Below are 115,343 nucleotides of genomic sequence, written 5' to 3'. Positions count from 1 at the left end.
TGCGCTGGCCAAGGCACATAAAGCCGGGCAGAGTTACCGATTCGATGGTGATGAATCTGGATTTCGCCCCCACTTTCCTCGATGCCGCAGGGCTGGATATACCCGGCGATATTCAGGGCGAAAGCTTCGTCCCTATTCTGAAAGGCAGCGAGCCGGATAACTGGCGGGATGCCGTTTATTACCATTACTACGAATACCCCGCAGTGCATCAGGTGAAAAGGCATTACGGCATACGAACAAAACGCTACAAGCTCATTCACTTCTACTTCGATATAGACTGCTGGGAGCTCTACGACTTAGAGAAAGACCCCAACGAACTTAACAATCTCTACGGCAAAGCCGAATATCAGTCTCTTGTGAAAAGGCTAAAGGCTGAGCTGAAAAGGCTTCAGGTGAAATACAAAGACACCGAATTCATTAAAAACTTCAAAGGAGGCAAAAAGATATGACTTACAATTTACAGAAATTCTCGGCATCAATTTTGATTATTGGTGCTATAGCTGCGGTTTGTTCTGCAGCTCCAAAGAGCTTTATTACAGGCGATGTACGGATTCAGCCTCTCTCTGAAACGCTTGTGCGTATGGAGGTTCGGGGGCCGAAGGGCTTTGAAGACCGACCTACATTCCACATACAAAACAGGGACATTGGCGGAGCCGAAGCCGAGAAGAGTGCAGAAAACGGCAATATAATCGTTAAAACCCCTGCCTACAGCGTTCATATTCCGCAAAACGCAGGAAATCTGGACAAAGCATATATAACCGATTCTGCAGGCAGGAAAATCTGGAGCAAAGACAGCGATGAAGAATACTTCCCGATTGAATGCCGCTGGCCAAACAGCGGGGGAGGCTTCTTCTACGACAGCGGCAAACTGCTCGGACATGCCGAAAACGAAGATGCAGATAAATTCCTCTGGAAAAAAGAGAGCAGTGGGAATTGGTTCATACTCAAAAACAAAGCCACCGGCGATTATATCTACCTCGATAAGGATGAAGATTTCGTCTGCTGCGGGAAACCTTCCAGCATCAAACAGGCTCAATGGCAGCAAGAGCCCGCAGGCAGAGGGTTTGCAAGGCTGAAAAACCGTGCTCACCCAAAATACTACCTGCATATCGAAAATAAAGAGGGGTTTGTAGAATACGATACCAAAGACACAAAGAACGATACTGACACCCCGCTCACCGGCTGGCACAGTGCAAACTGGAGGCTCGAGAAGAAGAGCAGGAACCGCAGATACCTTCCCGAACCCACAGAAAAGACAAAGGCCTGGATGATAGCAGATGAGCCCAGATACGTCCCTTCAAGGTGGGAATACAACCCCGCTCCTGAAGGCTTGAAAAACAACGGCTGGGATATGAGCAATAATGCCGAAGATATCTACGTCTTCCTCCCGCAGGGAAACTGGAAAAGGCTCAGGCAGGATTTTATCGAGCTTACCGGCAGGACAAATCTTGTGCCTCTCTATGCCCTCGGCGGATGGGACAGCAGATACTACGCCTATACCCAGAAATATGCTGTCAATAAGATAAAGAAGTATCAGACCAGGGACATTCCTCTGGATGTTTTCGTAGTTGACACAGACTGGCGCGTTGGTGCTTCTATAGGGTATGATATAAACAAAAAGCTCTTTCCCGATATGGAAAAATTCATCTCGGATGCCCACCGCATGGGCAAGAGAATCGTTTTCAACGACCACCCTGAACCGCAGGCGGAGGCGCTTGAGCGGGAGGAAGTGAACTACCGTAATAAAGGGCTTAGAGGCCTTTTCGATATAGGCCTTGATTTCTGGTGGTTCGACAGAAACTGGCACACCTGCATAATTCCTCCTGATGGAATTGCTAAGGAAGTTTTCGGGATGTATATCTACGATGCTGTAACGAGGGACTACTACCCGCACCGCAGACCTCTGATTATGGCAAACTACGACGGAATCGACCACGGCAAGATCAACCGGCCTTCCAATATCGCCGCCCACAGATACTCAATCCAGTGGACAGGGGACACCCGCTCGCACTGGAACTCCCTGAAGGATGAGATAAGGAATGCTGTGTTTGCAGGCGTTTACGGGCCGTTTCCGTATCTCAGCACAGACGTTGGCGGGCATATGGGAGACCTCACAACAGAGCAGTACTGCAGGTGGGTTCAGTTTGGAACGCTTTCGCCGATCTTTCGCCTGCACAGCAACCACAGATGGACAAGAGCCCCTTGGACTTATGATGACCCCTCTGAATCAGTAGTGCGAAGGTTTATGCAGATGCGTATGCGGCTGCTGCCTGTGCTTTATACCGCAGCAAGAGAGAACTGGGAAACCGGCGAACCGATTATGAAACGCTGCGACCTTCTCTACCCTGAATTCGAAGAGGCAAAGACAAATCACCAGTATCTGATTGGCGATAATATCCTCTTTGCCCCTGTTTACGAGCCTATGAAGGACAGTCCAAAACGCTCGCTATGGCTTCCGCCGGGAGAATGGATCAACGCATTCACAGGCGAGGTGCTTGAAGGCGGGAAAACGGTTTCAGCTGAGCTAAACCTCGAAACAGTACCGCTGTTTGTGCGCAGCGGATCAGTTATTCCGCTTGCCCCGAATATGCTTGATACCGCCAAAAAGCCGTGGGATCCGATAACCCTTGATATCTACCCCTCTTCTAAGACCGCTGCAAAAGCCCAGCTCTACGAAGACGACCGTATGAGCAGGGACTACAAACAAGGCTTCTGCAGGGAAACCGCCTTCTCCTGCAAGCCGGAAAACGGCGGAAAAGTTCTGGATGTGAAGATCTCTGAGGCAGACGGTACATTCCAGAACTCCCTCAAGGAAAGAAGCTGGAAACTGCGCATCCATAAACCTGAAGGCGTTAAAACAATAAGCAGGGTACTCGCAGACGGGAAACAGATAAGCTGGCAGCTCGAAGAAAAAGATTCTGCAAAGATGCCTTTCGCCGTTGAAGCAGGCAGCCCGGACGGCGATATATTTGTAATCACTCTGCCCAAGGAAAGCGTTTATCAAAGCCGGAACGTGAAAATCACATTTGAGTAGCAGCGGTTTTGGCAAACAATAAAACCCCAAAAAGGCAGGCTGTATGGTCTGCCTTCTCTTTTTTGGAAAATGCTTGAAAATAAGCGGCTATTGCCAATTATATAAACGCAAAAAGTTTTGAAAATATTCGGGGCAGTTATGAAATTCAGAAGAGCGGTTAGAAAAGATTTAAGCCTTATCAGATCAATCGTTGCTCAGGCAGGCCTGCCGAGTTACGATTTAACAGAGCAGAAGGCCGAAAACTTCATTATAGCCGAAGATAACGAAGGCAGGGCTCTGGGTACTGCCGGCTTTGAGCTCTCCGGCGCAGACGGCCTGCTCCGCTCGCTTGCAGTTTGCAATGAGGCCAAAGGCAGAGGTCTGGGAAGAGCGCTTGTAAGCCGGATTGAGCGGATCTGCGCCGAGAAGGGCATCGCTGATCTGTACCTGCTAACCAAAACAGCTCCTGATTATTTCCCCGCCCTTGGCTACCAACGGATAAACAGAGACAAAACCAGCAGTGATATCGAAAAGTTCACCCAGTTTACAGACACCCCGCCCGGGGAGGCGGTATGTATGGTAAAATCGCTCTCTCAGATGCAGGCTTAGCTCTCTGCCCGCAGGTTTTAATTCCTGCCAATCCATCCCCCAGCAGCGAGGACGAGCTTATCGCCTTCAGGCACATAAACCGCAGCCGCCTGTCCGGGGGTGGCAGCGCTTACAGGCTCGGCAAATTCAATATGCAGCCGGCCGGCAGTTTGATAAACCCTTGCCTCAGCGGGAGGGCTGTTGTATCGTATCTTCACCCTCGCCTCAAACTCCTCGTATATCGGCTCTGTAAGCCAGTTTAAATCCTCTGCGACTATCCTGTCATTCAGCAGGTCTTCCCTCTCCCCCAGCACAACGGTATTCGTTTCGCTGTTTATATCCACCACATACATCGGCTTGCCAAGAGCAATCCCGAGCCCCCTTCGCTTGCCGATAGTGTAGCGGTGTATGCCTTCATGGCTGCCGAGAAGATTGCCTTCCGTGTCGTAAACGCTGCCCTTTTTTACAATATCCGGCCGCTCTCTTTCAAGACGGTCGAAGTAGTTCTCTTCGCTGATGAAGCATATCTCCTGCGAGTCTGGCTTATCATGCACCTCAAGCCCGAGGTCTCTGGCAATCTTGCGTATCTGCTGTTTTTTCTTCAGCCCGAGAGGGAAGAGAACCCTCGACAATACATTCCTGTCAACCATAGAGAGTATGTAAGACTGCTCCTTTTTCTCGTCGATGCCTGCGTATATCCGGCCGTTTTTCTGATGGATGTAATGGCCTGTTGCGAAATACTCAGCCCCGTGCTGCCTTGCATAATCGAAAAGCTCGCCGAATTTGATGATTCTGTTGCAGTAAACGCAGGGGTTGGGCGTTCTGCCCCGCTTATACTCCTCCACAAAATAATCCATAACCCGCTTGAAAGAATCCCGAAGGTCAACCACGTGCAGTTTGATGCCCAGCTTCTCAGCCATCTTTTCGGCGTCTTCTCTATCATTGCCGCTTTTCTCGTGGGTGATCATAAACACGCCGAAACACTTGAACCCTTCACTGCGCAAAAGGGCAGCAGCAGCAGAGCTGTCCACCCCGCCGCTCATTGCTATACAAACTTCTTTACCCAAATTTCCCCCGATTTTGCCCTGATTTACGTGATATGCTTTCTATTCGCCCTCCGGCTTATCGCCCCTGCTGCACTCAAGAATTTCCACACCGTTGATAATTCCGAAGAAATCTATAATCTCGCCCTTGCCTTCCACGAGCTTGATATGGGAGCTGTCGAAGCCGTTTTTGCCTATTGCTGCATCAAGGCCTACCCACTTGCCGCCTGCGAAGGCCTCGTTCCAAGCGTGAAAGCCGAATTTATTCTCTCCGAAGAACTGCATAGTATGCACGAGCCCGCCCGCTGCCTTGCACGGGATCCCCGCTGCTCTGCATAGAGCTGCCGTGAGAACCGAATGCTCGGTGCAGTCTCCGGTTTTGTTCACTGCTGTCTCTGATGCCCTTGCATAGGCTGTGGCAAGATTCTTTTTGTCAATGTATTTATGCACAAATTCCTCAATCTTCCGTGCCTTTGCAAGTTCGCCCTCAGGCATGTCGATTTTGTCTAACAGCTTTTGAACCTCCGGGCTTTTGTAATCCACGTAGTCTGTCTCGCTGAGGTACTTTTCTCTTTCGGCCTCGCTGAGCTTTACTCTTCTTTGTGATGGTGAAGGGTGAACAGTAACGCGGTACTTATTTTCGCCCAGATTCTCGCTCTTCTGCATACCGGTTGAAGGTATTCCGGAAGAGTCGTTATTGAGCTTTAGGGTATATACCATCGGGCGTTGGAAATCATCGCTTTCAAGCTCGCAGGGGCTTTCCAAAAGTGTCTGCTCGAGCAAATCAACTGATTCATTCTCGCTCAGGGCAAACTCCCTGCTGCACCGCACGAAGCTCAGCTCTATGCCCATCATATTCACTGTGGTTTTGTAAAGCTGGCCCTTTTCATCGCACCAGCCCACAGAGTTTACTGTGCTGCCCCCGGCGACGTAGTTTTCGCTAGTCTGAACCTTGTAGAGCATTCGGGGAACGCCGAGAAGCTTTGTATCCTGCTTCCTGCCAAACTTCATTACCGTTCGAACAGGGCTTACGGTTTCCGGGTCGAAGCTCATAATTTCTATCTCGCTGCCCTCAGAGATTTCTGCGCCGGAGAGCTTGTGCTCGATGCCTGCAGGGAAGAGGATATCCTCGTTCCAGTCGTCCTTAAAAACGCCCCGTTCCGTTACGATCTTAACCTGACCATCTCTGATTGTGAAATGCTTTCTAACGGTTGTGCCGGTCATGCTAAGTTCGTAGCTCATCTCTTTGGGCTCAAAATCGGCTGTTTCAACATACTCGATTACCGTTTCCATGGAAAGTGTTGTGCCGAATCTTGTCATCTCCATAAAGATTTTGTTTTCGGTTGTGATTTTTCCGTCGCTGCGGGTTTGCTTCTCGAGCATATAACCGCTCTTGCCGGAATTCATAAACAAAGCGTAATACTTCTCCGCATCTGCGAAGCTTACAGCGGAAAGTACGAGAAGGAAAATAATAAGACGTTTCAATTTACTGCTCCTTAATCAAAATTTGCGGTATGCAAGCCCTTCGAACACTGCCACAGTGTCTCCGCTGCTGTCTGTAATATCCACCTTCACGCAGCCGAGCCTGCCGCGGGGGTTAACTTCCCGCGCCTCGGCTACAACCTCATCGCCTGCTGTTGTGGGCTTTAGGAAAGAAACGTTGGCATTCACAGCAACCGCATCAAAATCGTGCGTGTTGGCAGCGGCTGCAAACGTTGTATCTGCGAGCGTGAAAAGAGCCCCGCCGTGGGTCATATCGAGCCCGTTGAGGTGCTCGTTTGCTATTTTCATCCTGGCCTTGGCATACCCGTCTGCTGTTTCTAATATCTCTACGCCGCAGTGGCGGGCGAATTTATCTCTGTCAATCGAACTCAACCCTATCTCCCTAACGTTTGTTTATCCTGATCAGAAAAAAGGTTATCAGGCTGAAAATCGCCGCTATTACCATTATACGAGGCTGCCTGATTATAATCCAGAAAATCAGCATTATTATTGAAGCGGTAAGAATGGTTTTAACAACTTCCCTGAACCTCTCGGGGAGCTTGTCTTCGCTTTTTTGCGGGATATTCGATTCTCGCTTTCCGTACTGAGCTGTGCCGCATTCGGGGCAGTATTTATCTGTATCGCCGATTCTTTTGCCGCATTTTTTACATATCATAATATCTAAGCCTTAAAACAAAGCTGGTTAATTCCATTTGTAACACAATATCGAATATATACTATACTCTCGGAATTGCAAGCAATTGGCGCCGAAATTCGTACGCACGCTAATGCTGAAGAGAAAAATCAGAACTGGGCGGATAAAAAAGCTTTATTTGAAAGGGTGGATTTTATATAATCAGAAAAGTTTGTACAAAACTTTCTCTTTAATGAAAGTACTCCTTATGAAGCTGATATATTTTGCAGACATAAAAAGGAAAGAATCCGCCGAGGCGGTTGAAGTGTTCAGGAAGTTCGCCGAGGGCAAAGCGGAAATTCTCGAAAACTGCTTCGGCAGAAAAAACTGCGCAGACTTTGCCGGCATTGCCGATATCGCTGTTGTAATAGGCGGGGATGGGTCTATCCTGCACGCAGCACACAGCCTTCTCGGAGCGGGAATACCCGCTGCGGGGATAAATATGGGAAGGCTCGGATTCCTCGCAGAATTCAGCTTAGAACATCTCGAGAAGCATTTCGACCAGATTTTCAAAGGCCGATTCGCTGTTGAGAAGAAACAGCTGATAAACTGCGAGACGGTGAAAAAAGACGGTACAGTGGAGACGGCATGCGCACTTAACGACATAGCAATAAACTCCGGGCGGCCATTCAACACGATTGAAATGGAAATCGAGGTCAATTCCAGCCCGGTAACAAGCTGCGTTGGCGACGGAATCGTTGTTTGCACCCCCACAGGCTCAACAGCATACAACCTCTCAGCGGGCGGGCCGATTATATCAAACGATGTAGAGGCGGTTTGCATTACCCCGCTCAATCCCCATTCGCTGAGCTTCAGGCCGGTGGTGGTGGATTCGAGGAAGGTGATTCATATATACCCTCTCTCGGTGAACGAGGGCTCTTCTGTAAATGCAGACGGGCAAAACATTGCCGAGCTAAATGACGTTGAGAGCATTAAAATTGAAAAAAGCCCGCAAAATTTCGAGATAATCAGCAACCCCGATAAAACCGAATGGGACGTGCTGGCATACAAACTTAAATGGGCTCAAAAACCGCACTACAAGGAAAAGGGCTGAAATTAACAGCGCAGGAATATTCACTCTTCAGCAATTGCAAGTCTTTTGTCTATTGGAGGAATTGTTTTGCACTTTGCGATCGATGTACGCACTTTTACAAGAAGCGATTCAGGAAGCGGGGCTAAGAACAGCAAATTGCCGTTATCGTTAGCCTTTAATAGACTATCTCTGAGCTGTGATTTCAATTTCACTTTTGCCATCTCACAATTAATCAATGAATCCTCTTCAAGCTGGGGGAAATCGCTTTTTTTATAAGCACAAGCACTTCTTTCGGAAATTTTTTCCTTACACTTTCTATGCGGGATGTGGCAGTAAGCATCAATAATTTATCTTGATTTTGCGGGTCTGAGTTTGCTATGAAATAAAACCTGAACTTTTCGTTTTCTTCTTGAAGCACTGCTCTGAAAGCGGCGCCAGGTGTGTTGAGAATTTTATCTATTGTTAAAGATTCTGGCAAGTCCATCAAAAATCCCAAGCAGACTGGTCATCCACAATTATCTCCTTCATTTCCTCATCGTTAATAATGCTTTCATAATCTATTTTTTTCCTGCCCTCTTTTCTGTTCTCATCCCATATATTTTTATATTCAGGTAATTCGTGAGTGTAGCTGCTTAAAGAAAACGGATCTTTGGAGCCAAATTTTTCATTTATCTCAGACAAAATCTCTTTATCAGATTCAGACAAACAATCTTCTTCATATTCGCATTCATCTGCCTTTAGAAAATTGTCTTCTAAGTGAAAAGGGATACCAGAGGGGTCTTTGAAAAGGTCGTAAAGCTCTGAGCAAACAGGACCATATCTCATTGCGTAGTAGCTGCCCCCTGCAATTGGCCTGCCGTACTTTGCCAAATGGGCCTTATCGGCAAGATACATCAGTTTCAATGCTTTCATCTGGTCTAATCTATATCCGTGCCTGCTCAAAAACCACATTACAGCTTGAATGGCATTTTCTTTTCTAAAATCGAAATGTATTTTATTTCTTAACATAGCTTACAGTCTCAAAATCACTTCCTTTAAATAGAATTTACGAATATTCATATACAATAGTTTGCCGTCTTCAAAAGTAAAAGCTATTATACCATTAATAATTCTGATATCAATTTATGAACCATTCAGGATGTCTGAAAAAATTTATTCCCTTCCGTGTATTATTATCTTGCTGATAAGGTGTTGGTGGTTCGCGCTAAGAGGCTTTGTCCTGCAGTTTTATTGCCCCAGTATTATTCACTTTTTCTGCCATTGCATTAAAAAAGCTCCTCAAGTTTCCCTGAGGAGCTTCATAAAGCTGGCGATCACCTACTTTCGCTTAGACTATCATCGGCCTGAAGGGCTTAGCTTCTGAGTTCGGAATGGGATCAGGCGTTTCCCCTTCAGTATAGTCACCAGCAAGATTATTATAAGCTCAAATGAGCGTTATATTCAAAGAAAAAGAGACAGCGGATTAACGTTTACCTACGTTAAGTCAATCAATGATTGATATGGTCAAGTATCCGTTCGTTAGTACCGGTTAGCTTAATGTATTTCTACACTTACACACCCGGCCTATCAACCTGGTAGTCTTCCAGGGAACTGTAGAACCCTAATCTTGAAGTTGGCTTCCCGCTTAGATGCCTTCAGCGGTTATCCTTTCCCGACTTAGCTACCCAGCGTTGCACTTAGCAGCACAACTGGTACACCAGCGGTCAGTGCTTCCCAATCCTCTCGTACTAGGGAAACATCTTCTCAAGGTTCTTACGCCCACGGCAGATAGGGACCGACCTGGCTCACGCCGGTCTGAACCCAGCTCGCGTACCACTTTAATCGGCGAACAGCCGAACCCTTGGGACCGCCTACAGCCCCAGGATGTGATGAGCCGACATCGAGGTGCCAAACCTCCCCGCCGCTATGGACGCTCGGGGGAGATAAGCCTGTTATCCCCGGAGTACCTTTTATCTGATGAGCGATGGCCCTTCCACTCGGAACCACCGGATCACTAAGACCTGCTTTCGCATCTGTTCGAGCGATAACTCTCACAGTCAAGCACACTTATACCTTTACGCTCTTCGCATGATTGCCAACCATGCTGAGTGTACCTTTGTACTCCTCCGTTACTCTTTAGGAGGAGACCGCCCCAGTCAAACTGCCCATCAAGCACGGTCCGGTGCCCTGATTCAAGGAACACCGTTAGACAACTAACACACCAAGGGTGGTATTTCAAGGATGACTCCACGACCACCAGAATGGCCGCTTCATAATCTCCCACCTATCCTACGCATGATATGCCAGGTGCCAATACCTGACTGCAGTAAAGGTTCACGGGGTCTTTCCGTCTTGCCGCGGGTATGAGGTATCTTCACCTCAAATACAATTTCACCGAGTCCGTCCTTGAGACAGTGCTCCAGTCGTTACGCCGTTCATGCAGGTCGGAACTTACCCGACAAGGAACTTCGCTACCTTAGGACCGTCATAGTTACGGCCGCCGTTTACCGGGGCTTCAGTCGCGAGCGTGAACAAGCTTCCTTAACCTTCCGGCACCGAGCAGGCGTCATTCTCTATACATCCACTTTAAGTGTTAGCAGAGAACTGTGTTTTTGGTAAACAGTCGCCAGAGCTACTTTTCTGTCCCCTTCCCGCCGAAGCGGGGTAGGGCCCCCTTATCGCGAACTTACGGGGTCAATTTGCCGAGTTCCTTAAGGACGGTTCTCTCGAGCGCCTGAGGATATTCTCCTCACCTACCTGTGTCAGTTTTAGTACGGTCGCGCTGTAATCAGTCTGCAGCAGCTGTTTCTCGGTACTCTCGCCGGCAGCTTCGGGATCGTAAATCGCCCTCGCCCTTGCGGGACCCGCTCGACTACTCACGGGACTGCCTTAAAGAATACGTCACTGCCTGTGTCATACAACACGGTGCAGGAATATTAACCTGCTTCTCCATCGTCTACGCCTTTCAGCCTCGACTAAGGGGCCGACTAACCCTGGGCGGATTTACCTTCCCCAGGAAACCTCAGGTTTTCGGCGAGCAGGATTCTCACCTGCTTTATCGTTACTCATGCCGGGATAATCGCCAGCATACGCTCCACGACTCGTTTCCGTATCGCTTCAACGCTGAATGCTGCGCTCTTCTACCACAATTGCTTGTCCGCGGCTTCGGTTTTCTGCTTATTCCCGTTCATTATCGGCACCGGATTGCTCGATCAGTAAGCTATTACGCACTTTTTAAATGGTGGCTGCTTCTAAGCCAACATCCTGATTGTCTGTGCAAACCGACTTCCTTTGTAACTTAGCAGAAATTTGGGACCTTAACCGGCGATCTGGGTTGTTTCCCTCTTGACCACGAATGTTATCACCCGCAGTCTAACTCCCAAGATAAGCCCGACGGTATTCGGAGTTTGGTAGGGGTGGGTAGGCTGGTGGCCCCCCAGTCCCAATCAGTAGCTCTACCCCCGACGGGTATTACTTGAGGCTAGCCCTAAAGCTATTTCGAAGAGAACGAGATATCTCCAGGTTTGATTAGACTTTTACTCCTCCCCACAGCTCATCCCCCAACTTTTCAACGTTGGTGGGTTCGGTCGTCCAGGAATTTTTACACTCCCTTCCACCTGGCCATGGGTAGATCACCTGGTTTCGCGTCTACCGCCTATGACTGAATCGCCCTATTAAGACTCGGTTTCCCTGCGGCTGCGTCCCTGAAGGACTTAACCTATGCCATAGACAGTAACTCCCCGGCTCATTATGCGAAAGGCATGCGGCCACCCATTAATGGGCTGCCACTGATTGTAGGTATGTGGTTTCAGGTACTTTTAACTCCCCTTGTAGGGGTACTTTTCATCGTTCACTCGCGCTACTATGCACTATCGGTTGCCGAGGAGTACTTAGCCTTGGAGGGTGGGCCCCCCATATTCACACGGAGTTCCACGGGTTCCGTGATACTCGTATGTGCCAATCCGTATAAAAGCTTCCAGCTACGGGGCTTTCACCCTCTGTGGCTCAGCTTTCCAGAAACATTCGCCTGACTATTATACGGATAAGGCACGGGCTGGTCCGCTTTCGCTCGCCGCTACTGACGGAGTCTCGGTTGATTTCCTTTCCTGTGGGTACTTAGATGTTTCAGTTCTCCACGTTCGCCTCATCACCCTATGCATTCAGATGATGATATCAGGGTACGGTTGCCCGGCCCTGATGGGTTTACCCATTCGGAAACCCCGGGGTAATCGGATGCTTGACTCCTAACCCGGGCTTTTCGCTGCCTGCCGCGTCCTTCTTCGCCTCTCGGCACCTAGACATCCCCCACATACCCTTAGTAACTTGACCACATCAATCATTAACTGACTAATGTGTTCGCCTTATTGAAAAAAACTAACTTAGGTATATGTGTTAATCTACAGTGAAATTGTACCGCTTATTTGTATGGGTACAATTAACCTTTTCGCTATCTCTATTTAATTGTTAAAGAACATTGGAGCTGGACGGATTCGAACCGACGACCTTCTGGATGCAAACCAGATGCTCTCCCAGCTGAGCTACAGCCCCCTGATAACAGTGGGCCCGGAAGGACTCGAACCTTCGACCTCTCGCTTATCAGGCGAACGCTCTAGCCGGCTGAGCTACGAGCCCATATCTCTATGAGCCCAAGGGGTTAAACCCAAAAGCTCGATTCTGTCTCCGTTTGTTAAAGAGCTCCCTGTAACTTCCCGCTCTAAAGCGAGACACATTAATATAACTAAACTGAGCGTAATGTCAAGAAAGTTGTTTAGCTTTCTATTTCTCAACCGCACGCTTGAATTAGCCTATCAACGAGGGAACGGCGAATTATAGGAACACCTGTCAATCAGTCAATCACATTTTTTCAAAGTTTTGGTTTTTTTATAAAATTATGCTAATATAATGGGTAAACGTCAAAGTTATGAGTTTAACAGCAGGAAAAATATGATTAAAAAAACAGTAATTTTATTATTAGCAGTCCATGCTCTGACAGCCTCAGCAGTGTATTCTCAGCCTCCTGAGAAAGGGCTTCTTATCCACATTAAGGCGAGCAATGTAAAAAACACCAACGATGCCTTTCTTTCGAACCTGAGAAACGAGCAGAAAACCTCTATTGTTGCCCAGCAGACTAAGGTGAACAGAAGGCCTCTTTTCATCAAGGATTTCGCCCAGTCTCAGGCCGCAATATCGATCTCGAGTTCGAGGAGCATCAGGTTTAAGCCTGTTGAGAAGCCTGCGGACTACCACATCATAATAGGCTACTACATCAAAAATTATGAGAAAGACTACCCGGACTTCAAAGTCCTCGATTTCAACAGCGAAACCAGAGAAAACAGGAAGGACGGATTTTCTTACGTTTTTGAAAACCGAACGCTGGTGTTAAGAGGCGAACCGGGCTACGACTGCGCCATAACACAGCTGCTTTTTTACAACCGAAAGCTTAGCAGCGATGAACACAGCAAAATTTTCGCCGATATGAAAAGCAAATATTACATTCGCACCGACGACCGCTATGCAAACAACGGGACAAAAATAGACAACGAATCCCTCTACGGCTCATCTAATATGATCAAGCTGTCGGACGATACGCTCATGACATTTGCTACCAAGATAGCCAGCAAGGCAGGGATAAATTATTACCGTATGGAAACAGTACGAAGCTACGACGGCGGGGAGAACTGGTCTGTAACGGCTGCCACAATGTCTCAGGAAAAATTTTACGCAAAACCTTACGTTTCATTATTCCAGCTTGATGTTTCCAATACGTTTGCTATGGTGCTTGCAAGAGACACAAAGGATGACCTGCCTCCGCTTGAGCAGGCAAAAGACAACCCTGAGTTCTACCGCGGACTTTACGTTTACAGATCACCGGACGAAGGGTTCGACTGGAACGCACCTACAAAAATCAACTGTGATATTGAGATTGAGACGGTGAATTCTATTTCTCGAGGTGCTGTAGCGGGCGAGTATGTATATGTCCTGCTGGACAGAGAGGATAATGTTCCTCTTTTGGCAATCACTGAATCCTACACTTCTTCTGTAACAGGGCAGAACGCATGGACAGCACAGCCTATAGATCAGCTTATGGATATACCTTCAGCAGTAACGCCCAAAAGCGAAAGCTTCAATATCGCCTCTAACGGAGATAAACTCATAGTAAGCTTTGCCTCAGAAAAGGGACACCTGCTTTATGCCGAAATAACTGAAAAACCAACACTTGAAAACAAGGCAGATGCCGAGGTTTGCAGATATCCAGACAACAACTATGCCCTAATGCGAGGCAGCGTTAAGACATACTACGAAAATACAGAAAACTTGGGCGAGATGCTTCTCTCTCAGGTGGAGAAGGAAGGCAAAGGTGCTTACGTGTACCTGCTTACAAAGGCAAGGGAAGAAGAGGGCTGGAATCAGCCTGAGCTTATTCTGTATTCTCCAAATTCCGAGAAAGACACCTTCAGCTTCGGTGGCATACTCGAACAGGACGACGATCCGATGATGTATTACCGCAGCGGGGACACAATGCGTGTACAGTTCGCAAAGGAAGGCGTGGTAAGCTTTATACCCAGAACGATGTCTTTGAGGACTTCCAAACACCTTGCCATTGAAATAGGCGAAGGCAAGATGCATAAATACAAAACCAGAGCTGTGAATAATTTCGGCAGAACCAAATCCGCCAATCAGAACGGGCTCACTCTCGAATTTTATGCAAAAATGCAGAAAGAAGATGCTCCCGAAGATATACTCGTTCTGGAAAGCAGAGGCGGAAGAGAATTTTCAGTTTCCAGAAGCTCGGACAATATAATCGAATATTCGCTGAGAGGGCACGGCAGCAGCAGTTCGCTCCGTTTCAACTGCCCCTTCCTCGAAGAGGAGGAGGCAAATCATATTGCTCTGATCATCGATTACAGGGCAGAATACGTGTACGGCATAATCAACGGGCAGATTGTTCTGCCTCAGAATACTGATTACAACATATATGAGCTCATATTCAGGACAGAGAAAATTTCGCTGTCTGAGGATTTCGAAGGCAAACTGGAAACCGTACGCGTGTACGACGCCCCTCTGAAAACAGCAGATGTCCTTAGAAACCCAATGTTCTAAGGCTGAATAAAGCTTATTTCAAGCCGCAGGGAGGCGGGGGCTTTTTCAGCCCCTGGCTCCGCGGAGTATATTTCTGTTTCCGTCTGTAAAATGATCCCTGTACCAGAGGCAGGTATGGTTTTCATCGCTGATACTGGCCATCTTATTGTCCATCTTGGTTCTTAGCTCAGAGAGCTTGCTGCTGTATTCGGGATTGGAAGCCAAGTTATTCATCTGGTACGGGTCATTCACGTTATCAAAGAGAAGCTCCAGTCCGTCCACGCGGTAGCGTGCGTATGTGTATTGTTTATCGCGCACAGCTCTCCATTCGTAGCCGTTCTGCCAAGCGGCGCAGGCGCCGGTGTTCTGGAGAAAAGCAACTTCTGGCTCCGGCCCGGATTCGCCCTTGGCAATATGACTGAGATTCTGCCCCTCCACTCTTGAAGGAATAGGCAGCTTCATCAGATCCAGCAGAGTAGGCATAAAATCAACCGTTGAAATGCAGGTATCTGAAACCTGCCCTGCGGGAATCTTGCCCGGCCACCTCACGAGAAACGGTATTCTTGCAGCCTCTTCGTAAAACGTGTTTTTCGCTTCTCTTCCGTGCGAGCCGAACATCTCTCCGTGGTCGGAGGTGAAAACAACGATCGTGTTATCAGCAAGCCCGCTTTCATCTAGATAATCCAGCAGACGGCCAAAATTCCAGTCCAAATTCGTTGTCATTGCGTAGTATATCCTTCGTCGCTGTTCGAGATGGTCTCGTGCATTTGGACTCAAATCTGCCCAACTGTCCGAATACGGCTCATCATTTTCCGGTTCATAGTTCGGCGGGTTCGGCATACTCTTATCTGCAAACATATCCATATACTCCGGCGGCACGTTCCCCGTGTTCCACGGGGCGTGGGGCGTGCCATAAGAAAGCACCATCGAAAACGGCAGCGAAGATTTCTGCGCCCTGCATTTGAGCCAGTCAATAGCAAGATCAGTCTGGCCGTCCGGCTCGTAAACTCCTTCGCCGAAGCGAATCTTGTCTTTCGATTCAGTATGGTAGTATGCGTGGTCGCCGTAATAATCGTGATGGAAATTGTAGGCCGCCCAGAAGCCGTTGAATCCAAGCCGATGTTTGCCGCGAGGAACGAAAGAATTGTTCGGGTCGTAATGATTTCCGAGCTGGTTGGCATAAAGATGCCACTTCCCGATATACGCTGTGTTGTACCCGCCTCTTGTTAGCACATGCCCCAAACATTCATGGTATGGATTCATCCTAAGCTCATTGATTACCATTCCGTTGGTTGTAGTGTACTTGCCTGTGAAAAGGCTTGCTCTGTAAGCCGAGCATACCGGCATATTCGAAACGCAATTCTTGAAATTTATGCCCTGAGATGCGAAGCCGTCGATATTAGGCGTACGAGCGAGCTGAGCGTTATGGTAATTCGTCCCGTTCCAGTATTTTGCGTAGCCGCAGTGATTAACACCGAGCTGGTCTGCAAATACGTATATAAGATTAGGACGGTCTATGTTATCAGCCGGGCTTACAGAGGACAAACTGCCAAGGGCTAAGCCGGCAGTTCCGTAACAGCTTGTTTTTAGAAATGTTCTTCGATTCATATTAACACTTTCTCTAAATTATTTCTCGTTCTTGTTATTATCATTGCAGCGCAGAAGGCTGACATTCAGGGTCGGGCAAGCCGCAGGCGAGCCACTCGTCGGCAAAGAGATAGAAATCTTCCAGATTAACGCGGCAGTCCAGATTCAAATCCTGCCTGCTGAAGCCTTGACTCCCGCAGTCGTTATCTTCAATATCAACCCACAATTCCGAAGGCTGCATGCCATAGTAAGGGGAAGAAGGATCGGTTTGAATATCAAATATGATTGTCGTGTCGTGCACCGGCCTTTCCATAAAATCATCGTCCACAGCGGTAACTGTGAAGCTGAGAGTGTCCTGCCAGTTATCAGAATCAATCGTAATTGAAGAAGGGCTGATTATGGTCTGGCTGGGGTCTAATGTGTCCTCAGGCGTGATTTGAACAGGGTACCCGGCCGGGTCTGTGGAAACAGATACATTTACAATATCGCTGAAACCGCCTTCCTGAACAGTCGTATCGCCTCCGGTTTCATCAATCAGAAGCTCTTCTGAGGTGAAGGGGAGGCTGTATTTCTGTGAGAGATAATCGCCCACCTCCTGCAATTCAGAAGTGATAAGCTGACGGTTGTAAATAATCAGCTCTGCGAGATCGCCTTCGTAGAAATCAGGATACCATTGCCCGTCTGGGCCTCTGCCGGTGCCTATGGTAATGTCATTATTGTAACGGTCGAACGTTATTACATTCGATGGGTTATTCGCCTGAATATTCTCCGGCTCTAAATCATTGCACGAGTAGAACAAATCGCTGTGTGTTCCGCCGTCCTGCATCTGCCTTACACCAATATGGAACTGTCCCGCTTCAACAGGATTGGAATCTGCCGGCGTTAGCGAGAAGCCGTTGTTGTAGCGGCAGCCGGAGGTATTCGAGGATACGTCTATACCCATAAGATGAGAGGCTGTTCCCGCTGAAGAGCCAATCTGCGCGGCTCTTTCAACGCTTCCGCTCTGCCCGCCTGTGCAGACTATAAAAACAGTAAGCCCCTGTGAAGGGTTTGGCAGAGCAAATTGAGAAGACACCAGAACGTCTTCCTGATTCCTTTCGAATCTTACGGCGGGCAGCCCGTTAATCACATTCGTTTTGTAAGCAGGCTCCCCCGTTCCGACCTGCGAATAAGCATCGCCTGAAACCGTGTCATCATCTGCTGAATCCTGCCATTCGCTCAGCTCGTCTCCGTCGCTGAGGCCTGAAATATCCCCCGCATCGAAATGGAGGATAAGCCCGTCTGCAACGGGTACAGCAGCTGCGGTAACGGCAATCAAAAACAGCATCAATAAATAAATTCTCATTTTCATTCCCTGCTATTATTTACTTTAATTTCAGTTAAAAAAGGCTTTCAAACCGCCTGCTCCGGCATTGTGCTTTCGAGCCAAGAAGCTGAAAGTTCAAGTGCATCTTCAAAATCCACCTGACAGTCGTTGTTGAAATCCGCCTTGTTGAACATCCCCCAGCTCCCGCAGTCGTTTTCCTCAATCTCCACTGTCACAGGTGCGACCATAAATCCGTGATATTCAGACTGCTCATCAGCTCTCACATCAAAACTAAGCTGGACGTAGTGGGTTTTGCTTTCCATTTTGCTGTCATCCTCTGCTGTTATGGTAACAGTTTGGCTGCTGCCCCAGTTTGATTGAGTGAATGTGAGGGTCTGCTGAGATAAATTCGCCTGCTCCGGCTCAGACAAAGAAAGCCCCACCTCTACAGGGTACTGCCCAGGGTCGCTGTTGACCCCGACTGTAATCTCATCGGACGCTCCGCCTTCTGCAATGAGTGTTTCTTCACCCGTCTGGTTCACGAAAACAGAGTAAGGCGGAAGCACCTCAGGAGCGAGCTGGGCAAAAATCTGCCCCCTTGCGGGCGCCCCGCTTACACCTTCAAAGCCGTGAGCTAGGCCCGCGTTCCAGAGGTCGCCTTGGCCTTGGTCGGTGTTGGTAAGGCCGCCCATAAAGCCTGCTTCCTCAGCGGAAGTGCCTTTGCTGAAAAAGCTTACCGATTCGTTGCCCGACAGATTCGCCCACTCAACTGTCCCGTTTATTATGGTCTGGCTTACCTCGCCGTTAAGGCCCGCTGTAAGCTCGCCGGTTGCGCTGTTTAACGAAATGTAAACTACTGTATCCTCCCCGGAATTTACCGGGCCTATAGTATAGGAGGCTGCGTTATCGCTTACATCAGTATCGTTGAGCGATGTCTGGGTACTTAAATTTCCACCGGAGCCGTTAGAGCCTTTGGTGAAGTAAACAATGTCCTCTCCGCAGATATATAGCCCGTTGCCGTAGGTGGTGCCGCCGGTTTCTATTATTATAACCGGGCCGGAATTAGAATTCGATATATCCTGCGATGAGGGGGTAAAACGAGCCGCCAGTGTAATCGCTCCAACGCCTTCAATTGGTTCAATATCGCCGGTCTCTCCGACCTGAGGTGTGGTTGAATTGAATCTTGCAGTACTGTCGTCAATCTGAGGGACAAGCTCCCCAGCATGAACAATTGCGGCTGAAATAATACAGCAAACCGCAGAGGCAAAGCAGATTTTTTTGAATGTATTTTCCATAAATCTTTTCCATAAAATTAAGTCTGTTTGCAAAATCTTTGAAAACTAAGGTCAATATCAAAAGTTGAATTATTTTGGTATCTTTAAATGCAAATGGCCTTTATACTGCATATAACTAACATTCCCAAATTATTTTTACAAAAAAAAATGAAAAAATAAGCCGATAACCGTATTAAATATTAAAAGCGTAATCCAAAAACATACAATATTAGACCATAAAAGCAATAAGTTTGACAGGCAGCCTGAATCAGGTATTATCTGCAAGAGATTATCAGCGTTTTTCAGTTTGCTGAAACAAACATTAAATAGAAGGGAACACGGGGTTTATATGAATTTACTCACTTCAAACCTTAGACGGATGCTGGCAGGCTGCCTGCCGCTTTTAATGCTTTCTTTTTTCGCTTCAGCATTAAAGGCAGAAACAGTCGCTTACTGGCGTTTTGACGAAGGGCCTGCAAACGGGGCTGTTCAAAAGACATTCGGAGCTGCGGACAGCTCAGGAAACGGCAACCATTTAGACCCGGGAACTCAGGCTGGCCAGCAGGGCTTGCGCTACAAAAACGAAACACCTTACCCCTCTATCCCGCAGAGCGGGGCTGAAAATTCATACAGCATAAAAAATACCGGCTCTTCCCCCTCACTTGAGACGCGCTCCCAAGATTCGGCAGAAGGCCCTGGCAGCTTGCCTGCCGGAATCGACATTGAAACAATCACCCCGTCCCAATTCACTATCGAGGCATTTTTCAAGCCCGAAGACGGCGGTTACCGCACTGTAGTGGGCAGGGATGCGGTTGATGTAATCGGCGGCAACTCAAATCTTTCCGCTCTTTACTTCCAGATTCGTCCGGACGACAGCGTTGCAATCGTTTATGCGGATGTCTCCGGATACCAGCATATCGCAGAATCGCCTTCGGATATGATAGACGGCTTCGATTTCAGCTCAGACCCGCAAGGACAGAACGGACGCTGGTATTATATGGCTGCGATTAACGACGGCAGCACGCTGAGCCTGTATCTGGCAAACATAACAGCAGGCACAGACCCCTTCCTCGTGGGCCAGGCAGACCTAACCGAAAGCCCGAGCCCAGACAGATCGCTCACTGCCGGCACGCAAAGCGGCCAGGGCTGGCATACCGGGGCGTGGTCGGTAGGACGCGGGATGTATGACGCCCAGCGAACAGACCGCTGCTGGGGGTATATCGATGAGGTGCGAATCTCTACATCCGCCCTTTCGCTTAATGAGCTGCTTATGACCCCTAACCCCTCGACAAAACGCAATCCGCTTTTCGACGGGGCAGACCCTCACATTATGCTCACCCACGACAAGGCTTGGATTTATCCTACCTCCGGCTTTCCGCGCCGCTTTTACACTTATTCATCTTCGGATATGGTGAACTGGTCTTCAAGGCAGGAAATTTTGAATTTCAACCAGATTTCTTGGATACCCTCTGGCAAATACGCATGGGCTCCGTGCATAATTGAGAAAGACAACACATACTACTTCTACTATTCCGTTGGCCCGAAACCTTCGCATATCGGCGTCGCACACGCCCGGAGGCCGAACGGCCGGTTTACAGACAAGGGCTCCGCTCTTCTTTCAGATAACGGCAGCCCGGGCTTCGAAGCGATAGACCCGATGGTGTTTGAAGACCCCGTTTCAGGCAAGTTTTACTTCTATGCAGGCGGAAGCGCCGGTTCTAAGCTGCGCGTATTCGAACTGAATGATGATATGCTCAGCTTCAAGCAGGAAATCAACGTTGACAACCCGCCAAATTTCACTGAAGGCGCGTTTATGCATTATCGCAGCGGCGTTTACTACCTCTCCTACAGCAATGGACGCTGGAACAACAGCAGCTACTCAATCCATTACTGCGCCTCCGATTCGCCGCTCGGGCCTTGGAACTATCAAGGCGAGCTGGCGAGCAGTCAAGGGTGGTTCAAAGGGCCGGGGCATCATTCGTTTGTGCATAACAAAGCAGTGGATGAATGGTGTATAGTTTATCACCGCTGGAACGAACACCTTGATGACGGGCCATATTCCGGCTCACGCTCGGTGTGCATTGAGAAAATTGAATACGACGGCGACCAGATCAAACCGATTATTCTGACAGACACAGGCATTGAACAAACCTGGACGGGCTCATATTACCGCGCAGACTTCAACTTCGACGGACAGGTGAACGCCTCAGACCTGATGATTTTTACAGGCGACTGGCTTAGCTCGAATTATATCTGCGATACTGCTCCCGTCGGAGGCGACGGGGCAGTAAACAAGCCGGATTTCAGCTTTTTTGCTTCGCAGTGGATCTGGGGCAATTAAAATCAGCACAAGGGGAAACTGTTAGTCATTAAGGGGCAGGGAAACAGTTTTCTCGCCGCGGGAAGGGTTGAAGCATTTCGGCCCTTCGGATGTCCAAATCAGAGGATCGATACACATCTGCCGCTTTGTCTGCTCGCTGTTCCATGAATGATACACGATGAACCAAGTTTGCCCGTCCGGAGCCTTTATTACTGAATTATGCCCCGGGCCAATAAGCTCTGTATCATCACTGCTGAGCACAGAAGGCTCTGATTCGCTCCACGGGTCTTTATACGGCCCGGTAATATCCTTCGATACAGCGCAGCCTACCCCGTAACCGGGAGTCTGCCAGTTCCCGCCTGAATAAAAGCAGTAGTATTTGCCGTCTTTATGGAGAACCGCAGGCCCCTCTACTGTGTACCAGGCAGGCCAGGTTTTATCGTACCAGTCCCGGTTGCGCTCGTATATCTGCCAGTCTGAGAATGCCCGCATAACAGTATGCACCTGCCCCTCTGTAGAGAGCATATCATCTCCCAGCTTCACTACAGCAAGAGCGGTTCCGGGCTTTTTATCGAAAAAGTCTTTGGCGAAGAAAAGATACCATTCACCGCTGACAGGGTCTTTGTATGGATGGCCGTCTATCGAAAATTCAAGATCGGGGAAAAGCTTGATGCCCGCATCTTCATAAGGCCCCTCAGGGCTCTCGGCCACAGCCACACGCATATTCATATCGCCTGCATAGTACAGATAGAACTTCCCGTCCCTCTCGGCGATCTCAGGAGCCCAGTACAGCTCGAGGTTCGGCTCTTCCAGAGGCTCAAGCGCGCCGCCTGTATGCTCCCAGTTCACAAAATCATCAGATTTAACTATCGGGAAATGCCTGCCGTCCTCGGCCTGACCTGTACCTACAGCATAGTATGAACCTTCGGCTCGGAATATGTGGGGGTCTGCAAGATAGCCGTCCCAAACGGGATTCTCATAAGAAAGCTCCATACTTTTATTGCCCGCACAAGAGCTGAGAAAGATAATAGAGCTCAGAGCCGTTAAGATAAGCAAGTGTTTCACGCGCATCAGATATCTCCTTAAATGCAGTAATTCTAAATTTGTTCTCATTAGAATAATAAACTCTTCGGGCGGTTTTTGCAAATTTATCTTAAACAGCGAGTGCAGCAAAGATTTTTTAATGAGATTTACAGAATTATACGACGGGATTGACGGGTTAATATTTTTAGACACAATTTTTGGGCGGGTAATTTGTTTAAAACTACGAAGCACACCAAGCCCGCGAAGGATTTTTTGTAATTGGTTTAAACCGCGAAGGGCTCGAAGCCCGCGAAGATTTATGTTATAAACTGTTTTACAGAAAGCTCTTACATTCATACAATTATCAGTGCGATCAGTGCCATCTGTGGACGAAAAATCAATTAAAAACATATCCCCTTCGTGTCTTTAGCGTCCTTAGTGGTTTAAAGCCCTGCGAAAGCTGCAGCCCCGCAAAGCTTAGCAGAAAAACCGGATTTATATTGACTCAGCCGCTTTGATTCAATACTATACTCCGCAAATTCTGATATATTTATAAAGGGTTTGTGCTTATGTCAAAAACAATACTTCAAACATCCATTCCAGGAGCTAAGGCACATCGCGGCAAGGTTCGTGATATTTACGATGCCGGCAATAAACTCATCATCGCAGCGACAGACAGAATCAGTGCATTTGATGTTGTTATGAAAAACGGTATTCCGGGCAAGGGAACAGTTCTAACTCAGATATCCAAATTCTGGTTTGAATTTTTCGAAGATGAGATAGAAAGCCATTTCATAACCGATGATGTAAGCGAATATCCCGAACCATTCAATGAACACCCCGACCAGCTCGAAGGGCGGAGTATGCTAGTTCGCAAAACTAAGGTTTTGCCAATAGAGTGCATAATCCGGGGGTACATCACCGGCTCAGGCTGGAAGGATTACAAGAAAAGCGGAAAGGTATGCGGGCACAGGCTCCCTGAAGGGCTGAAAGAATGCCAGAAGCTGCCCGAACCGCTCTATACGCCATCAACAAAGGCCGAATACGGCGAGCACGATGAGAATATCTCCGTTGAGAAAAGCGCAGAGATCATCGGGAAAGAAGCTGCTGAATACGTAAGCAGAAAGAGCATTGAGATCTTCGAGAAAGCAGGCAGATATGCCGCAGACAAGGGGATTATCCTCGCTGATACAAAGTTCGAATGGGGCAGATATCAAGATGATATTATCCTGATAGATGAAGTTCTCACGCCTGATTCCTCAAGGTTCTGGCCCGGAGACGACTACGAGCCCGGCAGGCCTCAGAAAAGCTTTGATAAACAGTTCGTTAGAGACTATCTCGAAAAGATTGACTTTGATAAATCCGGCGATGGAATAGAGCTTCCCGAAGAGATCGTAAGCAAAACAAGCGAGAAATACATAGAATGCTTCGAAAGGCTCACCGGAAAGACTTTTTCTTTCTAAACTTAAAAAAGAGCAGAAAGGTGTTGAAGCGTGGCTAAGAAAAGGATTTTAAGCGGGCTTGCAGTTTTATTAACAGGGGCAATGCTTGCAGGATGCAGCGCACCGAGTGTTCAGGCTCCTGTTGTAGTGGGAAAAGATTCCCGGCTGGAGAGAATTGAAAACAGAACTCCAGACTACACTTATCAGCAGCCTCAAAGGCAGCAAAGAACAGGCTCTGTAAAAGGGAAAACATTCATCATTGATGCCGGCCACGGAGGCAAAGACCCCGGCGCCCTCGGAAAGGCGCTTACAAGGTTCGATGAGAAGCAGATCAATCTCGATACAGCCAAGAAAACTGCATACTACCTCAAGCAGAAAGGTGCGAGGGTGATTATGAGCCGCGATGACGACACATTCATAGAGCTGAACGCCCGAGCCGCCCTCGCAGAGCGTTACAGCGCAGACGCACTTATCTCAATACACGCAGACTGGTGCGGAACGCCAAGCGTTTCAGGAGCATCCTTCTTTATAGCACGCTCGGCCGTGGGGCAGAGCAAAAGGCTCGCATCTGCTCTGGAAAAAGAATTCAGAGACAGAGGCCTGCCCGTTCGGGGGGTAAGGAGGGCGGATTTCCGCGTCCTCGTGAAACACAGCAAACCCTCCACGCTTATAGAGCTGGGATTTATGTCTAACCCCGCAGAGGCCAAACGCCTCTCCAGCAGTTCATACAGAACCAAGCTCGCCAAGGCGATAGCCGCCGGTATAGAGCGGGCGTACTAAAATATAGCGGGGGAAATATGCAGCTTGAAGCCGTTGAAAACTTACGCTTAGCAAAGGGATTGAGCGGATGGGGGCTTTAAGCAGTAATAAAAGGCCTGTATGGCACGATATAGTGTTTTTCACTCTTTCAGCCGGGCTTCTTCGCTTCTTTATACTTGGCAATGAGAGCTTCTGGATTGATGAAATGGCCACATTCCACCGCGTTTCGATGACGTGGGAGGATATGTTTGCCCGTCTTCTCGAGCTCAAATACCACCCGCCCCTTCACTACTGCCTTGCAAAGCTCTGGTGCGGGATTGCAGGCTATAGCGAATTCTCGCTGAGATTCATCTCTGCTCTCTCGGGGATGTTCGCTGCTCCCTTTTTCTACCTCACTGCATTAAAGCTTACAAGCAGAAAAGCAGCCAGATTTGCAGCGGGGATGTTTGTGCTTTCTGCATACCACATCCAATGGGCGCAGGAGGCGAGATTCTATTCGCTTATGGGGCTTTTAACCTGCGTTTCGATGTACTTCTTCGTTAGGCTTATCCAAGAACGAAGGCTGAGAAACCTTCTTGCCTTATCCCTTGCCTCCGCCCTTCTATTATACAATCACTACTACGGAATCTTCGTTATAGCTTCGCAGAATTTAGCTGCCATCACGCAGATAATTATCGAAACCCGCAAATCGGGGCGATTAAACAAAAAAGACCTCTCCGGCTGGATTGCAGGCCAGATTCTTGCCGCTGCTTTGTTTATCCCGTGGTTTGCCGTGCTTTTGCAGGGGCTCAGCAAATATGGAGGCGGGACGGGCGTTTTAGAAAGGCCGGGAATAATTCATCTGCTTGCAGCCCCGTACTTCTTTGCGGGGGAAAGCCTCCTGCTTGCGGCTGTTTTCGCAGCCCTTTTCATACTCTATCTTTGGGCTGTTTACAGGGCAGCGGGAAACGGCAAATCGTTCCTCACAGAGCTTTTGAAAGACCATACAGCAATTTGGTGGCTGGTTGTAACGGTTGCTGTGCCTTATTTGTTTTCGCTTATCGCTGCGCCGGTGTATTCAGGACGGTATATCCTTGCAGGCTCGTTTGCATTTTTCATCCTCGCAGGCAGGGCTCTCAGCAGGCTCGAGCGCAAGGCTATGTTCATCGCTTCAGCCGTTTTGTATCTCACTATGGCAGGAGTTCTCGCTGATTACTATATCGGCCCGTTCAATGAAAACTGGAAGGCAGCGGCAAAGGAAATCTCAGCTCAGGCAGAGCCTTCTGAAACGGTGATTATCCATCCGGCATTCTGCCGAAAGGCCTTCAGCTACTACTACCACGGACAGGCCGAGGTGAAGGGCTTTCCGCTTCTCGATCAAAAAATTGAGGCAGGAGGCCCCGCTGTTACACCCGAAAACGCACCTCTGATTCAGCGTCAGTATGCAGGAGCGAATGGGGTATGGCTGGTGTACTGCCACAGCTGGGACGAGGATTATCTGCTCGTTGAAAAGCTCAATGAGGATTTCACACTCGTTGAGAAAATCAAGCTTCACAAAATTGAAATCTTCCGATTCGATAAAAGAAAGCAATAGAGGTTTTACTTAGCCCGCTTGAAATATACGGGAAACACAGAAATTCAGGCATAAATTTATGTAAATTATAAATTGCTGACCAGATACCTTCTCGACAGCCAAGACTTCCATTCCTCAAATTGAGGTGAGCCTGTTATTGATGAAATAAACCTTTCGCTTTTACAGGCCGTTTATAAGGCCGGATAACATTTTTGCAATTTCTTGCAAATTGCCTTCCAAAAAGGCATGGCGTTCTGTGTTTAGAAACCTCGCCTAAGAGATAATTCCAGTAAAGGCACTCATTCCTGCGCAGAACCGCGAGCAATACCGAAAAAGTGTTTTCGATCATTTTTTGTGAACCGACCATTGCCCTCAGCGATATTGGAAGCAATTGATAAAGAAGCACGATTAAGCTGATCACGAAGATAATAAAATCCATTGGGGAATTTGGATTTTGTCTCGCAAGTCTTGTCGGCAAAATCGACAGCTTTCTGGTAAACGACAAGTTTTTCAAAAGCGAATGCCATTTAGTTTTTCACCCCGAAAGCAGATAGTAGAAAGGAGACCGCAGCAGAGATTATACATTGCTCTACTTTCACCTCTCTACACTCTACTGCTCCATTTGATTTGCAGGGTTTGAACCCTGCAAGTCAAATCGGGGCGAGAGGATTTGAACCTCCGACCTTTGCGTCCCGAACGCAACGCTCTAGCCAAGCTGAGCCACGCCCCGATAGGAAAGCAGATTGTAATATTTGAATACGATTAGTCAAATAATATTGTCGCCCACTTTAGAAGTGTTTGCGACAATATTTATTGGCAAAGCTTTTTAAAGCCGAATCTATCCGCTTGTTCTCCGCCTGCGGCGGACAGGCTCAATGTTAAACATCCCCTGTACTACAGCGGTGTTCGCCGTGGCGGACCCGCTAGGCATTCTTTTAGAAAAGATTTTTCGCTTATGATTTTGCCACTCGCCACTCGCCACTCGCCACTAATCTTCACTAATTCCAATAAAATATCGTTTTTTCGTGGTATAATCCAAATAAAATCTGTGACATCCGTGCCATCTGTGGATAATAAATTAAAACCATATCCCCTTCGTGTGTTTCGTGGTAAAACAAAACATAAAATTTTCCTATCTCTCCATCTCATTTTGTAGATCCTGTTAATCCTGTCCAATATTATATCTTCTCCGCTAACTCTCCGCCTGCGGCGGACAGGCTCAATGTTTAACATCCCCCGTACTACAGCGGAGTTCGCCGTGGCGGACCCGCTAGGCATTCTTTTAGAAAAGATTTTTCGTTTACCGCCGGCTCTTCACTTTTCGTTATCCTAGCGGGGAGCTTGCGTTCCTCCGCTCTGCGACGCCGCATTATTAAGCAGTGAACCGCTGGCTCTGTCCGTAAATGCTGCGGCCATCTGTGGATAAAAAAATCAATTGAAACCACATCCCCTTCGTGTGTTTCGCGGGCTTCTTGTTAAAAAAACACAAAATGTTTCCTATTTCTCCATCTCATCCTGCAGATCCTGTTAATCCTGGCTAAAAATTTCTCACCTGAAGCGCAGATTAGCGGCTGGGGATTTTATAACCGCTTAGAGAAATCCCTTGCCGGATAATATTGCCGCACACAAAAACTTTTAGTTTGAGTAAAATAATTTGAAATTAACAATTTTTCGGTTAGAATTCGATAAAGCCGTGGCAGAGTGTTCCTGCTGCGGCTTTTGACTGTATATATAGCAAGGAACAATATATGAATTGTTGCGTTACAGGACTGCAATGGGGAGATGAAGGTAAGGGCAAAGTCGTAGATATATTAGCCGAGCAGTGTGATGTTGTCGTTCGCTTTGCCGGCGGGGCAAATGCAGGGCATACTGTGATAGTGAATAATCAGAAATTCGCGCTGCATCTAATGCCCAGCGGCGCCGTACGTTCAGACACTGCCTGCGTTATAGGAAACGGTGTAGTATTCGACCCGGAGATCTTCCTCAAAGAGCTCGAGGGGCTCGAAGAGAAGGGCTTCAGCTTTGCAAGCAGGCTTTTTATCAGCGAGAATGCTCACGTTGTGCTCTCATACCATAAGCTCGAAGACTCGCTGAGAGAATCAGCTCTCGGTAAGAATAAAATCGGAACCACCAACCGAGGAATCGGCCCGTGCTATGCAGATAAGATCGGCAGAAGCTTTGCCGTACGGGTGGCAGATTTCAGAAGTCCTGAAGAGCTGAAAAAGAAACTCAATAATATAATCGAATACAAAAACAAGGTGTTCAGCGCGGTTTATGGAGCAGAACCCATAGATCCTGAAGAAGTTTACCAGAGCTGCCAAACATATTCCAAAAAGCTTGGTAAATATATATGTAATACAACTAAATACCTCCACGAGGCGATAGCTTCCGGCAAGAAAGTGCTTTTTGAAGGCGCGCAGGGAGCCCTTTTAGACCTCGACCACGGAACATTCCCCTTCGTTACCAGCTCTAACGCCTCGGCATTGGGCATGAGTACAGGTTCAGGCATACCTTCAAGCAAGGTAGAACGTTTTCTCGGCGTTGTAAAGGCATACACAACGCGAGTAGGCTCGGGGCCTTTCCCCACCGAGCAGGACAACCAGACCGGCCAGCTCATCCGAGACAAGGGTAATGAATACGGCACCACCACCGGCCGGCCGAGAAGATGCGGCTGGTTCGACGGGGTTGCCGCGAGATACGCTGCTGCTATAGGCGGAATAAACGAGCTTGCAGTGATGCATTTGGATACGCTTGCGGGCATGGAAGAGCTGAAGATCTGTCCGAGCTATATGCTTGACGGCGAAGAAACAAACTTCTTCCCGGTTGATGCAGGCGATCTTGAAAGAGCTGAATGCGTTTACGAAACTTTCGCAGGCTGGAGCGAAGACCTCTCGGAGGTGAAAGAGTATGAAAAGCTCCCCGAAAACGCTAAGCGATATATAGAAGCATTAGAGCGGATTACTGGTGTTAGAGTGAGTATGATAGGCACCGGCCCGAGAAGAGATCAGATTATTTATAAAAATAACGGCTGAATGAATGAAAAATGATTTTGAAGCTGTAAGAAAACAGGCCGCTGAAAAGTTCGGCCTGCCTGCCGAGAAAATACCGAGGCATATCGGCATAATTATGGACGGCAACGGCAGATGGGCAAAGCAGAGAGACCTTCCAAGATTCCACGGGCATAGAGAAGGAGCAAAAAAGATTGAAATAATCTGCGATGCTGCTCAGGAGATTGGCTGTGAATGCGTAACGCTTTACTGCTTCAGCGTGCAGAACTGGCGCAGGCCTGAGATGGAGATTGATTATCTTATGCAGCTTTTCACCCGATACCTCGTGGCTGTGCGTGAGGATTTGGTTGAAAAGAATATGAAGCTCGCCCATTTCGGCAGGCGGGAAGGCCTTCCGGATTTCCTGCTTGAAGAGCTGGATAACACCCTCGAAGCCACCAAATCCGGCACAGGCCTCACCCTCGGGCTATGCCTGAACTACGGTGGAAGAGAGGAAATTGCCGATGCAGTTAAAAGACTCGGGGAAAAAATCTCAAACGCAAAGCTCAGCCCAGAAGAAATCACAGAACAGATGATATCTGAAAATATATATACCTCTGAATACCCTGACCCCGACCTTATCATAAGAACATCAAGCGAGATGAGGATAAGCAATTTTCTGCTTTGGCAGTCCAGCTATGCCGAGTATTATGTAACAAAGACGCTCTGGCCGGACTTCACGAGAGAAGAGATGTTTGAGGCCGTTAAAACCATCGGCAGAAGGGAGAGAAGAATGGGAGATATTAAAGCTTAAATCTGGGATGAATGTTGGATAATATCAGAGACCAGCTCAAAGTTCAAAAGCAGCGGGCAGTGCTCGTTGGGGCTATAATTAGAGGCAGTGAAAAAGAAAACGACAACCTCCACGAGCTCACATCACTAACAGAAACCGCAGGAGCGATTATTGTAGATCGCCTCCAGCAGAAGATTAACGAGATCAACCCTTCCATCTATATCGGCAGAGGAAAAGCCGCATACATCGGCAAACGCGCAAAAGAAGCAAACGCCAGCCTTGTGATTTTCGATAACGACCTCTCCCCAGGGCAGATCAAAGACCTCGAGAATATACTCGAAAAGCAGGTTATAGACAGAAGCGAGCTTATCCTCGATATCTTCGCAACCCGGGCGCGCACAAAACAGGCGAGGCTGCAGGTGGAGCTGGCTCAGCTTGAATACACCTACCCCCGCCTTACGAGGATGTGGTCTCACTTGGATACGGTAACGGGCGCAGCTTCCGGCGGGATTGGAGCTGTGGGCGGTATCGGAACAAGGGGTACAGGCGAGAAGCAGCTCGAGATAGACAGAAGGCTCGTAAACAAACGCATCTCCGAGCTCAAGGCAGAGCTCAGAAAGATTGAAAAGCGAAAAGACCGCGAGATAGAATCGCGCTGCGAGGCATTCAAGATCTGCCTTGTGGGTTATACAAATGCTGGCAAGAGCACCTTTATGAACGCTGTTACAGATGCGGGAGTGGTGCAGGAGAATAAGCTCTTCGCAACTCTCGACACGCGTACAAGGAGATGGAAGCTCGAATGCGGGGCAGAGGCGCTTCTCAGCGATACGGTGGGTTTTGTTCGCAAACTCCCCCACCAGCTTGTGGAATCTTTCAAGGCAACGCTCTCGGAAGCTCTCAGCGCTGATCTTCTGCTTCATGTTGTGGATGTAAGCAGTGAGAGCGTTTTCGAGCAGATTGAAAGCGTGAATGGAGTGCTTGAGGATATCGGCTGCGGAGGGAAAGACACCCTCGTTCTGCTGAATAAATCCGAGATCCCCGTAAGCGTTACCACTCTCGACACCCTCAAGGCCGCATTTCCCGATGCCATTTCCGTTTCAGCGAAAACAGGCTACAACATTGATTCGGCAGTGCATGAGATAACCCGCCGAATTACCGGCAAAAGGCGGAGGGTTAAAGTGGTGTACAGCGTCCAGAAAGGCAGGATTCAGGGTTTTTTGAAGAAGTATGCCGACATAGAAAAAACAGATATAGACCAGATGAATATGGTTCAGCAGGTGCTTATCGGCTCAAAAAATCTCGATAAGCTCCGCTCGCTCAAACCTGAAAGCATTGAAGAGCTCGAATAATCCAGCACAATTTTAGTAAAACTCTGCCAACCTGCTTATAAGAAGCGCTTGAGGCTTATATGCAGCCCCCTGCACTGCGAATTTTTGTGTTTCAGGCGGGATAAAGCGAAATTGCTGAACGGGCTGATCTTAAATCTTTGCCCATATCAGGCTCAATTAGACAGTAAAGCTTGAATATTATCAAATTTGCAAATATAATCCTGTAAAACGTATTTCAGATTTGCTAACTACATACCACAGGATGCAAAATTGAAGAATATTTTAATCACCGGCGGCTGCGGCTTTCTGGGCAGGTATCTGGTTGAGATGCTGCTGGAGCAGATGCCCGATTCGAAGCTGAAGATCATTGATGTTAAATGCGATGATGAGCTTGTTGACCAGCTCACAAAATCGGACAGAGTAGTTCTGAGAACAGGCAGGGATATCTGCAGGAAAAGTTCGATAGAGAATGATTTTGCTGATGCGGATGTTGTTATTCACCTGGCGGGGAAGGTGTCTTTCTCTATCAAAGATAAGCAGCAGCTGTACAATATAAATACTGCCGGAACTGAAAACGTTGCCTCGCTTTCGAGAGATGCGGGCGTTTCTCATTTTATTCAGATAAGCTCTGTGGCTGCGATTGGATACGGCAGCGACAAGAATAAGCCGGTGAACGAGGAATTTCAGTTCGATTGGGCAGAGGCAAGCCGGCACAACAAGCACTACAGCCTCTCCAAACACTTTGGAGACCAGAAGGTTGAAAAGCTCCTCGAAGGCCGGCATTATACGATAATATACCCGGGACTGATGCTCGGGCCGGGCGACAGGATAAATTCTGTGAAGCTTGTTAATGCGATCGCACGGAAAAAACTCAAGTTTGCCCTGCCAGGCGGAACGAATGTGGTTGATGTGCGTGATGCTGCAAGGGGGATAACTCAGGCCGTGAAAACACAAACGCAGGAAAAGCACCTAATTCTATCTGGGTATAACCTAACATTCCCGCAAATCAATACGGCGATCTCTAAATTTCTCAGAACGCCTCCACCTACGAAAACACTCAGCCCGAAATTCGAAGGCGTGATGTATCTGACAACACTTATGCTCGAGAAGTTCTGCCCGTGCAATTTGCCCGTTACTGCGGATAATGTGCATTCTGCTTTCAAATTCCGCTATTTCGACAACAGCAAAGCAAAGGAAAAGCTCGGCTGGGAACCTGAGTACAAATTCGAAACAACCGTGAAGGATACGGTTGAATGGATGGAGGAATATGGACTGCTTGAAGGGTAAGACTGCTGTGGTTACAGGGGCGAGCAGCGGAATCGGAAGACAAACTGCTATAAAGCTCGCAGAAGAGGGCTGCAGGGTGGTAATAGCTGCAAGGCGAAGCGATAAGCTCGATGAAACTGCCGCAAAAATGCCGCAGAATGCTGAATGCCTTGCTGTACAGGCAGATATAACAAACCAGAGCGACGTGCGGGCTCTTTTTGATGCTGCTGTGCAGAGGTTCGGCTCGCTGGATATTCTCGTTAATAATGCAGGCCGCGGGCTCAAGGCCGATATAGCTGATATCCAGCTGGAAGACTGGCAGAAAACGCTCGACGTGAACCTTACAGGCGTGTTTCTCTGCTCAAGGGAGGCGCTGAGGATAATGAAAAAGAGGGGCATAAACGGAAAGATTATTACTGTATCCTCGATGATTGGGCTTTTGCCCGCTCCGGGCTTTGCCGCATACGGGGCATCAAAACATGGAGTTACGGGGTTTATGTGGTCTCTTTATTGGGAGGCGAAAAGCTCCGGGATAAAAACCGCAAGCATATACCCTGCGAGAGTGGATACCGAATTCTTCGATTCCCACGGCTACGATGAACGCCCGTCTAAAGGGCAGATGCTCTCAGCTCGAGATATCGCAGAACACGTTGCTGCTGCGGCATCCGGCAGCTTTCTGCGCACCGCAGGAGTTGTGCTGAGAAACTGCATAAAACGAATCAAAGGATACTTCTCGCTGCTTTTATCGTAACAAAAATCAAACCCGTCAATCCCATAAAAAACTGTCACACAAACTTGATTCGTATTGAAGTTTATTATCCACAGATTTTATTTGGATTATACCACGAAAAAACGATATTTTATTGGAATTAGTGAAGATAAGTGGCGAGTGGCGAGTGGCGAGTGGCGAGCGGCGAGTGGCGAGTGGCGAGTGGCGAGTGGCAAAATAATAAGCGAAAAATCTTTTCTAAAAGAATGCCTAGCGGGTCCGCCACGGCGAACTCCGCTGTAATATGAAGAGTCTATTCGTTGTGTCGGCTTAGCGGGCGGCTTGTGCCGCACCGCTGTAATATGAAAAACTTTCCCCTTATCATTGCCTTGAACTTTAAAAATTCTGTCTAAAAATATCCCCTTAGTGCTTCTTAGCGTTTCTCAGTGGCTGAAATACCTCAGCGCTGCTCGTGGTTTAAACAAATTAAAAAAATCCTTCCTGCCCTTAGCGCCCTTCGCGGTGCAAAAACAATCCCGGGCAATTCAAAAGAAATCCCCCTTCCAAATTATCCTGTCTTAGGAAAATTTTGAAAAAATACGATCGCAAGGGGTATCTAATATACAGTCGGTATTTTTATCTTAGATTAAGGAAAGCTTTATGAAGAAATCAGTAATAATCTGCGTGTTGGCACTAATTTGCTCCTCGCTGTTTGCTGCAATGCCCGCTGAGAAGATAAGGGCAGGGCTAAAGGAAAGAAACAAAGCCCTTCACATCAAAGACGGCTGGATAAGAGATCCGTACATAATTCTTATGCCGGACGGCTGGTATTACCTCACCGGCACAACCAAACTCCCTGAGGATTCGGAAAAATTCCTTCATAACAAATATAACGACAACATCTCGCCGAACAGGGTTGGGCATATTATGCGGCTCTGGAGAAGCAGAAACCTTATCGATTGGGAGTATATCGGGGCTCCTTATTCTCTTGCAGACGGAATCTGGCCGGAGGTATATCCCGAAAAGCACAGAAACATAAACGACTGGCGGCTTTGGGCTCCGGAGATGCACTTTATAGACGGATGCTGGGTTATTGTTCATACAAGCCCTGCTCCTGTTAACGGGGCTAATCTCTCAGTTACAAGGGGCAGAAAGCTTGAAGGCCCTTATCTCAATCCGATGGGGAAGAATATTCGCAAAAGGCACGACCCTACCCTGTTTGAAGATGAAAACGGAAGAGTATGGCTGATCTGGGGAGCTGCTAATATTGTTCCGCTGAAAGATGATTTCTCCGGCGTGGCCGGTGATTGGGTGCGCATTTGGCCTTCAAACAGAAAAATCGGCCATGAGGGCTGCATGATAAGGAAGATCGGCGATAAGTATGTATTGTTCGGAACGGGCTGGTCAACGGACAAGATGCGCAAAGGCTCATACAACCTTTACTACTGCGTTTCTGATAAGATAAACGGAGGATACGGCAAAAGAAAATTTGCAGGAAGATTCCTCGGCCACGGCACCCTTTTCAAGGATAAGCAAGGCCGGTGGTGGTGCACTGCGTTCTACAATGCAAACGTTCCGAGAATCAGCAGAAAACATGCCCAAACCAAAGACTTGAGCGATACCGCCTACACCGTGAACAAACAGGGGGTTACAATTGTGCCAATGGATATCCGCCAGCTTGATACAGGCGAGATCCGAGTTAAAGCTCTCGATCCTCTCTACGCTTCTCCCGGGAAAGAAGAAGCGCAGGAGTTTTGATTTCAGCAACTGTTTATTCGCTGTCAGGATTTACAGATATTCTATATATTCGTGTTTGAAGCTTCCGTTGCTGTTTAAGTCCAGCAGGCCGAAGCCGGCTTGGCAGCCTCTGTGCGGCCCTCGCCACCAGCCTCCGGAGACGGCTCCGTCGCAGATATAGCTAACGTCCATATAGTCGATTCTGTCTTGGCGGTGCATATGCCCGCTGAGGCAGAGCTTTACATTTTTGTATCTGCTGAAAAGCTTTGCTGCCTTAGGCCCGTCGTAGCATATCCAGCCGGGATTTATTTTAGGCAGATTCCGCCCTGAATCCATAAGCTCGAAATTTGAAATTGTCAGCAGGGGGATATGGGATACAATCGCAGCGGGCATATCTAAAGGCATACCCGCAAGCACATTTTCAAGCCAGGCAAATTGCTTGTCTCCAATCCCGCCGATATATCCGTTTTTATCGTTCGGGTCCGGCTGGACAGTGTTGAGGATAATGAATTTCCAGCCGGAATGGTTGAATGTGTAGTATTCCCCGGGAAGACCGTAATGCCGGATAGGCCATTTTGCTCCCCACTTTGCCTCATCTCCGGTGGTTTTGCTCTTGGATTTGTTCCAGCCCCAGAGGTCGTGATTGCCGAGGCAGTATTTAACGGGGATGTCCGTTTTTGCCATCAGCTTATCAAGCACCTCATACTGCCTTTTCACCTGCTCTTCAGGGGTTGAGAAGGAATCCATAATATTGTCTCCGCCGGTAACTATAAGACTCGGCTTTGGGTTTAGTGAATTAATTTGCTCAATCGCCTTTTCGAAAGTTTCCGGAGCATCTCTGAAGGGTGTGATATGGATATCTGTTAGATGGCAGATTCTCGAACCCTGCTTACTTCCTGCCTTGCCGTTTTGTGCGGCCTTTGCCGGCGTACCGGAATTCAGCATTATTCCGGCAGCCAGAGCCCCTGCACTGCCAAGAAAACTTCTTCTGTCAATCTCTTTACTGCTCATTTTTATCTTCCTTAAAAACTATTTTTATTTATCTGCTTTGATTTTGCCTGATTATAAGCCTCAATGATTAACGTTTTATTTGCACTTTACAGCCCATCTGAATTTTGCAGAAGAGCTGCGTGGATTTTCTGCAATCTCGCCTGCGGAAGGGGCTGCCGGCTTCTTGGATATATATGTATAATAACCCTGCTGAAGGCCTTCCGCAAAGCTTTTCTTCACTAGCCTGTCCTCGCCCTGATGAAAGGATATTATGCCAAGCCGCCCGTCCGGGCTCAGAACATCCGGAGCCGCCTTGAGCAGATCCTTCAGCGCCCCGAGCTCATCATTAACTTCTATCCTGAGAGCCTGAAACACCCTCGCTGCCGGATGCGAGGCGCCGAAAGCGCTTTGCTTATTATGCTTCTGCCAGGTATTTCTAGAATAGCCCTTGGCATTGAGAATCAGATCAATAAGCTCGTTTACAGTTGTTATCGGGCAGGCCTTCCTCTGGCCTGCTATAAAGGAGGCGATGGTTTCGCTGTCGGGTTCATCGGAATATTTGTCGAATATTTCTGAGAGCTTTCCCTCGGAATACTCACGGAGAATCTTCTCGCCTGTAAGTTCAAGGCTGGTGTCCATTCGCATATCCAGAGGCCCGTTTGACTTGTAGCTTATTCCCCTTTGCGGATTATCCACCTGCATACTCGAAACGCCTAAGTCAGCGAGTATAACATCAAATCCGCTGATTCCAAGCTCTGCTGCTGCTTCTTTGATAAAACGGAAATTCCTGTTTATCCCCCTGAATCCGCACTTCAGAGAGCTGAGCCTTTTTTCGGTCTTCTTCAGCTCAGCGATGTCAACATCAAAGCCGAGAAGCAGGCCTTCTTCGCCCAGCTTTTCCATAATTTTGCCCGCATGCCCGCCGTAGCCGAGCGTGCAGTCTGCGGCAGTTTCTCCCATGCCGGGTGAGAGATTTTTCAGAATCTCTCTTTCGAGCACCGGCTTGTGCGTGCCGGGTTTTGTTTTTCCCTTTGCCCTCAAAGGCGGGGCGGAATTGTTCTTCTTTCTCGCTGTCATATAGCCTTGAATGGTTCGTTTAACAAAACTTTACCTTAAATAATCAGCTTTCAGCCGTAATTATCAGCACTTTTCACTTAAATAGCAAATATAATTTCTTTTCGAAAATCGCCTTTTTGGTTTGATATGATTTTAATACTATTATAATATTTCAGCATAACATAATTTTTTTCGGAGAGTTTATTTTGGAAACGCTTATTTTATTAGCAGTCTGTTTTGTTGGTTATATTATTGCCTACAACACCTACGGCAGGTTTCTCGCCCGCAAGATATTCCGGCTTGACAACTCAAGAGAGGTTCCGAGCAGAAAGATAAACGACGGGATAGACTACGTCCCCTCGAAGCGAGGCATAATCTTCGGCCATCACTACACATCCATTGCGGGCACCGGCCCGATTGTAGGTCCTGCTATCGGTATAATCTGGGGCTGGCTTCCGGCGGTTCTGTGGATTTTTCTCGGCTCTATATTTATGGGTGCCGTGCACGATTTCGGCTCGCTTGTAATATCAATGCGTAATGAGGGCAGGAGCGTATCGGAAGCCGCAGCGAAATACATCAACAAACGCGTGCGATTTATATTCTTTGCGGTTGTATTCCTAACACTGCTGATTCTGATAGCGGTTTTCGGCGTTGTAATAGCGAGCGTATTCACCCTCTTTCCCAATTCGGTGATTCCTGTATGGTTTCAGATACCGATAGCTGTACTGCTCGGTAAAGCGGTTTACAAAATGGGTGCGAACGTGAATATCAGCACAGCAGCAGCGGTTATAGCTATGTATCTGATGATTATTGCAGGTTCTTACTTCCCGATTGAGATTCCCTCTATGATGGGGATTCCAGCCTCCGGGGTTTGGGTGATTCTTCTTCTTATCTACGCATGGATTGCCTCCACTCTTTCGGTAACAACGCTTTTACAGCCGAGGGACTATATCAACGCATGGCAGCTTTTCGTAGCACTGACTCTGCTTATTGCAGGAGCAGTTTTTTCCGGTTTTACAACAGATTTTGAGATGTCTGCACCGATGATAAATCAAAATGTCCCGGAAACCACCCCGGCGATCTGGCCGTTTATGTTTGTGGTGATTGCGTGCGGGGCAGTGAGCGGGTTTCATTCGCTTGTGGCCTCAGGTACAAGCCCGAAACAGGTGGAGAAAGAAACCGATTCGCTTTTCGTTGGCTACGGTTCAATGCTGCTGGAGGGGGTGCTTGCGCTTTTGGTGATTGTATGTGTATCTGCGGGAATCGGAATGGCTCTTGAGGTTGACGGGCAAACCCTCACGGGTGCTGCAGCGTGGAACGAGCAGTATTCAAACTATATCGGCTCGCAGGGTCTGAACAGCAAACTAAGGCCTGTAGTGTTAGGTGCGGCAAATATGATGGGCTCTATCGGGATACCAGCAGCCGTTGGCACGACGCTTATGGGCGTTTTCATTGCCTCTTTCGCAAGCACAACTCTCGATACTTCAGTGCGTCTTCAGAGGTATGTGGTGGGCGAACTGGCTCAGGACTTCAAAATCAGCTGGCTGAAAAACCGCTGGACAGCCACAAGCCTTGCAGTGCTCACAGCAGCAGGGCTGGCTTTTGCAAACGGCGCAGGCGGAAAAGGGGCTCTGGTTCTCTGGCCGCTTTTCGGAAGCGCAAATCAGCTTCTCGCTGCACTGGCTCTTCTGGTAATAACGCTTTATCTGCGCACCAAAGGCGGGAAGAAATTTATCTTCGCCCTGATTCCCTGCATATTTATGCTGATTATCACAAACTGGGCGATGGTGCTCAACGAAATAAGATTTGCCGAGAACGGAAATATCCTGCTCGTGGCTATCGGGGGGCTGGTATTCCTGCTCGCTCTCTGGGTAACAATAGAGGCAGGAATTGTTTTCGCCCGCAGGCCGGCAGAAGATTAGCTTCTCGGAATGTTAAAAGCAATCTTAAAGCGTGAATTCTCGAATATCAGTGCCGGAATTTGCAGGCTTTTCGAGCTATAATGCAAAAACACAAACTGAGGCTCAAGTTTTGCCTTTAAACTTATTAGTTTTGTTTTAAATAATTCTGCTAAACTACACTTATTTAAACTTGACTTTACCAAACCTTTAATGTAGAAAAGTGCTAATTAGCTAAATTTGTATATTTATATGGGGTTAGTATGAAAACTTTTGTAAGTTCGGGTTTAATAATGTTCTTCTGCATATCTTTGGTCTTTCCGCAGGAGAGCTTCTCACAGGAACAAATTATGCGTTCGGATTTGGTTGACCGTATCGAAGGGATGTGGCTTGGTCAGATTGTGGCCAATATGGCCGGACGGTCAACAGAAGGGCATTACAGCGGCAGTTCACCTAATCCTGCTGAAAGCGTTGATTGGGACCTCAGAGGCCCTGATGATTATTGGCCGGGAGATGATGATACTGATATCGAATATATTGCGATGGATACGCTTGAGCAATACGGGGCCAACCCTACGGGTCAGCAGCTTGCTTGGCAATGGCTGGATCATATAAATTCAAGCGGGTCAGGGGTTTACATTTCGAATCGTCAGGCTTGGTCTTTAATGGGCGATGGGTATATTCCTCCGGAAACAGGCAGCAGGCACAGAAATATGCACTGGTATTCCATCGATTCGCAGATTACTACTGAGATAATTGGTGCGGTTTACCCCGGTCTTACCCAAGGCACCGTTGACACTGTTTATACATTTGCGAATATTTCAAATGCCGGCTACCCTGTACACGCAGCCCAGTTTTACGGGGCAATGTATTCAATGGCTTATTTTGAGTCTGATATTAAAACACTTGTTGAGAATGCATTGGATATTCTTCCAGCTACCAGCAGAAGCTATGATGTGGTTTCAGATGTGCTGAGCTGGTACGAGGCCGATATGGCCGAGGGAACGCCAAATTGGCGGGAAACCCGCAGCCTGCTTTATGATTATTACGGCAGCGGAGATTTTGCCAATGGCAGATATCACAACTGGATAGAATCCACTGTCAACCTGGGGGCAACGGTACTTTGCCTTTTGTATGGTGATGGCGATTATAAAAACACTGCCCAGATAGGAATTTTAGCGGGCTGGGACTGCGACTGCAACCCGGCCACAGCGGGGGGGGGGTATAATCGGCATAATAAAAGGCAGAAGCGGCCTCCCTCAAGACCTGTTCGGTGAAGATGTATGCAGCAATACATACCGAAACATATACAGGCTAAACCTGAATTCTTACGAATCAGTGAACAGCATAGCAAACAGGGCAGCTGATTTAGCAGAAACTAATATACTCGCAAACGGCGGTGCTAAACAAATAGACGGCGAACAAATAACTTACCAAATCAACACCCAGCAGGCTTCGGCTCTGCCTGAAAATCCTTCTCCGGAATCCCCGAGGGGACTTGCAGGAGAGGCTCTTGCAAACGGGATTGATGTAACAGTTAATGCGGCCAAAAAACACACGAGCACTTCCAATGACAGATACAATATCCTTTCTCTGATTGACGGGGTTTATGATAATTCTCATAACGGGCATCGTCCTTACTGGAGCTTAGGCCTCAGCGGCGAGCAGGACTGGTATGAGCTTGAATTCGGCGAACCTGTATTGATTGATTCGGTAAGATTTTATGAAGGTGATGTTGTCTGGAACGGGGTAAATACCTATGTGGCGGATAATCCTCTCAAGGGCGGATTTTTTGAGGATATAAAGATTGAGGTATTTAAGAACGGCGAATATGCAGAGCCTTCAAATATCACCCAGTCCGAGCCTCTTGAAAAGCTAAAGATGTATCAGGATATAGAATTTAATTTTGACCCGATCGTCTGCACCAAGGCAAGAATTTCAGGAACTGCCGGCGGGAGCTACCCGTTTACCACAGTTCTGGAGCTTGAAGCCTACGGGAGCATACAGCCCTTTGTTTATGTTGAGCACTGCTCGCTTGAGGATTTGACGCAGAATTCAAGGATTGATGATATATCTCTGCAATTCAGCGAGCCGCTCGCTTCAGAATCCAGTCCTGAGATAAATATTCGAAATACGAGCAATTCAGAGATTATTCCATCTTCTGTGTTAATTGAAGAGGATTTAGAGGGGCTTAGCATAACGCCGGACGCGCCGCTTCCGGACGGGAATTTCGTATTAGAGATCAGCTGCGATTCAGTAATTGATGCTGAAGGCGGAACTCTTATTGATGATGATATGCACGCAAATGACGGCTATTACCGCATTAATTTTCATTCTCTCTTTGGAGACCTTAACGGCGACGGGAAGATAGACCAGTCGGATTATTCGGCGTTTTCAAGTGTCTGGAAAACTGATGATCCGAATGCTGATTTTAACAGGGATTCAATTACAGATGAGCTCGACCTCATAGAATTTGCGGACAACTGGCTCAAAGAGCTTTAGGGATTTTCCGGAATGAATCTGCTGCTTACTGAAAGCGAATAAAAGTTTAATCCCGTTTTTAGGGTATGCTAATAATGCTCTAATCAAACTTTTTATTGTTAAACTTGGATTTTTCCCACAATTTTGCTTGCCAAGAAAAAAGATTTCAGTAACATCCCACTACTGTCAAAAATTGCCTTGCTTTTAAACTAAAGTTTTACTATACACGGAGGCGACATTGTGGCTAAAGTAAGCGACATAAAAAACGTTGTACTCCTCGGTCATGGAAGTTCTGGGAAAACCACGCTTGTGGAGGCGGCTCTCCACAAGACCGGTCAGATAAACCGGCACGGAACGATCGAGGAAAAGAATACCGTCTGTGATTACGACGACGAAGAAAAAGAAATTCAGCATTCAATTCAGTCAGCAATAGCTCATACCGACTACAAAGGCAAACAAATCAATTTTATCGATTGTCCGGGTTATCCGGGATTCTTAGGCGGAGCCCTTTCCTCCCTTTCAGCAGCAGAAACAGCTCTTATTGTAGTAAATGCCAGCAACGGCATAGAAGTGAACACCAGAAGGATGTACAAGGCAGCAGATCAGGCTGGCCTGTGCAAGATTATTGTAGTAAACAAACTCGATCACGATGACGCAGAATGTGCCGAGCTTGTTGAGCAGATTCAACAGACCTTCGGAACAGAATGCAGATGTGCGAACCTTCCAACCTTAGACCATAAATCCGTTATAGACTGCGTATCTAATGATCAGGGAGAATCCTTTATCACAGCGGAAGACGCTCATACGCAGCTCGTAGAGAGCATTATCGAATGCGATGATGACCTCATGGAGGCATACCTCGGCGGAGAAGAGATAAGCAAGCAGAAGGTGGAAGAGGTTTTTGTGAAGGCGATGCTGGAAGGCAGCGTTGTTCCAATAGTTTTCACAAGCGCAAAAAATGAAGCAGGGATTGAGGAGCTTCTCGAGGTGATCTATGAAAGCGCTCCATCACCTGACCAGGCCAAACCCGCAGTTCTAACTGACGGTGAGAATAAAACAGAGCTCAAGGCGGATCCGGAAGGCCCGCTTGCAGGACTTGTTTTCAAAGTGGGTACGGACCCCAAAACCCATATGAAATATTCATTCATCCGCCTTTTCAGCGGCACAATTAAATCCGATACTCAGATGCACTGCAATGATGAGAAAAAGGCTTTGCGTCCCGGGCATATTCTAAGGCCTCAGGGAGCTGAAACAGACGAGATCGAAAGCGCTTCGGCGGGTGATATTATATGTCTTGCGAAAATCGATGACCTGAAATACGGTGATCTTATTCATGACGGTAAGGTTAGCGGAAGTTTTGAACTTACAGAACTCCCGCTGCCTATGTTTGCTCTCGCATTGGAGCCTGCGTCCAAAGGGGATGAGACGAAAATCGGCGTGGCTCTGGAAAGGCTTTGTGAAGGGGATCCCTGTTTCGCGGAAGGGCACGACCCCAACACAAAGGAACTTGTAATCAAGGGTTTGGGAGAGATGCATCTGAAAGTTATGCTCTCCAAAATGGAAAAGATTTACAAGGTCCATGTTAACACCAAGCCGCCAAAAATTCCTTACAAAGAAACTATCACAGCTAAAGCAGAAGGCCATTACAGGCACAAGAAACAGTCCGGCGGGGCTGGTCAGTTCGGCGAGGTCTATCTCAGGGTGGAGCCCGGCGAACGCGATCAGGAACCATCGCTGTCTTACAGCTGGGATATTTTTGGCGGTTCCATCCCTTCTCAATTTGAAACGCCAGTAGTTAAGGGTATTGAGGATGTGATGGAGTCCGGCGTAACAGCAGGATTTCCGATGCAGGATATCAAGGTAAGCATCTACGACGGCAAGCATCACCCTGTAGATTCCAAGGAAGTTGCTTTTAGAGCTGCGGGCAAAGGGGCATTTATTGATGCTGTGCAGAAGGCAAAGCCCTGTCTGCTCGAGCCTGTGGTTGATATGGAGATTACCGTTCCAACCGAATTCATCGGCGATGTTACCGGCGATATATCCGGCAAGAGAGGCCGGGTGCAGGGCCAGGAAATGCTTTCGGGGGATATGGCCTCGGTGAAGGCGCTTGTTCCGCTTTCGGAAGTGGCAAACTATGACGGCCAGCTTAAGAGTATGACCGGAGGACAAGGCAGCTACTCAATGGAACTTAGCCATTATGATGTAGTTCCGCCGAATGTGCAGCAGAAGGTAATAGAGAAATACAAGGCCGAAGAGGAAAAAGAATAGACTAATTAAAAGCCTGCATAATTTGCAGGCTTTTTACTTGGGGCGAATTTCTAAAGCCTTTAAACACTTTGAAGTTCGGCGATTTATATTCCATACTCTTCTGCCTGCTTGTCTCCTTGTGCTTGACGGGGCGGCTCTGGTTTTTTGCCTTTGGCAGCACGCTTGACAAGCCGTGAAGATTGAATAATATATTCTTCTTGTTTGAGCGCAGAGAGTCTGCGCTTTTTTAACGCAATTGATAAATTTAAGAATCTTTTAAGATAAAGGAGCGTGTAATGCCTCTTGTAACAACCAAAAAGATGTTCGATGCCGCTTATAAAAACGGCTATGCGATCGGTGCGTTCAATGTTAACAATATGGAGATCACTCAGGGTATTGTTAATGCAATCGCAAAAACAAAGTCTCCGCTGATACTTCAGGTGTCAAAAGGGGCGAGGAAGTATGCGAATATGAATTATCTCAAGGCAATTATTGATGTTGCTGCAGAGCAGAATCCTGACATTCCGATTGCCATGCACCTCGACCACGGCGACAGCTTCGAAACCTGCAAGCAGTGCGTTGATGACGGCTTTACATCAGTAATGATCGACGGTTCACACCACGAACTTGAGGAAAATATCGCGATTACAAAGAAGGTTGTTGAATACGCTCACGACCACGGCGTAGTTGTAGAGGCAGAGCTCGGCCAGCTCGGCGGGATTGAAGAGGATGTTGTAGGCGTTTCTTCTGAAGACGTAATGAAGCACCTGACCAACCCAGATCAGGCTGTGGAATTTGTAGAGAAAACCGGCGTTGACTCGCTCGCTATCGCCTGCGGGACAAGCCACGGCGCTTACAAATTCAAGGAAGCTCCAAAGCTTGCTTACGATGTGATTGAGAAGATCTCCGAGAAGATTCCGGAATTCCCGCTGGTTATGCACGGTTCAAGCTCAGTGCTTCCGGAATTCAAGGATTTGATCAATAAATACGGCGGCGATATGCCCGACGCTATGGGCGTGCCGGAGGAAGCTATTACAGAAGCTTCAAAGATGGCTATCTGCAAGGTTAATATCGATACAGACCTCCGTATGGCTCTTACCGCAAAGATTCGTGAAGTTTTCGCTACCAATCCGAGCGAATTCGATCCGCGTAAATACCTCGGCCCAGGCCGCGATGCTATTGAAAATATGGTTCTCCATAAGCTCGAAGTTCTCGGCTGTTCAGGCAAGGCTGCTGAATGCAGATAAGCTGATTGTTTCAGCGGTATGAAATTAAAAAGGCCGGTTTTGAAGCCGGCCTTTCTTATGCGCTGAATCTAAAGTTTGATTGGGCCGGGGCGGTTTATCTCAGCGGCGTTGTTTGCCGCTCCCGGGAAATCCCCGCGTTTGCCCATTTTACCGCCGCCGTGAAGAGTGCCTCTGTCCTGAGTAGGATTTTTCGGTACGCTGTCGCCGGTCTGCTTTTTCCATTTATCCAGCAGGCTGCGCATCTTGTCCATTATCTCTTTGCAGGCAGGGTCTTTGGAGCGGTCGCAGAACTGGTGCGGGTCTTCCCGCACGTTATAAAGCTGCTCTTCGGGCTGATTCTTCATTGTAACTTTCATCTGGTTTTCCGTTAGCCTGCCTTCTTGTGCTGCTTTCCAGAATTCCTTCACATCTGCAAAACCATAGCTGGCGCTCTCGCCGCATACGTTGTATTCTCCCGGGTATGCGTTCCAGATGTAGAGCCAGTCCCCCGTGCGAACCATCCGTTCATGCAGCTTGTAAACGTGCCAGTTCCTCTCGGCGAATGCAGCATCCCTGCTTTGGTGCTGATGATCGCTTAGCGTTTTAGCAAAGCTCACGCCCTGCACGGTTTCGGGCTTTTTGAGCCCGGCAAGCTCAAGGAAGGTTGCAGAATAGTCAATCGAGCTAACCAGCGAATCTGTTCTGCCCTGCTCAACGCCCGGGCCTCTAATCAGCAAAGGCGTTTTTATCCCGCTCTCATACATATAATTCTTGCAGCGTATGAACGGCCTTCCGTTGTCTGCTGTGTAGATGAAGTACGTATTATCGAGTTCGCCCTGCCTTTTGAGCTCTTCAATCACTTTGCCTGCATAATGGTCTGTCCGGCTTACTTCGTGATAGAAGCCTGCAAGATTCTTTCTTGCCTCAGTTCCGTCGTACATCATCGGCGGAACTTTCACATCTTCCAGCTCGTATTCCGGCGCCTTGTCGTTTATCTGCCAGTCTCTGTGGGCATCGTGTGAGGCAAACCACATAAAGAAAGGCTTATTCTTTGGTCTTCCCTTGAGCACATCCATCCACTTCTCAGAACCCGAAGGGCGGGAATCTACCACCAAATCGAACCCGAGCGATTTATTTCTGCCCATGTGGTTTTTGCCTGCAAGGGCTGTGTAGTAGCCGGCTTTGTGGAATTCCTGCATAAATGTGCGCTGCTGTTTGGGCAGTGGGGTGTGCAGTTCTGGCGCACCAGTATTGTGCGGATAGCGGCCGGTGATGATAGAACACCTGCTCGGAGAGCATGAGCTTATCGTAAGATACGCATTATCAAAAACGAGGCTCTGCTTTGCCACGCTGTCAAGATTTGGCGTTTTAACGTGCTGATTGCCGTAGAAGCCTAAATCATTGGGCGATATGTCGTCTGTGATAAGGAAAACAAAATTCGGCCTTTTCTTCTCAGCCCCGCCGGCAAGGCCTGCCCCGAATGTAAGGGCGGCCGCCTGAAATCCTAAATTTCTTAAAAACGTTCTTCGTTTCAAACTCAGCTCCTTTGCTCTAAAAACTTATTTGTTATCTTTAGCTTAAATTCCCATTGGCTCAAGTATATAGCCGAATGAATACTGTCCGGGCTTCACTCTGTACTGAGGCAGAGCAGGGAAATTCCCGCAGCTTGCGTTTCCAAGGCCGCACTGCCTAAAGTCGATATCCCAAAACACTTCCGGCTCACGCTTGAGATCGTAAGTATGGTAGGCTTTGGAGATATTCATATCGCTGTAATGAGCTGCGCTGGTTTCGAGCAGCTGCCTGCCGAGAGCCTTAACGCCAAAGCCGCTCTGATCGCTGAGGCTCACCCAGCGGACATCGGTTTTATTGCCGTTCTCCTGCGGGGCGGGAAATGAAACGAACTGCTCATCCACCGTTCCTGAGTAAACCCGTGCGAGAGTCCCGTTGTTTCTGTCGGCGTAGTTATGCTGAGGCCCGCGTCCATACCACGTAAATATTTCAAAGCCTTCAGCTGCGATGCATTCTGTGCCTACTTTCGGCAGAGAAGGCAGTTTTGAAATATATCCTCCTGAGGTTGTTATGTCAAACCGAAAATCTATCGCTCCGCCCGGGAGAAGCAAGGCAGTGATTTTTGAATGAATCTTTCCGCCTTTGCATTTGCCCTCTCTGTTTACTGCTGCCTTCAAGGCGTTTTCAGTGCGAACGGTTTCGATACTATTCAAGCTCCATTCTATACTGTCAAGGCCTGCCTTCTGCCATAGCCCGCTGTATTTTTTGCTGCTTTTCCAAGCTTTGAAGAATTTTGCGTAGCCGCCGTCGTTGTCTGTGGGAGCCCGCCATAGGTCTTCTTTAGGTCCCTGCTTTAGAATCAATTTGCCGTTTACGCGATAATCCTCAAAGATTCCTTTACTGTTGAGCGTTATCTCTGCTCTTCTGCATTTGAATACCTTTTCGCTTCCATCCTCCGCGATTTTCCAACCCCCTGTTTGGGCAGGTTTTTCGATTGCAGGTTTGAAGCCCGTTATGCTGAGCTGCTCTTTTGCTGTATGCCAGCCGCTTTCTGCCCAGATTTTATCTTCAGGCAGATCGATATAGATATTCAGCAGCCATTCGGCATTTCTGCTAAGGTTCTCTGGGTTGACAGGGCTCTTGATTTCGCCTGTCTGCTGAGGCTTAATTGATGGCAGTTTGAATTTTCCGGATTTATGCTGCCTTCCGTCTTTGAGAAGCTCCCAGCTGCCGTCGAATGAGCTGAGGTCAGTAAAGAAATTTTTGTTCTTGATTTTGATGCTGGTCCTGCTTTCATCCGCCCACTGAATCTCAGCGTTCTGATAGCAGTATCCAACCTCGGTAAGTTTTCCGGTAACCGAAAGGTCTGCAAGCACAATCCCGTTGAGGCAGAAGTTTGCGCTGTGTTCAACCTCGCCGAAGTCTCCGCCAAAGCCGTAATACTCTTGGCCGCCTTCTGTTTGTGTAAGGATCGCCTGATCTGCCCAGTCCCAGATGCAGAAGCCCGCTATTCCGGGATACTCTTCCATTATCTGAACTGTTTCCAGCAGTCCGCCGATGGCATTGCCCATCCCGTGAGCTCCTTCAGTTCGGATATAAGGCTTGCCGAAATCCGCTTCACCAATTTTTCTGAAGGTTTTGTTGTCGTAGTATCTGCCCTTTCCGCCTTTATGGTTTCCGCCTGCGATAATATCATACACCTTGGGCTGAATGTTGTAATGATATGATGTGTGTCTTGTGCTGTCCATCTGCTTTGCAGTATAATGCATCGCTGCCATATTCGGGCCGTTGTGCGCCTCGTTGCCCACAGACCAGTTTATTACGCAGGGATGATTCCTGTCCCGTTTAATCATTCGCCGCATCCTCTTTACGTGAGCAGGCTTCCAGACAGGATTTGTAACAATCCCGTGTCCCGTGCTCTCGAGATTTGCCTCATCGATAACATACAGCCCGTATCGATTGCAAAGCCTGTAAAACTCCGAATTAAACGGGAAATGGGCAGTTCGAACGCAGTTTATGTTGTACTTCTTCATCAGGCTCAGCTCATTTCTGAGCCTTTCTTCTGTGATGTAATGGCCTTTTACAGGGTCGTGCTCAACGCGGTTTACCCCTTTGAGCTTTACTGGCCTGCCGTTTATAAGGAAAACCTCGCCTCTGATCTCAAGCTCGCGGAAACCGAATTCTGTTGAGGTGGACTGAATTGTATTGCCGTTTTTCTTCAGAGCAATCGTGAGCGGATAAAGGTTAGGTTCTTCTGCCGTCCATTTTTTCGGGTTTTCAATTGGAGCTGCCAGCACTACCTTCCGGGAATCACGTGCAGAAATTATCGGCACTTCCTCTCTGAGCGTTTTACCGGCAATTCGGCATTCAAAAACCAGCCCTTTTGCGCTTTCATCTGAGAAATTGCTAACTTCAGCTTCAATCGAAAAGTCCGCATTCTCGTAGTTTTTATCCAGCTCAGCACTGGCGAAGTAGTCCCAGACAGCGGTTTTGGGCATACAAAAGAGCCACACATCACGGTATATGCCGCTGAGATTGAAGCCGTCCTGATCTTCAAGCCAGCTCCCGTCGCACCATCTAAACACCCTCAGGGCGATTGTGTTTTCTCCGTCATTGAGGTACTCGGTGAGGTTGAATTCTGCGGGGAGTTTGCTGTCTTGCGAATAGCCTGCGAATTCACCGTTTATCCAGAGCTGGAATGCCGATTCCACCCCGTCGAAATGTACAAAAACCTGCTGTCCCTGCCAGCTTTGCGGAACAGTGAACGTGCGTTTATAGCAGGCTGTGGGGCTGCCGTATGGAGTTTCTACAGCGGGAAAAGCCTCGCTGTCGAAGGAAAGATAGCCTGCATTCCTGTATATCGGATTGCCCCAGCCTTTCATCTGCCAGTTAGAAGGGACTTCAATATCATCCCAGCCGGAAACATCATAGCCTTGAGTGTAAAATTGCTTCGGGCTCTGCTCGGGCAATTTTGACCACTTGAATTTCCAAGTCCCGTTCAGGGATTTCTTCAGCGCCTTCCGCGAATCAAGCGAAGCGGCAGACTGAATGTCTTTGTACTGATATGAAAATGCCCTTGCCGGCGCACGGTTAATCTGCGTTATCTGGGGGTTTTCCCAAAGCTCGGCTCCTGAAGAAACTGATGCAAATACGGAAAACAATGCAATAAATATCATTTTATTCATTTTTGGCCTTTAATTTAATAAATAAACTCATATATTAATGTCATTTCAAGTGGAAAATTTCAAAGTTTTTGAAAAAATATATCGTTGAGTTTCCTAAAACAGCCAAAAATTTAAAAGTACTCGGCATTATAGAATCGCCATTCTTAAACTGCAAGGTATGGTAAAAGAAAGAATAATACCAAATAGATTAAGTAATATGCAGGCATATCTTCTTAAGCCTTGCAGATATTATTGCCGAATCAGTCTTCGCTTAGCCAGTTTTGTGCGAAAATCACGAAATCGCTGAGGTTAATCTCGCAGGACATATCGATATCTGCGGGGTTGTAGAAACGAAGCACGGGATAATCGGACTCATTGAACGGAGTTTGGCTTATTCTCCATACGCCGATAAAATCTCAGCCTTCAAACGTGCTTTTCTGCTGGAGCTGGGAGGTGGTTTTGCCGGTGCCTCCGGAGCTTGTCTGCCGGCCTGAAGTTTCGGTGTCCCAAAAGCTGTCGTACACGTCTGGGTCATCGGAGTCTGATTTGCCCGCAAGTCCGCCAACGTGCAGGCTCCCCGTTACCTTTCCTGTAGAATAGCATTTTCTTATGCCGCTATTTTCGTGTTTGCCGACAAGTCCGCCTGCATATTCATCGCCGTCCACCTCGCCTGATGCGAAGCAGTTTTTGATACTGCTGTTTGAGCAGTTCCGTCCAGCTAAGCCTCCTGCATAGTCCGGATAATCAGCAGCCGTGGAGAGCCTCGTTATATCTCCGCCTGCCCAGCACTGATTTATCTCGGCGTCCATATTGTATCCGACAAGCCCCCCGATATATTGCGAGCTGTCCCCGAGCACGAAGTTTACTTTTGAAGAGCAGAGCATCATATCTCCGCAGCTGTTGAACCCCGCTGCTCCCCCAATCCGATTGGAGCCTCCTCCGCATTTTATAAATCCTGAACTCGTGGAGCGTTGGATATTGCCTTCGTTGTAGCCGGTTATCCCGCCTATGCACACATTTGCACCTGCAAGAAGAGTTATCTCCGCATGGCATGTGCAGTTTGTAATCAGCCCTAAATTTTTACCTGCGGCGGCACCCACGCAAAAACTTTCGCAGTCTTCAGCGGGGTTTATATCCAAAAATATCGAGAGGTTTTTTACAACCCCTGAGGAAGAAATTTTTCCGATAAGTCCGAGGTATTCGTGGTCTTTGCCCGAAGCTGTGTAGGGGTTGATAGATAATCCTGTGATGCAGAATCCCTGTCCGTCGAGCGTGCCTGAAAATGGAGTTCCCTGGAAGTTGCCCAGTAATGTATCTGTGTCAGGCGATATCGGCGATCTGGAATAAGGCGAGTAGGCGGAAAGGTCTATATCTCCCGCAAGTACAGTGCTGCCTGTCCAAAAGCCTGCATTTCTTCGGTATGTATCAAAATCCGAAGCGGTATCTATCACCCAGGGAGATTCGGGAGTGCCCTCTCCCGGGAGCTGAGAATAAACGCAGGCGGCCGAAACTAAAAGGATAACACATAACTTAAGACGCATAATTTTACCTCCTTTGTTAAATTATAAAACCAAAAGGTTAGCTTAACATATTTTAAGTGCTGATTCAAGGGCTTCGTAGTAAAACAAAACACAATTTTTGGGGCGTGGGATTGGTTTGAAACCACGAGAAGCACTGAGATATTTCAGCCACTGAGAAACGCTAAGATACGCTAAGGAATTTGACGAACGACTAATTTCCCCTGATTTTTCACTGATGAGAGATGATCGCTCGCGCAGGTTCGCCCCTGGTCGCCAACAAAACCCGCAGACAAAAAATCCTTAGCGAGTTTTCCGCCGCAGGTGGACTGGCTCAGTAAATAGATTCTGCAAAGCATTGCAGCATGATGATTTGCATTTTGCCAAAAAAATTGCCGCGCACAAAGGCGATTCGCCAAGGTTTGTTTATTATCGTTTATGCATTGCATTTCATCTTATGCGAGTGTTTGGGAATAACGAGCCTGCTTGTCAAAGATATTCATCGTAAAAGCCTATTAAGCAAACATCAATACGCCCTGTTATACTCTTTCTTTGAAAATTTAAAATTTGTAATTTAAATCAGCAGGCCGATTTACAAGCGACCGGAACAGCAGGAAATGGCGAATTTTCTACCCCCGCAAAAATCCACGCAGATTGTGCGCCCAAAGGCGGATTTTGGCGAACTCAAACGAACGACACAAACTTAAAATCAAGGAATATTGAAAGCAATAAAAACGCCCCTGAGAGCCCCCAAAACGGCGATTTTAAGGGCTTGCAAGGGGGTAAAAAGGAAGTACGCCCGGCAGGATTCGAACCTGCGACCTTTGGATTAGGAATCCAATGCTCTATCCAACTGAGCTACGAGCGCTTAAGCAGAAGCGCAAATTGTATTAAACAATCGGTAAAATTCAAATGAGATGTGAAAAAATATTCTGAATTCGGACGGCAAGCTGGATTTTGAGAAATTTTATCAGCAGTTTTCTGGAATTGTAAACGCCTCGGCTGGGTGGTTAATTCAGGGCATAAAAAACGGCAGAGTTTTTCTCTGCCGTTTGGAAACCTTTTACAGATTAGCTGGAAATATGATTAAACCAAGCCTTGGTCTAACATCGAATCAGCAACTTTAACAAAACCTGCGATATTTGAACCCATCAGGAGGTTGCCCGGCTGACCGTATTGTTCAGCAGTGTCGAAGCATTGCTGGTGAATAGCAGCCATAATCCCTTTGAGCTTCTCATCAACCTCTTCGCGTGTCCAAGACAGACGCTGCGAGTTCTGCGACATCTCCAATCCGGAAGTAGCAACGCCGCCTGCATTAGCAGCCTTTGCAGGACCGTAGAGTATCTTGTTTTCAACGTAGAGTTCCTGCGCTTCAGGAGTGCTCGGCATATTTGCTCCCTCAGAGATAACATAGCATCCGTTGTTGAGCAGTGTTTGGGCTTCTTCTTTCCCGATTTCGTTCTGAGTAGCACTCGGGAAAGCACAATCGCATTTAACGCCCCAAGGATTTTTGCCTTCGTAATATTCTGCGCCAAACTTGTCAGCATATTCCTTAATGCGGCCGCGTTTTACATTCTTTAGCTCAAAAACAAATGCAAGTTTTTCATCATCGATACCGTCTTTATCGTAGATCGTTCCCCCAGAGTCTGACAAGGTAACAGCCTTTCCGCCCAGCTCATTGAGCTTTTGCACAGTGTATTGTGCTACGTTTCCAGAACCAGATACCGCACAAACTTTTCCTTCAAAAGTTTCATTGCGTGTCTTGAGCATTTGTTCTGCAAAGTAAACAGCTCCATAACCGGTTGCCTCCGGACGAATCAATGAACCGCCCCAGTTTAAGGCTTTGCCGGTTAATACGCCTTCAAATGCGTTCTTGATTTTTTTGTATTGGCCGAACATATAACCGATCTCGCGTCCGCCAACTCCGATATCTCCGGCAGGTATGTCTGTATTCGGGCCAATGTGTCTGCAAAGCTCTGTCATAAAGCTCTGGCAGAAACGCATAACTTCACTGTCACTCTTGCCTTTAGGATCAAAATCAGCGCCGCCTTTCCCGCCGCCAAGAGGCAGAGTTGTAAGAGAGTTTTTGAAAACCTGTTCGAAACCTAAGAATTTCAGAATACTTGCATTTACTGTGGGATGAAATCTCAACCCGCCTTTATATGGCCCAAGAGCACTGTTGTATTCAATACGAAAGCCTCTGTTCACATGAACGCTGCCGTTATCATCCTGCCAAGGAACGCGGAACATAATCTGCCTTTCCGGCTCTACGATGCGTTCAAGGATCTTTGCGTCAACATATTTGGGGTTCTTTGCCAATACCGGAGCAAGCGAATCAAGCACTTCTTTTACTGCCTGAAGGAATTCCACCTCCCCAGCATTTCGTTGGCAAACCTTCTCGTAAACATTTTGGATTAGATTAGCATCTGACATTATTAAATCACCTTAAAACATTAAACATTTTATTTTCAATCAATACAGAAATAAGCATTGATTCTCATTACTAAAAACAAAAACACGCCGGCTTTTTGTTCTTGTAACTATTTTTATAACTTGGGCAATAAGATCTTGTCCGTGGAATTATGAAACAATACATTCACTTATTTAATTCGCCCTGTTAGCCTTGGCTTCATCCTGCACAACAGGATATTTTATTCCTGCCGAGATACAGTAACAAGATGAGTTCACCCTAAAAGCAACTGGAAAATTCTAAGAAAAAAAATCGCTTTGTAAACAGATAAGGCCGATTGAAGAAGGTTTTTCTAACCTTTTACAGTTTGACCCGTCTTTTAGCGGCTGCGTCAAACTGCGCAAACGCAAGTTGAGAGATGATAAAATCCTGCTGATTTGAGCGATAGCTTTAACAGCTTTGTCGCAGAATATCTTTGTTCTGAATAATGTGTAATGCTTTAACGGAAAGATTTATAAAAGGCTAAAACGAAATGTAAAAAGTTATTTGTTTTGCTTTTTCTTAAATTGAGGGCGGGCAAAAGTGAGATGAAATTAAAAAAGACTGGATTTTTCTTAGCCTTTGCTTTTCAGGCATTTACAAACCCTCTGAAACTGCTCAATTCAAAAATTTTCCGCGCAAAACCTTAACATTCGCTCTAAGGGTGAGAGGGCTAATTATTTCAGCCTTGTTTTAGAGAATACTTTTAGGAGAAGGAAGAATGGAATTTGATTTTTCAAAGCTCGGCTTCAGGCTGGATGAAGGTTTTGTCCGCTGGCTGATAGAGAAATACCAGCCGGCAAGGGCGAGAGAATTCCGCAAGCTCTACGAATATTACAGCAACTGCAGATACAACTGCTCGGCCGGCCAGATGCAGCAGGCACAAATACAAGGCCTGCCTGAACGAATCCGCGGCAGCGCAGAGAAGGGGATAGGCCGCAAGGAAGTTGTAATCGAGAACGATATCGGCTGGCGGATAAATTCGATGAACGATTTTCTCTTCGGCCGGCAGATTCGAATCAAAAGCCTTTCGAAAACCAGAGACAAGGCTCGAAAGATTGAATCGCTTTTGAATGAAGTTTTTGAGGCAAACGGAGGCAGTGAATTCTTTATGAGCCTAGCCCTTCTCGGCAGCGTGTACGGCTTTGTTGATATCCTTCTGCGCATTGAAGGGCTTTTCAGCGAAAATGCCGAAGCGAGGGACGTGAAGCTGGATCTTGTACCTGCTGAGAGGGCTCTTCCCGTCCTTGAGGAAGGTGATGCAGGCCGAATCAACTGTTATCTGCAGAATTTCCGAATGGAGATAAATCAGGCAGGAGATTCCGGCATAGGCGGGCTTAGCCGCAAACAGATTCAGGTAACAGAGCTTTTCAGCCCTGAGCTTTTCCAGCGGTTTCACGACGGCCGGCTGGTAAGCGAGCTGCCCTGCCGGATACCTGAGCTGCCAGTAGTTCACATACAGAATATAAGCCGTCCGCAGAGCTACGAAGGGGCGAGCGATGTTGCCCCGCTGATACCCCTTCAGGACGAGCTGAACACCCGCCTTAGCGACAGGGCTTTCCGCGTAACGATGCAGTCTTTCAAGCTCTATCTGGCTAAAGGCCTTGAAGACCCGGGGGCAAAAGAGGTGGTACCTGGGCGAATCTGGTACACATGGAATCAGGACGCAAGCATTGAGCAGTTCGGCGGAGACAGCGCATGCCCGGGAGAGGAGAGCCATATAGACCAGATACGTGCAGCGATGGACAAGATAAGCGGAGTAACCCCGCTGGCTGCCGGGGTATTGCGAGGAAAAATCGGCAATCTCTCCAGCGCAGTTGCACTCAAAATGACGCTTATTGGGATCCTCAGCAAAAACGAACGCAGAAAGGCTGCTTACGGAGACGGAATAAGGCAGCTCTGCCGAAAGCTTCTGCTTGCGTTAGATTCTGCGGGGATTTTTAAGACGAGTCGGGAAGAAAGGAAAGTGGAGGTCGTGTTTGCCGATCCACTGCCCGAAAACACTACAGATAAGCTCAATGAAGCTATTCTCAAAAAAGAGGCAGGGCTTCCGGAGGAGGAGGTCTTCAGCGAATTTGGGGCTTATCCGAAAGAAGAAACAGGCTGAATCGAAGGCCTCGAAATATATTAATTTAAGTTTAGAAGGAGATTTATCATGGAAAAGAAAAATCAGAACATTCCGCCTGAAGGCGGCAGCTTGCCCGCTGAAGAGCTCAAGGCTGAAAATGAGCGGCTTAAGTTCGAAAAAGAAGCCGCCAAATCCCTCGCTGAAAGCGGGATTATCGATCTGGATGCAGGCTTGGCCCTTTGCAGAGAGAAGCAGAAACAGAATCCCGAAAAGAAGCCAGAGGAGCTTGTAAGCGGGCTCAAGGAGAAAAAGGCCTATCTGTTCCGAAGCAGGCCTGCTGAGCTTCGCAGCAATATCGCTCAGGCAGCCGAGCAAACCGAGAACCAACTTGAGGGAGCTGCCCGAAAAGCAGCTCAGACCGGCAGACCCGCAGAGGTTAGCGAATATATGAGAGTCCGCCGGGAAAAAACTGAAAACACAAATTATTAATATGAAGGAGTAAATTATGAGTTTTACAGGAAAAGCAACTTTTACAGCTGGAGCGGAGCTGCCGGAAATAGCCGAAGACGTGTCTGATGTTATTGGGATTGTTTCCCCTTATGAAACACCTCTTCTAAGCGAAATCGGAGACCCGCAGAGAGAAGCACGCAGTACATATCACGAATGGCTTGAAGACAGCCTGCTTGCAAACAGCGATGTGATAAACGATCAGGATATTACCATGCCCGGAAGCTGTCCTGAATTTGATGTGGCCGATATAAGCAAATTTCGCATAAACGATCAGATCCAGCCTGAAGGTTCTTCTGAGGTAATGCTTGTTATCGGCAAAACTGGCAGCACGCTCAACGTTACCCGAGGCTACGGCGGAACATCCGCCGAGCCTATAGAAGACGGCCAGAGGATCAATATCATCGGCCCTTCGGCAGTGGAAGGCGAAGACTTTCCCGAAAGCCGCTTTACCGCCAGGGCAAGACAGGGCAACTGGACTCAAATCTTCACCGCAGGTGTTGAGGTGAGCGGGTCTAATATGGCAGCAGACCACATAGGTATCGCCGAAGAGATGGACTATCAAAAGCAGATGCGTCTGCGTGAACTGCTCAGGGATTTGGAGAATACCGTTATAAACGGTGCTATGGCGCAGTCTTCCCCGGCAGGAACCGCTTCGCAAACAAGGACGATGCGCGGAATAATCCGCCACATTCAGACAAACATCTTCCAGGCGGGCTCAGGGGACGTTCCGGATGGAGATGTGCTAACAGAGAATATGCTCAACTGGGCACTGAGGCAGATTTGGGAGAAAAGCTGCGGGAATGTTGATATGATCGTTGCCGGCGGGGCTCAGAAGCGAAGGATAAACTCCTTCCTCGAAGGCTCGCGCTGGTACGGCCCTGAAGACACCAGAGTCCGCAGCGGGGTTCAGATGTACGAAAGCGATTTCGGCGTGTGCAGGGTAATTCTCTCCAGATGGGTCCCCAGCGGTACAATCCTCCTGCTTGATTCCTCGCGGGTAAGCGTGATGCCTCTAACGGGCAGAAGTATGCACTTCAAGCCGCTTGCATCCAGTGGGGATTATGAACGAGGCGAGCTTATAGGGGAATACACCCTCGAGCTCAAGAACCAGCAGGCACACGGAATCATAACCGGGCTTGTATAAAAATTAACCGGCCGCTTCGGGGCAAAACCTCGAGGCGGCTTTTTGAGAAAGGACAGACAAAATGACAATGCTTTGCAAAGACAGCGACCTTTTAGCTTTTGAGAGCAGGATATTCAAGGCAGAAGGACTCGAGCAGTTTATCGTTGTACGCGGAGGCGGGGCGAGCATATCCGGCAGCTCGCTAACTTGCGGCGGCGTGGATTTCATTGCCGCAGGCGTGCAGGAAGGTTTCGCAGTTTACGTGAATGAGCCGGAAAGCGGATTTGAAGGCTATTTCAGCGTTTTGAGCTGTGATGCATCTAACCAGCTCACAATCGCCCCGCCCGCAGCACAGGGACTTCAGGCGGGAGAACTGTTCAGCATAGGCTCTCTGAATCTGCTGATTGCAAGCTTCAGCGCGGTGATTGAGGCGGTTTCTCTGGAGCTCTGCTCGCTGATGGGTATAAGGCCTGCTGTAAGCGATGCCGAGTTCGGCGCGGAGGATATTCTCGACAGCAGGCTCACAGCAAACTGCGCGGCCGCCGGAGCTCTCGCCCAGCTTATGCTCAGCGCTCAATGCGGCAATCCCGATGCGGATGAGGCTCTGCTCTCAGATAAGCGGGAGATGTATGAAGAGCTGTTCGAGAGGAGCAAAGAGGCTCTTATAGTTGAAATGAGGAATGCCGAAGGCAGGCAGCGGAAATACTGCTTCGCCTGCGGCGAGCTGGAAAGGGGGTGAGGATTATGTCTATGGCAAGTGTATTTTCGGCAGTGCGTACGGCCTGCCAGCTTATTGTTATCGGAGGGCTTATAATCGGCAGCTGGAGCGACCTGCAAACCAGAATCACTTCTTTGCAGAAAGATGTTGAGATGATAAAGCTCCAGCAGCAGAGTTCGGCAGGCAAATTCGATGTTTTGAGCAAAAGGCAGGCCGAGCAGGGAAAAGAAATTGCTGTTTTAGAGAATCAGATAGAGATGCAGAAGGAGATGAGGAAATGAAAAATTGTATTTGTATTATCCTGCTTGCCCTGTTTGCAGGCGGGTGCGGGGCTTTCAGGCTTGCCCCGGGCGAGGTGCAGAAGCAAAACGCCCATCTGCTCGGCCGGACAATCGGTCTTGCTGAAAAACAGGCGGAGGCTGAAGGCAGTGAGAGAATCAAGGCCCTTGCTGGGCTTGCAGCAAAGCAGCACAGCGCTGTGGCTGAATATATGGGAAAGCCAAAGCAGCCGGCAAATGCCCCAAACTATGATTCACTGAAAAAGAATATGGCCGGCAAGATAGCAGAGGAGGCTGGTTTGCAGGCATCCGCCGGAACCGCAGGCTACAGCCTCTTCGATCCGCTGGTTAACATTGTTATAGCTCTTTTCGGGATTTTCGGCGGGGCAGGTGCTGCAAAGGCTGCCGCTGCGGCTTCTGTAGTTCGCAAGAAACTCAAGGCGCTTGAGGAAATCGTGAAAGGAAATGAGGTGATGAAGAAAAACCAGCCGCATACGAAAATACCGTTCAGCGAGGCCCAGGTAGGGCAAAGCAAATCCACAAAACAGATCGTGCGGCAGGTGAAAGACGAGGCCGGCTGATAACCGGCAGCGGGCAGGCATTAATTTGCCTGCCTTTTTTTTATGCCATTCCGGAAAACATCTTTACCAACGGGGAATTTGTAAGTTATACACTGCCGGCAGTATGCCAAAACAGGCTAAGCCTTCTGAAAAGGTTCTTGCAGAAATCAATTTTTCTTGACTTCTACGGTGTGATTTGAGATAATTTAATCGCAATAGAAAAAACCGCAGAGGGAGGCGTTTATGAATTTGACAGTTCTCAAAGACGGCGAAAGCGTTAATGAACTTCGTTTTGACAGCGGCCCGATAAGGGTCGGCAGGGAGATTGGTTCAGAAGTTTTTCTGCCGGATTCATCTGTATCAAGGAAGCATGCCGTAATGTACAACGACGACGACGGCAACTGGGTAATTGAAGACCAGCATTCCTCCAACGGCACAAAAATCAACGGCAAAGAGATTTGGAAGGCGATTATCAAGCCCGGAGACGTTATAAACATATCCTGCTTTGAGCTTCGCCCCCGAATTCACAAAAACAAGGAGCGTCCGAGGGCGGCGCACCTCGAGGATACAGTTGTTGAAGGGCTGGATGTTTCAGAAAGCGTTGAAATAAAGAGCAGGGACATCATAACGCGGAATATGCGTTCGGACGATAACCCTATGCTGCGTCTGAGCAATGATAGATTCCGCAAGATTCGCGAGCACCTTGCGGACGTTCTGCTCATAGACGAAACCCCCAAATTGCTCGAATACTGGGTAAGAACAGTAATAAAAGACCTCCACGCCTGCCACAGCTGGGCAGGAGTGCTGAATTCTGAAGCGACAAGCGTTCTTGAGTCTTACGGGAGAAACAGGGACTCCACGAAAGTAACGTTTGACGATATCAAACTGAATAACCATATCATATATTCCATAAAGCAGATGGAGCACGTCTTAGTGCCGAGGATGCTCAGGGCAAATCAGAAATTCAACCTTCGCTCTGCTCTGATTGTTTCTTTCGTGCTGGAAGACAGCACAAGGTTTGCTGCTTATGTGGACAATACATGCGAACAGGAGCATTACGCAATTACAGATTTAGACTATCTTGTTATATTCGGAGAGATGGTCGCAGCCAAGATTGATGCTGTAATTAAGAAATCAGGAAAGCAGTAGAGCGAAAAAATCAAAAAGAATTGAATTTTTTCAGCAAATATTCTTGATATAAGCAGCTAAAACATTAAAATTCCCTATTCTCTTTTGCCCAGGTGGCGGAATTGGCAGACGCGCTAGGTTGAGGGCCTAGTTCCCGTTTTAGGGAGTGCTGGTTCGACTCCAGTCCTGGGCATTTTTTATGCGCGGAGATTCTCGCACCCCGCCTGTATATGCTCATAAAACGCCCCGAAAAACAATTCATCTGCCCCAAGCCCTTTAATCACGAGTTTTAACAGGAAAGCAGAAATCTAACAAAAAAATTATTAACGTCCCAAAGTTTGTGGGTTCTGTACTTTTATAGTCTTTAGAGCAAGCATTACATTGTCCAATAACCTCAGTTTTTCGTGCCAGTATTTTTCCCATTGATTTTCTGAAGTAAATCTTTTAATGATAATTCTGGCCATCTTTGCCGCTCCTTCTTCGCTCCAGCCAAATGCGATGCGTTTAAGGCGTCGACCAAGCTCTCGCATCATCCGTTCTATCATGCTGGAAACCCGCGGAGTTACAATACCTGTCTCCAGCCAGCGGCGAGCATAGCTGAACATATTTTTAGCTGAACGGTTCAGGTAATCGGCTGCTATTTTATATCCCTTCTCCAGCAGTTTGCCTATCAGCTTATGAAGATCACTTTCGGCACTATTGACAGCATCTTGCAAATCTTTCTTGTCATCATCACAGACCTTTTCAAAATCTTCCTCGGGAATTTCAATACCAATTACGGCATTCAATTCTTTCTGCTTTTGCTTACGTTCAAGTTTGCCGGCATCATCCTTCCACATCGTATAATTCAGATCCCGAACCAGGTGCCAATGGCTTCTTTGGCTATCATTGCAAAGTTTGGCCAGACTCTTAACCAGACCTGTTTCGCCCTCGCTTACAAGCATATCGGCAACAAGCTCTTTGTTCTTACGTTCGCCCTTGACCAGCGAGGATATCTCGTCCCAGCTTTTACCGCTGAATGCCCCTAAAGGCACCACAGAACTACTTCTGGTGACTCCTAAGGCAACTCTGAGCTCACCGCGATTACTTATGCGTTTGTCCTTATCGGGCCGACGCTTAAAGCCGGTGCCGTCAGCAAAAAGAAGACTGAATGTATCTGTGCCGGTATCAATCTGATCGCAGTCGGTCTGTACAACCCAGCGATGGGCAGTGCTCTTTGGAACAGGTATGCTGCCGATAGATTCAAGATGAGTGCTGCTTCGGCGATAACTTTGTTCGCTTACAATTTCTGTAACCAGCTTTTCCAACTCCAATGTCTTTGACTGGTAGGGTGCAAGGCCTAAAAAATCTCTCAAAGGAGTTATTGTCTTGCCGCATTTAACGCACTTTAAGCGACGCCAGCTAATCTTGACTGTGCCGACAGAAGTCCTGAACTGGCGAAGAGACCTGTCATGATATTCAAACCGCTCATTGCAGCAGCATGATTGGCCGGTATTATCCGATTTACCTTGAACAATGTTCATACATATTCGCTCATCAATCAACTGAAGAATCAGGCTTACAAAACCTGCCATAGCCTCAGTTTCAAATAACTCTTTGGTCCTGAAAACCAATTCATCTAAAGAAAATCCATTTTCTGATGTGGCACTTATCAGTTCTAATGATATAATGTTCTGCATGGCTTGAGACTCCTGTGATAAAAGTATTATCTTATCTATAACACTATATCACTTCTCAAGCCTTTTGCAATTTATCCACAAACTTTGGGACGTTATCAAAATTTAGGGCTCCCCCGTCAGAGAAGAGGAGCCCGTTAAAGGCCTTACCCAATTGCTTCCGGCCCTTTTTGTCCTGTTCTTATCCTGATACATTCCTCGAGGTTGATTATGAAAATTTTTCCGTCTCCGATCTCGCCTGTTCTTGCTGCATTTGTGATAGCTTCGACTGCAGCATCTGCAAACTCATCGTTGACAGCAATCTCGAGGCGAACTTTCTTTAAGAGGTTCACATCAAACTCAACGCCTCTGTAGCTTTCGTGATATCCCATTTGTGCTCCGCAGCCGAGCGAGTTTGTAACGCTCATCTTTGCGATATCCTTCTTGGAAAGCTCTTCCTTCACCGCTTCAAGTGCGTGAGGCTGTATGTATGCAATTATTAGTTTCATCATAATTTCTCCTTTTATTAAAGCTTATGTAGTGCTGAAGACCTGGAACCCTGCATAGGCTTCGTTTCCGTGTTCGGTAATATCGAGCCCTTTGAGCTCTTCATCCCTGCTCACTCTCAGCCCTACAGTGTACTTAATTGCAGAGAACATCAAAAATCCAATTCCGAATGCCCAGATGAAGTATGCCGCAGTTCCCACGAGCTGAACACCGAGCTTGCCTGCTCCGCCGCCGTAGAAAAGGCCGGTACTGGTTTCGGCGAGTCCGAGGGCTGCCTCAGCATTGAAAAGCCCGCAGGCTATTGTGCCGAATGCCCCGCATACCCCGTGTACGGACACCGCACCAACTGGGTCGTCGATCTTGAGCCTGTCGAATAAGTACACGCTGAATACCACGATCACGCCTGCACATAATCCGATTATGACAGCTCCAAACGGGGTAACAGTGTAGCAGCCTGCTGTTATTGCTACCAGCCCCGCCAGAGCCCCGTTGAGACTCATTGAAGCATCGGGCTTGCCGTTTACCATCCAAACTGTCGCCATAGCTGCGATAGCTCCCATAGCGGCTGAGAGGTTCGTGGTTACTGCAACCCTGCCAATCTCGCCGTCGCCGATGGTGGTTGAGCCCGGGTTAAACCCGAACCATCCGAACCAGAGGATAAAAACGCCTAAGGCAGCGAGGGTGATGTTGTGTCCCGGGATAGCCTTGGGCTTTCCGTCAGGGCCGTACTTCCCGAGCCTCGGGCCGAGAACTATCGCACCTGCAAGAGCGAGCCATCCGCCTACAGAATGCACTACGCTTGAGCCTGCGAAATCTGTGAAGCCGCTGCCGAGGTTTTCGAGCCATCCGCTGCCGTTGGCAAGGCCGCCCCACGCCCAAGACCCTGAGATCGGATAGATAAGTCCGCATATCAGGACGCTGTAGAACATATAAGAGCGGAACTTAGTCCTGCCGGCCATAGCACCGGATACAATCGTTGCTGCAGTGCCTGCGAATACAGTCTGGAAGATCAGGAACGTCCAGTCCCAGCTTGCAGGGTCGCCTTGTGAGCCGGCTATCATAAAATCAGATGTGCCGAAAAAACCGTTCGTTTCCCCGAACATAAGTCCGAATCCGAGAAAGAAAAAGGTGAGGGTGCCGAGTGAAAAATCCATCAGGTTTTTCATTATGATGTTCACTGAATTTTTCGCTCTTGTGAACCCTGCCTCAACCATCGCAAATCCCGGCTGCATAAAGAATACCAGAAACGCTGCGATGCACGTCCATACAATGTTTAGGTTGTTCTGCAGTTCGGCCTTCAGTTCGACGAGGCCGCCGGCGTCCGCAGCCGGCTCTGCCGCAGATAACGTACCTGCAAGCAGCAGAACAATTGCAGCAGTTGTAACTTTGTTCTTCATAGAACTCTCCTTTCAAAAAGGGACAAAAATACAAATTGGAAGCGAGCTTTTTTAACTTTTCAAACCTGCTGTTACAATTGATGTGCCAAAACAAAACGAAAAAAGCAAAATACGCTGCAAACACCTGCAATAAAAGTACTTACTAAATAAAATAAAAATTTTCACCAAAAAAGTATGCTACAAATTTGTTTTAATATTTGCATATAAATACAATATTGTAACTGATTTCAGTTTTAACTGCGTTAATGCAGAAATAATATTAAGCAAATATCTAACTTTTTTCTTAAAGTTAAGCATTTGCTTAATAACATACGGGGTGAGGTAAAAATAAATGTTAATTTTTCGGAGGAGAGAGAAAAATGGATGAAAATCTTTACGACCACCGCCAAGCCATGCGTGAGAAAGTGGAAGATATGCTCAGAGCTGCCCGCGGACTCAAACGAAAAGACCGAAAGCTTATAGAGCAGTACTTCCTTGAGGGCAGAAGCATCACAAATCTGGCAAAATCTCGCAGAAAATGCCGCCAGACCATCTCGAGCAGAATCAGAAAACTGCTCAAACGGCTCAGAAACTACAACGCCTGCTACCCCCGCAGCACGCTGGGCGGGGCGATCGCAAGAGATTATTTCCTTCGCGGGATGAGCATTCGCGAGATAAGCAAAAATCGCAGATGCTCAGAATACAGAGTTAGAAAGCATATCAGGCTCGCTGAAATTTACAAAAAGAAGAAAGCGGGGGCTGAACGGTGAAACGAAAAAAGATTCAAATTGATTCGTCTATCCCCAGAAGATACTCACTCAGCAGGAGAAGCGGGATAATAATGCAAACCTTCGGGATAAGCGAAAGCCGCTTGAGCGAGAAGTTTCGCCTGAAGGTTGATTTCAGCTTCTCTGAGGCGGAGATAGTGCTGATTAAAGGGCCGAGCGGAGCGGGGAAATCCACCCTGCTTTCGAGCATCAAAAGCTCGCTGCCGGAGGAGAGCTTTACGGATTTAGATGGCCTCGAATTCAGCAGGCAATGCAGCATTATAGACTGCTTCCCCACGCTTACCGGCGGCATGAAAAGACTTAGAGAAACAGGCCTTGCAAATGCTTGGAGCATGATTAAGCCTTTCAGCGCTCTCAGCGTTGGGGAGAAGTTCCGTTTTCGCCTTGCCGTTGCGCTTAGCAGGAATGAGCAAACGATTATCTGCGATGAATTCTGCAGCAGTCTCGACTGCACTCAGGCCAAACTTCTCTCAGCAAAGCTGCGTCTTGAAGCCCTGAGAACCCGAAAGAGCTTTATACTGTGCACAACTCGTCAAGAGCTTGAAAAATTCCTTATTCCCGAAGTGGTAATTACGCTCAGCCGAACAGGCAGGCCGGAAGTGAGACGGAAAGGAGGGGCAAATGCTTATTGAACTGCCAGAGCTGGTTATCCGTCGCTGCGGCGCAGAGGAGTATGACGGTTTCGAAAGATGGCACTACTGCGCCTCACGTCCCGGGCTGGTGTGCGAGGCTTTTCTGCTTCGAGGGATTGCAGGCGAGAAGGCCGGAATTATCACATTCTCCTACCCGCCTGCAAACTGTGCCGGCAGGAACGCTGTTTTCGGTAAACTCTTAAAACGCTTCCCGCAGGCCGGCGGCCAAAGGCTGAGAGCGGTAAACGCTCATTTCAGGATTGTCTCGAGAATTGTAATACTCCCGGAATACCGCGGGCTGGGCATCGGAAGAAAATTTCTGATCAAAACCGTACAATTCTGCAGTGCAGGCTGCGTTGAGGCGCTGAGCGCATCTGCAAGGCTGGGGAATCTGTTTGCCTCTGCGGGTTTCAAGAGGTGCAGGCCTGCTGAGAGCGAGAAAAAGATGCGTTTGAAAGCACTGCTCACTCAAAACAGGATTCCACTCGCCCGGACATCAAAAGCCCAAAGAAAGAAAGCTCTCGAGAATGCCTCATACGCACAGAAAGAAAAGATTCAAAGAGCAGCAGTAAATCTTCTCAAGAGCTACGGCTCTCTATCCCGAAGGGCTGAAGGAGAGATTCTCGAAAAGGCAGTTGAGAAGCTCGAGCTTAAACCCGAATACTGCTTTTTTATCAAAAACCCAAAACTTATCAGAGAGGCGGAAAAATGAGCAAAAAAATGGAAACCTTTATTGCCGAGATTTTCGAACCTGCAATCAGCCTTGAAGAGGCTTTCGAGAAAAACCAGCTCAGCATAAAGGCCCTCGACAAGCGTCTGAAAAATGAGAACTGCCGTGAAGAGATGCTGAATAAGATTGAAACCGTGAACCTGCTTACCCAAGTCGTTCTTGCGAAGGCAGGCCTAACTGCGGCGGAGAAGCTTGCCGGCCTTGCATGCTGCGACAAAGAAGAAACGGCAAGAAAAGCCTGCATCGACATTATGCAGCTTAGGAAAGAGCTCCTGCAATGCAGACAGGAATCTTCTGGCCCAACCCTGAGCGAGGAGAAAAAGGCAAAACTGCTTGAAATTTTGGCGGAATAAGAAGGTGAAATAAAATTTGTTTTCGATATAATCGCCGCTTTTCAGAACGGTAAAATGGTTATCATCAAAATGAGTTAGAATTATGAAAATAGCATTAGCATCAGACCACGCAGGTTTTAAGTACAAAGAAAAGATCAAAGAGTATCTCAGTGAAAACGGCTGGGCTGTTAAAGACTTCGGTACATACACTAAACAGTGTTGCAGTTATCCGGATTTCATAATCCCTGCAGCAAGAGCCGTTTCGGAGGGAATTTGCGATAGAGGCATTGTTCTTGGAGGCAGCGGCAACGGCGAGGCTATAGCCGCCAACAAGATCAGGGCAATCCGCTGCGCGCTCTGCTGGAACAACAGAACCGCAAGGCTCTCCCGTATGCACAACAACGCAAATATGCTCGCTATAGGTGAGAGAATGATCTCGATAGAGGCCGCTTATGAAATCGTGGATATATGGCTCAGCACTGAATTTGAAGGCGGAAGGCATATCAAACGCATCGAAGCGTTAGAGAATCTGGGCAGTTAGCTGCCCTGAATAGAAAAAATGTTGAGGAGAAGGAAAAATGAAAACTCAAAACGAAAACCATTTGAGCTCGGTTCTCTCTGCGCTTAGAACTGAGCCTCCAAAAAACCGCAAACAGCTCAAGGGCTACATAAAAACTTTTCTCGGGGTATCCCTGCCTGATAAAAGCCTCTCGGGTGCAGCAAGCCCCTTCGATTATCTCTGGCATGCATACTCCACCGAGCTTGAAGGAAGGCCAAACGGCGACTGTCTGGTGTGGGCAAACAGGGGCGGAGGAAAAACTCTCTGCGGAGCAGTGCTAACTGTGCTGGATGCCGTGCTTCGCCCGGGCTGCAGCATCAAAATCCTCTCAGGCTCGCAGGAACAGGCAAGGCGGATGTATGAATATGCTGCCCGGTTTATGGAAGAGGGATTCCCCGATATGCTCAGCGGAAAGATTACCAAAAGCTCGCTCAGGCTTGAGAATTCAAGCAGTGTAGAAGTGCTCACTCAGTCTTCAAGGAACGTGCGGGGAAGGCATATACATAAGCTCCGCTGCGATGAGATCGAACTTTTCGATCCGGAGGTTTATCAGGCTGCTCAGTATATAACAAAATCCGGCAATGGCATAACGTCTGCCATGGAGGCCGCATCCACAATGCACGAACCGTACGGGATAATGTCCGAGGCGGTAAGCACGGCAAAAAAAGCCTGTATGCCCGTATTTAGATGGAATCTCTGGGATGTAATCGAAAAATGCACCGAGAGAACCTGCTCAAGCTGCCCGCTCTGGGAAGACTGCCGCGGCATTGCAAAAGATGCCGGAGGCTACTACCGCATAGACGATGCTGTATCTCAGATGAACAGGGCAAGCAGGAGCAGCTGGGAATCGGAGATGCTGTGCAGAAAGCCTTCGGCAAGCAGGTGCGTTTTCCCCTCGTTCGAGAGGAGCGTGAATGTATGCAGGCAGGATTTCAGCGCAGCGAGAAGGCTCTTTCGCTCTATAGATTTCGGCTTCGTGAATCCGTTTGTATGCCTCTGGATAGAGCAGGACAGCGCGGGGAATGTTTTTGTGATCAAAGAATATGTGGCAAGGCAGAAAACCGCTGCTGTAAACTGCGAAAATGTTCGAAAGCTTACGCCCAAAACAGCGAGCCTTGCGGGAACATTCTGCGACCCGGCAGGCTCCCAGACATCTCAGATTAGCGGAACAAGCGTTGTAAGCGAATTCCGCAAGCAAGGGATAAATCTCAGGTGGAAGGCCAGCCGAATCGCCCCGGGACTCGAGATGATAAGGCAGCATATTAGAAATGCAGCAGGAAGGCCAAGGCTCTTTATAGACCGCTCCTGCGTAAACCTTATTGAGGCGATGGAAAGCTATCATTACCCCGCTAAATGCACCGGCGATGAACTTCCGGAAAAAGATGGGATATACGACCATTACATCGATGCCCTTCGCTACTTCTTCGTAAATCTCGAATCAGACAAAGGGTTTGTGGCGAAGTATTAAACTCGCTCAATGGAAATTGATAATCTGCGGCGCTGATAAAAAAACGGCTTATACAGGCAAACTCAGAGAGCCTGCTTATAAGCTAATCAGCGTCGTAAATCAGCACCTTCTCGAACATATTGCTGCATTCGTTGAGGAATGTTTTGTGCAGCGGGTCTGTCTGGTACTTATCGTGTTTGCCGATGTCCTCGAACACAACCGTAAGAGCGAAATCGTAGCTCCTGTCTATCACCGGCCGGTCGGTGCTTGCTGGAGTGCCGATATAAACCGAATGAGCGGCAGGTATCTGCTTGAGCGTTTCGAGCTTTTCCCTGAAAAGATACAGCTCGGCCTCGGAGAGGTCTTCCTTGAGCCAGAAAAATACTGAGTGTACTAGCATAAATATTCCTTCTGCTTCTAAAAAACAGATTTCACAATATCGTTTATTGCTTTTCTTGTATGCCCGTTGGCATTATTGGTAATTATCGAGAATATGTACGTTCCCGAATCAGTAAAGCAGTATCCTGCAAGCGCTTTTATGCCTGTCATAGTACCGCTCTTTGCGAATATTCTACCTTTGAAGGCAGGCTGGGTAAAGTATCTTTTTACCGGGCCTGAACCGCTCACCCCGCCGACTGCAAGGGTATTCTTGAATTCCTCGAAATTTTCCTGCTCATACTGATGCCTGAGAACCGCAGCGAGAACTTCTGCTGTGAGCCGGTTCCCACGGCTGAGCCCGCTTCCGTCTCTAACTTTAACGCCATCCAGCTCTGCCCCGCAGCTGGCGATGAATTTTTCCGCCTCACCTGCAAAATTCTCCCACTGATTCCTTCGCAATCCGTTTTCCGCAGGGATAGTTTTCGCAATACATTCCGCTGCAAGATTCACGCTGTCGCTGTTGGCCATCTCCACAGCTTCAAGCAGAGGGGTTTTGTAGCTTTTAATGAGGCGTGCTCCGGAGGTGTCTGCATTTGATTCAAGCAGTTTTCCGGTGAGATTTACCCCGTTCTCAGAAAGCTCTTCAGCAGTTAGGCAGGCCAGAAAGAGAGCCGGCCTGTGCACAGGCACCTCCACAGGGCGAGCCTGATAGCCGCAGTCGCCATGGATTGTGAAGCTGTTTTTGTTTATTTTACGCGAAATCCAAACTGTATTTCTCCTTGAAGAGGTGTAGTCTGCTTGGTTGTTAACCTTCAGAAAGCTTGTTTCAGGCTCTGAATCCCATAAAACCTGCCCGCCGGCAGGCCAAACTTCGAATTCAGCGCAGTTAAGCCTATAGCTGACCCCGCTTATTTCAGGCTGATAGCTCCGGTTGATCTCTATTACAGGCCAGTCGGGGTGCTGAAGCTGGTCGTCGAAGAACGTGCTGTCTGCAACAATATTGCGGATTTCACTGATGCCCATTCTTTCAATCTCAGCAGAAATATCAGCTGGTATATCCTCATCCAGCCCCAGGGCGGGGTCTCCGGAGCCTTCGATTATTAAATCTCCGCCGTCAGAGCAGTAAACCTGAGTGCTGTATTTGTAGCTCTCGCCGAGCTTCTCGATCGCTGCGGAGGTGGTGATTAGCTTCATTGTGGAGGCGGGGATGAGCGAGACCTTCTCGGAGAGCTGATATTCCGCCTGCCCGCTCTCAGCATCCATAATTACTACGCTTAAATCAACGCCGTCGAGCTTTTCCCTCGCAGCTACGGCCTGAACCTTTTCGGCAATACCAGCCTGCAGACCCGCCGCAAGCAATAGTATCATAAGCTGAAATACATACTTCAATTCGTGCATCCTTTCAGAATCTTCAAAAACGGCAGGCATTTTAGCCGAATCGCCCGCCAATGCAAGATTTCCAAACATCAGCAAATGAAAAAGTGCGAAAAGGCTCGAAAACAGTTCTTTACCGGGCAATAACAAGAATATTTTGAAACTATCCCTAATAATTTGCATAAATCACGTTTCGGCATACATTATTATATTGAAAACTAAAATCATAAAGGAGACTCTTATGTTGGCATTACGTTTTGCGCTGGCTTTGCTTTCAGTTTCAATTTGTGCTCATGCAGCAGAGATTGATAATTTCTCTATCGGGGATAACATCAAAGAAAGCCGCCCGCGGATAATTTGGACAGACCAGAGACATCAGCGTTTGAATGAGCTGAAGGAAGAGAGTAAAGAGCTTTCAGCGATTTATCAGGCGGCATTCACGCAAGCAGAAAATATGCTCGGATTAGAGCCTGTGGAGGAGAAGAAAATCGGACGAAGGCTTCTGAGTAAATCCCGCGAGACAATTGAGCGCGTGCTGTACCCCGCCCTGTGCTGGCGCATTACAGGCGAAAGGCGTTTTCTCGAGAGCGCAGAAGCAGCAATGCTCAACGCCGCAGGCTTTGAAAGCTGGAACCCGTCGCATTTTCTTGATGTAGGCGAGATGACCTGCGCACTCGGCCTCGGGCTGGACTGGCTCTACAGCGACCTTCCAGAGGCAAGCCGAAAGAAAATAGCAGATGCGATTATCGAAAAAGGTCTCAAGCCCTCGCTGAAAGGCAAACACTGGTGGGCAAGGGCAGATATGAACTGGAATCAGGTTTGCAACGGCGGGCTGACAATCGGAGCTCTTGCAGTTTATGAGAGATCGCCGGAGATTGCAGGGAAGGTTATTAAAAGAGCGGTTCGAAACATCCCTCCATCGATGGAAGTTTACAAGCCGAACGGCTCCTATCCCGAAGGCCCGGGCTACTGGAAATACGGAACGTCTTACAATGTAATCTTCCTCGATGCCCTTCAAACCGCCCTCGGCACAGACTTCGGGCTCTCGGATATGGAAGGTTTCCGCAAAACGGGCGAATTCTACAGCTTCGCCACCGGCCCGAGCGGGAAATACTTCAACTACTCCGACGGCGGGAGCGGGAGAAACTTCAGCCCTGCTGCGTTCTGGCTTGCCGGCAGATACAACAAACCCTCATGGACAGTACACGAAATCAGAGAAATCTCTGATATGCCCAAGGCCGATTTCTCAGGCACGCCTCACGGGAGATTTTTCCCTCTCAGCCTGCTCTGGGCAGAAAAAGATATGCTCAAAAACCATATTCTGAAAGGCAGTTCTGCTTATTTCAGCAAGGGGATTAACCCAATAGCAATCCTGAGTTCTAATCATTTCTATATTGGCCTGAAAGGCGGAACACCATCAGCCAACCACGCCCACATGGACGCCGGTTCGTTCATACTTGATACTGAAGGGATTAGATGGGTTGCTGACCTCGGCTCCCAGAGATACCACGATTTGGAAAAGAGGGGCATAAAGCTCTGGCAGGGCTCGCAGAGTGGTCAGAGATGGACAATCTTTCGCCTCAACAATTTTTCTCACAACACCCTCGTAGTGGACGAAAAGCTTCAGCGCGTGAAAGGCTTCGCTCCAGTAAAGCCTGCGCCGGAGAGAAGGCTTGCCGCAGAAACCGATCTCAGCGAGATATACGAAGGGCAGCTTGCCTCCGCTGCGCGCGTAGCTGAGCTTGCAGGCAGAAATGCAGTGATAGAAGACGCTATAAAAGCAGAGAACGCCTGCACTGTCCGCTGGGCATTTATGACGAAGGCAGATATTGAAATCTCAGGCAATTCGGCCGTGCTAAAACGCAAGGGGAAAGAGCTGAAATTCAAGGCGCTCTCGGATTCGTTCGTCCCAAAGCTCGAAATCTATTCAGCAAAAGGGCCGAGGGAGTATGATGCGGAAAACAGGGGGGCAAAGATGCTCGGATTCAAATTCCAGCTCAAAAGCGGCGAGAATGTAAAGCTCAAAGCAATATTTACGAAAAATTGAAAACAGCTTCACAGGAAAACAAAAAGGCAGGAGTATCGAACTTCTGCCTTTTTTAATTCGGTTTTCAGTGCTTGCCAAGAACTGTCTACCAGTATGAGGGCGGGCGTACATTGCATTTTTGAGCCCAAGCGTTGTAATCGTCCTCCAGCTCTGCCACCTTATCGGGATGCTGAGATGCCAGATCGTTCGTTTCGGTTCTGTCTGCCTCCATATCATACAGCTCCCAAGGCTGATTTGCTATTGCCACTAATTTCCACTTGCCCTTCCGGCAGCAGCGATGCCCTTCATGCTCAACGCATATATACTCGTGTCCATCGCGGGTTCCTTTGCTGAATATTGGAGCAAGGCTCTTGCCTTCCAGCGGAGTAATCTGGTTGCCGTTGTAGGTCTGGGGGTAATCAGTGCCGGCAAGGTCAAGGCAGGTTGCCATAATGTCTGTGATATGGCCGGGCTCGGGGGTAATCATTCCGTGCTTTTTGATAACAGCAGGCCAGTTAGCAATCAGCGGCGTTGATATTCCGCCTTCATGCGTCCAGTGCTTGTATCTTCTGAACGGGACATTGCTCACATTCGCCCAGGACTGCCAGTAGGCTGTCGATGAATCGACCGTTCCTATCTGGCCTTCTTTTTTATTGTAGTCCTCCGCGCATGCCCCGTTATCGGCAAGGAACATTATCAGCGTGTTGTCTCTTATTTCCAGCTCTTCGAGCTTTTCAACCAGCTTCCCGATATTCTGATCCATAGAATCTATCTGGGCAGCGTAAACAGCCATCCGGAGGTCCATCTCGTCCTGATCAACGTCAGACCAGTTTAAAACCCCTGCGTCCGGCTCGGATACATCCCAGCTCGGGTCTATAATCCCCATCTTCTTCATTCGCTGGAATCTCTCTGCCCGAATCCCGGGCCAGCCTCCTGCAGCCTTGTATTTGCCTCGATATTTATCTATATCTTTCTGTCTTGCATGCAGAGGCCAGTGAGGGGCAGTGTAAGCCAGATACAAAAAGAACGGCTCTTTCTCACCAGCGGCCTGCTCCACAAACTGATTTGCATACTTTGTGAATTCATCTGTTATGTAAAAATCTTCGTGGTTTGCGTTGATCTTTTTGTCGTCCAGAACGGTTACGTTCGGATTGATTCTGAAATAATTGCTCGCCCCGACAATCAGTGCGAAGGATTTGTCGAAGCCTCTCTGCACAGGCCAGTGGCCTCTTTCACGGTCTTCGCCTACGTGCCATTTGCCGGACATTATCGTATGATAGCCGCCCCGCTTAAGCCCCTCTGCGATAGTGATGCATTCTTTGTTGAGCCCGTCTGTGTAGGCAGGGCTGTCTAAAGTTTCTCTTTTGTTCTCAGCCCAGTCGTCTGTCATCCAGCCGATACCCGCCTGATGTGGATGTATGCCTGTGAGCAGAGACGCACGCGTTGGGCAGCAGCGGGCGCTGTTGTAGAACTGGGTAAAGCGAATGCCCCGAGCAGCAAGCTTGTCGAGGTTTGGGGTTTCAACCTCAGAGCCGTAGCAACCTAAATCTGCAAACCCCATATCGTCTGCAAGAATAAGAATGATGTTTGGACGTTCTTCTTTGGTTACCTTCATGCTGTTATTGGCAAAAAATGTTTGCCCGCTCACTGCTGAGCCGAAGGCGGCACCAAACGTGCAGCCGGCTAATTTAACAAAATCTCTTCTTTTCATAATGCATCCTGTATATTAACATTTTATATGTAATAAATCTTACCCAAAGGTTAATCCTTTGAACTGCGCTTAATATCAAGCCCTATCGAATCAACAAAAATCGCTCCGCTGCCTCTTTGTCCTGACCCGGCCTCAAGACCTATAACAACAGAGCTCACATTAGATAGATTCGCTCCTTTCGAAGCAAATTCGCTCAAAGGCTTCCTCACTCTTGTCCAAGGAGACCATTTTGACTCTATAACCTGCTTTTCGTTTTCTGTGCATGTGATTTTCGCTTTGTTTCCTTGCGAATCTTCGAGCTCAATATAAACATAAGCTGGAGAATTCTCGGGCGCGCCGCGGAAATAAAAATCGAGAACCTCAGCTTCGCATTTTAGCCAGTCTTGGGCGTTAGCGAATGTTCTTTGAGCTTCAGAATAATCGATTTGAGTGTCATATTCAAGCCTCATAGACTGCCCGTCCGCCTCAAAGCTAAGGTTTATCGATGCCCCGTTGGAAGGTTCGCCCGCTCCATCCTTCCAGAAACTTTCAAGCTGGGATTTTTCCGTGTATTGATCAAAATATTCTACCCTTCTCGGCGAATTATAAAGCAGAGGCAAAACATCACTCACTCCCTCTAATTCAGGCTTTTCCGGATCGTATGCCCTCACTCTGAAATAGTACTGCCTTCCAATTGCAAGCTTCCCGCCTTCAGGCTTCCATAAAGGCTTGCTGAGACCATCAGCCTTTTCGGCAATTTTTCGAAAATCCGAATCTTCAGCAATCACAGCCTCATAAAGGGGCTCTGTAATGTCCCGAGGAGGCTTCCAGTTTAGCGTTAGTTCCGGCAGATGGCCATGAGCTCTCAGACGGTCAGGCTCTGCTTTGAGTCTTTGGGTCGTGAATTTCCATACCCTGCCCTTCCACCGGCTGTCAGAAAAGTCTGAATTACGCTGGTCAACACGCCAGTAATACGTTCTCAGAGGCATTAAATCTATTTCCTCATCAGGCAAATCTATCTTATAACGTCCGATTTGCCCAGAGCCTGTAAGACGGGCAGATTCCAAATATACACCCCGAGGCTCGCTCGGGCTTGCTCTTGAGACATCATAATAATTGTTTCCGAAATAAACATCCTGCTGCTTTGAATGTATCCCCGCCAGCCACGAGAGAGAACCTATCGAAACTGGGACATTCTGGCGGTTTGCAGGCCTTGGCCCCCAAACACTTTTCTGCTCCATATCCTCTATTATTTCGTCTTCCGACAGCGCTGTATCATATATCTTTACTTCTCCCAGATAGCCGACCATCGCCTCACGCGGTGCCGAACCGCCTGCCTGAGCAGCGCCGCCGAGATGAACATACCCGTCTTTGCCTTGAATCCGAGTATTAATACGCTGATCTATACCGGCAGTTTGAGCTCTTTGGCGGCCGTCAAAATAAAACTTCACTTCAGGTGTGCGGGTTTCACCGTCGCCGTTGAAATCATCTACAACAAGCGCTGCATGATGCCAGCAGTTCAGCGAAATATCACCTGAATTCAGGGCAAGGGCGTTCCCGTTAGCAACTTCAAAGCGAAGACGCTGATCCTCTACAAGAAGGCGGAAGTATTCCCCGCCTCGCCCAGTACCGCCGTACTGAAGTAGTGTGTGGCGATGTTTGCTGCTGAGCAGATAAAACCATACCGTTACAGTACGCTCACGACCGCCCTGAACGCCGCGGGAATCTGTAAGTACCCAGTCGTCTCCGTCAAATTCCAGAACGCTGCCGCGCTCGGAATCACTATGCCAGCTCGGACCGTGTGTTCCCTTTTTGTTCCCCTGCATCAGAGTTCCTGAGCTCTCAGCCCGCCCGCTGCCGGAAACTGTAAAGCCGCTGCCTTCGTTAAACTCCCAGTGGTTCAGAAGCCCTGCCTGAACTGAAAAGCCTATAAAACAAATAATTACAGAATAAATATTCAGCCTCATATAAAATCCTTCAGATGAAACGTAAGCAAATAAGTCTTTTTAATTTAATGCCGTTAATAAAAACCGGTCAGATTCTACTGCCCTTACGACACCTGTTAATATGAGATGCTGCTGAATTTTTGCAATTTTCACCGAAATTTATGATAATCCAATCTTATCTCCTGCTTAGAAAATCCTCACGGGACAAAATTAAAAGACTTCTAATTGAAGGAATCTTTATAGCTATGGCTGTTCAGGACAACAGAAAGCCGCGTCTGCGATATGATTGATTTTGAACAACAAAGCACCACAAGGGAACGAAGATTATTATAAAGAATTATATGACAAGACTTTAGTTGCATTTAAAAATCTGAACAAACAGTGCAGTCTTTGAACAAAACCCTTCGCTGGCTTCATGGCAAAACGAAATAGAAAATTTGCGTAACCCGCCTATAAAAGCCCTGCTCGCTGCAAATCTATAAAGAGGCTTCGGCTTTATTGGGTTTTAGCTCTGTTTTTCCGTATATATTTGCCTTGACATTGGGCTTAGATGTGATACAATTTGTGCAGAAATAGTTTTGGCAGAAACCTTTCTGGTTAGGAAGTGATTATGGAAATCAGCGAGACTGATTACGAAGTTAGAATACTTCGCTCTGTTAGAAGAATCATCAGGGCGGTTGATATTCATTCCCGCAGGATCAATTCAAAATTTAATGTTACAGTCCCTCAGATGTTGTGTCTTTATTCCTTGGCAAGGAGCCCGGAAAAGACGATGTCTGAGCTCTCCAGAGATGTCAATCTCGGTGCAAGCACTGTAAACGGAATTGCCGACAGGCTGGAGGCAAAGGGATTGGTTCGGCGTCAGAGGTCTAAAAAGGACCGCAGGAAGGTTTACTTAGAGCTCACTGACCAAGGAAAAGAAATAATCAAAAAAGCCCCGCCTCTGCTTCAGGAAACGGTTGAAAAGCAGCTTAGGAAGCTCCCCGAGCTTGAACAGGCAGCAATAGCCCTTTCCATGGAGAGGATGGTGCTGCTTATGGAAGCTGAGGATATAGATGCCTCTCCTAATTTGCTTCCCGGATAATTTTATGGTTAAACTGAAAGGAACTTCTTGAAACTTACTACGAATCAGAGACAAATTTTCGATAATATAGACAGTGATGCCGCTCTTTCTAAGTGGCAGGACTGGAAATGGCAGATAAAACATTGTGTACACGACCTTAAAACTTTTGAAAATCTTCTGGAAGTAAAGCTTCCGGAGGAGGTTCACGAGCAGTTCAAGAAAACTGTGAAGAAGTTTCCGATGTCTATCACTCCTTACTACCTCTCTCTGATCAACACCGATGATATATTGAACGACCCGATCTTTATGCAGGGTTTCCCCTCCGGCAAGGAGCTGGACATCGATGAATACGATATGGAAGACCCCCTCCACGAAGACAACGACAGCCCGATGGAGTGCATAACGCACAGATACCCGGACAGGGTTCTTTTCATGGTTTCAAATACGTGTTCGATGTATTGCCGGCACTGCACGCGCAAGAGGAGAGTGGGCGATAAAGACAGCATACCCAACAAGAAGGAGCTTCTTGCGGGGATCGAATATATAAAGAACCACCCCCAGATTCGCGACGTGCTTCTCAGCGGAGGCGATCCGTTCCTGCTCTCAGATAAAATGATAGACTGGCTGCTCACTGAGCTTCGGGCTATAGACAGCGTTGAGATAATCAGGATCGGCACAAGAACTCCGGTAGTACTCCCTCAGAGGATTACACCTGAGCTTGTTGAAATACTCAAAAAGCATCAGCCTGTATGGATCAATACGCACTTCAATCACCCGAGGGAAATCACCTCCTCGTCCAGAAGGGCATTGCGTCTTATGGCAGACGCAGGCTTCCCGCTGGGGAATCAGTCTGTTCTGCTTGCAGGCGTGAACGACTGCCCGCGTATTATGCGTGCTCTCGTGCATAAGCTTGCATACAACAGAGTTCGTCCGTATTACCTGTATCAGTGCGACCTCTCAGAAGGCCTGAGCCATTTCCGCACGCCTGTGGGCAAGGGAATCGAGATTATCGAAAGCCTTATCGGCCATACCAGCGGATTCTGCGTGCCAACGTATGTTATAGATGCCCCGGGCGGAGGCGGAAAGATTCCGGTGATGCCGAACTACCTTATATCATGGTCAACAAATAAGGTGGTGCTGAGGAATTATGAAGGCGTTATCACTACCTACAACGAGCCGAATTCATACGAGCCTTCATTCTGCGACAGAAAGTGCGAGAAGTGTAATCTGCAGCTCTCGCTTGATGATGCCGATGAGTATAAGAGCCTCGGTATAAGCAAACTGCTCGGCGATTACGATGAGACCATCTCACTCGTGCCGGAGAACAACTCTCGACATGAGCGGAGAGATTCTTATCAGTAATCAGGAAAACAGCACAAATCAGGACAGGGTAATCGATTTCGAAGGCGCGAAGGTGCAGTACGGCCCTTTCAGCGACAGGGTGTATATAATGGACACCGGAAGCGCCGTTTTCCCTGATTTCCTGATTAACATAGAGAAATTTGCAAGAGAAGAAGGTCTTGGCAAGATATTTGCCAAGGCCCCTCTTTCAAAAAGCAGACATTTGCGAAGTTTGGGCTTCAAAACAGAAGGCCTGATCCCCGGGTTCTACAGCGGGAAAGAACACTGCGTATTTATGAGCAGATTCCTCAAGCCCGAGAGAGCCCTCAGCGGCGAGCTTGCAGTTATAAACGAGATCGTATCTAAGGCAGCATCACTGAAGCAGGGTGTTAAAAAACTCCCTGAAGGGTTTTCTATGCAAGAATGTTCCCGCGAGGACTCCAAACAGATGGCCGAGGTTTACCGCAAGGTATTCGAGACTTACCCCTTCCCTATACACCAGCCCGATTACCTGCTGGAAACTATGCAGGACAATGTGAGCTATTACTGCATCCGCAATGAAAAGGGCGAGATTATCGCACTTAGCTCTGCGGAGAAAGACATCCCCGCGAAAAATGCCGAGATGACAGACTTCGCCGCACTCCCAGAGAGCAGAGGCATGGGACTTGCCGGCATTCTGCTTGCGGAGATGGAAAAATGCGAGGCGAAAAAAGACATCAAAACCGCCTACACAATCGCAAGAGCCGTTTCGCACGGAATGAACTTCACCTTCGCACGCGCAGGCTATAAATACGGCGGAACACTCATCAACAACACCAACATCTCCGGACGAATCGAATCAATGAACCTCTGGTACAAGCCTTTAAGCTGAGAAATCTGCGCATCAGTATATGATTTCAGCTCTTTACGCTCCCGCAGCACTGCCGGCGAGCTTTACGCCTTAAGAAATTCTGATACAATTTGCCTTTGGTTATTATTTCTTGAGGTATGAATGGGATATATAGAGATCATCATTACAGCTGCGTTTTCAGCTGCATTGGCTGCTGCGGTTTATATTTGCTTCTCATCAAGAAAGGCCGCTGAGCACAATCGAAAAGAGCTGCAGGAAGAGCTAACCTCCCTTGAACAAGAGCTTGAGAGCCTTCGCAGTGAGAATTTTCAGCTGAAAACAGAGAAAACATCCCTCCAGACACAGCTGGAAGAGAGAGCCGCTGCCCATAAACGCGAGGTTGACCAGCTAAAGGAGATGAAAAAGCAGCTTGAAGAATCGTTCAAATCGCTCTCGTCCGAAGCACTCAGCAAAAACAGCGAGGAATTCCTCAGGCTCGCCAAAGAAAGCCTCACAAAACACCACGCAGAGGCAAAGAACGAACTGGACAAGAATCGCAATAAATTTGATGAGCTCGTAAAGCCGATAAAGGAATCGCTCGGGAATATGGATAAAACGCTTTCCGAATCCGAGAAGGCAAGGCACAGCTCGTTCAAGGTTCTTGGCGAGAAAATAAACGCATTGAAGCAGTCTGAGGCGGAAATCAAGCGTGAAACTGCCAACCTCGTTACGGCTCTCCGCAGGCCGGCGGTTAGGGGAAGATGGGGCGAGATGCAGCTCAGAAATGTTGTGGAGATGGCCGGGATGAGCCGGTTTTGCGATTTCTCCGAGCAGGTTACTGCTGAGACCACCAGAGACCGCCCGGATATGATTGTGAACCTGCCCAACGGAAAGAAGATTGTGGTGGACTCAAAGGCGCCGCTCGAGGCATATCTCGATTCGCTCGAGGCTCAGGACGAAACAGAGAAAAACGCCCAGCTCCAGAGGCATGCAGGCCATATCGCAGACCAAATAGACAAGCTCGGCGGCAAGGAATACGGAAAGCAGTTTGAACAGAGCCCTGAATTTGTGGTGCTTTTCCTGCCCGGCGAGATGTTCTTCAGCGCGGCTCTGGAGCAGAAACCTGATCTGATTGAGCGAGGGGTGAAAAAGCAGGTTATCCTCGCCACACCCACCACGCTGATTGCGCTTCTCAAGGCAGTGGCGTACGGATGGAAGCAGCAGGAGGTTGCAGAGCAGGCAAGGAAGATACACGATGAGGCACTCGAGCTGTGCAAACGCCTGAGCACTTTCTCAGAACACCTTGGAAAGATAGGGGAAAATATCGATAAAACGGTACAGTCTTACAACAGCTCGGTATCCTCGCTCGAAGCGCGACTTATGCCTCAAGCGAGAAAAATAAACCAGATGGTACAAAACGATAAACAGATCGAGCAGCTTTCAGAAGTGGAAACGAGAACCAGAACTCTAAAGAAAAATCAGCAGGACTGAATTCAGGTTACAAGATATATCAAATGCCTTATTAAAACTGATGCAATTAAACTTACCGCTTCAAAGAGCTGCTAATACAGTTCTCTAAAACATTTTAATTTTCCTTATCGTTAGAAACCTGCTTTTTCCTGAAAGATTCACTTATCTTTTTAGAAAATTTCTGGCCTTCTTTTATAAAGCTGTCGCTGGTTGTTATTAAAACAGGTTTTTTTGCTGCCTCAACTTTCAAGGCCTCATTGTCCTTAATAGGAACTTCTGCTTTTTTTCTAAACATTTTAATTGTCCTTTACTGCCTCAATACCTGCAAAAACTACTGCAAAATGATTGGCTAACGAGCTCCCGATATGGTATATCGCGCATTGTTCGGCCTTTTTGTGAAACTCGTTTACATTATTAGTATAATCGAAAGTTTCTGGGATTTCACCAAAAAAGTTTTCATTTATGGAGTCAAATGCTAAAAAACCTTTCAATGCGTACCTTTCGAAATCTACGCATATTGGGAACACAATTGTCGATTTATACTGTTTTTCCATTCATCTGTTCGAGGCGTTGCGAAATTCCTGTTATGCAAATTCCCGCAATGGAAGAAATGAAATGTATCCCAATTATGATTATTTTCATCTTCCTGTCCTGAGAGGGCGCAAAATATACTGCTCTGTTTAAGAGAATATTCATCATTTTCAAAAGATCTGTTGTAAGAATTTTTAGAACGTATCCAAGTACTGACTATATATTCTCCGCCTTCATTTTGTTTGAGAAACTTAACACAAGCGTTTATTGGAGGATTTGGAATCTGACAGTGCAGAATATGAGATATCAAATTACAGGAAGAATCCAGCAGGTCCTGAGCAGACCGTAAGACTGCTTTCTCATCATTTTGAGCCATTTGTCTTGCTAAATCTACGGAAGTGTGGCAGATATTTCTGTGATAAAGGCGGAAATAATTTAACGGGACTCTGAGTTTTAATGATTTTTGCAGCTCTTTTGAGTGTTTTAGCACCCATAAAAAATCGCTGCACAGAGATTTAGATGCTTTGACTAAATTGAATAAATCTATCATTGAAATTTCAACTTTTTAAGGTTTTTAATTGAAATTATTTATAGGAAGTATCTCCACCGGCTGCTTACGTCAATCCTGCCTTCAAAAATCGTTATATTCAAATTAGTTTATATATTATACTTTTTGTATGTCAACAAGTTTTTATGTTTATTAGTGTCTTTATATTAGTTTTCTTTTTCAATGCTTAATAGTTTCTCATCAAGTTTCCTGTAGTTTACGCTCATCTGATCGAGGCGTTTTAGATGGGTTTTCAGCCTGTTTATAAAGCCCTTGAAGTCTTTGTTTGAGGGGGCTGTCCAGCAAACCTCTGCCAGTGCGCAGCCTCTCGGATAGGCCATATATTCTGCCTGCTTCGGCGTTTTGATGTATTCAGTCCAGAGCTGAGCCTGAGCTCCGAGGATATGGTGTGTTAGATTTTCTGGCATATTCGCCGGAACGGGATCAAATGAATACACCTTCTTCAGCGGGATAAACCCTCCGATAGCGAGCGGCTCAGATTTACGCGGCCCCTGATAATAATCGAAATACGTATGGCTTGTCGGCGCCATAATAAGATCATTTCCCGCCTTTGCCGCATCAATAACCACCTCATCACCCAGCCATGAACGCCAGAACATAACTGCTGCATCTTTGGTGAGCCCGCCTTCAAGGATCTCGTCCCAGCCCACAAGTTTTCTGCCGTTTTGCTTGAGGAATTCGTTGATATGGCTTATAAACCAGCCCTGAAGCTGCTTCTCATTTTCAAGGCCTTTCTGCTTGATTTTTCTCTGGCAGTCTTTGCAGTTTTTCCACCTGTCTTTCGGGCATTCATCCCCGCCTATATGGACGTATTCGCCGGGGAAAAGCTCAATCACTTCCCTGAGCACATCCTTCAGAAAGCGGATTGTCTTATCCTTGCCCACACAGTAAACATCTTTTGAAACGCCCCATCGTGTGCGCACCTGAAAAGGGCCTCCGGCGCAGGAGTATTCCGGATATGCCGCAAGTGCGGCAACGCTGTGGCCGGGCATCTCAATCTCCGGGACTACCGTTACAAACCTTTCCGCAGCATACTCCACCACCTCCCTAATCTCCTTCTGGGGGTAGAATCCTCCATGCGGCTTGCCGTCGTATTTATCGGTGTTCCGCCCGATAACGGTCTCTTTTCGCTTTGAGCCGATTTCAGTGAGCCTTGGGTATTTTTTTATCTCAATACGCCAGCCCTGATCTTCTGTAAGGTGCCAGTGGAAGCGGTTCATTTTGTGAAGGGCGAGAAGGTCTATATACTTCTTAACGAATTCCACAGGCATAAAGTGTCTGCATACATCGAGGTGCATCCCGCGCCATTTGAATCTGGGCTTATCCGAAATCTCTGCGCACGGAAAAACAAAGCCGGTGCCGTCTTTTTGGGGCTCAGCTATTTGAACGAGGGTCTGAAGGCCGTAGAAAATCCCCGCCTTCCCCGCAGACTCTAACGCCAGCTTCTCAGGCGTTATGCTCAAATGGTATCCCTCTTTCGTAAGATGCCCGAAGGCTGGATTCAAATCAACAAACACGCCTTCTTTCCGCGAACTTATCCTGAGATTTTCGGCGGCTGAGGGGCTGCCGGTAAGCTCTTTGGCAAAAAGTCTTGCAAGCTTCTCAGTTTGCTTTTCTGTGTAGATATTTGTATCTGGGTTCAGGGCAAACTCCCCTTCGTTCACAGCTGTTTTGTATGGCTTGGGGATAATATTCAAATCAGATTCAGCCTTCCCGGCAAGCGGAAAGATAAGAAGGCCTGAACACAGCAGGAAAGCTGCAAACCTTGATTTATCAACTGGTAAGCCTGAATCAGCACAGAAAAGAAAATTAAGTGATTCTCTGAATAACGATATAAACAGCATTCTTAACCTCTAAACAAAAAAGCGTGCAGGGAGCACAAAATCCATAAATCTTCGCCCTTATTATAAATCAGATAATATTTATAAAAAGCTCTCGAGGTCTCTGAGCTTTCTTCTAAGTTTTCTGTCGTACTGCGGGTCGGTTGCCCATGTTCCTGTGAGGCCGGCGATGTGCGGCGAGCTTCCCCTGTCAACAAGCTCAAACCGCGGGTCTATTCGCGTCTTTCTCAGGGGGCGAGAATTGGCATAGGCCTTGAGGTGCTGGATATGCGCCCTCGCTCCTAATCGCGGCGTTTGGAAGGAATGGCCGGGTTCGCCGCCGCCGGTAGCCCCGAGGCCGCAGAAGTTGTTCTGCTCCTCACGCACATCTGCCCCGAAGCGCAGGTAATTAGTTTCGTGCACCATCTGACAGAACGCAATGTCGCTGTTTATCCCCTCCTCCGCGGCCTCTTCGATATAAATCTGCGCAAGCCGGCTAACCCTCTCTCTGTTAGCTGCTGGGTTTGAGGCAAGGAAAAATGCTGTGAGCTGCCGGGCATTTGCCTTCGGGGCAGATTCTATCGGAATCGGCAGATATCTGTTTGTGTAGTCTGCCTCAGCGAGCCTCTGAGGCTGGCCTGCGCAAGAGGCAAGCAGAACCGCTGAGGCAATGCAGAGAGAACAAATAATTAGCCTTCTTTTCAATGTTTTCATTTATTCGCCCTCAGGAAAAAGTTTTACTTCATCTTCTGTTCATACCAGTCTTGTAGCAGGAAGAAGGCCTTTTTCTTTTCGCCTCTTTCTGAAATAAGCCCCTTGCGATTGTAGAAATCCTGAATATCAGCAAGCGGCCTTCTCGGCGAGCGGAAGTCTTGGAGTATCCAAGGGGTTGTTCCGCGGAGGAAGTCGATTTTATCCAGCATCTCGAACTGCATCTTGTAGAGGTTTGCCTGGAACTGCTCGCTCCAGCGGGTTCTCTTGTCTGCGTGGAAGCCCTGCAGGGCGCCGCCTCCGAATTCGCTCATCACCAGCGGCTTTTCGTAAGGCGTTTCCCACGTGCGGCTGAAGCCGCTGTTTCCGGAATACCACCCCTCATACTCGTTGCACCCAAGCACATCGAGATACTCCCCGAGCGGGTCGTCAACGTGCATAACGCTGCCTCTGGTATGCTTTTCGAGGGCTGCTGTGATAAGGCGTGTGGAATCGAGCTTTCTCGCCTCTTCCGTAAGGCTTGCGAGAAATTCCGTACGCTCGCTGCTTATGGGCGTTTCATTCGCCACAGACCACATAATAACAGAAGCCTTGTTCTTATCGCGCGTTATCATCTCATCGAGCTGAGACAGGGCATTTTCATATACCTTCTCGTTTTCCCAGGAGATCGTCCAGTAAAGCGGTATCTCAGACCAAACCATAATCCCCATCTTGTCTGCGAGCCTTGTCATATATTCGTTGTGCGGGTAATGAGCGAGGCGGACGAAATTGCAGTTGAGCTGTTTTGCCCATTCCAGCAAAACCTCAGCATCCTTTTTGGCAAATGCCCTTCCCTCGCGAAGGGGAGCCTCTTCATGTATGCAGATTCCCCTGAGGTAAACGGGGCTGCCGTTGAGCAGGATTTCATCACCCTTTGTTTCGATTGAACGAAAGCCGATCTGGTTTTCGAGTCTGCTGCCGGGAGCTTCAATAATAACATTATACAGCTTCGGGTTCTGAGGGCTCCAGCGCTGAAGGTATGCATTGAGGCTGATTTCAGCCCGCCCGTTTTCATCAGTGAGGAAGGTTTTGCTGATGCCCTCTTCAGGGATTTTCAGCTCGATTTGCTGCTGCTTCTTTTCGCTGCCCTCAAGCTGCACCCAGCCTTCAATTTTGCTTCGGCTTCCCTGCTTGAGCTGAATGAACGAATCCTGAATGAAGGTTTCGTTTTCTTCGATCAGCATCACTCTGCGGGTGAGCCCGCCGTAGTTCCACCAATCGGACATTACCGTAGGCACGGCTGTTTCAACGCGTTTGTTGTCCACCTTCACTACGAGGCTGTTGTCTTTCGGTTTTACGTGCTCGGTTATCTCGAAGCAGAAGGGGGTGAAGCCGCCTTCATGCCTGCCGAGCTTTTTGTCGTTGAGATAAACTATCGTTTCGTAGTTGGCCGCTCCGAAGTAAACGAAGAGACGCTTGCCTTCATCGAGCTGGTAGTCAAAGGTTTTCCTGTACCATACGGTGCCTTCGTAGAACAAGAGCTTTTCCTGCTGACTGTTCCAATCGCCGGGGACGCTGATAAGCTCGGCCCTGTCGAAGCTGTACTCAACCAGATCGGATTTGTCCCTCGGCTCGGCATCTCGGAAATACCCCCAGCGGGATTCGTTGTAGCGGTAGTCGTAGAAGCCGCTTTCAAAGGGATCGATAATCATTCTCCAAGACCCGTTCAGGCTTTCTGAGCTTCTGTTGTCAACGTTGGTGAGTAAATCGGCTCCGAACGCAAAAGAAGCTGAAAGGAGTGTAATGAGAAGTGAGCGCTTCATAATAATTTAACCCTCTTAATCTGAATAATAACATAACCATCTCTATATCATCGTGCAGAATTTTCATTACGGAAACGAAAATCCTTGAACAGTTTTATATTTGAAATGCTGGGAAAAGTAAAGAATAAAAAACCAAAAGCAAAAGATCATTTTCAGTATAGTATTTATAATTGTTATACCTAATGTTACTTTATAGGCTGTACCAAAAATTTACAGGAAATATTCCAATCTTGGCGATTTTTATGTATAATAACAAAACCAAAATTCAAGACTGCTCGACACTTTATTTGTGGCAGGTCTGTATTTTGCTTTGTTTTTTGAAAAAGCGAAATACAATTTTTGTTAAGAACCGGCTTTAGAAACAGGAATTACAATGCCAAAGTTAGAAAGAAGCCTCTCGATGCTGGATGTATTTTGCCTGTCCTCTGGCGCTATGATCAGCTCGGGTTTGTTTGTTCTGCCTGCCATTGCCTACTCGCAGGCAGGCCCTGCTGCGGTTTTATCATACATTTTTGCCTCGCTTCTGATTGTCCCGGGTCTGCTGAGCAAAGTTGAGCTTGCAACCGCAATGCCCCGCTCCGGCGGGACATACTTCTATGTTCAGCGCAGTCTCGGCTCGCTCTGGGGGATATTCACAGGATTAGCAAACTGGTTCTCGCTCGCTCTTAAAAGCGCCTTCGCAATTATCGGCATAATCGCCCTTGTTGAGGTTGCTGCTTCGATGATCGATCTCCAGCTAACCCCGCTTCAGATGAAAATCGCAGGCGCCGGGTGCTGCTTATTCTTCACTTTCCTGAATATAATCAGCGTAAAATCCACCACCCGCTTCCAGATTGTCCTTGTAGCGGGGCTGCTTATTACCCTGACATTATACATCACCGTCGGATTCAACTCCGTTAAGGTCTCACGTTTCGAGAACTTTATGCCCCACAAATGGTCAAGCGTATTCGCAACCGCGGGCCTTGTTTTCATCAGCTTCGGCGGGCTCACAAAAGTTGCAAACATCGCTGAGGAGGTTCGAAACCCTGCCCGCAACCTTACACTTGGGATGATACTCGCTTGGCTTATCGTAAGCCTGTTTTACTTGCTCACAATCATCGTTACCATCGGCGTTCTCGAGCCCGAAGAGCTAAAATCAAGCTATGCACCTATAGCCCTGGCTGCAAAGGCATTTATGTCTAACCCGGGCTTCATTCTGCTGAGCATTGCCGCACTCACCGCATACATCACCACCGCAAACGGCGGCCTGCTTGCCGCTTCACGCGCACCGCTTGCTATGAGCCGCGACAAACTCCTTCCCGCTGTGCTCGGCCGTGTAGGGAAAACTCAAACCCCTTATGTGAGCATTATTATTACTTCTCTGATTATGATTGCTGCAATAGCGACTCTCGAAATAGAAATACTCGTAAAAACCGCCTCCACACTGATGATTGTATTGTTCATCCTCGATAATGCGAGCGTTATAATTATGCGGGAAAGCAGGATACAGTCTTACAGGCCGGAGTTTCGAACGCCTCTTTATCCATACCTGAACATAATCGCCATCATACTGTACTGCCTGCTCATTATAGATATGGGCTTTGTGCCTCTTGCGATTTCGGCAGGCTTTTTCCTGCTCAGCATACTGTGGTATCTGCTTTTCACCAGACACCGCGTTCAGTCTTACTCGGCTGTTATGCGGATTGTAGAACGCGTTAGCGACAAACAGCTGAAAACCTCGACGCTGGAAAACGAACTGAGGGAAATCCTGCTCGAAAGAGACAACATCGTGGAGGACAGATTCGACCGCCTTATACGAAATTGTGAAATTATCGATATCCCGGACAGCCCGCCGCCGGAGACGCTCTTCTCACAGATCGCATCCTCCATGGCTGAAAAGGTTGGGGCAGACCGCACGCAGCTTTATGAAAAATTCATCCAGCGGGAAAAACAAAGCGCAACGATTGTAGAACCCGGCCTTGCGATACCGCATATTGTCGTTGACGGAAGAGAGGTATTCTGCGTTAGCGTGATACGGGCAAAACAGGGGATTAAGTTTCCCTCATCTGATGAGCCTGTGAAAATAATCTTCGCCCTCGCCGGCTCGGCAGACCAGAGAAACTTCCACTTAAGAGCACTTATGGCTATAGCACAGACACTTCAGCAAAAAAAGTTTGTCGAGAGCTCCCTTGCAGCAAGAACAACTGAAGACATCCGAAGCCTTATCCTGCTGTCTTCAAGGAAAAGAGACGCTAATTAGTTGTTGAATAATCTGAATATGCGTTGAAATTCTCAAGTACCAAGGAGAATATACACCAGTGCAGCGGGCATAATACAATCTGCTTAAAAAAGTTATTTCCACTTAAAATCGCACTAAGCCCTGTTTTTGCATTAGAATCCTTGACAAATAGGATTATATCTTTTAGGGTTCAAATAAAGCTGTATATTTACTAGTAAAAAAACAGTTGTTCGTATTTCCTGACTTCGGCGGTAAATTTTCATAAGTCCATGTCAATAAAGGACTCGATTTTTTGCGCAGGCACTACAAACCCTATTTCGGAAGGTTTTTCGGCGGGTGAAATTACATTTTGTAAGGCGTTGTATTGGTGCTGAGATTAACTGTTTTATAGAGTTTTCTTGCGTCCTCGTTAATCTTTGATGGCAGGACATATCTGCACTCTGTTTTCTTATCCCAGAGTATGCTCAGCTGCACGTGGTTGAGGGCATTTACAATCCTCGCCACAGACATCGGCTCAAATCTCAGCCGAACCCTGTAGGCCAGATTTCTCGCGCAGGTTAGAGCGATAAAGCATATCAGTATATGGGCTTTGATTCGTTTCGGCGTCCAGTGGTATATCGGCCGTATCTTCAGATCGTGCTTGCTTATCCTGAAGCACTCTTCAATCAGCCAGAGCTGCCTGTAATGATCTACTACAGCCGAATCATCCATATCCTTAACATTCGTTATAACACCGTGAAGACCATCAAAATTCGCAGCCTCTTCATATTTCTCTTCATCTATCCGGCAATCTATATCGCCGGTAACACGCATAAACTTCTTGTAGCCGTAGTTGCTTATAAGTGATTTGGGGTTGCTGCTCTTTTCAAGCTTCTCCTGGAGCTTTCTTATAGCTTCATCCCTGTCGTGCTTATTCTTTTTAGCGAGTTTATCGCTGTAGGTAACAATAAGCCTTGTATCTTTGCCGTAATCAAAGCTTCTAAGCGGGGCATTGGATTCTGTAACCTTTGCTTTCCATTTATCAGTGAGGCTTTTAAGCCTCGCTGCCACAATATACTCAACTCCCTGCTTTTCAAGGTAATCAAGATTAGCCTTGCTAAGCATTGCGCTGTCTGCGGTGAAGATAACACGCTTGAGGTTGTATTTCTCTTTGATCTTAGGGATTACAGTATGCAGCGTATGCCCTTCATACTGATTGCCGGGGAATACCTCATAACCTACTGGAAGCCCTTCTGATGTGGACAGAAGACCAAGGACAACCTGCGGCTGATTGAACTTCATATCCTTGCTGTAGCCGTTCTTTTTGAGCTCATCTTCTGTAAATGATTCAAAATAAAGCGTGGTGCAGTCGTAGAAAAGAAGACTTATCTCTTCGCCGAGAAGGCCTTTAGCAGCACCGTGAGCACAGTTTTGAGCCTTGCTGATAATATCATCTGTGATATTATCCATCATACGGTAAACGCTGTCTAAAGAAAGGTTAATGCCGAAGTCTTTGGAGAGATCCTGAACGCTGCTGCGTTTGCTCACTGGGTTTGCAAGCCTTGCCATTGTGATATGACGAAGGTTTTTGCCTGCAGACTCTTTGCGTCTATCGAAAAGATTGTTAAAGCCAAGCTCATTGTAGATGCTGCCGAATACCTCATGGATGCCTGTAGTTATGCGTGCCTGTTCCCTGAGATTCTTTAGATTGACCCGCAAAGGCTTATCATCAATGTTTTTGCGGGCATCTATTGCAGCTTCTGCAAGATGCTCAGGCTTGAAAAGTGCCGGCGTTTTCTCGGCCTCAAGCTTGGCCTTCTCGAATTCGGCAAAATCCTTGAGCCGCTTAAGCTCTTCTTCTGTGAAGGCTGTGCCGAGATGACGAACTATACGCTGACGAGGCTGGTTCTTCTCGTTGCGATAACTCTCTACAATCTGTACCGACTGCTTCGGACTGTTTTTTGATGTCTTTACTCGTATAAACATAAATGCAGATTATACGAAATCAAAACATTGTGTCAAAAAAATAAAAAATTAGGCACTACGAGCGAACCGAACTTAACAAACCCTCATAACAGCCTCAAAACGCACTTTTTGCAGAGTTTTCCACAATCATACCGCCGAAGTCAGGATCCTTGACAAATAGGATTATATCTTTTAGGGTTCAAATAAAGCTGTATATTTACTAGTAAAAAAACAGTTGTTCGTATTTTGTATCCAAAGATTAGAAAGGTTTTGATTATGGGATTTAGAAGGTGTTTTAGGCTTACTGCTGCTGTTATTCCGCTGTTTTTTTAGCAGGTTTATGTTTTGGCGGCTACATAACAGACACAGGCGGAGTTTCTCAGGATTACAACGGTCAGCCCCCGATAGACTGGGACAATGTTGACTCCAGCAAAGAACTTTATATCGGCTACAGCGGCTATGATCAGGCCTCGGAAGTGGAAATGGGCGGCGGGGCTACGCTTACAGTAGATAATGTAATAATCGGCGCTGGAGATAACACTGCCGGCAGCAATCTTACCTTGACCGGCAGCGGAACAAAACTGGAAACAATCAACGATTCTTGGCTTAAAATAGGTAATACTGCCAGCGCTTCTGCAGAAGTGCTGAACGGAGCTTCTGTTGAATTAGACAGCTCTATGGGCGTTGGGGAGTCTGCATCAAGCAGCCTGCTTATAGATAACAGTTCAGTTACCTCATCAGGTATGCTGCACTTTAATCAATATGACAGCTCAGAGCAGCAGAGAACCAGCACGGTTAATATAGAAAACGGCGGGAATTTAGACCACGGTGGCAGGATTAGAACTCATGAGGATTTGGGCGTTCTGAATATAACAGACGGCAATGTGGACGCTGGATATATTGAAACTTTTGCCGGAGCCAGTTTAGAGATAAATATAGGAGCTCAAGGTTCACTGACTCTTCAAACTCTTTCAGACCCATTTGAGGCTGAAATTGGTGGTGACGGAACAACCGTGATTAACGTTTGGGACGGATCGGAATACGTTGACTATACCACTCTAACAGAGGGCGAAGATTATTACATCACCGAGGAAAGGCACGACAAAACACTTTCGCTTGTGCCGGAGCCTATGTCTTTCAGTCTTCTGGCAATCGGCGGAATGCTCATAAGAAGACGCAGAGCTTAGGCTGCACCCTAACGGATTTAAAAATCGTGAATAATTAAAAAAGGCCCTCAGGGGAAGTGAGGGCCTTTTTTATTTGGTTGGGGAAAAATTAAAAGTTTTCTGGGAAAATCTTCACATCTAAAACTGCTTATACCAGTCCGGCAGGAATGCCCCGCTGGTGAGAGTTGTGATATTTCCTTTGTCTGATTTTTCGATTATCAGCCTTCCCACAAGATTTGGGCCGTGTTTCTTGGCCTCCTGCGAGATATCCACCTTTTCTCTCGGTGCGTGGGTCGGTTTTCTGTGTGGATGGTCGCCGATGTGTCCGCCGCTGTATTTAACATCAAACTTGAACAGCTCCAGAACGAGCTTATCATCAAAAACGCTGCCCCTGAGGTAGTTTACGTCTGTCTGGGTGCCCCAGAGTGCGCCGTGGACAATCTGCCATATACCGTCCACCCGCTTGGCGGTGATTCGGTGGTGCTCGCCGCAGAGATACGCATCCACGCCGTACTTAGTCATTGTTTTCCAGAATTCTGAGTTTGTTCCGCCTTTAAGCATATTAGCGCTTGAGTTTTTGCTGCGAACCGGGCCGGCTGCCGGCATATGCCCCTGAACGATGATAAAATCCTTATCGCTGCAATTTTTCAGCTCATTCTCGAACCATTCGAGCTGTTTTCCGGATACAGACATTTCCATCTTCTCGCCTTTGTCCTCGAATTGGTCCAGGGAGATTACAGCGAGATTGCCTTTAGTGAATGAGTATGCAAGCCCCTTTTTGTGCTCAGGGCCGTTTAACGGCATACGGAATATCTTAACAAACTGCTCAGCATAAACCGGAACGAGATTTTTATGACGATTAAGGCCTCCGTCATCACCGTATTCGTGGTCGCCCGGGGCAATAAAGAGCCTAATGTCTTTATCTCTAAAACGCTTGGCAAAACCGCCCCAATACTGTTTTGTTTTTCTTCTAACCTGCTCGGGGGTTTCCCACCATCTGGCGTCCATAATATCTCCCGCATTCAGAGAAAATGCAGGGCCTTCTTTCTTCATACCGCCCAGATACCAGTCCATAGCGTCTTCCCAGCCCGGCTGGGGGTAGTCTATATTCCAATTGAACAGGTCCGGGAAGCTGGTGAAATAGAAGTTTGCTCCCTTATCTGATGTGGGGAATTCAAAATCCTCGCTTGACTCGTGTCCTGCGGCAAACAGGGCAGAACCTGAAACCGCTAAGAGAACTGCGGTAAAAACTAAATACTTAACGCTAAATCTATTTTTCACTGTAAAGCTCCATTTATTAAACATAAATACATAATCAGGGACAAACTTCTCATCCCCGCTATAAGTTTATAGTTTGGAAAGACGGATTTTGACGAAAAAATCTTTAAATTAATAAAATTTACAGTTAAACGCCGAAGAAAAGTGCAGACTTAAAGAACGTAAGCAGGCTCAAAATAACCGGTTCAATCGCTCCAGTTACCACCAGCAGAATCAGGGCTAAATAGCTGCCCATAGTTACTTTCGCCGGCATAACGAGCTTAACTCCCGGAATAATGCATGGCCATATCTTGCTTCCGTCCAGCGGGGGTATCGGCGTAAGGTTAATTACAGCAAGTATAGCATTCACGAAATACGTACCGATCAGTATGCTCACCCAGATGCCCGCCTCCTGCTCGAAGCTTGTAATCCCTGCGCTTCGAATGAGGAAAGCAGATATAACACATATTGCAAGGTTTGATGCTGGCCCGGCAAGCGAGCTTAGCAGATAGTCCTTTTTCGGGTTCTGGTAGTTGAAAGGATTAACCGGCACCGGCTTTGCCCAGCCAAAACCGAGAACAAACAAAGCGAGTGTCCCAAGCAGTGAGAGATGCTTGAGCGGGTTCAGTGTGAGCCGGCCTTTGTTCTTGGCAAGATTATCCCCAAGCGCTGCGGAGGCATAGGCATGTGAGGCCTCGTGGACGGTAAGCCCAAGTATGAGCCCTGGAAGGAAAGTGAGGAAGAATGCAAATCTCTCAATCATAGCCCGCCTCCCTGTATTCATCTGATTCCTTGATCTTATTCAAGATCTCCTCGTTTTCCGGTATTTTAATTCCCTTCTTCACTGCCTGCTTCAAATATTCTGCGGCAGTTTTAATATCATCGCACACATAGCTCGCCTCAGCCATCAGAGGCTCAAGGGCAAATCTGAAATCCACCCTTGCCGCTATCCCGAAATTCTTTTCTGCAAGGTCTATATCGCCGTCTTGAAAGGCAAGAACGCCCGCTGCGATTCTGCCGATCCTCGATTCTTTAATCGTAAGGATTTTATCAACCAGAGGCCTTGCCTTGTCAAACTTTCTGTGCTTTATACAGTTCCAGCATAAACAGTTGTAAGCGAGCTCTGAGGCTTCAGTTGTGCTGGAGGAGCTGCTTACAATCTTCTTAGCCAGCTGCTGAATCTTATTTTCGTCATTATTCCTTGAGGCAAGCATAAGCTCAAGGTACAAAAGCTCAGATTCTTCAGAAAAGATGCTCTCAGTTTTATCAAGTATCCTTCGAAGCCCCTGAAGGCTTCCCGTTTCGAGATACATAAATCCGAGGGTTGAAACGAACCTTACATCCTCAAATTTTTCGGCATTATCGAGAAAAGTTTCTTCGTATTTTTCCGGGCCGAACTGAGTTGAAAGCCTTGTAATATATACAAGGACATCCTCAGGACTTCCGGTAATCAGGCATATAAGCCTGAGAAGAGGCGCATTATCAAAAATCGGCAATATAGTAAGTATTGCCGCAACGACCTTCAAAGGCAGTGCTGCCAGCATTCTTAAAAGTGTAATCAAAATTATCTCCACTTAGTACTGAAAGAATTCAGTATCAATCTCAAGCTCCTGCTCCACTTCCCAAGGCTCATCGTCCATAAGCCCGAAGGCGCGCGAGGTAGCCACGAGCAGACCTTTCTGGAGGGCATAAGCCGGATCATCATCTTCGTATTTGCCCGCTATAAAACCCGCAAGCAGATAATCGCCGCAGCCAACGGTGCTTTGCACAGCTTTGGGCTTTCCGGTAAATCTGCTGCGCCAGAGGCCTTCTTTTGTTATTAAAAGAGCGCCTTCTTCCCCAAGGCTTACGAGAACCTGCGAGGTTTGTTTCAGTAATTTTTTTCCCGCTCTGGCTATAGACTCAACATCTGTTTTTACTTTAGACCCGCTGAGCTCGGAAAGCTCCTCATTATTCGGGCTTACAAGCTCGGTGCAGCCGAGGCTGAATATTTTGGAAAATGTTCTGCTGCTCGAATCCAGAAATATATATGCCCCTCTTCTGGAGCACTGCCAGACAAGATCTACAATCAGCTCGGAGAGGGGGTTTTCCTCGGGCAGGGGGCCTGCAAATACGCAGATATCACCAGAATCTATAATGCTGAAAAGGCTGTCGGAGAGCTTTTTGATTGCGGCTTTTGCAGCGAGGGCTCCGGGAACTCTCAGATGAAGCTCCTTGTTCTCGCTGGTATCAAATATGCTGACGTTTCGCCTTGTAGCTCCCTGAATCGGCGTAAAGCGCACGTCTATGCAGTGGGTGTAGGGCTTGAGGCCGAAGAGCATATCATCAAAATCGCTCGCTCCCCATAATCCTGCAGCAACAGAGCTGTATCCCATCCATGAAAGCGCTTTGGAAACGTTCAGCGCCTTGCCCGCGGGTTCCTGCTTATAGCTGTCAACAAGTCTGTGGTCTCCCCAGTTCAGTCCGGTTGTAAAGAACTGCACATCCCACGCAGGGCGGATTCCCACAGTTATTATTTTCCCTTTATAAGCCATTTTTCTTTTCTGCCGGCACTAAAACCAAAAAACTATTCATTCTGTTCATCCCAAGGCAGACTTTGTTCCTGAGAGGCGTTTTCTTGCTCCTCAGACGGCTGGTCTTCGCTTTCCTGCTGGTCTTCGCTGCGAATATCAGCAATATCATCGCCTTCCTTAATACGCTCCCATTCTTCCGGGGTGATCAAAACTTCCCTTGCCTGAGCGTTTTTATGTTCGCCTATAATACCCGATTCAGCCATCATATCAACAATTCTCGATGCTCGGCCGTATCCTATGGCGAGCTTTCTCTGGAGCAGAGACACGCTTCCCCGCTTTGTTGCCAAAACTATTCTCACTGCCTCGTCGAAATATTCATCCTTCTCTACCCCGTCCGCTGAAACCTTATTGAGCTGAACAAGCTCCCTGCTGTAGTTCGGGCCTGCCTGCTCTCTTATCTTCGTTACCACGCGTGAAATCTCTTCGTTTGATAGAAACGCTCCCTGAGCCCTTATCAGCTCGCTTGTTTTGGGGTGCAGATAGAGCATATCGCCCTTTCCGAGGAGCGTTTCGGCGCCCACCTTATCAAGAATGATCCTGCTGTCCATCCTTGAGGCCACCTTGAAGCTGATTCTCCCGGGCAGGTTGGATTTTATAAGACCGGTTACAACCGATGCCTGCGGGCGCTGTGTGGCGAGGATTACGTGAATACCTGCCGCACGGCTTTTCTGAGTAAGCCGGACTACATACTCCTCCACTTCCTTGCCGTTTGTCATCATAAGGTCTGAGAGCTCATCGACTATAAGCACAAGATAAGGCATCCTCTCGGGGACCTTGAGCTGCTCCTCGGGTGTTTCTGCCCCGAGCCTTTTGTATATCTCTTCGCTGGAAAGCTCGTTGAACTCTGAAATATTTTTAACTCTGGCCTCATTGAAAATTGCATAGCGTTCTTCCATTTTGCCGACCGCCCATTCAAGTATCCTCGAGCTCTGATTCATATCGCTGACAATCGGACACATCAAATGAGCCAGCCCCTCAAACATCGTCATCTCAATCTGTTTTGGATCAATCAGCACAAGCTTAACCTCGTTGGGCTTTCTGGTGAGAAGGATGCTTGTTATTATTGTGTTTATGCACACGCTCTTACCCGAGCCTGTAGTACCGGCGATAAGGCCGTGTGGCATATCGGCAAGATCTGCCACAAGCACAGAGCCGGAAGAATCCTTGCCGAGGAAAATCGGAACCTTCATCTTCACAGGCACTTTTCCAGCACGCTGGATAAGGTCTTTGAGCCGAACGGTCTCGCGTTCGCTGTTTGGAACTTCTATGCCGATCGTATCCTTGCCCGGAAGCGGGGAAACCACCCTCACTACCGGCACAGCCAGAGCCCTTGCTATATCATCTGCAAGATTGGAAATCTTATTCACCCTCATCCCCGCTGAAAGCTCTATCTCGTAGAGCGTTATAGTCGGGCCGGGTTCGGCATTGATAACCGATGCATCCACCTTGAAATTATCGAGGGTTTCCTGAAGCCTGTCTGCCTTTTCACGAACCATCACTTCAAGGCGGGAGGCAAAATCCTTCTCCGGCTCTTCAAGAAGATTGATATGCGGAAGCACATACTTCTTGTAGTCTTCTGTTATGTCGTCCTCAGGACTGCTTGGTTTTGATTTCTTCTTGGGCTTATTGTTTTTCTTTGCTTCTGCGTTTTTTTTATTATCCTTCTCGGGGCCTTCTTCTTCCGGGTCTTTGCTGGAGGAAACATCTATAACATCAACTCTGTCAGGGTCTGGTATAATCTCAACGGATTCTGAGGTTTGCTCAGGGTGAAGCTGATAAGGCTCGATATCCTGCCTGCCTCTGCTGATTTCAAACTCTTTTCTTTCCTTCTTCTCAGTTTTCTCAGGCTCCTCTTGCCGGATGGGAATTTCATCCTCTGCTGCTTGGGGGGCTTCTTGCTGTTTTGCTTTCTTCTTCTCTTTTATTTTGGCAAAAAATCCAGCCTTCTTTTCTTTAGCCTTCTCTGTTTGCGTTTCTTCCTTAGCGAGTTTACGAGCAGCCTTTTTCGTTTTGCCGTTTTTGGCAGGCTTTTTCGAAGACGAGAACAAAAAGCCCCAAAGCCCCTTGAAAAATGCAGCAACAAGGCTGTCTGCAATGAAAATGAGCCCGATAAGCGTTGCAGCAAGCATAATTGCAAACCTGCCGAGCTGGCCTATAGTTCTTCCGAGCCATTCTGCCAGGAATGTTCCTAAAACGCCCGCACGGCCTACGGGGAATGCATCCGGGGAAAAGTTGAACTTTGAATAACAGCCCGCTGCAGCAGAAACAGCCGCACAAAGCAAAAGCATACCAGCTATTCTAAAAGGAATCTGACCTGCCGGACGGCCGAACATATCCGAGGCAAGCAGAAAGATAAGAGTGCCGAGAATCACATAAATCCCCGGCCCGATATAATACAGGGCATAATGCGAGAAATAAGCCCCGGGCAAATTAAGCCAGTTTGCAGGGGGGTCGTTGAGAGGGTATGAATACCCCCCGGGAGGGTCATATATATCAAAACTTACGCAGCTGGCGGCTGCGAGAAAAAGCAGAACTATAATTAAGAGCTCTGCAGCTATTTTTAACAGCTCACGACCTGTCATCGTACATCCTTCACGAACTATTCCGCCGGCGCCTTCCGGCTAATCTCAGGCCAGAGCCATCAGTTCTGGCCGCTTTTTTCCTCATTTTTCTTAAAAAGCCTGTCGAGGCTGAATCCGCTTGATTTTTTTGTCTTCGGAACTTCCACGCTAACGCCCATCTTCCCGAGTTCATTAGACACATCCGGCTGGTAAGGGTCTAACTGAATACTCTTTTTGAGATAAACCTCAGCACGTGATCTGTCGCCCTGGTCGAGGTAGTAGTATCCCACCTGCTTATTGAGAACAGCAGAATCCGGAGCGAGTGCAAGGGCGTTCTGGTAGCAGTCGAAGGCGTATTCATCAAGCCCTTCATTCTGGAATCCCTGCCCGAGCAGAAGGGCTTCTTCTGCCTTTGATTTTGTCTGGTTTATGTATATCTCGGCAAGCTGGGCAGCCTTGCTGTCGTTTCCGAGAAGCTGGTTCACCTTCACCTGAGAAGCCTGGGCTTCTCTGAGCATCGGTTTGAAATTCAATGCGATTTCCAGATGGTAATCGGCTTTTGAAAACCTGCGGTCTGTCATATACAGCTTAGCAAGCTGGTAATGAGCTTCAGCGTCATCAAAATCACGGTCAATCTCTTCATTCAGCTCTTCGTATCTTAGCTGTTTTGGCGTTTTGCTAATCTGCTGAGACTTATCCTGCTTATCCTTATCGGAGCCGTCAAACATTGCACAGCCGGTAAGCGAAACAGAAACCAAAGCTATCAGTAATGTATAAGCTGCAATCCTCATTTGTAAACCTGCACTTTCAATTAAACAATCTTTCAACTAATCACTATACGCAAACTTAGACATCCAAATTCTGGACTTCAAGGGCGTGTTCAGTAATAAAGCCTCTTCGCTTTTCAACATCCTCACCCATAAGTATGCTGAAGAGCCGGTCTGCCTCGGCAGCATCTTCAATATTCACCCGAAGCATAGACCTGTTTTCAGGGTCCATCGTGGTTTCCCAGAGCTGGTCTGCATTCATTTCGCCGAGCCCTTTGAACCTCTTTATTTCAATTCCTCTGCTGCCGAAATCTCTAATCTCAACGGCAGCCTCGATAAGCGAGGCGGCAGAGAAAGTTTCCTGTCCGTGGATAATGCGGAACTTCATAGGCTTAAGCTCGCCTGCTACAGTTCTCTCTTCTTTTAGAAGCAGATCGAGTATTGAGAGCCCCCAATTCTGCATCATCTCTTCGTTTATGTCGTTGAGCCTTCGAACCTCTGTGAGCTCCTCGCTGGTTAGGGAATGCTCAAGCTCGGGCACACTGAAATCGCCTTCCTGCGAACCGTCTTCCGGGAAGCTGTCCTGCTCCTTAGAGAAGGAATTGAGCTCTGCATACCGGCTTTCAAATTTATCCTGCTCGTGGAAGTATTCACTGCTTCCATCGAATATGATCCTGTAAACAGGAAGAGCGCCTTCTTGATACTGCTGCTCAACGAAATCGCTGAAAATAATTCCTCTGCGCTCAATGATTCCGATAAGCCTTTCCAAGTCAGCCACTCTTTTAACGAGCGTTTCAACTTCACTGCTTGGAATTATCTTTTTCCCGCTCTGCTCAGATACCTCAATGCTGGTATCCCCGAGACCGCGGTCGGTGAGCATTTTCTTCATTTCCGCATCGCTCAGGATAAAACGGCTGTCCTTCTTGCCCTTCTCCCGCACTTCGTAAAGCGGGGGCTGGGCGATGTAAATCATATCGTTCTCGAAGAGCTCGGGCATCTGGCGGAAAAAGAACGTTAAGAGCAGAGTTCTGATATGCGCCCCGTCGATATCGGCGTCTGTCATAAGCACAATCTTGCCGTATCGGGATTTTGATATATCAAAGTCGTCCGCACCGATTCCCGTCCCAAGCGCGCTAACGATAGTCCTTATTTCCTCGTGAGCGAGCATCTTCTCGAGCCTTGCCTTTTCCACATTCAGAATCTTACCCTTTATCGGAAGGATGGCCTGAATTGTCCTGTCCCTGCCGCCTTTGGCAGACCCGCCTGCAGAGTCTCCCTCTACGATAAACAGCTCTGTAGAAGAGGCATCCTTGCTGCTGCAGTCCCAGAGCTTGCCGGGCAGATTACCGCTGCTGAGAGCTCCTTTTCTTCTTGTAAGCTCTCTTGCCTTTCTCGCAGCATCTCTTGCAGCGGCCGCCTGAATGGCCTTTGTGAGAATTTTCTTTGCTATCGCAGGATTCTCCTCGAGATATTCGGAAAGCTGATTGTTCATAACAGTTTCAACAAAACTGCCTACTTCCGGATTGGAAAGACGAACCTTCGTCTGAGCTTCGAAATGCGGATCCGGAACTTTCACAGACACAACAGCCGTGAGCCCTTCCCTGAGGTCTTCACCGGAGGTGGTGATCTCGCCGCTCTTAAAGAGCTTGGCGGCTTTGCCGTAATAATTCATTGTGCGGGTAAGGGCTGTTTTGAAGCCTGAAAGGTGAGTCCCGCCGTCGATATTGCAGATATTGTTGGCGAAGGCCAGCACGTTTTCATTGTAGCTGTTGTTGTACTGCATGGCTATCTCGCAGGAAAGGCCGCTTTCTTCGTCTTCCCTGCTGATAAGTATTACATCGTTATGAACGGGTTCTTTGCCTTCATTTAGGTGATGGACGAACTGAACAAGGCCCTGGTCGAAATGGAACACCTCCTTCTTGCCCTCGCGTTCATCCTCAAAATGCAGTCTTACCCCGGCGTTCAGGTATGCAAGCTCTCTGATTCTTTTCTGGAGGGTTTCATAGCTGAAATCCGTTTCGCCGAAAATCTCATGGTCGGGCAGGAAAGTAATCTTAGTTCCCTGAAGGCTTGTTTTACCGAGGTCTTCAATGCCCCCCTTGGCCTCTCCTTTGCGGCATTCAAAGCGGTAGTGCCTGCCCTTTCTGTAAACATCTGCAATCAGCACATCGCTCAGGGCATTAACCACGGACACACCTACACCGTGCAGTCCGCCTGAGACCTTGTAGGCATTGTTGTCGAATTTCCCGCCTGCGTGAAGCGTTGTAAGCACTAGCTCAAGAGCGCTGCAGCCGGAATCCTCGTGGAATTCTGTCGGTATGCCCGATCCGTTATCCTCCACACTGCAGCTTCCATCGAGATTTATCTTGATTGTTATCTTATCGCATCTGCCCGCCAGAGCCTCATCGATTGAATTATCCAGGACCTCATAAACGAGATGATGAAGCCCGCCTTTGCCGCGGTTGCCGATGTACATATCCGGCCTTTTCCTCACGGCCTCAAGCCCTTCGAGCACCTTTATGCTTTTGGCATCATAGTTATTGTTAGCTGAATTATATTTAACTGATTCTTTATCACTCATTTGTGCGTTACCACCTGCAGCCTCAATAGGCTATATAAATTTAATATCTTTAATTTTCGCTCTCGGATATTCCTTCAGCATTGAGCTGAGCAGATCATTTTTAGACGTTTGAAACTCGAATTTAAGTGCAGGGTCTTTGATCTCAATTTTCAGTATCCCGTTTCGAAACCCCGCCACACGGCAAAACTGCCTCATCTGCTCAGGCACAACGGATTTCCATGCCTTAATGGCTTCGGGGCTTTTCCCAGAAGTTTTCTTCTTGCTTTTAACAAAACCTTCAAGCAGCTGACCCAACGAAGCGGCCTTTACAGGCCTGGGTCTTTTCCAGTAGGTGCTTAAAAGCAGATCAGATTCTTGTGCATCTTTGTTTTTCAAAATCGGCCAGCCTACACCTCAACAGGCATAACAATATAAATAAAAGTATCACTGCAGCGGAAAAGCACTGCCCTGTCCGGCTTGCCCAGTTCAATCTGTATCTGCGCCTGCTTAACCACTTTAAGGGCATCAAGTATAAAGTCCGGATCGAATCCTACCGCCAGCGGCTCGCCTGAATAATCCACAGGCATATCAACCTGCGCATCGCCCATCTCCGGTGCTCGGCTTGAAAACACCATCACTCCATCGCCGATGGAAACCTTAATTCCCCTGCTTTCGTCTGTAGTAAGAAGAGAAGCCCTCTTTACAGCGCTTAGAGTTGCGTCGGTGTTTACCTTGATCATCTTGTCGTTGTCTTTGGGGATAATATCCTGATAACGGGGGAAATTGCCCTCTACAAGATTCGAGGTTATAAGTACATCGCCGCAGCTGAATGTAACTTTTTTCTCATTATAGGAAACGCCGATCAGAGAATTCTGCTCGGTAACAATCTTTTGAACAAGCGAGACAGCCTTAACAGGAAGAATAAGCCGCTTTCCTATGTGATTCTCAGGCATCGGGGTATCAAGCTCTACAATTTTCCTTGCAAGACGCCTTCCGTCTGTACCGACGAGGTTTATATATTCCTCTGAAATCTCCCAAAGCACGCCGTGAAGGGCATATTTGGTGTTCTCTTTTGCCGTTGCGAAGAGTGTCTGGCTTATGCCCTGCTGAAGAATCGACAGCGAAACGGCCATATCCGAGTCGCCTTCGTCTTCAATAGCATCGGGATACTGCTCCACATCGTGGGTGTATATATTGAAATGGCTGTCGCTGCCTCTTATATGCAGTTCTGATTCATCAGCCTCAAATTCAAGCACCTCATCTATACTTTCCCTGACAATAGCGCTTACCTTGCTCGCAGGTACTACACTGCTGCCCGGGCGGTCTGTCTGAGCCTGACTTACTATATGCCTGATACCTATCTCCAAATCGGTGCCGCTGATACTGACTCCCTGTTCATCAGCGCTTATCTTGATGCACTGAAGCACCGGCTTTGCAGCGCGTGCAGGAATAATTCCTGCTACAAAGCTGAGAGCCTCTTGAAGGGCTAAACGATTGAATCTTATCTTCATACCTAACCTCTTAAACTTTAGGACTTACACTGTAAGGCTTATTCTACTAAAATGTGCGCTATAATTTACCAAAATTTGCATTTTTTGCAACGGATTTTCCGTTGAATATGCCGGAAGATATACCTGAAAAAAGGCTTTCTGCTTTCCTCAGACACTTTTAAGCTATTTCTTCAAGGCATTATCTTTCAGTAACTTGTATTCAATACTGTCTTTAAGGGCTATCCACGAGGCATTTACTACATTTTCGCTCACGCCCACAGTTCCCCATACTGAATCCAAATCTCTTGATTCGATTATAACGCGAACTTTCGCTGCTGTAGCGGCTTTGGCATTTACTACACGAACCTTGTAGTCTATCAGGTGCATATCCTTGAGCTGAGGATAGAACCTTTCAAGCGATTTTCGCAGGGCTTTGTCCATTGCATTTACAGGCCCGTCTCCCTCGCTAACCACATGCTCATCATCCCCGCCTACGCTGAGTTTGATTGTAGCCTCGCAAAGCTCATCGCCGTGGCTGTCTCTGCTTACGCTGATATGGAATCTTTCCAGCTCGAACGCCTCGGTGTATTCGCCCTTTATCCGCTTTATGAGTAAATCAAAGCTTCCGTCTGCGGCCTCAAACTGATACCCCTCATTCTCGAGGGTTTGCACCTTGTTGAGGATTTTCTTGGCTGTCTCTCTGTCAACGCTCTGGCCGTGCTTTTCCAGCTTTGCAAGCACGTTAGACATTCCCGAGAGCTCCGAAACAAGAAATCTTCGTGAATTGCCCACCAGCTCAGGGGTGATATGCTCGTAAGTGGCTTTGTTTTTTCGCAGTGCATTTACATGCAGACCGGCCTTATGGGCAAAAGCGCTCTCCCCAACAAAGGGAAGAGAGGTTACAGGGCTGATGTTGGCTATTTCAAATACGAAAAGAGAGGTCTCAGTGAGCTTTGAAAGCTTTTCTTCGCTGAGAACATCATGTCCCATCTTAAACTTCAAATTCGGGATTATGGAGCACAGGTTTGCGTTTCCCGTTCTCTCGCCTATCCCGTTGATCGTTCCCTGAACTTCCCTCGCACCTGCCCTTACAGCCGCCAAAGAATTCGCAACTGCGCAGTCTGAATCGTTATGTGTATGGATCCCGATTTCAGTGCCTGCAAGGTCGTAACATACAGTTTTGGTGATCTCGTAAACCTCTTCGGGAAGGCAGCCTCCGTTTGTTTCGCAGAGAACAAGGGCATCCGCTCCTGCCTCAGCAGCTGCTCGAAGAACCTCAAGGGCGTATTCGGGATTGTTTTTGTAGCCGTCGAAGAAGTGCTCTGCATCAAAGAGAACCTCAAGACCCTTTTCCTTGAGATAGCGAACCGAATCTGCGCATAAATCAAGATTCGCCTGCCTGCTGCAACGCAAAACCTGATCAACGTGCATATCCCAGCACTTCCCGACAATCGTGGCAGCGGAGGCACCGCTGGATAAAATCGCATTTATCGAAACATCATCCTCTACCTTCACATCCGCACGTCTTGTGCTGCCGAATGCACAGATTTTAGAGTTTTCAAGCTTGATTTCGCTAATCTTCTCGAAAAAGGCCTTCTCCTTCTGATTGCTCGCTGCATATCCGCCCTCGATGTAATCTACGCCGAGCTGGTCGAGCCGTTTTGCTATAAGCAGCTTATCCTGAAGCGAGAAACTAACCCCTTCAGCCTGCATACCGTCTCTTAAGGTTGTGTCATATATTTTAACTCTACTCATTTTGCACTCTTTATCTGTAAACTTTATTACAAGTTAAAGCTTTATTGTAATATAAAAACAAAAACCAGCAAACAGAATATACCCCCATATTGCAGTTATTATACGAAAAATCAGATTTCAATTAACAACCCTTGAAACTCCTCAAAAACCGCCGAAAATATACAGCGGCCAGCTGTCTGCTTTAATTCCCGAACGCTTCGCTTTTTGCATTTATCATGGCGTTTTACTGGCCTTGAAAAAATCCCAAATGAGCTCAGCTGCCTTAAGCTATATCTGTCAGCCCCAAGCGGGTGCCGAATTTTTGATAATCGCCTTCTTTACATTCTGATTTTCCTGAGTATCGAGGAACGGGTCTTCCTTTAGCGTTTGTTCTGCGTCTTTCTTTGCCATTCTGAGCATCTCAAAATCTTCTACGATATTTGCAAGCTTCAGGTCTGGCAGGCCGTGCTGTCTTGTGCTGAAAAGCTCTCCCGGGCCTCTGATTTCGAGGTCTTTCTCTGCTATGTAGAATCCATCGGTGCTTTTCTGCATAACCTCAAGACGCTTGATTGCCGTTTCATTATCAGATTCGGAGAAAAGGAAGCAGAATGAATCGCTCGCCCCTCTTCCTATTCTTCCTCTTAGCTGATGGAGCTGGGCGAGGCCGAAATTGTTTGCATTTTCTATTACCATAACCGTAGCGTTAGGTACATCCACTCCCACCTCAATCACAACTGTGGAAACGAGAATATTTATCTCACCCCTGCGGAACTGCTCCATAACATTTTTCTTCTGCTCCTGAGGCATCTGGCCGTGAAGCAGAGCCACGCTGAATTCCGGGTAAACGCAGGTTTCCAGCAGTTCGAATTCTTCCTCTGCGCTCTTGAGATTCCTGTCGGACTCGCCCGATTCAATGCGCGGATACACAAAAAATGCCTGTCTTCCTGCCTTAACAAGGCCTCTGATATATTCCATTGCCTTGTTTCGGTTCTCCGGTGAAACGAGCTTTGTAGTAACCCTGCCCCTCCCGGGAGGTAAGGTTTTGATAACAGAAACGTCCAAATCGCCGAATACAGTCATTGTCATAGTGCGGGGGATTGGGGTGGCTGTCATTACGAGGCAGTGCGGGGCCTTGTCCTTGCGGAGCTTTGCCCTTTGCTCTACGCCGAATTTGTGCTGCTCATCTATAACAGCAAGCCCGAGATTTTGGAAATCTATGCCCCCTTGAATCAGGGCGGTTGTACCGATTACAATATCCACTTCGCCTTCGCTGATCTGCTCTGTGAGCCGGTTTTTCTCAGAGACAGACATCTTGCCTGTAACCAGCTCGGTTCGAACTTTGCTCCCCTCGAGAAAACGGGATATGCTATGGTAATGCTGGCGGGAGAGTATCTCCGTGGGCGCCATAATCGCCACCTGCGTCTTGTTTGCTATGGCCATTAATGCCGCATAAACCGCCACAACCGTTTTGCCCGAGCCCACATCACCCTGAAGCAGACGGTTCATCTGCTTTGGCTCGCCCATATCGTGAACGATTTCCTCAATCGCTTTGTCCTGATCTTCTGTTAGGAAGAAGGGGAATCGCTGCCTAATTCTTCTGTCCAGCTGCGGGGAGAATTTCATCGCTATAGACGGAGCAAAACTCCGCATTCTGTATCTGCGAACGGCAAGCCCGAGCTGCATAAGGAACAGCTCTTCATACTTGAGCGTTCTTTTTGCTGCTGAGAGATGTTTCTCATCCTGCGGTGAATGTATCTGCCTGAAAGCTTCTTTTCTGGAGAGAAGGTTTTTCTCCTCTCTGAAGGATTCGGAGAAATATTCGCTTACGCAGTCAGAAAGCTCATCAATATTCTTTCGAACAATGTATTTGAGCATCCCGCTTGAAATCGATGCGCTAGCGGGATACACCGCCCCTCCAAGCTGCTTGGGGTCGTGCTCGGGGATATCTTCTCTGAGAATCTTAAAGCGGGGGTTTGTCATCTGAAGCTGATGTTTGTATTTTGCAACCTTTCCGTAAGCTGCGAGCCTCATCCCCGGATGGAGCTGATTTGCGAGGTAGCCCCCGTTGAACCAAATTATGCGCAAAGCAGCGCTTGTGTCTATCAGATAAATCTCGAATATAGGCTTTCGCTTGAATTTGTGGTAATCGGTGCTTTCAATCACCCCGCATACACACACGTTTGCGTTTGGCGTGAGCTCTGAAATCTGTGCGGTTTCCGGGAGGAATTCCCAGTCTCTTGGGAAATACTCAAGCAGGTCTGCGCCGTTATGCACGCCTAATTCCTGAAGAGCAGGCGCCTTGCCCGGCCCAACTCCCTTCAGCATCTGGATTTCAGTATTGAGGTTGACAGCCATATTATCTCCAGCCCTCGGGAGACTGAATAAAAAAAGGCCGGAAGCAGAAAAACAACCGGCCTAAAAATTCATTTCTGAAACAATCTATTTGGTCATATTGTTTTTGATTTCCTGATTATAGCCGATAAGGCTCTTGAAGCGTTCGGTATTGAATACCGGTATTGAAAGCGACTGAGCCCTTTCGATAGCAGAGTTGTAAGTTTCGTATTTATCAAGCGATTCCTGATACTTCTGCTCGGCGAGATCAGCATCAAGCTCATTCTCCTGCGGCTGCTGGTAAACCTCCGGAGGCTGCCCAGCTACTACAAAATCAGTGTTGATGTCTATCTTATCAGCCACAATTCCGCCCCACTGCTTTATGAGGTGGCGAACTTTATCTCCGCCGTATTCGTCGATTGTGCCGTTGCCGTCGAGATCGAAATTGCCCGCTACATAGAATGTATTCGGCTTTTCCTCATCCCAGATAAGATTAACTATTATATCCTCCGGCAGGACAGGGTTGTTCTGTTCCTGAGAGATAATCTTAGCCACAGAAACCTTCGAGCGAACATCATAAATCTTGATCTCCGCTTTGCCCTTGCCGTCTTTAGGCACGGGGTTTGCCCTGTCGTAAACTGCGAAAGTAAGCCCGCGGTAGATATTTGCATCGCTTCCGAGGTCTAAATAAACAATTCCCTGCTGAGCATTAACCGAAACGATTCTGCCGTCAGGTTTGTATGCTGCAACATCCATATCAGGGCTTGGCTTGATCTGTTCGAGCTGCTTTTCGAGCTTCTCGCGATACTGCTTCTGCTCTTTGAATGATGCCTGAAGGTCTGCAAGCTCATTTTTCACATCTTCAAGCTGGCTGTTTTTCTCAGCAAGCTTTTCCTGAAGTGCATCTATATTTTCCTGAGCATTCTGCTGTGCTTCAGATTTCATCTGGTCGAACTTGGCCTGAATCTGGTCTGCCTGTTCGATAAGCTTTTGCTTCTGTTCGATAAGCTTTTCTTCGGCAACCTTAAATCCTTCAACATCTCTCTGCCAGTCTTCTTCCATCTGGGCAATCTTGTCCTGAAGCGAGCTTACTGTCTGAGCAGAACGCACGTACTCGCCCGCAAGAGTTCCAGCTATTGGCAGAAGCCCCGCATCCTGAGAAAACATATTCGGGAATCTGTTCCTCAAAGCCTTTACTTCCAGCGAGATATTCTCTGCTGCAGACTGGATGTTTTTATCTCTTGAGCTTCCTGTTATCTCTTGATAGACTTCATCAAATCTTTCTATTACAGTTCCCAAATAGCTCTGGGCTGTTTTCTCGCCTACCAGCGATTCAAACTCGCTTACCTGCTGATCTGTAGCAGCTTCTCTTCTGTTTGCAACCTCTCGTTCAGCTATAGTTGTTTTCTCGTCCCACTTGACATAGAAAAACACTGCTGCAACTGTTGAGAGCAGAAAAAGAACCACAAATACGACCAATGCTATGGTCGTGGCACTTCCCTGACTCTGTTTACCTGCCGGCATACCAATTCTCCTTGAATATCCGCATTATGTTTCGATACATTATAAACTGAAAATACAGCCTAAGAGTATCTTATAAAATTACCTTTTCGTCAACAAAAAAACAATCTTCAAGGCGGCGTATCTTCCATTTCCGGTCTGCGAAGCGATAAAATAGAGGTTTTACCCTGAACAACCGGCCTTGAAAACTTCCAAATACTGCTCAGGACTTCCTGAATACAGCAACGATATTCTCCACATCCACCACAAAAAGCCTGTTATCGCCCTCAAAATCCACGGGTATTGCGCCCTTGGGATTAAAAAGCACTTTATCGTACTGGCTCAGCGGCACTTCAGGCAGATTAGCAACTTCCGCTGACACTTCAACAATCCGTCCGGTTATGTTCGGTATCTCCATATTGTCCGGAAGCTGAATCCCGCCTTTTGTCTGTTTTTTATCTTCATCTTTCCTGATCAGCACTCTCCTGCCGATCGGTTCAACTGTCTCAAATTTTTCAGTCATATAGTTTTCCGCAGTATAGGGATTAATCAAACTCATCGCCTTTGAAAGTCTTGCCCAGATAGCTCTTTCTAACAAGCTCATCCTTAATAATCTCTGAAGGCCGGCCTGAGGCAATCACGCTTCCGTGATCCATAATATACGCCTTATCTACAATCTCCAGCGTCCTTTCAACGTTATGGTCTGTGATAAGTATGCTGACGCCGGAATTATGGAGGTTTTCAATCTCCCTTTGCAGCTCTTCGACCGCTATCGGATCTACTCCGCTGAAAGGCTCATCGAGAAATATCAGAGACGGATTTGTGGCCATTGCCCTTGCTATTTCGAGCTTGCGTCTTTCACCGCCGGAGAGAAGCCTTGCCTGAGAATGGTAAACCTCGGTTAGCCCGAAGGTTTCGCAGAGCTCTTCTGCCTTGAGAATCCGCTGGGCTTTTGTGATTTTGAGGGTCTCGAGTATTGCGAGCAGATTATCACGTACCGAGAGCCTCTGGAATACGCTCGGTTCTTGAGATAAATACCCCATCCCCTTGCGCGCACGCTTGTACATAGGCATCCGGCCGACCTGATGGCCGTCGAAAAATACCTGCCCTTCATCCGGTATTATCATACCGATGCACATCCTGAATGATGTAGTTTTCCCGGCGCCGTTCCTGCCCAGCAGGCCTACTATCTCTTTCTTCCTTACAGAAAGCGATACGTGGTTTACCACGGCTCTGCCGGAGAATTTTTTCACCAGTCCTCTTGTTTCAAGCAGTTTATCTGACACATTTATTCCTGTTAGCAAATAGTTTAAGGGATTATATTTAATGAAAAAGTTTTGGCAAGCAGGGCAGGCAGCCAAGGAGGATTTTCATATCGAAAAACCAGACTAACCCCTGCCTTCAAATAGATCAATTCTCTGATACAGTCTCGCAGAAGCTTAAAAATTCCTGAAATGTAACTAAATCGGCAGGGTCGTACATTACCCGACGCATAAGCCCTTTCAAAAACTGCTCATTGGAGGCGTATCTCGGGTTGCGTTTGGTATAAACCATATTCTGCTCCTTGAATACCTCCTGAAGGTAGTCGGTGTGGAATCTTGCGGTAGTAGAAAAATGCGGGCCTTCCTCGCGGGCATCAGTATCGTCAACGTAATTGGGCATATTTTCAGGGTTGTTGAAGTTGATGTCGTAGTAGTCTATGTATCTTTTGAGCTTTTCCCGCTTTGGCGAGGGCGGAATCATCTCACGATTGCCCAAGAGCCACGTTTCAATGCACCTGTTCTGCACCACTACCTGCACCTTCACATCGCCGAGCTGCTGCTTGTAGCGCCTTTGAACCTCTGCAACCTCGCTCTTTCTCTGCTCTACGCTGAGCTCCTCAGCATCCACAACTACTACAAGGTAATCGTATTTTTCTTTTAATTTTGCCACATCCAGAATAGCATTGGGCAGGTGATTCTTTATCAGCGAAGGGATGCCGTAGCCGCTGACAATGTAGTAATTGTTCTGCTCGACTTCATCGAAGCTGTAAACCCGCTCAAATTTCGGCAGCAGCACCGAAAGCCATGCCGGATAGAGCTTAAACTCCGTACATTTACCTTCTACTAATATGTAAAGATTCATTGCGAGCTTATTCCGTCGATGTAATCCTGATTGTTGATCAGCTGTATAAACGCCTCATGGTTGGATTTGCCGAGCCCGAGGCTTTCGGCATCTTTTATCCGTACCATGCCCTTATTGCGGACTACTACACGCCAGAAACGCTGGTCGATGTTGTTTATTATGTACGGGTGATGGCTGGTTATGATAAACTGAAGCCTTCTTGACTGGCCGAGAATTATGTCTGTAAGGATGTTGATGCAGTTTATCCCGAGGCTGTTTTCGAATTCGTCGATTAGAATCACAGACCCTTCAGGCCACAAATGTGACTGGGTGATCTGGTAGAATGTCTTGTGCATACCCGCTGAGAGTCGCTTCTGATTCACCCATCCGGGAACTCCCTTCTCCTTTACAAGCACTGTGGGACATACCACAAACCGCCCGTTGATGAACTGCTCGTTGCTGTTTACCACTACATCCTCTACCTGCGGGAATACATCGATAAATTCATCGCGTATCTCTTCGAAGGTATCGAAGCAGTTGGAGAATATAAGGCTCAGCTTAATGCCGATTGAAAGCTCGCTCTCGCGGATTTTCTTCAGTGAATCAAGCCTCGAGACTGCAAGCTCGAATTCGCTGAGGTTCAGCATAGACATCTCGGGAGCCTCGTTGTAGGCCATTGAACTGCTTACGATTTTATTCATCTCCCTGCTGGCAGGGGCTATGAGGTCTTCGAATTTCAGGAGGCTGAGTGCGCTCTGGCTTGCATCGAGCTTTGGGGTTTTTGCCCCGCTTAAGATTATCGATTCGGCATCTCTTTCCAGAATAGTTTTGCCGTTCAGGCTGAGGAATTCATGCTCTATCTTCGGCTTTTCCGCCCCCTGGCTCACAAAATCGGGCAGAGAAATGCTCTGTTCGGCAATGTGTTCGAGCATTTCAAAGCTGGCTTCCCAGCGGTATTCATCTTTACGGGAGGTTTGGAATACCAGCGAAAAGCTTATGCCGTTGTAGGTTTCTCCAGCAGCAATCCGAGACACCACACGAAGCGAGTTTAGGATCTGCGTTTTCCCAACGCCTGATATGCCCACAAGCAGGTTCAGATCGTTGAAATTAGACTCTGCAAGCTCCCATTTGTTAATGGTATCTGAATATGAAAAGCTTTTTATCTGCATAATATTCCCTTCCGAGACACATTCCGGATTTCAGCAGCGAGGTAAATATAAACCAACAGCGGAAAAAAAGCAATATCAGTGTTCAATTAAAAAACTCGCCCTGCAAGCTGAAAATGATGTGTAAAATGCCAATGGTGAGACTCGAACTCACGACCCCTGCTTTACGAAAGCAGTGCTCTGCCGACTGAGCTACATTGGCGGCGTGGAGAATTATAATTGCTTTGCAGGTTTACCGCAAGAATTTACATCCGGAGGACATTCGCACTGCTGAAAAATCAGCTCAGGCTCCTCTTTGGTGCTAAAACTTTCCGGGAGATTCGCAAATGCCCGAACATAGGCTCGCCCAGCTGCTGTTTGAAAGAAAGGCTGTGTCCATAATTTTGCGCAAAAAAAATACGGGAGGCGTCCGGAGAAACCACCCCCCGAGATCACAATGAAAGCATTTACGTCCTATTTTATTCTTCGTAGAGCACAGAGTGCAGTTTGCGAAGCTTGGCCTCGTCAAATTTAACCACATCCCTGTCATACGTCATAAGTCCGTTAACCTCGCCTTCAACGTCTGTTGTCTGCGTGTAAACAGCAGCAGAGAGGTCTTGGCTTTTCTTCATCTCCACGATCTGATCGAATTTATGCTTGTAGTTCTGGAAGAGCTCTTGCTTTGAATCGTAAGACTGATATCCCCAGTTCCTTCTGTTCGGGTCCCAGAGGTATCCTTTGATTGCATATCCGATCCCGCCGAATTCTCCAACAGCGGTTGCCCTGTCTTTTTCGTTGATATCGGGCTTGCGGAGGTCTTTGTGGTATGTGTGAATATCGAGAATATCGCCGCAGTCTCTCAGAGCCCATCCGCTCACAGCATCAACGAGCCTTGTCGGGTCTAGATCTTTCACCATCCGGCTGATTCTGCAAGTGTCATACTGTCCCCAGCCTTCGTTAAACGGCACCCAAACCACAACACTCGGGCTGTTGTAGTGCTGGCTTATCATCTTCCTGAGCTCCAGCTCAAACTGAGCTTCGTCTTCGGAGTTTTTGTACTGGTCGGGCTCATTTCCGCCCACGTGTTCAGGGCTTCCCCTTTTCTCAGGATTCGGGACAATCATACCAGAAGGCATATCCTGCCATACCATAATCCCCATCTTGTCGCACCAATAGAACCATCTGTCCGGCTCGATCTTGATGTGCTTGCGGATCATATTGAAGCCCATCTTCTTGGTCATTTCAATGTCATACTTCATCGCCTCATCAGACGGCGGCGTATGCAGTCCGTCCGGCCACCATCCTTGGTCGAGAGTGCCGTAATGGAAGAGCGGCTTGTTGTTGAGCATAAGCACCTTGGTATGCTCGCCTTGTCCAAGGCTGATCTTACGCATACCAAAATAGCTCTTTACAGTGTCGAGAAGCTTGCCTGAGCCGGGGTTTTTCCCTTCATAAAGCTCGAGTTTTAAGTCGTAGAGGAAGGGGTTGTCCGGAGACCATAGCTTCTGATTGTCTATCTTTATTTCCAGAGGCTTGTACACATTGACGGTTTTCTGAGCAATTCGGCTCCCGCTCTCGTAAACGCTGCAGCGAACGGAATAATTGCCCAGCTCAGGACTGTCCATAATCGGAATTACGGTAACGCTGCTGCTGTCGATATCGGGAGTGATTTCAACATCGGCCAGATGCGCCTTCTTATCCACCGCTTCAAGCCATACTGTCTGCCAGATACCTGATACAGGGGTGTACCATATCCCGTGCTGGGAATTCTTCTGCTTGCCCCTGGCCTGTGAGCCGTAGCTGGATGGATCGGTTACCATAACTGTAATGCTCTGCTGGCCTTCTGATTTGAGATAGTCGGTGATATCGAAGGTGAAGCGGTCGTAGCCGCCTTTGTGTCCGCCTAAGTACGAATCGTTTACCCATACCGCTGTTTTCCAGTCCACCGCTTCAAAGTTCAGCAGAACTTTCTTGCCGCTGAAATCATTTGGGCATTCAAAAGTCCTGTGATACCAGATCTTGTCGTCCGGTTCAACGAGCTCTCCAACGCCTGACAGTGATGATTCAACACCGAATGGCACGAGAATTTCTTTGTCGAAATAATTGGGCTTTTCAGATGAGCTTCCCGCAACTCTGAGCTCCCAAAGCCCGTTGAGGGATTTCCAGCTGCTTCTTTCGAATTGAGGCCTCGGATATTCATCCCAGACAGTTTCAGGGTTTATTTTGTCTGCCCATCTGGTTTTAATCTTATCGCCCGCAGGTTTCCATTCTGCAAAAGATACGGCCGCTGCGGCCAGCAGGATCATTAAAACGCATTTTTTCATAAATCGGTTTCTCCATATATTAGTTAAAAATTTTTCGCTCATCTATTTATCAACGAACGCCAAAAATTTTTACAAAAAAAATGCTTTATTTCAATAAACTTTCAAAATTTTCTTGAGAAATCAGAAATTATTGAGTTTCTGACTGATTTTAATTGCCGGCTTTAATTTGTATTTCCAGCCCCTCTTTATTTTGGGGCAGTTTAAGCTTCCATAGGCCATTGCCCAAATTATCTATTTTCTCAGCCTCGCTGCATTGAACAGGTCTTTTATTGTAAACCACCAACGGCCCGGACTGAACGAATTCAACTGTAAGTTTTTCAGGGGCATATTTAATCGACTCAACAGCGGAAGCGCTAAGGTATTTATCCGGCCTTCCGATAACTGCCCAGCCCTTTTTGATCGGCGAGAGCTGGACAAACCGGTCTGAAAACCCTTTAAGCTCAAATTTATATTCAGAATTCAGTTTTCCGCCGGCTTTTTGATACCAGTCGTAATAAACGAGCCCTTCTTCAGGAATCTGCCAAGACTGCCCGGCAGGCTGGATAAATGAGCCTGCTTTGGTGTAGTCAGCTTCTTTTACAGAAGCCTCCAAGGGCTTATCAGGTGTGGGTATTGCCAAATTATATGCAATAACGGCCGCTGAGCCGTTCGGCAGCGGCGCCGCAACTCTGTACGGGCGGGCTTGAGACAATGCCGAGAGCATAACCGAATCCGGGAGAGGTACAGCTGGGGCAAGGGGGCGAAGGAGCTCTCCGTCGTCCCAGCAGAGCGGATTTATAAGCTTGGGCACAAAATCTTTCGGGGCATCAGAGAGGTATATCGGTGCACCGGCAACAGCTTTGCTCACAGCCATCATCCTCCCGCTTACAGGGTCGCAGGAATGGAACATATCGTGGTCCGGCCAAACTGCCTGCCCCATCCAGAGCGTATTTTGATAAGACTGAAGAAGGTGCGATTTTGCCTTATTTTCATTGCCAAGCAGGTAATCAACACTAACCCTCGAAACTGAGCTGTATTTGGTATTCATAACACTGATCAAATCCAGGGCGAAGCAGTTGATCAACCCATCGGTAAACTCTTCAGCTGCCTCTTCGAGCGACTGTGCATTCTGGGCAGCAGCTTCTACAGCGTTGCTCCTGTCGGTGTAAAAAGATACCTGACGGTTTTGGTTGTCAATTTTTACGAAATCAAAACCGTGCCTTTCAGCAGAACCGATAAGTTCATCGTAAAACTTGCGTGAAGAAACAGGGTCGTCCTTCGGCATCATCAGCTCAAATTCTTCGCCGTTTCTTTTCTTGCTGATAGAGATCAGATGGGAATCCAGCTGCTGCACTTGGTGGTTTGGGTGCATCCCCTGCCAATGGGCATTCATAGTATGCCAGATGCCCATCCATTTAATTTTCTCAGAACGCTGCTCCATAAGCGGTTTGAAGCCGTTCGGGAAGGTTTTCGGGTTGGCCTTGAAAGAAAGCATTCGGCTGTCGCCCATTTTGGAGCCGGTTTGGTGCTGATGGCCGTCGTCAACAAGAATCCAGCGTACCGGAACAGAGCTGGATTCAATCCTGCCTGCAGCGTCAACGAGCAGATCGGAGCTGATGTCCCTGCGATACTGCTCCCAGCTGCACCAGCCCAGATATTTGAACGGTTCGGGATATCTTTTCCTGCAGCGCGCTGCTGCGGTCTTGGAGATTGTCCGCTGGGCAAAAATATGCTCCCAAGCATCATCGAAAACCTTGTAAACATCTTTCCCCTCTGCCCAAGCTATAAGGGGAATATCCCCTGAAACCCGCTCTTTTCCGAAAGTTGCAAGATTTACGGTGAATTTGCCGCTGTCGTGAATCTGGAAATAGCTCATAGCTTTACCCGAGGCCAAACCGTGAAGCAGAAGGAACTTTTCGTTTTTAAGCTTAAAAAGGGCAAGCAGGCCGTTTCTTGATGGTTCTCGGGTTGTAGGGTCGGGGTTGAAATCGCTGCTGATTATCTCTTCAAGACTTTTGGCTGCCCAGGGAAAAATCCTGTTTGCAGCGCTTAAAAGGCCGTTTCTGCCGTCTTTGCTGAAATAAACTACAGATTTATACTCCGGCAATTCAATTTCCCAGCTCTTTAAAACACCATCCTTCGGGGCTCCCGAAAAATCTTCCAGGACCCGCAGTCCGCTGTATTTAAGATGTGATGCAT

The 115,343-nt window shown here is 47.7% G+C and carries 89 protein-coding genes, 6 tRNA genes and 2 rRNA genes (2 of these 97 only partly in view); 41 read left to right on the top strand and 56 right to left on the bottom strand.

Annotation, left to right across the window (positions count from 1 at the left end; all coding sequences use genetic code 11):
- The 3 genes from L21SP3_RS08190 to arsN2 form a co-directional block, all read left to right on the top strand.
- A protein-coding gene (locus L21SP3_RS08190; RefSeq protein WP_077540461.1) for a sulfatase family protein crosses the window boundary here: on the top strand, nucleotides 1-449 show its final stretch. It extends 1,018 nt beyond the left edge of the window; only the last 449 of its 1,467 coding nucleotides appear in the window; its start codon lies off the left edge, out of view; the stop codon is at nucleotides 447-449.
- Entirely contained in the window at nucleotides 446-3,034 is a 2,589-nt protein-coding gene (locus L21SP3_RS08185; protein WP_077540459.1) for a glycoside hydrolase family 31 protein, read from the top strand. The genes L21SP3_RS08190 and L21SP3_RS08185 overlap by 4 nt, the downstream gene beginning before the upstream one ends.
- Nucleotides 3,035-3,172: 138 nt before the next feature.
- Nucleotides 3,173-3,622: an arsenic resistance N-acetyltransferase ArsN2 gene (gene arsN2, locus L21SP3_RS08180; RefSeq protein WP_123785172.1), complete on the top strand. Its 450-nt coding sequence runs from the start codon at nucleotides 3,173-3,175 to the stop codon at nucleotides 3,620-3,622.
- A gap of 17 nt (nucleotides 3,623-3,639) precedes the next feature.
- Here the strand turns inward: arsN2 and mnmA are convergent, their stop codons facing one another.
- Genes mnmA through L21SP3_RS08160 form a run of 4 tightly spaced genes read right to left on the bottom strand, consistent with a single transcriptional unit; the run spans nucleotide 3,640 to nucleotide 6,802 of the window.
- Nucleotides 3,640-4,668, bottom strand: a complete 1,029-nt coding sequence (gene mnmA / locus L21SP3_RS08175) for a tRNA 2-thiouridine(34) synthase MnmA (protein WP_123785171.1) — start codon at nucleotides 4,666-4,668, stop codon at nucleotides 3,640-3,642.
- Nucleotides 4,669-4,707: 39 nt separating this feature from the next.
- Nucleotides 4,708-6,129, bottom strand: coding sequence for a transglutaminase-like domain-containing protein (locus L21SP3_RS08170; RefSeq protein WP_077540453.1), 1,422 nt, complete (start codon nucleotides 6,127-6,129; stop codon nucleotides 4,708-4,710).
- Nucleotides 6,130-6,144: 15 nt separating this feature from the next.
- A complete protein-coding gene (locus L21SP3_RS08165; protein ID WP_227806754.1) occupies nucleotides 6,145-6,519 on the bottom strand; it encodes a PaaI family thioesterase in 375 nt (124 codons plus the stop codon).
- A 10-nt stretch (nucleotides 6,520-6,529) separates the two neighbouring features.
- Nucleotides 6,530-6,802, bottom strand: a complete 273-nt coding sequence (locus tag L21SP3_RS08160) for a zinc-ribbon domain-containing protein (RefSeq protein WP_077540449.1) — start codon at nucleotides 6,800-6,802, stop codon at nucleotides 6,530-6,532.
- A 226-nt stretch (nucleotides 6,803-7,028) separates the two neighbouring features.
- Between L21SP3_RS08160 and L21SP3_RS08155 the strand changes: the two genes are divergently transcribed.
- Nucleotides 7,029-7,874: an NAD(+)/NADH kinase gene (locus L21SP3_RS08155; protein WP_161488152.1), complete on the top strand. Its 846-nt coding sequence runs from the start codon at nucleotides 7,029-7,031 to the stop codon at nucleotides 7,872-7,874.
- A gap of 20 nt (nucleotides 7,875-7,894) precedes the next feature.
- On the opposite strand, the gene L21SP3_RS12005 is transcribed toward L21SP3_RS08155, so the two are convergent.
- From L21SP3_RS12005 to L21SP3_RS08120, 7 genes are all read right to left on the bottom strand, one after another.
- A complete protein-coding gene (locus L21SP3_RS12005; protein WP_161488151.1) occupies nucleotides 7,895-8,065 on the bottom strand; it encodes a hypothetical protein in 171 nt (56 codons plus the stop codon).
- A gap of 20 nt (nucleotides 8,066-8,085) precedes the next feature.
- Complete coding sequence (locus L21SP3_RS08145) at nucleotides 8,086-8,337, bottom strand: hypothetical protein (RefSeq protein ID WP_123785170.1); 252 nt, start codon at nucleotides 8,335-8,337, stop codon at nucleotides 8,086-8,088.
- Entirely contained in the window at nucleotides 8,337-8,861 is a 525-nt protein-coding gene (locus L21SP3_RS08140) for a Panacea domain-containing protein (RefSeq protein ID WP_077540441.1), read from the bottom strand. Before L21SP3_RS08140 ends, L21SP3_RS08145 begins: the two co-directional genes overlap by 1 nt.
- A gap of 296 nt (nucleotides 8,862-9,157) precedes the next feature.
- Nucleotides 9,158-9,261: ribosomal RNA gene (gene rrf, locus L21SP3_RS08135) — 5S ribosomal RNA — on the bottom strand.
- 91 nt (nucleotides 9,262-9,352) lie between these two features.
- Nucleotides 9,353-12,161, bottom strand: a 23S ribosomal RNA gene (locus L21SP3_RS08130).
- Nucleotides 12,162-12,307: 146 nt separating this feature from the next.
- Nucleotides 12,308-12,380 (bottom strand) — tRNA-Ala (locus tag L21SP3_RS08125).
- Between the two features lie 10 nt (nucleotides 12,381-12,390).
- A tRNA-Ile gene (locus tag L21SP3_RS08120) sits at nucleotides 12,391-12,464 on the bottom strand.
- Between the two features lie 312 nt (nucleotides 12,465-12,776).
- On the opposite strand from L21SP3_RS08120, the gene L21SP3_RS08115 reads away from it, so the two are divergent.
- Nucleotides 12,777-14,933, top strand: a complete 2,157-nt coding sequence (locus L21SP3_RS08115; RefSeq protein ID WP_077540438.1) for a sialidase family protein — start codon at nucleotides 12,777-12,779, stop codon at nucleotides 14,931-14,933.
- 45 nt (nucleotides 14,934-14,978) lie between these two features.
- Here the strand turns inward: L21SP3_RS08115 and L21SP3_RS08110 are convergent, their stop codons facing one another.
- Genes L21SP3_RS08110 through L21SP3_RS08100 form a run of 3 tightly spaced genes read right to left on the bottom strand, consistent with a single transcriptional unit; the run spans nucleotide 14,979 to nucleotide 19,100 of the window.
- Nucleotides 14,979-16,520, bottom strand: coding sequence for a sulfatase family protein (locus tag L21SP3_RS08110; RefSeq protein ID WP_118084531.1), 1,542 nt, complete (start codon nucleotides 16,518-16,520; stop codon nucleotides 14,979-14,981).
- A 40-nt stretch (nucleotides 16,521-16,560) separates the two neighbouring features.
- A complete protein-coding gene (locus tag L21SP3_RS08105) occupies nucleotides 16,561-17,844 on the bottom strand; it encodes a hypothetical protein (RefSeq protein WP_077540436.1) in 1,284 nt (427 codons plus the stop codon).
- A gap of 47 nt (nucleotides 17,845-17,891) precedes the next feature.
- Entirely contained in the window at nucleotides 17,892-19,100 is a 1,209-nt protein-coding gene (locus L21SP3_RS08100; RefSeq protein ID WP_077540434.1) for a hypothetical protein, read from the bottom strand.
- Between the two features lie 328 nt (nucleotides 19,101-19,428).
- Here L21SP3_RS08100 and L21SP3_RS08095 point away from each other — a divergent pair, with 328 nt between their 5' ends.
- Nucleotides 19,429-21,420 carry a family 43 glycosylhydrolase gene (locus L21SP3_RS08095; RefSeq protein WP_077540432.1) on the top strand — a complete coding sequence of 664 codons (1,992 nt, stop codon included), beginning with the start codon at nucleotides 19,429-19,431 and terminating at the stop codon, nucleotides 21,418-21,420.
- A gap of 21 nt (nucleotides 21,421-21,441) precedes the next feature.
- On the opposite strand, the gene L21SP3_RS08090 is transcribed toward L21SP3_RS08095, so the two are convergent.
- Entirely contained in the window at nucleotides 21,442-22,470 is a 1,029-nt protein-coding gene (locus tag L21SP3_RS08090; protein WP_077540430.1) for a glycoside hydrolase family 43 protein, read from the bottom strand.
- Between the two features lie 521 nt (nucleotides 22,471-22,991).
- Here L21SP3_RS08090 and L21SP3_RS08085 point away from each other — a divergent pair.
- The 3 genes from L21SP3_RS08085 to L21SP3_RS08075 all read left to right on the top strand — a co-directional run bounded on the left by L21SP3_RS08085 (nucleotide 22,992) and on the right by L21SP3_RS08075 (nucleotide 26,196).
- On the top strand, nucleotides 22,992-23,885 hold the full coding sequence (locus tag L21SP3_RS08085) for a phosphoribosylaminoimidazolesuccinocarboxamide synthase (protein ID WP_077540428.1): 894 nt from the start codon (nucleotides 22,992-22,994) through the stop codon (nucleotides 23,883-23,885).
- Between the two features lie 30 nt (nucleotides 23,886-23,915).
- The gene (locus L21SP3_RS08080; protein ID WP_077540425.1) at nucleotides 23,916-24,644 is read left to right on the top strand and encodes an N-acetylmuramoyl-L-alanine amidase family protein; all 729 of its coding nucleotides are present in this window, start codon (nucleotides 23,916-23,918) and stop codon (nucleotides 24,642-24,644) included.
- 67 nt (nucleotides 24,645-24,711) lie between these two features.
- Nucleotides 24,712-26,196, top strand: coding sequence for a glycosyltransferase family 39 protein (locus tag L21SP3_RS08075; RefSeq protein ID WP_077540423.1), 1,485 nt, complete (start codon nucleotides 24,712-24,714; stop codon nucleotides 26,194-26,196).
- A 278-nt stretch (nucleotides 26,197-26,474) separates the two neighbouring features.
- Here L21SP3_RS08075 and L21SP3_RS08070 read toward each other — a convergent pair whose 3' ends face one another.
- Together L21SP3_RS08070 and L21SP3_RS08065 are read right to left on the bottom strand one after the other, a co-directional pair.
- Entirely contained in the window at nucleotides 26,475-26,702 is a 228-nt protein-coding gene (locus L21SP3_RS08070; protein WP_077540421.1) for a four helix bundle protein, read from the bottom strand.
- A 128-nt stretch (nucleotides 26,703-26,830) separates the two neighbouring features.
- Nucleotides 26,831-26,905, bottom strand: a tRNA-Pro gene (locus L21SP3_RS08065).
- Between the two features lie 1,018 nt (nucleotides 26,906-27,923).
- Between L21SP3_RS08065 and L21SP3_RS08055 the strand changes: the two genes are divergently transcribed.
- The 6 genes from L21SP3_RS08055 (at nucleotide 27,924) to L21SP3_RS08030 (ending at nucleotide 35,016) form a co-directional block, all read left to right on the top strand.
- Entirely contained in the window at nucleotides 27,924-29,207 is a 1,284-nt protein-coding gene (locus L21SP3_RS08055; RefSeq protein ID WP_077540417.1) for an adenylosuccinate synthase, read from the top strand.
- Between the two features lie 4 nt (nucleotides 29,208-29,211).
- Nucleotides 29,212-29,976, top strand: coding sequence for a polyprenyl diphosphate synthase (gene uppS, locus L21SP3_RS08050; RefSeq protein ID WP_077540416.1), 765 nt, complete (start codon nucleotides 29,212-29,214; stop codon nucleotides 29,974-29,976).
- Between the two features lie 11 nt (nucleotides 29,977-29,987).
- Nucleotides 29,988-31,304 (top strand): GTPase HflX, encoded by a 1,317-nt coding sequence (gene hflX, locus L21SP3_RS08045; protein WP_077540414.1) that lies wholly within the window; start codon nucleotides 29,988-29,990, stop codon nucleotides 31,302-31,304.
- 249 nt (nucleotides 31,305-31,553) lie between these two features.
- The gene (locus L21SP3_RS08040; protein ID WP_161488150.1) at nucleotides 31,554-32,570 is read left to right on the top strand and encodes an NAD-dependent epimerase/dehydratase family protein; all 1,017 of its coding nucleotides are present in this window, start codon (nucleotides 31,554-31,556) and stop codon (nucleotides 32,568-32,570) included.
- Nucleotides 32,551-33,300 (top strand): SDR family oxidoreductase, encoded by a 750-nt coding sequence (locus tag L21SP3_RS08035; RefSeq protein ID WP_077540410.1) that lies wholly within the window; start codon nucleotides 32,551-32,553, stop codon nucleotides 33,298-33,300. The genes L21SP3_RS08040 and L21SP3_RS08035 overlap by 20 nt, the downstream gene beginning before the upstream one ends.
- Nucleotides 33,301-33,918: 618 nt before the next feature.
- Complete coding sequence (locus tag L21SP3_RS08030; protein WP_077540408.1) at nucleotides 33,919-35,016, top strand: family 43 glycosylhydrolase; 1,098 nt, start codon at nucleotides 33,919-33,921, stop codon at nucleotides 35,014-35,016.
- Nucleotides 35,017-35,046: 30 nt separating this feature from the next.
- On the opposite strand, the gene L21SP3_RS08025 is transcribed toward L21SP3_RS08030, so the two are convergent.
- A complete protein-coding gene (locus L21SP3_RS08025) occupies nucleotides 35,047-36,006 on the bottom strand; it encodes a metallophosphoesterase family protein (protein WP_077540406.1) in 960 nt (319 codons plus the stop codon).
- 75 nt (nucleotides 36,007-36,081) lie between these two features.
- Nucleotides 36,082-37,062: a 16S rRNA (cytosine(1402)-N(4))-methyltransferase RsmH gene (gene rsmH, locus L21SP3_RS08020; RefSeq protein WP_077540404.1), complete on the bottom strand. Its 981-nt coding sequence runs from the start codon at nucleotides 37,060-37,062 to the stop codon at nucleotides 36,082-36,084.
- Between the two features lie 185 nt (nucleotides 37,063-37,247).
- Between rsmH and L21SP3_RS08015 the strand changes: the two genes are divergently transcribed.
- The 5 genes from L21SP3_RS08015 to fba all read left to right on the top strand — a co-directional run bounded on the left by L21SP3_RS08015 (nucleotide 37,248) and on the right by fba (nucleotide 44,914).
- Nucleotides 37,248-38,963, top strand: a complete 1,716-nt coding sequence (locus tag L21SP3_RS08015; RefSeq protein WP_077540402.1) for a carbon starvation CstA family protein — start codon at nucleotides 37,248-37,250, stop codon at nucleotides 38,961-38,963.
- 239 nt (nucleotides 38,964-39,202) lie between these two features.
- Nucleotides 39,203-40,216, top strand: coding sequence for an ADP-ribosylglycohydrolase family protein (locus tag L21SP3_RS08010; RefSeq protein WP_077540400.1), 1,014 nt, complete (start codon nucleotides 39,203-39,205; stop codon nucleotides 40,214-40,216).
- A 61-nt stretch (nucleotides 40,217-40,277) separates the two neighbouring features.
- Entirely contained in the window at nucleotides 40,278-41,441 is a 1,164-nt protein-coding gene (locus tag L21SP3_RS08005) for a hypothetical protein (RefSeq protein WP_077540398.1), read from the top strand.
- Between the two features lie 219 nt (nucleotides 41,442-41,660).
- Nucleotides 41,661-43,688, top strand: coding sequence for an elongation factor G (gene fusA / locus L21SP3_RS08000; RefSeq protein WP_161488149.1), 2,028 nt, complete (start codon nucleotides 41,661-41,663; stop codon nucleotides 43,686-43,688).
- A 275-nt stretch (nucleotides 43,689-43,963) separates the two neighbouring features.
- Nucleotides 43,964-44,914 carry a class II fructose-1,6-bisphosphate aldolase gene (gene fba / locus L21SP3_RS07995; protein ID WP_077540394.1) on the top strand — a complete coding sequence of 317 codons (951 nt, stop codon included), beginning with the start codon at nucleotides 43,964-43,966 and terminating at the stop codon, nucleotides 44,912-44,914.
- Nucleotides 44,915-44,982: 68 nt separating this feature from the next.
- Here the strand turns inward: fba and L21SP3_RS07990 are convergent, their stop codons facing one another.
- The 5 genes from L21SP3_RS07990 to gdhA all read right to left on the bottom strand — a co-directional run bounded on the left by L21SP3_RS07990 (nucleotide 44,983) and on the right by gdhA (nucleotide 53,516).
- Nucleotides 44,983-46,428 carry a sulfatase family protein gene (locus L21SP3_RS07990; RefSeq protein WP_227806753.1) on the bottom strand — a complete coding sequence of 482 codons (1,446 nt, stop codon included), beginning with the start codon at nucleotides 46,426-46,428 and terminating at the stop codon, nucleotides 44,983-44,985.
- A gap of 42 nt (nucleotides 46,429-46,470) precedes the next feature.
- A complete protein-coding gene (locus tag L21SP3_RS07985) occupies nucleotides 46,471-49,587 on the bottom strand; it encodes a glycoside hydrolase family 2 (protein ID WP_077540381.1) in 3,117 nt (1,038 codons plus the stop codon).
- A 395-nt stretch (nucleotides 49,588-49,982) separates the two neighbouring features.
- A complete protein-coding gene (locus L21SP3_RS07980) occupies nucleotides 49,983-51,107 on the bottom strand; it encodes a GLUG motif-containing protein (protein WP_077540379.1) in 1,125 nt (374 codons plus the stop codon).
- Between the two features lie 770 nt (nucleotides 51,108-51,877).
- Nucleotides 51,878-51,951, bottom strand: a tRNA-Arg gene (locus L21SP3_RS07970).
- 218 nt (nucleotides 51,952-52,169) lie between these two features.
- Nucleotides 52,170-53,516: an NADP-specific glutamate dehydrogenase gene (gene gdhA, locus L21SP3_RS07965; RefSeq protein WP_077540375.1), complete on the bottom strand. Its 1,347-nt coding sequence runs from the start codon at nucleotides 53,514-53,516 to the stop codon at nucleotides 52,170-52,172.
- A 737-nt stretch (nucleotides 53,517-54,253) separates the two neighbouring features.
- Between gdhA and L21SP3_RS07960 the strand changes: the two genes are divergently transcribed.
- From L21SP3_RS07960 to L21SP3_RS07925, 8 genes are all read left to right on the top strand, one after another.
- On the top strand, nucleotides 54,254-55,639 hold the full coding sequence (locus L21SP3_RS07960) for a phage portal protein (RefSeq protein WP_077540373.1): 1,386 nt from the start codon (nucleotides 54,254-54,256) through the stop codon (nucleotides 55,637-55,639).
- A 48-nt stretch (nucleotides 55,640-55,687) separates the two neighbouring features.
- Nucleotides 55,688-56,089, top strand: a complete 402-nt coding sequence (locus L21SP3_RS07955) for a hypothetical protein (protein ID WP_077540371.1) — start codon at nucleotides 55,688-55,690, stop codon at nucleotides 56,087-56,089.
- Nucleotides 56,090-56,105: 16 nt separating this feature from the next.
- The gene (locus L21SP3_RS07950) at nucleotides 56,106-57,254 is read left to right on the top strand and encodes an SU10 major capsid protein (RefSeq protein ID WP_077540369.1); all 1,149 of its coding nucleotides are present in this window, start codon (nucleotides 56,106-56,108) and stop codon (nucleotides 57,252-57,254) included.
- A gap of 61 nt (nucleotides 57,255-57,315) precedes the next feature.
- On the top strand, nucleotides 57,316-57,972 hold the full coding sequence (locus L21SP3_RS07945; protein WP_077540367.1) for a hypothetical protein: 657 nt from the start codon (nucleotides 57,316-57,318) through the stop codon (nucleotides 57,970-57,972).
- A gap of 11 nt (nucleotides 57,973-57,983) precedes the next feature.
- On the top strand, nucleotides 57,984-58,232 hold the full coding sequence (locus L21SP3_RS07940; RefSeq protein ID WP_123785169.1) for a hypothetical protein: 249 nt from the start codon (nucleotides 57,984-57,986) through the stop codon (nucleotides 58,230-58,232).
- On the top strand, nucleotides 58,229-58,810 hold the full coding sequence (locus L21SP3_RS07935) for a hypothetical protein (protein ID WP_077540363.1): 582 nt from the start codon (nucleotides 58,229-58,231) through the stop codon (nucleotides 58,808-58,810). The genes L21SP3_RS07940 and L21SP3_RS07935 overlap by 4 nt, the downstream gene beginning before the upstream one ends.
- A 222-nt stretch (nucleotides 58,811-59,032) precedes the next feature.
- Nucleotides 59,033-59,938 carry an FHA domain-containing protein gene (locus tag L21SP3_RS07930; RefSeq protein ID WP_077540361.1) on the top strand — a complete coding sequence of 302 codons (906 nt, stop codon included), beginning with the start codon at nucleotides 59,033-59,035 and terminating at the stop codon, nucleotides 59,936-59,938.
- A gap of 86 nt (nucleotides 59,939-60,024) precedes the next feature.
- Nucleotides 60,025-60,110, top strand: a tRNA-Leu gene (locus L21SP3_RS07925).
- 130 nt (nucleotides 60,111-60,240) lie between these two features.
- On the opposite strand, the gene L21SP3_RS07920 is transcribed toward L21SP3_RS07925, so the two are convergent.
- From L21SP3_RS07920 to L21SP3_RS07910, 3 genes are all read right to left on the bottom strand, one after another.
- Complete coding sequence (locus L21SP3_RS07920) at nucleotides 60,241-61,596, bottom strand: ISH6 family transposase (protein ID WP_077539037.1); 1,356 nt, start codon at nucleotides 61,594-61,596, stop codon at nucleotides 60,241-60,243.
- 143 nt (nucleotides 61,597-61,739) lie between these two features.
- Nucleotides 61,740-62,081, bottom strand: a complete 342-nt coding sequence (locus tag L21SP3_RS07915; RefSeq protein WP_077541899.1) for a P-II family nitrogen regulator — start codon at nucleotides 62,079-62,081, stop codon at nucleotides 61,740-61,742.
- Nucleotides 62,082-62,105: 24 nt separating this feature from the next.
- Nucleotides 62,106-63,476 (bottom strand): ammonium transporter, encoded by a 1,371-nt coding sequence (locus tag L21SP3_RS07910; RefSeq protein WP_077540359.1) that lies wholly within the window; start codon nucleotides 63,474-63,476, stop codon nucleotides 62,106-62,108.
- 359 nt (nucleotides 63,477-63,835) lie between these two features.
- Between L21SP3_RS07910 and L21SP3_RS07905 the strand changes: the two genes are divergently transcribed.
- The 6 genes from L21SP3_RS07905 to L21SP3_RS07880 all read left to right on the top strand — a co-directional run bounded on the left by L21SP3_RS07905 (nucleotide 63,836) and on the right by L21SP3_RS07880 (nucleotide 67,964).
- Nucleotides 63,836-64,225, top strand: a complete 390-nt coding sequence (locus L21SP3_RS07905) for a hypothetical protein (RefSeq protein ID WP_077540357.1) — start codon at nucleotides 63,836-63,838, stop codon at nucleotides 64,223-64,225.
- Nucleotides 64,222-64,875, top strand: coding sequence for an ATP-binding cassette domain-containing protein (locus L21SP3_RS07900; protein ID WP_077540355.1), 654 nt, complete (start codon nucleotides 64,222-64,224; stop codon nucleotides 64,873-64,875). Before L21SP3_RS07905 ends, L21SP3_RS07900 begins: the two co-directional genes overlap by 4 nt.
- Nucleotides 64,865-65,587 carry a GNAT family N-acetyltransferase gene (locus L21SP3_RS07895; RefSeq protein WP_077540353.1) on the top strand — a complete coding sequence of 241 codons (723 nt, stop codon included), beginning with the start codon at nucleotides 64,865-64,867 and terminating at the stop codon, nucleotides 65,585-65,587. Before L21SP3_RS07900 ends, L21SP3_RS07895 begins: the two co-directional genes overlap by 11 nt.
- Nucleotides 65,584-65,958 (top strand): hypothetical protein, encoded by a 375-nt coding sequence (locus L21SP3_RS07890; protein ID WP_077540351.1) that lies wholly within the window; start codon nucleotides 65,584-65,586, stop codon nucleotides 65,956-65,958. The genes L21SP3_RS07895 and L21SP3_RS07890 overlap by 4 nt, the downstream gene beginning before the upstream one ends.
- An 82-nt stretch (nucleotides 65,959-66,040) precedes the next feature.
- The gene (gene rpiB, locus L21SP3_RS07885; protein WP_077540349.1) at nucleotides 66,041-66,478 is read left to right on the top strand and encodes a ribose 5-phosphate isomerase B; all 438 of its coding nucleotides are present in this window, start codon (nucleotides 66,041-66,043) and stop codon (nucleotides 66,476-66,478) included.
- Between the two features lie 37 nt (nucleotides 66,479-66,515).
- Nucleotides 66,516-67,964, top strand: coding sequence for a hypothetical protein (locus L21SP3_RS07880; protein WP_077540347.1), 1,449 nt, complete (start codon nucleotides 66,516-66,518; stop codon nucleotides 67,962-67,964).
- Between the two features lie 82 nt (nucleotides 67,965-68,046).
- Here L21SP3_RS07880 and L21SP3_RS07875 read toward each other — a convergent pair whose 3' ends face one another.
- A complete protein-coding gene (locus L21SP3_RS07875; RefSeq protein ID WP_077540345.1) occupies nucleotides 68,047-68,343 on the bottom strand; it encodes a Dabb family protein in 297 nt (98 codons plus the stop codon).
- 17 nt (nucleotides 68,344-68,360) lie between these two features.
- The gene (gene dacB, locus L21SP3_RS07870) at nucleotides 68,361-69,710 is read right to left on the bottom strand and encodes a D-alanyl-D-alanine carboxypeptidase/D-alanyl-D-alanine endopeptidase (RefSeq protein ID WP_161488148.1); all 1,350 of its coding nucleotides are present in this window, start codon (nucleotides 69,708-69,710) and stop codon (nucleotides 68,361-68,363) included.
- A gap of 226 nt (nucleotides 69,711-69,936) precedes the next feature.
- On the opposite strand from dacB, the gene L21SP3_RS07865 reads away from it, so the two are divergent.
- Nucleotides 69,937-71,742, top strand: coding sequence for a heparinase II/III domain-containing protein (locus L21SP3_RS07865; protein ID WP_077540342.1), 1,806 nt, complete (start codon nucleotides 69,937-69,939; stop codon nucleotides 71,740-71,742).
- 85 nt (nucleotides 71,743-71,827) lie between these two features.
- Here L21SP3_RS07865 and L21SP3_RS07860 read toward each other — a convergent pair whose 3' ends face one another.
- Nucleotides 71,828-73,432 (bottom strand): arylsulfatase, encoded by a 1,605-nt coding sequence (locus L21SP3_RS07860; RefSeq protein ID WP_077540340.1) that lies wholly within the window; start codon nucleotides 73,430-73,432, stop codon nucleotides 71,828-71,830.
- Between the two features lie 50 nt (nucleotides 73,433-73,482).
- The gene (locus L21SP3_RS07855) at nucleotides 73,483-75,378 is read right to left on the bottom strand and encodes a LamG-like jellyroll fold domain-containing protein (RefSeq protein ID WP_077540338.1); all 1,896 of its coding nucleotides are present in this window, start codon (nucleotides 75,376-75,378) and stop codon (nucleotides 73,483-73,485) included.
- A 589-nt stretch (nucleotides 75,379-75,967) separates the two neighbouring features.
- Between L21SP3_RS07855 and L21SP3_RS07850 the strand changes: the two genes are divergently transcribed.
- The 4 genes from L21SP3_RS07850 to rmuC all read left to right on the top strand — a co-directional run bounded on the left by L21SP3_RS07850 (nucleotide 75,968) and on the right by rmuC (nucleotide 80,081).
- Nucleotides 75,968-76,441: a MarR family winged helix-turn-helix transcriptional regulator gene (locus tag L21SP3_RS07850; RefSeq protein WP_077540336.1), complete on the top strand. Its 474-nt coding sequence runs from the start codon at nucleotides 75,968-75,970 to the stop codon at nucleotides 76,439-76,441.
- A 27-nt stretch (nucleotides 76,442-76,468) separates the two neighbouring features.
- Entirely contained in the window at nucleotides 76,469-77,782 is a 1,314-nt protein-coding gene (kamA, locus tag L21SP3_RS07845; protein WP_077540334.1) for a lysine 2,3-aminomutase, read from the top strand.
- Entirely contained in the window at nucleotides 77,757-78,632 is an 876-nt protein-coding gene (gene ablB / locus L21SP3_RS07840) for a putative beta-lysine N-acetyltransferase (RefSeq protein ID WP_077540332.1), read from the top strand. The genes kamA and ablB overlap by 26 nt, the downstream gene beginning before the upstream one ends.
- 120 nt (nucleotides 78,633-78,752) lie before the next feature.
- Nucleotides 78,753-80,081, top strand: coding sequence for a DNA recombination protein RmuC (rmuC, locus tag L21SP3_RS07835; RefSeq protein WP_077540330.1), 1,329 nt, complete (start codon nucleotides 78,753-78,755; stop codon nucleotides 80,079-80,081).
- A gap of 94 nt (nucleotides 80,082-80,175) precedes the next feature.
- On the opposite strand, the gene L21SP3_RS07830 is transcribed toward rmuC, so the two are convergent.
- From L21SP3_RS07830 to L21SP3_RS07810, 5 genes are all read right to left on the bottom strand, one after another.
- Complete coding sequence (locus L21SP3_RS07830; protein WP_077540328.1) at nucleotides 80,176-80,355, bottom strand: hypothetical protein; 180 nt, start codon at nucleotides 80,353-80,355, stop codon at nucleotides 80,176-80,178.
- A gap of 1 nt (nucleotide 80,356) precedes the next feature.
- Entirely contained in the window at nucleotides 80,357-80,614 is a 258-nt protein-coding gene (locus L21SP3_RS07825; protein ID WP_077540327.1) for a hypothetical protein, read from the bottom strand.
- Nucleotides 80,615-81,305: 691 nt separating this feature from the next.
- Nucleotides 81,306-83,003, bottom strand: coding sequence for a beta-N-acetylhexosaminidase (locus tag L21SP3_RS07820; protein WP_077540325.1), 1,698 nt, complete (start codon nucleotides 83,001-83,003; stop codon nucleotides 81,306-81,308).
- A gap of 78 nt (nucleotides 83,004-83,081) precedes the next feature.
- Nucleotides 83,082-83,693: a glucosaminidase domain-containing protein gene (locus L21SP3_RS07815; RefSeq protein ID WP_077540323.1), complete on the bottom strand. Its 612-nt coding sequence runs from the start codon at nucleotides 83,691-83,693 to the stop codon at nucleotides 83,082-83,084.
- A gap of 23 nt (nucleotides 83,694-83,716) precedes the next feature.
- Nucleotides 83,717-85,492, bottom strand: coding sequence for a glycoside hydrolase family 2 protein (locus L21SP3_RS07810; protein ID WP_077540321.1), 1,776 nt, complete (start codon nucleotides 85,490-85,492; stop codon nucleotides 83,717-83,719).
- 373 nt (nucleotides 85,493-85,865) lie between these two features.
- Between L21SP3_RS07810 and L21SP3_RS07805 the strand changes: the two genes are divergently transcribed.
- Nucleotides 85,866-87,731: an amino acid permease gene (locus L21SP3_RS07805; protein ID WP_077540319.1), complete on the top strand. Its 1,866-nt coding sequence runs from the start codon at nucleotides 85,866-85,868 to the stop codon at nucleotides 87,729-87,731.
- A 321-nt stretch (nucleotides 87,732-88,052) separates the two neighbouring features.
- Here the strand turns inward: L21SP3_RS07805 and L21SP3_RS07800 are convergent, their stop codons facing one another.
- Entirely contained in the window at nucleotides 88,053-89,675 is a 1,623-nt protein-coding gene (locus tag L21SP3_RS07800) for an IS1634 family transposase (protein ID WP_077540317.1), read from the bottom strand.
- 461 nt (nucleotides 89,676-90,136) lie between these two features.
- Here L21SP3_RS07800 and L21SP3_RS07795 point away from each other — a divergent pair, with 461 nt between their 5' ends.
- Entirely contained in the window at nucleotides 90,137-90,841 is a 705-nt protein-coding gene (locus L21SP3_RS07795; RefSeq protein WP_077540315.1) for a hypothetical protein, read from the top strand.
- Between the two features lie 117 nt (nucleotides 90,842-90,958).
- Here the strand turns inward: L21SP3_RS07795 and L21SP3_RS07790 are convergent, their stop codons facing one another.
- The 19 genes from L21SP3_RS07790 to L21SP3_RS07700 form a co-directional block, all read right to left on the bottom strand.
- On the bottom strand, nucleotides 90,959-92,101 hold the full coding sequence (locus tag L21SP3_RS07790) for a metallophosphoesterase family protein (protein ID WP_161488147.1): 1,143 nt from the start codon (nucleotides 92,099-92,101) through the stop codon (nucleotides 90,959-90,961).
- Between the two features lie 124 nt (nucleotides 92,102-92,225).
- Nucleotides 92,226-92,840, bottom strand: coding sequence for a site-2 protease family protein (locus tag L21SP3_RS07785; RefSeq protein ID WP_077540312.1), 615 nt, complete (start codon nucleotides 92,838-92,840; stop codon nucleotides 92,226-92,228).
- Nucleotides 92,833-93,639, bottom strand: coding sequence for a hypothetical protein (locus L21SP3_RS07780; protein ID WP_123785168.1), 807 nt, complete (start codon nucleotides 93,637-93,639; stop codon nucleotides 92,833-92,835). Before L21SP3_RS07780 ends, L21SP3_RS07785 begins: the two co-directional genes overlap by 8 nt.
- A gap of 12 nt (nucleotides 93,640-93,651) precedes the next feature.
- Complete coding sequence (locus L21SP3_RS07775; RefSeq protein ID WP_077540310.1) at nucleotides 93,652-94,611, bottom strand: 1-phosphofructokinase family hexose kinase; 960 nt, start codon at nucleotides 94,609-94,611, stop codon at nucleotides 93,652-93,654.
- A 32-nt stretch (nucleotides 94,612-94,643) separates the two neighbouring features.
- Nucleotides 94,644-97,232, bottom strand: coding sequence for a DNA translocase FtsK (locus L21SP3_RS07770; RefSeq protein WP_077540309.1), 2,589 nt, complete (start codon nucleotides 97,230-97,232; stop codon nucleotides 94,644-94,646).
- A gap of 59 nt (nucleotides 97,233-97,291) precedes the next feature.
- The gene (locus L21SP3_RS07765) at nucleotides 97,292-98,002 is read right to left on the bottom strand and encodes a tetratricopeptide repeat protein (protein ID WP_077540308.1); all 711 of its coding nucleotides are present in this window, start codon (nucleotides 98,000-98,002) and stop codon (nucleotides 97,292-97,294) included.
- A 55-nt stretch (nucleotides 98,003-98,057) separates the two neighbouring features.
- Nucleotides 98,058-100,559 (bottom strand): DNA topoisomerase (ATP-hydrolyzing) subunit B, encoded by a 2,502-nt coding sequence (gene gyrB, locus L21SP3_RS07760; RefSeq protein ID WP_077540307.1) that lies wholly within the window; start codon nucleotides 100,557-100,559, stop codon nucleotides 98,058-98,060.
- A 30-nt stretch (nucleotides 100,560-100,589) separates the two neighbouring features.
- Complete coding sequence (locus L21SP3_RS07755; RefSeq protein ID WP_161488146.1) at nucleotides 100,590-100,934, bottom strand: DUF721 domain-containing protein; 345 nt, start codon at nucleotides 100,932-100,934, stop codon at nucleotides 100,590-100,592.
- An 11-nt stretch (nucleotides 100,935-100,945) separates the two neighbouring features.
- Complete coding sequence (gene dnaN / locus L21SP3_RS07750) at nucleotides 100,946-102,049, bottom strand: DNA polymerase III subunit beta (protein WP_077540305.1); 1,104 nt, start codon at nucleotides 102,047-102,049, stop codon at nucleotides 100,946-100,948.
- A gap of 162 nt (nucleotides 102,050-102,211) precedes the next feature.
- Entirely contained in the window at nucleotides 102,212-103,783 is a 1,572-nt protein-coding gene (gene cimA, locus L21SP3_RS07745; RefSeq protein ID WP_077540304.1) for a citramalate synthase, read from the bottom strand.
- Nucleotides 103,784-104,059: 276 nt separating this feature from the next.
- Nucleotides 104,060-106,117: an ATP-dependent DNA helicase RecG gene (gene recG / locus L21SP3_RS07740; protein ID WP_077540303.1), complete on the bottom strand. Its 2,058-nt coding sequence runs from the start codon at nucleotides 106,115-106,117 to the stop codon at nucleotides 104,060-104,062.
- Nucleotides 106,118-106,201: 84 nt separating this feature from the next.
- Nucleotides 106,202-107,617, bottom strand: coding sequence for a hypothetical protein (locus tag L21SP3_RS07735; protein ID WP_077540302.1), 1,416 nt, complete (start codon nucleotides 107,615-107,617; stop codon nucleotides 106,202-106,204).
- A gap of 199 nt (nucleotides 107,618-107,816) precedes the next feature.
- Complete coding sequence (locus L21SP3_RS07730; RefSeq protein WP_077541897.1) at nucleotides 107,817-108,116, bottom strand: co-chaperone GroES; 300 nt, start codon at nucleotides 108,114-108,116, stop codon at nucleotides 107,817-107,819.
- A 22-nt stretch (nucleotides 108,117-108,138) separates the two neighbouring features.
- Entirely contained in the window at nucleotides 108,139-108,879 is a 741-nt protein-coding gene (gene lptB / locus L21SP3_RS07725; RefSeq protein WP_227806752.1) for an LPS export ABC transporter ATP-binding protein, read from the bottom strand.
- 124 nt (nucleotides 108,880-109,003) lie between these two features.
- Nucleotides 109,004-109,717, bottom strand: a complete 714-nt coding sequence (locus L21SP3_RS07720; protein WP_077540301.1) for a DUF4276 family protein — start codon at nucleotides 109,715-109,717, stop codon at nucleotides 109,004-109,006.
- Nucleotides 109,714-110,865: an AAA family ATPase gene (locus L21SP3_RS07715; protein ID WP_077540300.1), complete on the bottom strand. Its 1,152-nt coding sequence runs from the start codon at nucleotides 110,863-110,865 to the stop codon at nucleotides 109,714-109,716. Before L21SP3_RS07715 ends, L21SP3_RS07720 begins: the two co-directional genes overlap by 4 nt.
- A 126-nt stretch (nucleotides 110,866-110,991) precedes the next feature.
- Nucleotides 110,992-111,064, bottom strand: a tRNA-Thr gene (locus tag L21SP3_RS07710).
- Nucleotides 111,065-111,320: 256 nt separating this feature from the next.
- The gene (locus tag L21SP3_RS07705) at nucleotides 111,321-113,165 is read right to left on the bottom strand and encodes a glycoside hydrolase family 2 protein (RefSeq protein ID WP_227806751.1); all 1,845 of its coding nucleotides are present in this window, start codon (nucleotides 113,163-113,165) and stop codon (nucleotides 111,321-111,323) included.
- Between the two features lie 148 nt (nucleotides 113,166-113,313).
- On the bottom strand, nucleotides 113,314-115,343 hold the 3' portion of the coding sequence (locus L21SP3_RS07700) for a Sip1-related alpha-galactosidase (protein ID WP_123785167.1). The gene runs 82 nt beyond the window's last position; only the last 2,030 of its 2,112 coding nucleotides appear in the window; its start codon lies beyond the right edge, outside the window; its stop codon occupies nucleotides 113,314-113,316.

This window comes from Sedimentisphaera cyanobacteriorum (assembly GCF_001997385.1).
Taxonomy (GTDB): domain Bacteria; phylum Planctomycetota; class Phycisphaerae; order Sedimentisphaerales; family Sedimentisphaeraceae; genus Sedimentisphaera; species Sedimentisphaera cyanobacteriorum.
The sequence above is the reverse complement of the archived record's forward strand: the minus strand, read 5'-3'. Positions and strand labels throughout refer to the sequence as shown.

Bases quoted from the DNA above. Each gene is read 5' to 3' on its own strand.
- L21SP3_RS08185 (WP_077540459.1), top strand. From the start codon at position 446: ATGACTTACAATTTACAGAAATTCTCGGCATCAATTTTGATTATTGGT.
- arsN2 (WP_123785172.1), top strand. From the start codon at position 3,173: ATGAAATTCAGAAGAGCGGTTAGAAAAGATTTAAGCCTTATCAGATCA.
- L21SP3_RS08160 (WP_077540449.1), bottom strand. From the start codon at position 6,802: ATGATATGTAAAAAATGCGGCAAAAGAATCGGCGATACAGATAAATAC.
- L21SP3_RS08155 (WP_161488152.1), top strand. From the start codon at position 7,029: ATGAAGCTGATATATTTTGCAGACATAAAAAGGAAAGAATCCGCCGAG.
- L21SP3_RS08145 (WP_123785170.1), bottom strand. From the start codon at position 8,337: ATGGACTTGCCAGAATCTTTAACAATAGATAAAATTCTCAACACACCT.
- L21SP3_RS08140 (WP_077540441.1), bottom strand. From the start codon at position 8,861: ATGTTAAGAAATAAAATACATTTCGATTTTAGAAAAGAAAATGCCATT.
- L21SP3_RS08115 (WP_077540438.1), top strand. From the start codon at position 12,777: ATGATTAAAAAAACAGTAATTTTATTATTAGCAGTCCATGCTCTGACA.
- L21SP3_RS08110 (WP_118084531.1), bottom strand. From the start codon at position 16,520: ATGAATCGAAGAACATTTCTAAAAACAAGCTGTTACGGAACTGCCGGC.
- L21SP3_RS08105 (WP_077540436.1), bottom strand. From the start codon at position 17,844: ATGAGAATTTATTTATTGATGCTGTTTTTGATTGCCGTTACCGCAGCT.
- L21SP3_RS08100 (WP_077540434.1), bottom strand. From the start codon at position 19,100: ATGGAAAATACATTCAAAAAAATCTGCTTTGCCTCTGCGGTTTGCTGT.
- L21SP3_RS08095 (WP_077540432.1), top strand. From the start codon at position 19,429: ATGAATTTACTCACTTCAAACCTTAGACGGATGCTGGCAGGCTGCCTG.
- L21SP3_RS08090 (WP_077540430.1), bottom strand. From the start codon at position 22,470: ATGCGCGTGAAACACTTGCTTATCTTAACGGCTCTGAGCTCTATTATC.
- L21SP3_RS08085 (WP_077540428.1), top strand. From the start codon at position 22,992: ATGTCAAAAACAATACTTCAAACATCCATTCCAGGAGCTAAGGCACAT.
- L21SP3_RS08075 (WP_077540423.1), top strand. From the start codon at position 24,712: ATGGGGGCTTTAAGCAGTAATAAAAGGCCTGTATGGCACGATATAGTG.
- L21SP3_RS08070 (WP_077540421.1), bottom strand. From the start codon at position 26,702: ATGGCATTCGCTTTTGAAAAACTTGTCGTTTACCAGAAAGCTGTCGAT.
- L21SP3_RS08055 (WP_077540417.1), top strand. From the start codon at position 27,924: ATGAATTGTTGCGTTACAGGACTGCAATGGGGAGATGAAGGTAAGGGC.
- uppS (WP_077540416.1), top strand. From the start codon at position 29,212: ATGAAAAATGATTTTGAAGCTGTAAGAAAACAGGCCGCTGAAAAGTTC.
- hflX (WP_077540414.1), top strand. From the start codon at position 29,988: ATGTTGGATAATATCAGAGACCAGCTCAAAGTTCAAAAGCAGCGGGCA.
- L21SP3_RS08035 (WP_077540410.1), top strand. From the start codon at position 32,551: ATGGACTGCTTGAAGGGTAAGACTGCTGTGGTTACAGGGGCGAGCAGC.
- L21SP3_RS08030 (WP_077540408.1), top strand. From the start codon at position 33,919: ATGAAGAAATCAGTAATAATCTGCGTGTTGGCACTAATTTGCTCCTCG.
- L21SP3_RS08025 (WP_077540406.1), bottom strand. From the start codon at position 36,006: ATGAGCAGTAAAGAGATTGACAGAAGAAGTTTTCTTGGCAGTGCAGGG.
- rsmH (WP_077540404.1), bottom strand. From the start codon at position 37,062: ATGACAGCGAGAAAGAAGAACAATTCCGCCCCGCCTTTGAGGGCAAAG.
- L21SP3_RS08010 (WP_077540400.1), top strand. From the start codon at position 39,203: ATGAAAACTTTTGTAAGTTCGGGTTTAATAATGTTCTTCTGCATATCT.
- fba (WP_077540394.1), top strand. From the start codon at position 43,964: ATGCCTCTTGTAACAACCAAAAAGATGTTCGATGCCGCTTATAAAAAC.
- L21SP3_RS07985 (WP_077540381.1), bottom strand. From the start codon at position 49,587: ATGAATAAAATGATATTTATTGCATTGTTTTCCGTATTTGCATCAGTT.
- L21SP3_RS07980 (WP_077540379.1), bottom strand. From the start codon at position 51,107: ATGCGTCTTAAGTTATGTGTTATCCTTTTAGTTTCGGCCGCCTGCGTT.
- gdhA (WP_077540375.1), bottom strand. From the start codon at position 53,516: ATGTCAGATGCTAATCTAATCCAAAATGTTTACGAGAAGGTTTGCCAA.
- L21SP3_RS07960 (WP_077540373.1), top strand. From the start codon at position 54,254: ATGGAATTTGATTTTTCAAAGCTCGGCTTCAGGCTGGATGAAGGTTTT.
- L21SP3_RS07955 (WP_077540371.1), top strand. From the start codon at position 55,688: ATGGAAAAGAAAAATCAGAACATTCCGCCTGAAGGCGGCAGCTTGCCC.
- L21SP3_RS07950 (WP_077540369.1), top strand. From the start codon at position 56,106: ATGAGTTTTACAGGAAAAGCAACTTTTACAGCTGGAGCGGAGCTGCCG.
- L21SP3_RS07945 (WP_077540367.1), top strand. From the start codon at position 57,316: ATGACAATGCTTTGCAAAGACAGCGACCTTTTAGCTTTTGAGAGCAGG.
- L21SP3_RS07940 (WP_123785169.1), top strand. From the start codon at position 57,984: ATGGCAAGTGTATTTTCGGCAGTGCGTACGGCCTGCCAGCTTATTGTT.
- L21SP3_RS07935 (WP_077540363.1), top strand. From the start codon at position 58,229: ATGAAAAATTGTATTTGTATTATCCTGCTTGCCCTGTTTGCAGGCGGG.
- L21SP3_RS07930 (WP_077540361.1), top strand. From the start codon at position 59,033: ATGAATTTGACAGTTCTCAAAGACGGCGAAAGCGTTAATGAACTTCGT.
- L21SP3_RS07920 (WP_077539037.1), bottom strand. From the start codon at position 61,596: ATGCAGAACATTATATCATTAGAACTGATAAGTGCCACATCAGAAAAT.
- L21SP3_RS07915 (WP_077541899.1), bottom strand. From the start codon at position 62,081: ATGAAACTAATAATTGCATACATACAGCCTCACGCACTTGAAGCGGTG.
- L21SP3_RS07910 (WP_077540359.1), bottom strand. From the start codon at position 63,476: ATGAAGAACAAAGTTACAACTGCTGCAATTGTTCTGCTGCTTGCAGGT.
- L21SP3_RS07905 (WP_077540357.1), top strand. From the start codon at position 63,836: ATGGATGAAAATCTTTACGACCACCGCCAAGCCATGCGTGAGAAAGTG.
- L21SP3_RS07895 (WP_077540353.1), top strand. From the start codon at position 64,865: ATGCTTATTGAACTGCCAGAGCTGGTTATCCGTCGCTGCGGCGCAGAG.
- L21SP3_RS07890 (WP_077540351.1), top strand. From the start codon at position 65,584: ATGAGCAAAAAAATGGAAACCTTTATTGCCGAGATTTTCGAACCTGCA.
- rpiB (WP_077540349.1), top strand. From the start codon at position 66,041: ATGAAAATAGCATTAGCATCAGACCACGCAGGTTTTAAGTACAAAGAA.
- L21SP3_RS07880 (WP_077540347.1), top strand. From the start codon at position 66,516: ATGAAAACTCAAAACGAAAACCATTTGAGCTCGGTTCTCTCTGCGCTT.
- L21SP3_RS07875 (WP_077540345.1), bottom strand. From the start codon at position 68,343: ATGCTAGTACACTCAGTATTTTTCTGGCTCAAGGAAGACCTCTCCGAG.
- L21SP3_RS07865 (WP_077540342.1), top strand. From the start codon at position 69,937: ATGTTGGCATTACGTTTTGCGCTGGCTTTGCTTTCAGTTTCAATTTGT.
- L21SP3_RS07860 (WP_077540340.1), bottom strand. From the start codon at position 73,432: ATGAAAAGAAGAGATTTTGTTAAATTAGCCGGCTGCACGTTTGGTGCC.
- L21SP3_RS07855 (WP_077540338.1), bottom strand. From the start codon at position 75,378: ATGAGGCTGAATATTTATTCTGTAATTATTTGTTTTATAGGCTTTTCA.
- L21SP3_RS07850 (WP_077540336.1), top strand. From the start codon at position 75,968: ATGGAAATCAGCGAGACTGATTACGAAGTTAGAATACTTCGCTCTGTT.
- ablB (WP_077540332.1), top strand. From the start codon at position 77,757: ATGAGCGGAGAGATTCTTATCAGTAATCAGGAAAACAGCACAAATCAG.
- rmuC (WP_077540330.1), top strand. From the start codon at position 78,753: ATGGGATATATAGAGATCATCATTACAGCTGCGTTTTCAGCTGCATTG.
- L21SP3_RS07830 (WP_077540328.1), bottom strand. From the start codon at position 80,355: ATGTTTAGAAAAAAAGCAGAAGTTCCTATTAAGGACAATGAGGCCTTG.
- L21SP3_RS07825 (WP_077540327.1), bottom strand. From the start codon at position 80,614: ATGGAAAAACAGTATAAATCGACAATTGTGTTCCCAATATGCGTAGAT.
- L21SP3_RS07820 (WP_077540325.1), bottom strand. From the start codon at position 83,003: ATGCTGTTTATATCGTTATTCAGAGAATCACTTAATTTTCTTTTCTGT.
- L21SP3_RS07815 (WP_077540323.1), bottom strand. From the start codon at position 83,693: ATGAAAACATTGAAAAGAAGGCTAATTATTTGTTCTCTCTGCATTGCC.
- L21SP3_RS07810 (WP_077540321.1), bottom strand. From the start codon at position 85,492: ATGAAGCGCTCACTTCTCATTACACTCCTTTCAGCTTCTTTTGCGTTC.
- L21SP3_RS07805 (WP_077540319.1), top strand. From the start codon at position 85,866: ATGCCAAAGTTAGAAAGAAGCCTCTCGATGCTGGATGTATTTTGCCTG.
- L21SP3_RS07800 (WP_077540317.1), bottom strand. From the start codon at position 89,675: ATGTTTATACGAGTAAAGACATCAAAAAACAGTCCGAAGCAGTCGGTA.
- L21SP3_RS07795 (WP_077540315.1), top strand. From the start codon at position 90,137: ATGGGCGGCGGGGCTACGCTTACAGTAGATAATGTAATAATCGGCGCT.
- L21SP3_RS07785 (WP_077540312.1), bottom strand. From the start codon at position 92,840: ATGATTGAGAGATTTGCATTCTTCCTCACTTTCCTTCCAGGGCTCATA.
- L21SP3_RS07775 (WP_077540310.1), bottom strand. From the start codon at position 94,611: ATGGCTTATAAAGGGAAAATAATAACTGTGGGAATCCGCCCTGCGTGG.
- L21SP3_RS07770 (WP_077540309.1), bottom strand. From the start codon at position 97,232: ATGACAGGTCGTGAGCTGTTAAAAATAGCTGCAGAGCTCTTAATTATA.
- L21SP3_RS07765 (WP_077540308.1), bottom strand. From the start codon at position 98,002: ATGAGGATTGCAGCTTATACATTACTGATAGCTTTGGTTTCTGTTTCG.
- gyrB (WP_077540307.1), bottom strand. From the start codon at position 100,559: ATGAGTGATAAAGAATCAGTTAAATATAATTCAGCTAACAATAACTAT.
- dnaN (WP_077540305.1), bottom strand. From the start codon at position 102,049: ATGAAGATAAGATTCAATCGTTTAGCCCTTCAAGAGGCTCTCAGCTTT.
- cimA (WP_077540304.1), bottom strand. From the start codon at position 103,783: ATGAGTAGAGTTAAAATATATGACACAACCTTAAGAGACGGTATGCAG.
- recG (WP_077540303.1), bottom strand. From the start codon at position 106,117: ATGGCTGTCAACCTCAATACTGAAATCCAGATGCTGAAGGGAGTTGGG.
- L21SP3_RS07735 (WP_077540302.1), bottom strand. From the start codon at position 107,617: ATGCCGGCAGGTAAACAGAGTCAGGGAAGTGCCACGACCATAGCATTG.
- L21SP3_RS07730 (WP_077541897.1), bottom strand. From the start codon at position 108,116: ATGACTGAAAAATTTGAGACAGTTGAACCGATCGGCAGGAGAGTGCTG.
- L21SP3_RS07720 (WP_077540301.1), bottom strand. From the start codon at position 109,717: ATGAATCTTTACATATTAGTAGAAGGTAAATGTACGGAGTTTAAGCTC.
- L21SP3_RS07715 (WP_077540300.1), bottom strand. From the start codon at position 110,865: ATGCAGATAAAAAGCTTTTCATATTCAGATACCATTAACAAATGGGAG.
- L21SP3_RS07705 (WP_227806751.1), bottom strand. From the start codon at position 113,165: ATGAAAAAATGCGTTTTAATGATCCTGCTGGCCGCAGCGGCCGTATCT.